At 68.2% G+C, this 110,013-nt stretch carries 113 protein-coding genes, 2 tRNA genes and 2 pseudogenes (1 of these 117 only partly in view); 66 read left to right on the top strand and 51 right to left on the bottom strand.

Features of this window, described 5'->3' with window-relative positions; genetic code table 11:
- Positions 1 to 771, top strand: partial view of an NAD-dependent succinate-semialdehyde dehydrogenase gene (locus ACWEH3_RS13530; protein ID WP_450023052.1) — the 3' portion only. 687 nt of this gene lie to the left of the window's left edge; the window shows 771 of its 1,458 coding nt (coding positions 688–1,458); its start codon lies off the left edge, out of view; the stop codon is at positions 769 to 771.
- Between the two features lie 199 nt (positions 772 to 970).
- Positions 971 to 2,179, top strand: coding sequence for a hypothetical protein (locus ACWEH3_RS13525; RefSeq protein ID WP_450023054.1), 1,209 nt, complete (start codon positions 971 to 973; stop codon positions 2,177 to 2,179).
- A 157-nt stretch (positions 2,180 to 2,336) separates the two neighbouring features.
- Here the strand turns inward: ACWEH3_RS13525 and ACWEH3_RS13520 are convergent, their stop codons facing one another.
- On the bottom strand, positions 2,337 to 2,630 hold the full coding sequence (locus ACWEH3_RS13520) for a chorismate mutase (RefSeq protein WP_062977356.1): 294 nt from the start codon (positions 2,628 to 2,630) through the stop codon (positions 2,337 to 2,339).
- 384 nt (positions 2,631 to 3,014) lie between these two features.
- Here ACWEH3_RS13520 and pcrA point away from each other — a divergent pair, with 384 nt between their 5' ends.
- From pcrA to ACWEH3_RS13505, 3 genes are all read left to right on the top strand, one after another.
- Positions 3,015 to 5,600, top strand: coding sequence for a DNA helicase PcrA (pcrA, locus tag ACWEH3_RS13515; RefSeq protein ID WP_450023056.1), 2,586 nt, complete (start codon positions 3,015 to 3,017; stop codon positions 5,598 to 5,600).
- A gap of 96 nt (positions 5,601 to 5,696) precedes the next feature.
- Positions 5,697 to 6,083, top strand: a complete 387-nt coding sequence (locus tag ACWEH3_RS13510) for a hypothetical protein (protein ID WP_450023092.1) — start codon at positions 5,697 to 5,699, stop codon at positions 6,081 to 6,083.
- Between the two features lie 107 nt (positions 6,084 to 6,190).
- Positions 6,191 to 6,589: a GlcG/HbpS family heme-binding protein gene (locus ACWEH3_RS13505; protein ID WP_450023058.1), complete on the top strand. Its 399-nt coding sequence runs from the start codon at positions 6,191 to 6,193 to the stop codon at positions 6,587 to 6,589.
- Between the two features lie 33 nt (positions 6,590 to 6,622).
- Here ACWEH3_RS13505 and ACWEH3_RS13500 read toward each other — a convergent pair whose 3' ends face one another.
- On the bottom strand, positions 6,623 to 6,937 hold the full coding sequence (locus tag ACWEH3_RS13500; RefSeq protein WP_450023060.1) for a hypothetical protein: 315 nt from the start codon (positions 6,935 to 6,937) through the stop codon (positions 6,623 to 6,625).
- Positions 6,938 to 7,156: 219 nt separating this feature from the next.
- Between ACWEH3_RS13500 and ACWEH3_RS13495 the strand changes: the two are divergent.
- Together ACWEH3_RS13495 and ACWEH3_RS13490 are read left to right on the top strand one after the other, a co-directional pair.
- Positions 7,157 to 7,333 (top strand): annotated as a pseudogene (locus ACWEH3_RS13495) (helix-turn-helix domain-containing protein); the annotation flags it as partial.
- 45 nt (positions 7,334 to 7,378) lie between these two features.
- Positions 7,379 to 8,401 (top strand): hypothetical protein, encoded by a 1,023-nt coding sequence (locus ACWEH3_RS13490; protein ID WP_450023098.1) that lies wholly within the window; start codon positions 7,379 to 7,381, stop codon positions 8,399 to 8,401.
- 221 nt (positions 8,402 to 8,622) lie between these two features.
- Here ACWEH3_RS13490 and ACWEH3_RS13485 read toward each other — a convergent pair.
- Both ACWEH3_RS13485 and ACWEH3_RS13480 read right to left on the bottom strand, forming a co-directional pair.
- Positions 8,623 to 8,742 (bottom strand): annotated as a pseudogene (locus ACWEH3_RS13485) (DUF1731 domain-containing protein); the annotation flags it as partial.
- Between the two features lie 329 nt (positions 8,743 to 9,071).
- A complete protein-coding gene (locus tag ACWEH3_RS13480; RefSeq protein WP_450023094.1) occupies positions 9,072 to 9,941 on the bottom strand; it encodes a M23 family metallopeptidase in 870 nt (289 codons plus the stop codon).
- Between the two features lie 951 nt (positions 9,942 to 10,892).
- On the opposite strand from ACWEH3_RS13480, the gene sucC reads away from it, so the two are divergent.
- From sucC to purH, 6 genes are all read left to right on the top strand, one after another.
- On the top strand, positions 10,893 to 12,059 hold the full coding sequence (sucC, locus tag ACWEH3_RS13475) for an ADP-forming succinate--CoA ligase subunit beta (protein WP_039801161.1): 1,167 nt from the start codon (positions 10,893 to 10,895) through the stop codon (positions 12,057 to 12,059).
- 26 nt (positions 12,060 to 12,085) lie between these two features.
- A complete protein-coding gene (sucD, locus tag ACWEH3_RS13470) occupies positions 12,086 to 13,000 on the top strand; it encodes a succinate--CoA ligase subunit alpha (RefSeq protein ID WP_355074650.1) in 915 nt (304 codons plus the stop codon).
- Between the two features lie 410 nt (positions 13,001 to 13,410).
- Complete coding sequence (locus tag ACWEH3_RS13465) at positions 13,411 to 14,487, top strand: DUF5336 domain-containing protein (RefSeq protein ID WP_450023063.1); 1,077 nt, start codon at positions 13,411 to 13,413, stop codon at positions 14,485 to 14,487.
- A gap of 92 nt (positions 14,488 to 14,579) precedes the next feature.
- Positions 14,580 to 16,076 carry a cell division protein PerM gene (locus ACWEH3_RS13460; RefSeq protein WP_450023065.1) on the top strand — a complete coding sequence of 499 codons (1,497 nt, stop codon included), beginning with the start codon at positions 14,580 to 14,582 and terminating at the stop codon, positions 16,074 to 16,076.
- An 87-nt stretch (positions 16,077 to 16,163) separates the two neighbouring features.
- Entirely contained in the window at positions 16,164 to 16,790 is a 627-nt protein-coding gene (purN, locus tag ACWEH3_RS13455; RefSeq protein ID WP_450023067.1) for a phosphoribosylglycinamide formyltransferase, read from the top strand.
- Positions 16,787 to 18,358: a bifunctional phosphoribosylaminoimidazolecarboxamide formyltransferase/IMP cyclohydrolase gene (gene purH / locus ACWEH3_RS13450; RefSeq protein WP_450023069.1), complete on the top strand. Its 1,572-nt coding sequence runs from the start codon at positions 16,787 to 16,789 to the stop codon at positions 18,356 to 18,358. Before purN ends, purH begins: the two co-directional genes overlap by 4 nt.
- Before the next feature lie 219 nt (positions 18,359 to 18,577).
- Here purH and ACWEH3_RS13445 read toward each other — a convergent pair whose 3' ends face one another.
- The gene (locus tag ACWEH3_RS13445) at positions 18,578 to 19,039 is read right to left on the bottom strand and encodes a hypothetical protein (RefSeq protein WP_450023071.1); all 462 of its coding nucleotides are present in this window, start codon (positions 19,037 to 19,039) and stop codon (positions 18,578 to 18,580) included.
- Positions 19,040 to 19,251: 212 nt separating this feature from the next.
- Between ACWEH3_RS13445 and ACWEH3_RS13440 the strand changes: the two genes are divergently transcribed.
- Positions 19,252 to 19,836 carry a LysM peptidoglycan-binding domain-containing protein gene (locus tag ACWEH3_RS13440; RefSeq protein WP_450023073.1) on the top strand — a complete coding sequence of 195 codons (585 nt, stop codon included), beginning with the start codon at positions 19,252 to 19,254 and terminating at the stop codon, positions 19,834 to 19,836.
- An 88-nt stretch (positions 19,837 to 19,924) separates the two neighbouring features.
- On the opposite strand, the gene rpsR is transcribed toward ACWEH3_RS13440, so the two are convergent.
- From rpsR to rpmB, 4 genes are read right to left on the bottom strand one after another with little or no spacing between them, the layout of a single operon-like run.
- Positions 19,925 to 20,179, bottom strand: a complete 255-nt coding sequence (gene rpsR / locus ACWEH3_RS13435) for a 30S ribosomal protein S18 (protein WP_011211513.1) — start codon at positions 20,177 to 20,179, stop codon at positions 19,925 to 19,927.
- Positions 20,180 to 20,213: 34 nt separating this feature from the next.
- Positions 20,214 to 20,519 (bottom strand): 30S ribosomal protein S14, encoded by a 306-nt coding sequence (gene rpsN, locus ACWEH3_RS13430; protein WP_355074636.1) that lies wholly within the window; start codon positions 20,517 to 20,519, stop codon positions 20,214 to 20,216.
- Between the two features lies 1 nt (position 20,520).
- Entirely contained in the window at positions 20,521 to 20,691 is a 171-nt protein-coding gene (gene rpmG / locus ACWEH3_RS13425; protein WP_450023075.1) for a 50S ribosomal protein L33, read from the bottom strand.
- A gap of 10 nt (positions 20,692 to 20,701) precedes the next feature.
- Positions 20,702 to 20,938, bottom strand: a complete 237-nt coding sequence (gene rpmB, locus ACWEH3_RS13420) for a 50S ribosomal protein L28 (RefSeq protein WP_450023077.1) — start codon at positions 20,936 to 20,938, stop codon at positions 20,702 to 20,704.
- Positions 20,939 to 21,040: 102 nt separating this feature from the next.
- On the opposite strand from rpmB, the gene mrf reads away from it, so the two are divergent.
- The 3 genes from mrf to rpmF are packed head-to-tail and all read left to right on the top strand — an operon-like array spanning position 21,041 to position 22,819.
- Entirely contained in the window at positions 21,041 to 22,387 is a 1,347-nt protein-coding gene (gene mrf / locus ACWEH3_RS13415; RefSeq protein WP_450023079.1) for a ribosome hibernation factor-recruiting GTPase MRF, read from the top strand.
- Positions 22,384 to 22,644: a type B 50S ribosomal protein L31 gene (locus ACWEH3_RS13410; protein ID WP_356963833.1), complete on the top strand. Its 261-nt coding sequence runs from the start codon at positions 22,384 to 22,386 to the stop codon at positions 22,642 to 22,644. The genes mrf and ACWEH3_RS13410 overlap by 4 nt, the downstream gene beginning before the upstream one ends.
- A gap of 1 nt (position 22,645) precedes the next feature.
- Entirely contained in the window at positions 22,646 to 22,819 is a 174-nt protein-coding gene (rpmF, locus tag ACWEH3_RS13405; RefSeq protein WP_355074628.1) for a 50S ribosomal protein L32, read from the top strand.
- 423 nt (positions 22,820 to 23,242) lie between these two features.
- Here the strand turns inward: rpmF and ACWEH3_RS13400 are convergent, their stop codons facing one another.
- The 6 genes from ACWEH3_RS13400 to ACWEH3_RS13375 form a co-directional block, all read right to left on the bottom strand.
- On the bottom strand, positions 23,243 to 24,340 hold the full coding sequence (locus tag ACWEH3_RS13400; RefSeq protein WP_450023082.1) for a glycoside hydrolase domain-containing protein: 1,098 nt from the start codon (positions 24,338 to 24,340) through the stop codon (positions 23,243 to 23,245).
- Positions 24,341 to 24,459: 119 nt separating this feature from the next.
- Positions 24,460 to 25,269 carry an MHYT domain-containing protein gene (locus tag ACWEH3_RS13395; RefSeq protein ID WP_450023084.1) on the bottom strand — a complete coding sequence of 270 codons (810 nt, stop codon included), beginning with the start codon at positions 25,267 to 25,269 and terminating at the stop codon, positions 24,460 to 24,462.
- Positions 25,262 to 25,819, bottom strand: coding sequence for a GTP-binding protein (locus ACWEH3_RS13390; RefSeq protein WP_450023096.1), 558 nt, complete (start codon positions 25,817 to 25,819; stop codon positions 25,262 to 25,264). Before ACWEH3_RS13390 ends, ACWEH3_RS13395 begins: the two co-directional genes overlap by 8 nt.
- Positions 25,820 to 25,919: 100 nt before the next feature.
- The gene (locus ACWEH3_RS13385; RefSeq protein WP_040782732.1) at positions 25,920 to 26,291 is read right to left on the bottom strand and encodes a DUF742 domain-containing protein; all 372 of its coding nucleotides are present in this window, start codon (positions 26,289 to 26,291) and stop codon (positions 25,920 to 25,922) included.
- 7 nt (positions 26,292 to 26,298) lie between these two features.
- The gene (locus tag ACWEH3_RS13380; protein WP_355074622.1) at positions 26,299 to 26,709 is read right to left on the bottom strand and encodes a roadblock/LC7 domain-containing protein; all 411 of its coding nucleotides are present in this window, start codon (positions 26,707 to 26,709) and stop codon (positions 26,299 to 26,301) included.
- On the bottom strand, positions 26,706 to 29,465 hold the full coding sequence (locus tag ACWEH3_RS13375; RefSeq protein ID WP_450023086.1) for an ATP-binding protein: 2,760 nt from the start codon (positions 29,463 to 29,465) through the stop codon (positions 26,706 to 26,708). The genes ACWEH3_RS13380 and ACWEH3_RS13375 overlap by 4 nt, the downstream gene beginning before the upstream one ends.
- A gap of 356 nt (positions 29,466 to 29,821) precedes the next feature.
- On the opposite strand from ACWEH3_RS13375, the gene ACWEH3_RS13370 reads away from it, so the two are divergent.
- The 8 genes from ACWEH3_RS13370 to ACWEH3_RS13335 all read left to right on the top strand — a co-directional run bounded on the left by ACWEH3_RS13370 (position 29,822) and on the right by ACWEH3_RS13335 (position 38,023).
- Positions 29,822 to 30,508: a response regulator transcription factor gene (locus ACWEH3_RS13370; RefSeq protein ID WP_450023088.1), complete on the top strand. Its 687-nt coding sequence runs from the start codon at positions 29,822 to 29,824 to the stop codon at positions 30,506 to 30,508.
- Between the two features lie 10 nt (positions 30,509 to 30,518).
- Positions 30,519 to 31,973 (top strand): ATP-binding protein, encoded by a 1,455-nt coding sequence (locus tag ACWEH3_RS13365; RefSeq protein ID WP_450023090.1) that lies wholly within the window; start codon positions 30,519 to 30,521, stop codon positions 31,971 to 31,973.
- Between the two features lie 239 nt (positions 31,974 to 32,212).
- Positions 32,213 to 33,583 carry a S1C family serine protease gene (locus tag ACWEH3_RS13360; protein WP_452358319.1) on the top strand — a complete coding sequence of 457 codons (1,371 nt, stop codon included), beginning with the start codon at positions 32,213 to 32,215 and terminating at the stop codon, positions 33,581 to 33,583.
- A gap of 29 nt (positions 33,584 to 33,612) precedes the next feature.
- Entirely contained in the window at positions 33,613 to 34,179 is a 567-nt protein-coding gene (locus ACWEH3_RS13355; protein WP_355074614.1) for a MogA/MoaB family molybdenum cofactor biosynthesis protein, read from the top strand.
- 694 nt (positions 34,180 to 34,873) lie between these two features.
- Complete coding sequence (locus tag ACWEH3_RS13350; RefSeq protein ID WP_450026581.1) at positions 34,874 to 35,548, top strand: MspA family porin; 675 nt, start codon at positions 34,874 to 34,876, stop codon at positions 35,546 to 35,548.
- A gap of 66 nt (positions 35,549 to 35,614) precedes the next feature.
- Positions 35,615 to 36,286 (top strand): MspA family porin, encoded by a 672-nt coding sequence (locus ACWEH3_RS13345; protein ID WP_450026583.1) that lies wholly within the window; start codon positions 35,615 to 35,617, stop codon positions 36,284 to 36,286.
- A gap of 324 nt (positions 36,287 to 36,610) precedes the next feature.
- The gene (locus ACWEH3_RS13340) at positions 36,611 to 37,285 is read left to right on the top strand and encodes an MspA family porin (RefSeq protein WP_450026585.1); all 675 of its coding nucleotides are present in this window, start codon (positions 36,611 to 36,613) and stop codon (positions 37,283 to 37,285) included.
- 66 nt (positions 37,286 to 37,351) lie between these two features.
- Positions 37,352 to 38,023, top strand: a complete 672-nt coding sequence (locus ACWEH3_RS13335) for an MspA family porin (RefSeq protein WP_450026587.1) — start codon at positions 37,352 to 37,354, stop codon at positions 38,021 to 38,023.
- Positions 38,024 to 38,089: 66 nt separating this feature from the next.
- On the opposite strand, the gene mscL is transcribed toward ACWEH3_RS13335, so the two are convergent.
- From mscL to ACWEH3_RS13315, 4 genes are all read right to left on the bottom strand, one after another.
- Positions 38,090 to 38,494, bottom strand: coding sequence for a large conductance mechanosensitive channel protein MscL (mscL, locus tag ACWEH3_RS13330; RefSeq protein WP_450026589.1), 405 nt, complete (start codon positions 38,492 to 38,494; stop codon positions 38,090 to 38,092).
- A 117-nt stretch (positions 38,495 to 38,611) separates the two neighbouring features.
- Positions 38,612 to 39,274 carry an SAF domain-containing protein gene (locus ACWEH3_RS13325; RefSeq protein WP_452358318.1) on the bottom strand — a complete coding sequence of 221 codons (663 nt, stop codon included), beginning with the start codon at positions 39,272 to 39,274 and terminating at the stop codon, positions 38,612 to 38,614.
- 87 nt (positions 39,275 to 39,361) lie between these two features.
- A complete protein-coding gene (locus ACWEH3_RS13320; protein WP_355074600.1) occupies positions 39,362 to 39,661 on the bottom strand; it encodes an FmdB family zinc ribbon protein in 300 nt (99 codons plus the stop codon).
- 69 nt (positions 39,662 to 39,730) lie between these two features.
- Positions 39,731 to 40,339 carry a 5-formyltetrahydrofolate cyclo-ligase gene (locus ACWEH3_RS13315; protein ID WP_450020300.1) on the bottom strand — a complete coding sequence of 203 codons (609 nt, stop codon included), beginning with the start codon at positions 40,337 to 40,339 and terminating at the stop codon, positions 39,731 to 39,733.
- Positions 40,340 to 40,406: 67 nt separating this feature from the next.
- Here ACWEH3_RS13315 and ACWEH3_RS13310 point away from each other — a divergent pair, with 67 nt between their 5' ends.
- From ACWEH3_RS13310 to ACWEH3_RS13290, 5 genes are all read left to right on the top strand, one after another.
- Positions 40,407 to 41,363, top strand: coding sequence for a UTP--glucose-1-phosphate uridylyltransferase (locus ACWEH3_RS13310; protein ID WP_450020302.1), 957 nt, complete (start codon positions 40,407 to 40,409; stop codon positions 41,361 to 41,363).
- Between the two features lie 146 nt (positions 41,364 to 41,509).
- A complete protein-coding gene (gene glp, locus ACWEH3_RS13305) occupies positions 41,510 to 42,766 on the top strand; it encodes a molybdotransferase-like divisome protein Glp (RefSeq protein ID WP_356963844.1) in 1,257 nt (418 codons plus the stop codon).
- A 12-nt stretch (positions 42,767 to 42,778) separates the two neighbouring features.
- Positions 42,779 to 43,429, top strand: coding sequence for a GNAT family N-acetyltransferase (locus ACWEH3_RS13300; RefSeq protein WP_450020304.1), 651 nt, complete (start codon positions 42,779 to 42,781; stop codon positions 43,427 to 43,429).
- 262 nt (positions 43,430 to 43,691) lie between these two features.
- A complete protein-coding gene (sepX, locus tag ACWEH3_RS13295; RefSeq protein WP_450020306.1) occupies positions 43,692 to 44,822 on the top strand; it encodes a divisome protein SepX/GlpR in 1,131 nt (376 codons plus the stop codon).
- Positions 44,823 to 44,913: 91 nt separating this feature from the next.
- Positions 44,914 to 44,989 (top strand) — tRNA-Ala (locus ACWEH3_RS13290).
- Positions 44,990 to 45,220: 231 nt separating this feature from the next.
- Here ACWEH3_RS13290 and ACWEH3_RS13285 read toward each other — a convergent pair.
- Positions 45,221 to 45,661 (bottom strand): hypothetical protein, encoded by a 441-nt coding sequence (locus ACWEH3_RS13285; RefSeq protein ID WP_450020308.1) that lies wholly within the window; start codon positions 45,659 to 45,661, stop codon positions 45,221 to 45,223.
- Positions 45,662 to 46,306: 645 nt separating this feature from the next.
- Here ACWEH3_RS13285 and ACWEH3_RS13280 point away from each other — a divergent pair.
- From ACWEH3_RS13280 to ACWEH3_RS13270, 3 genes are all read left to right on the top strand, one after another.
- A complete protein-coding gene (locus ACWEH3_RS13280) occupies positions 46,307 to 46,894 on the top strand; it encodes a hypothetical protein (protein WP_450020310.1) in 588 nt (195 codons plus the stop codon).
- 164 nt (positions 46,895 to 47,058) lie between these two features.
- A complete protein-coding gene (locus tag ACWEH3_RS13275) occupies positions 47,059 to 47,922 on the top strand; it encodes an HIT family protein (RefSeq protein WP_450020312.1) in 864 nt (287 codons plus the stop codon).
- Positions 47,923 to 47,996: 74 nt separating this feature from the next.
- Entirely contained in the window at positions 47,997 to 48,446 is a 450-nt protein-coding gene (locus ACWEH3_RS13270; protein WP_450020314.1) for a TIR domain-containing protein, read from the top strand.
- Between the two features lie 693 nt (positions 48,447 to 49,139).
- Here ACWEH3_RS13270 and ACWEH3_RS13265 read toward each other — a convergent pair.
- The 4 genes from ACWEH3_RS13265 to ACWEH3_RS13250 all read right to left on the bottom strand — a co-directional run bounded on the left by ACWEH3_RS13265 (position 49,140) and on the right by ACWEH3_RS13250 (position 50,793).
- Positions 49,140 to 49,472, bottom strand: coding sequence for a Clp protease N-terminal domain-containing protein (locus tag ACWEH3_RS13265; RefSeq protein WP_450020316.1), 333 nt, complete (start codon positions 49,470 to 49,472; stop codon positions 49,140 to 49,142).
- A 458-nt stretch (positions 49,473 to 49,930) separates the two neighbouring features.
- On the bottom strand, positions 49,931 to 50,257 hold the full coding sequence (locus ACWEH3_RS13260; RefSeq protein ID WP_450020318.1) for a hypothetical protein: 327 nt from the start codon (positions 50,255 to 50,257) through the stop codon (positions 49,931 to 49,933).
- Positions 50,254 to 50,478, bottom strand: a complete 225-nt coding sequence (locus ACWEH3_RS13255) for a hypothetical protein (protein WP_450020320.1) — start codon at positions 50,476 to 50,478, stop codon at positions 50,254 to 50,256. The genes ACWEH3_RS13260 and ACWEH3_RS13255 overlap by 4 nt, the downstream gene beginning before the upstream one ends.
- Positions 50,479 to 50,481: 3 nt before the next feature.
- Positions 50,482 to 50,793, bottom strand: a complete 312-nt coding sequence (locus ACWEH3_RS13250) for a hypothetical protein (protein ID WP_450020322.1) — start codon at positions 50,791 to 50,793, stop codon at positions 50,482 to 50,484.
- A 151-nt stretch (positions 50,794 to 50,944) separates the two neighbouring features.
- On the opposite strand from ACWEH3_RS13250, the gene ACWEH3_RS13245 reads away from it, so the two are divergent.
- Together ACWEH3_RS13245 and ACWEH3_RS13240 are read left to right on the top strand one after the other, a co-directional pair.
- On the top strand, positions 50,945 to 52,231 hold the full coding sequence (locus tag ACWEH3_RS13245) for a hypothetical protein (RefSeq protein ID WP_450020324.1): 1,287 nt from the start codon (positions 50,945 to 50,947) through the stop codon (positions 52,229 to 52,231).
- The gene (locus ACWEH3_RS13240; protein ID WP_450020326.1) at positions 52,228 to 52,563 is read left to right on the top strand and encodes a hypothetical protein; all 336 of its coding nucleotides are present in this window, start codon (positions 52,228 to 52,230) and stop codon (positions 52,561 to 52,563) included. The genes ACWEH3_RS13245 and ACWEH3_RS13240 overlap by 4 nt, the downstream gene beginning before the upstream one ends.
- 206 nt (positions 52,564 to 52,769) lie before the next feature.
- On the opposite strand, the gene ACWEH3_RS13235 is transcribed toward ACWEH3_RS13240, so the two are convergent.
- From ACWEH3_RS13235 to ACWEH3_RS13215, 5 genes are all read right to left on the bottom strand, one after another.
- On the bottom strand, positions 52,770 to 53,414 hold the full coding sequence (locus ACWEH3_RS13235; RefSeq protein WP_450020328.1) for an HAD-IA family hydrolase: 645 nt from the start codon (positions 53,412 to 53,414) through the stop codon (positions 52,770 to 52,772).
- A 1,058-nt stretch (positions 53,415 to 54,472) separates the two neighbouring features.
- Entirely contained in the window at positions 54,473 to 54,595 is a 123-nt protein-coding gene (locus tag ACWEH3_RS13230; RefSeq protein WP_450020330.1) for a hypothetical protein, read from the bottom strand.
- Between the two features lie 178 nt (positions 54,596 to 54,773).
- Complete coding sequence (locus tag ACWEH3_RS13225; protein ID WP_450020332.1) at positions 54,774 to 55,304, bottom strand: hypothetical protein; 531 nt, start codon at positions 55,302 to 55,304, stop codon at positions 54,774 to 54,776.
- A 210-nt stretch (positions 55,305 to 55,514) separates the two neighbouring features.
- Positions 55,515 to 55,937 (bottom strand): DUF2511 domain-containing protein, encoded by a 423-nt coding sequence (locus tag ACWEH3_RS13220; protein WP_450020334.1) that lies wholly within the window; start codon positions 55,935 to 55,937, stop codon positions 55,515 to 55,517.
- A gap of 126 nt (positions 55,938 to 56,063) precedes the next feature.
- Complete coding sequence (locus ACWEH3_RS13215; RefSeq protein WP_450020336.1) at positions 56,064 to 56,516, bottom strand: hypothetical protein; 453 nt, start codon at positions 56,514 to 56,516, stop codon at positions 56,064 to 56,066.
- Between the two features lie 146 nt (positions 56,517 to 56,662).
- On the opposite strand from ACWEH3_RS13215, the gene ACWEH3_RS13210 reads away from it, so the two are divergent.
- Positions 56,663 to 57,343: a TetR/AcrR family transcriptional regulator gene (locus ACWEH3_RS13210; RefSeq protein WP_450020338.1), complete on the top strand. Its 681-nt coding sequence runs from the start codon at positions 56,663 to 56,665 to the stop codon at positions 57,341 to 57,343.
- On the opposite strand, the gene ACWEH3_RS13205 is transcribed toward ACWEH3_RS13210, so the two are convergent.
- Positions 57,273 to 57,938, bottom strand: a complete 666-nt coding sequence (locus ACWEH3_RS13205) for a TetR/AcrR family transcriptional regulator (RefSeq protein WP_450020340.1) — start codon at positions 57,936 to 57,938, stop codon at positions 57,273 to 57,275. The two genes, ACWEH3_RS13210 and ACWEH3_RS13205, sit on opposite strands and share 71 nt — an antisense overlap.
- Before the next feature lie 101 nt (positions 57,939 to 58,039).
- On the opposite strand from ACWEH3_RS13205, the gene ACWEH3_RS13200 reads away from it, so the two are divergent.
- From ACWEH3_RS13200 to ACWEH3_RS13190, 3 genes are all read left to right on the top strand, one after another.
- Positions 58,040 to 59,509, top strand: a complete 1,470-nt coding sequence (locus ACWEH3_RS13200; RefSeq protein WP_450020342.1) for a cytochrome P450 — start codon at positions 58,040 to 58,042, stop codon at positions 59,507 to 59,509.
- Positions 59,506 to 59,688, top strand: a complete 183-nt coding sequence (locus ACWEH3_RS13195; protein WP_450020344.1) for a ferredoxin — start codon at positions 59,506 to 59,508, stop codon at positions 59,686 to 59,688. The genes ACWEH3_RS13200 and ACWEH3_RS13195 overlap by 4 nt, the downstream gene beginning before the upstream one ends.
- Positions 59,689 to 59,773: 85 nt before the next feature.
- A complete protein-coding gene (locus ACWEH3_RS13190) occupies positions 59,774 to 60,007 on the top strand; it encodes a hypothetical protein (RefSeq protein WP_450020346.1) in 234 nt (77 codons plus the stop codon).
- 30 nt (positions 60,008 to 60,037) lie between these two features.
- Here the strand turns inward: ACWEH3_RS13190 and ACWEH3_RS13185 are convergent, their stop codons facing one another.
- The gene (locus ACWEH3_RS13185; protein WP_450020348.1) at positions 60,038 to 60,805 is read right to left on the bottom strand and encodes a uracil-DNA glycosylase; all 768 of its coding nucleotides are present in this window, start codon (positions 60,803 to 60,805) and stop codon (positions 60,038 to 60,040) included.
- Positions 60,806 to 61,135: 330 nt separating this feature from the next.
- On the opposite strand from ACWEH3_RS13185, the gene ACWEH3_RS13180 reads away from it, so the two are divergent.
- From ACWEH3_RS13180 to ACWEH3_RS13150, 7 genes are all read left to right on the top strand, one after another.
- Positions 61,136 to 61,579 carry a GyrI-like domain-containing protein gene (locus ACWEH3_RS13180; protein ID WP_039801088.1) on the top strand — a complete coding sequence of 148 codons (444 nt, stop codon included), beginning with the start codon at positions 61,136 to 61,138 and terminating at the stop codon, positions 61,577 to 61,579.
- A complete protein-coding gene (locus tag ACWEH3_RS13175; RefSeq protein ID WP_450020351.1) occupies positions 61,576 to 62,010 on the top strand; it encodes an effector binding domain-containing protein in 435 nt (144 codons plus the stop codon). The genes ACWEH3_RS13180 and ACWEH3_RS13175 overlap by 4 nt, the downstream gene beginning before the upstream one ends.
- A gap of 248 nt (positions 62,011 to 62,258) precedes the next feature.
- On the top strand, positions 62,259 to 63,032 hold the full coding sequence (locus tag ACWEH3_RS13170) for a hypothetical protein (protein WP_450020353.1): 774 nt from the start codon (positions 62,259 to 62,261) through the stop codon (positions 63,030 to 63,032).
- Complete coding sequence (locus ACWEH3_RS13165; protein WP_450020355.1) at positions 63,022 to 65,157, top strand: Rv1355c family protein; 2,136 nt, start codon at positions 63,022 to 63,024, stop codon at positions 65,155 to 65,157. Before ACWEH3_RS13170 ends, ACWEH3_RS13165 begins: the two co-directional genes overlap by 11 nt.
- 67 nt (positions 65,158 to 65,224) lie before the next feature.
- The gene (locus tag ACWEH3_RS13160; RefSeq protein ID WP_355075033.1) at positions 65,225 to 67,042 is read left to right on the top strand and encodes a putative bifunctional diguanylate cyclase/phosphodiesterase; all 1,818 of its coding nucleotides are present in this window, start codon (positions 65,225 to 65,227) and stop codon (positions 67,040 to 67,042) included.
- Between the two features lie 93 nt (positions 67,043 to 67,135).
- On the top strand, positions 67,136 to 68,263 hold the full coding sequence (locus tag ACWEH3_RS13155) for a glycosyltransferase (RefSeq protein WP_450020357.1): 1,128 nt from the start codon (positions 67,136 to 67,138) through the stop codon (positions 68,261 to 68,263).
- A gap of 63 nt (positions 68,264 to 68,326) precedes the next feature.
- Complete coding sequence (locus ACWEH3_RS13150) at positions 68,327 to 69,217, top strand: SDR family oxidoreductase (protein WP_450020359.1); 891 nt, start codon at positions 68,327 to 68,329, stop codon at positions 69,215 to 69,217.
- On the opposite strand, the gene soxR is transcribed toward ACWEH3_RS13150, so the two are convergent.
- Positions 69,186 to 69,674: a redox-sensitive transcriptional activator SoxR gene (soxR, locus tag ACWEH3_RS13145; protein WP_067795363.1), complete on the bottom strand. Its 489-nt coding sequence runs from the start codon at positions 69,672 to 69,674 to the stop codon at positions 69,186 to 69,188. The genes ACWEH3_RS13150 and soxR overlap by 32 nt on opposite strands.
- Positions 69,675 to 69,810: 136 nt before the next feature.
- On the opposite strand from soxR, the gene arcA reads away from it, so the two are divergent.
- Both arcA and ACWEH3_RS13135 read left to right on the top strand, forming a co-directional pair.
- Positions 69,811 to 71,067, top strand: coding sequence for an arginine deiminase (gene arcA, locus ACWEH3_RS13140; RefSeq protein WP_450020361.1), 1,257 nt, complete (start codon positions 69,811 to 69,813; stop codon positions 71,065 to 71,067).
- Positions 71,068 to 71,075: 8 nt separating this feature from the next.
- Entirely contained in the window at positions 71,076 to 71,435 is a 360-nt protein-coding gene (locus ACWEH3_RS13135) for a GntR family transcriptional regulator (protein ID WP_450020363.1), read from the top strand.
- A gap of 4 nt (positions 71,436 to 71,439) precedes the next feature.
- Here the strand turns inward: ACWEH3_RS13135 and ACWEH3_RS13130 are convergent, their stop codons facing one another.
- Positions 71,440 to 73,065 (bottom strand): dolichyl-phosphate-mannose--protein mannosyltransferase, encoded by a 1,626-nt coding sequence (locus ACWEH3_RS13130; protein WP_450020365.1) that lies wholly within the window; start codon positions 73,063 to 73,065, stop codon positions 71,440 to 71,442.
- Positions 73,066 to 73,404: 339 nt separating this feature from the next.
- Between ACWEH3_RS13130 and rsmI the strand changes: the two genes are divergently transcribed.
- The gene (rsmI, locus tag ACWEH3_RS13125; protein ID WP_450020367.1) at positions 73,405 to 74,253 is read left to right on the top strand and encodes a 16S rRNA (cytidine(1402)-2'-O)-methyltransferase; all 849 of its coding nucleotides are present in this window, start codon (positions 73,405 to 73,407) and stop codon (positions 74,251 to 74,253) included.
- A gap of 79 nt (positions 74,254 to 74,332) precedes the next feature.
- Positions 74,333 to 75,085 (top strand): isocitrate lyase/PEP mutase family protein, encoded by a 753-nt coding sequence (locus ACWEH3_RS13120; protein WP_379250806.1) that lies wholly within the window; start codon positions 74,333 to 74,335, stop codon positions 75,083 to 75,085.
- 131 nt (positions 75,086 to 75,216) lie between these two features.
- Here the strand turns inward: ACWEH3_RS13120 and ACWEH3_RS13115 are convergent, their stop codons facing one another.
- Together ACWEH3_RS13115 and metG are read right to left on the bottom strand one after the other, a co-directional pair.
- Positions 75,217 to 75,885 carry a TetR/AcrR family transcriptional regulator gene (locus ACWEH3_RS13115; RefSeq protein WP_450020370.1) on the bottom strand — a complete coding sequence of 223 codons (669 nt, stop codon included), beginning with the start codon at positions 75,883 to 75,885 and terminating at the stop codon, positions 75,217 to 75,219.
- 211 nt (positions 75,886 to 76,096) lie between these two features.
- A complete protein-coding gene (gene metG, locus ACWEH3_RS13110; RefSeq protein WP_450020372.1) occupies positions 76,097 to 77,683 on the bottom strand; it encodes a methionine--tRNA ligase in 1,587 nt (528 codons plus the stop codon).
- A gap of 71 nt (positions 77,684 to 77,754) precedes the next feature.
- Between metG and ACWEH3_RS13105 the strand changes: the two genes are divergently transcribed.
- The 3 genes from ACWEH3_RS13105 (at position 77,755) to rsmA (ending at position 80,850) form a co-directional block, all read left to right on the top strand.
- Entirely contained in the window at positions 77,755 to 78,582 is an 828-nt protein-coding gene (locus ACWEH3_RS13105; protein WP_450020374.1) for a TatD family hydrolase, read from the top strand.
- 206 nt (positions 78,583 to 78,788) lie between these two features.
- Positions 78,789 to 79,916, top strand: a complete 1,128-nt coding sequence (locus ACWEH3_RS13100) for a transglycosylase family protein (RefSeq protein ID WP_450020376.1) — start codon at positions 78,789 to 78,791, stop codon at positions 79,914 to 79,916.
- Positions 79,917 to 79,968: 52 nt separating this feature from the next.
- The gene (gene rsmA, locus ACWEH3_RS13095; RefSeq protein ID WP_450020378.1) at positions 79,969 to 80,850 is read left to right on the top strand and encodes a 16S rRNA (adenine(1518)-N(6)/adenine(1519)-N(6))-dimethyltransferase RsmA; all 882 of its coding nucleotides are present in this window, start codon (positions 79,969 to 79,971) and stop codon (positions 80,848 to 80,850) included.
- 63 nt (positions 80,851 to 80,913) lie between these two features.
- Here the strand turns inward: rsmA and ACWEH3_RS13090 are convergent, their stop codons facing one another.
- Together ACWEH3_RS13090 and ACWEH3_RS13085 are read right to left on the bottom strand one after the other, a co-directional pair.
- The gene (locus ACWEH3_RS13090) at positions 80,914 to 81,120 is read right to left on the bottom strand and encodes a heavy-metal-associated domain-containing protein (protein ID WP_364428892.1); all 207 of its coding nucleotides are present in this window, start codon (positions 81,118 to 81,120) and stop codon (positions 80,914 to 80,916) included.
- 101 nt (positions 81,121 to 81,221) lie between these two features.
- Positions 81,222 to 83,024 carry an ABC-F family ATP-binding cassette domain-containing protein gene (locus ACWEH3_RS13085; RefSeq protein ID WP_450020380.1) on the bottom strand — a complete coding sequence of 601 codons (1,803 nt, stop codon included), beginning with the start codon at positions 83,022 to 83,024 and terminating at the stop codon, positions 81,222 to 81,224.
- Between the two features lie 292 nt (positions 83,025 to 83,316).
- Between ACWEH3_RS13085 and ACWEH3_RS13080 the strand changes: the two genes are divergently transcribed.
- Positions 83,317 to 84,165, top strand: a complete 849-nt coding sequence (locus ACWEH3_RS13080; RefSeq protein WP_450020382.1) for an LLM class flavin-dependent oxidoreductase — start codon at positions 83,317 to 83,319, stop codon at positions 84,163 to 84,165.
- Between the two features lie 40 nt (positions 84,166 to 84,205).
- Here the strand turns inward: ACWEH3_RS13080 and ACWEH3_RS13075 are convergent, their stop codons facing one another.
- Together ACWEH3_RS13075 and ACWEH3_RS13070 are read right to left on the bottom strand one after the other, a co-directional pair.
- Positions 84,206 to 85,141, bottom strand: coding sequence for a 4-(cytidine 5'-diphospho)-2-C-methyl-D-erythritol kinase (locus ACWEH3_RS13075; RefSeq protein ID WP_450020384.1), 936 nt, complete (start codon positions 85,139 to 85,141; stop codon positions 84,206 to 84,208).
- A gap of 202 nt (positions 85,142 to 85,343) precedes the next feature.
- Entirely contained in the window at positions 85,344 to 86,096 is a 753-nt protein-coding gene (locus tag ACWEH3_RS13070) for an SDR family oxidoreductase (RefSeq protein ID WP_450020386.1), read from the bottom strand.
- Positions 86,097 to 86,172: 76 nt separating this feature from the next.
- On the opposite strand from ACWEH3_RS13070, the gene ACWEH3_RS13065 reads away from it, so the two are divergent.
- Positions 86,173 to 86,766 (top strand): TetR/AcrR family transcriptional regulator, encoded by a 594-nt coding sequence (locus tag ACWEH3_RS13065; protein ID WP_450020389.1) that lies wholly within the window; start codon positions 86,173 to 86,175, stop codon positions 86,764 to 86,766.
- On the opposite strand, the gene ACWEH3_RS13060 is transcribed toward ACWEH3_RS13065, so the two are convergent.
- Together ACWEH3_RS13060 and ACWEH3_RS13055 are read right to left on the bottom strand one after the other, a co-directional pair.
- Entirely contained in the window at positions 86,763 to 87,656 is an 894-nt protein-coding gene (locus ACWEH3_RS13060) for an Abi-alpha family protein (RefSeq protein WP_450020391.1), read from the bottom strand. The two genes, ACWEH3_RS13065 and ACWEH3_RS13060, sit on opposite strands and share 4 nt — an antisense overlap.
- On the bottom strand, positions 87,647 to 88,921 hold the full coding sequence (locus ACWEH3_RS13055; RefSeq protein WP_450020393.1) for a hypothetical protein: 1,275 nt from the start codon (positions 88,919 to 88,921) through the stop codon (positions 87,647 to 87,649). The genes ACWEH3_RS13060 and ACWEH3_RS13055 overlap by 10 nt, the downstream gene beginning before the upstream one ends.
- Before the next feature lie 241 nt (positions 88,922 to 89,162).
- Here ACWEH3_RS13055 and ACWEH3_RS13050 point away from each other — a divergent pair, with 241 nt between their 5' ends.
- Both ACWEH3_RS13050 and ACWEH3_RS13045 read left to right on the top strand, forming a co-directional pair.
- Positions 89,163 to 90,041 (top strand): Abi-alpha family protein, encoded by an 879-nt coding sequence (locus tag ACWEH3_RS13050; protein WP_450020395.1) that lies wholly within the window; start codon positions 89,163 to 89,165, stop codon positions 90,039 to 90,041.
- 462 nt (positions 90,042 to 90,503) lie between these two features.
- Entirely contained in the window at positions 90,504 to 91,022 is a 519-nt protein-coding gene (locus ACWEH3_RS13045; protein ID WP_450020430.1) for a nuclear transport factor 2 family protein, read from the top strand.
- Position 91,023: 1 nt separating this feature from the next.
- Here the strand turns inward: ACWEH3_RS13045 and ACWEH3_RS13040 are convergent, their stop codons facing one another.
- Entirely contained in the window at positions 91,024 to 92,667 is a 1,644-nt protein-coding gene (locus tag ACWEH3_RS13040; protein WP_450020397.1) for a peptide chain release factor 3, read from the bottom strand.
- Positions 92,668 to 92,970: 303 nt separating this feature from the next.
- On the opposite strand from ACWEH3_RS13040, the gene ACWEH3_RS13035 reads away from it, so the two are divergent.
- Entirely contained in the window at positions 92,971 to 93,573 is a 603-nt protein-coding gene (locus tag ACWEH3_RS13035) for a 50S ribosomal protein L25/general stress protein Ctc (RefSeq protein WP_450020399.1), read from the top strand.
- Positions 93,539 to 94,153, top strand: a complete 615-nt coding sequence (gene pth, locus ACWEH3_RS13030; protein ID WP_450020401.1) for an aminoacyl-tRNA hydrolase — start codon at positions 93,539 to 93,541, stop codon at positions 94,151 to 94,153. Before ACWEH3_RS13035 ends, pth begins: the two co-directional genes overlap by 35 nt.
- 15 nt (positions 94,154 to 94,168) lie before the next feature.
- On the opposite strand, the gene ACWEH3_RS13025 is transcribed toward pth, so the two are convergent.
- Together ACWEH3_RS13025 and ACWEH3_RS13020 are read right to left on the bottom strand one after the other, a co-directional pair.
- On the bottom strand, positions 94,169 to 95,821 hold the full coding sequence (locus ACWEH3_RS13025) for a fatty acyl-AMP ligase (protein WP_450020403.1): 1,653 nt from the start codon (positions 95,819 to 95,821) through the stop codon (positions 94,169 to 94,171).
- Positions 95,822 to 95,920: 99 nt separating this feature from the next.
- A complete protein-coding gene (locus ACWEH3_RS13020; protein ID WP_450020405.1) occupies positions 95,921 to 96,610 on the bottom strand; it encodes a lysophospholipid acyltransferase family protein in 690 nt (229 codons plus the stop codon).
- Between the two features lie 87 nt (positions 96,611 to 96,697).
- Here ACWEH3_RS13020 and ACWEH3_RS13015 point away from each other — a divergent pair, with 87 nt between their 5' ends.
- Positions 96,698 to 97,258: a TetR/AcrR family transcriptional regulator gene (locus ACWEH3_RS13015; protein ID WP_450020407.1), complete on the top strand. Its 561-nt coding sequence runs from the start codon at positions 96,698 to 96,700 to the stop codon at positions 97,256 to 97,258.
- Between the two features lie 21 nt (positions 97,259 to 97,279).
- On the opposite strand, the gene ACWEH3_RS13010 is transcribed toward ACWEH3_RS13015, so the two are convergent.
- Positions 97,280 to 98,470: an aminotransferase class V-fold PLP-dependent enzyme gene (locus ACWEH3_RS13010; RefSeq protein ID WP_450020409.1), complete on the bottom strand. Its 1,191-nt coding sequence runs from the start codon at positions 98,468 to 98,470 to the stop codon at positions 97,280 to 97,282.
- A 176-nt stretch (positions 98,471 to 98,646) separates the two neighbouring features.
- Here ACWEH3_RS13010 and egtA point away from each other — a divergent pair, with 176 nt between their 5' ends.
- The 4 genes from egtA to egtD all read left to right on the top strand — a co-directional run bounded on the left by egtA (position 98,647) and on the right by egtD (position 103,314).
- Positions 98,647 to 99,987, top strand: coding sequence for an ergothioneine biosynthesis glutamate--cysteine ligase EgtA (egtA, locus tag ACWEH3_RS13005; RefSeq protein ID WP_450020411.1), 1,341 nt, complete (start codon positions 98,647 to 98,649; stop codon positions 99,985 to 99,987).
- Between the two features lie 94 nt (positions 99,988 to 100,081).
- Positions 100,082 to 101,428 carry an ergothioneine biosynthesis protein EgtB gene (gene egtB, locus ACWEH3_RS13000; protein WP_452358317.1) on the top strand — a complete coding sequence of 449 codons (1,347 nt, stop codon included), beginning with the start codon at positions 100,082 to 100,084 and terminating at the stop codon, positions 101,426 to 101,428.
- Between the two features lie 87 nt (positions 101,429 to 101,515).
- Complete coding sequence (gene egtC, locus ACWEH3_RS12995) at positions 101,516 to 102,325, top strand: ergothioneine biosynthesis protein EgtC (RefSeq protein WP_450020415.1); 810 nt, start codon at positions 101,516 to 101,518, stop codon at positions 102,323 to 102,325.
- Between the two features lie 17 nt (positions 102,326 to 102,342).
- Entirely contained in the window at positions 102,343 to 103,314 is a 972-nt protein-coding gene (gene egtD, locus ACWEH3_RS12990; RefSeq protein WP_450020417.1) for an L-histidine N(alpha)-methyltransferase, read from the top strand.
- A 21-nt stretch (positions 103,315 to 103,335) separates the two neighbouring features.
- Here egtD and ACWEH3_RS12985 read toward each other — a convergent pair whose 3' ends face one another.
- The 6 genes from ACWEH3_RS12985 to ACWEH3_RS12960 form a co-directional block, all read right to left on the bottom strand.
- Complete coding sequence (locus ACWEH3_RS12985; RefSeq protein ID WP_450020419.1) at positions 103,336 to 103,983, bottom strand: DUF2461 domain-containing protein; 648 nt, start codon at positions 103,981 to 103,983, stop codon at positions 103,336 to 103,338.
- A gap of 50 nt (positions 103,984 to 104,033) precedes the next feature.
- Positions 104,034 to 104,888 (bottom strand): hypothetical protein, encoded by an 855-nt coding sequence (locus ACWEH3_RS12980; RefSeq protein WP_450020421.1) that lies wholly within the window; start codon positions 104,886 to 104,888, stop codon positions 104,034 to 104,036.
- A 100-nt stretch (positions 104,889 to 104,988) separates the two neighbouring features.
- Complete coding sequence (locus ACWEH3_RS12975) at positions 104,989 to 105,246, bottom strand: hypothetical protein (RefSeq protein ID WP_450020423.1); 258 nt, start codon at positions 105,244 to 105,246, stop codon at positions 104,989 to 104,991.
- A 94-nt stretch (positions 105,247 to 105,340) separates the two neighbouring features.
- Positions 105,341 to 106,306 (bottom strand): ribose-phosphate diphosphokinase, encoded by a 966-nt coding sequence (locus ACWEH3_RS12970; RefSeq protein WP_450020432.1) that lies wholly within the window; start codon positions 106,304 to 106,306, stop codon positions 105,341 to 105,343.
- 11 nt (positions 106,307 to 106,317) lie between these two features.
- Complete coding sequence (gene glmU, locus ACWEH3_RS12965; protein ID WP_450020425.1) at positions 106,318 to 107,808, bottom strand: bifunctional UDP-N-acetylglucosamine diphosphorylase/glucosamine-1-phosphate N-acetyltransferase GlmU; 1,491 nt, start codon at positions 107,806 to 107,808, stop codon at positions 106,318 to 106,320.
- Between the two features lie 90 nt (positions 107,809 to 107,898).
- Positions 107,899 to 107,969, bottom strand: a tRNA-Gln gene (locus tag ACWEH3_RS12960).
- Positions 107,970 to 108,435: 466 nt separating this feature from the next.
- Here ACWEH3_RS12960 and ACWEH3_RS12955 point away from each other — a divergent pair.
- Positions 108,436 to 109,050 (top strand): TetR/AcrR family transcriptional regulator, encoded by a 615-nt coding sequence (locus ACWEH3_RS12955; RefSeq protein ID WP_450020434.1) that lies wholly within the window; start codon positions 108,436 to 108,438, stop codon positions 109,048 to 109,050.
- A 181-nt stretch (positions 109,051 to 109,231) separates the two neighbouring features.
- Entirely contained in the window at positions 109,232 to 109,879 is a 648-nt protein-coding gene (locus tag ACWEH3_RS12950; RefSeq protein ID WP_159843027.1) for a TetR/AcrR family transcriptional regulator, read from the top strand.
- Positions 109,880 to 110,013: the final 134 nt, after the last annotated feature.

Here is a 110,013-nt window from a genome sequence, read left to right as displayed (position 1 = left end):
CGCAAGCTCACCTTCACCGGCTCCACCGAGGTGGGCAAGAAGCTGGTGGAGAAATCCGCGAACCGGCTGCTGCGCACCTCGATGGAACTCGGCGGGAACGCGCCGTTCGTGGTGTTCGCCGACGCCGACGTCGATGCCGCGGTGCAGGGCGCGATGCTGGCGAAACTGCGCAACGGCGGCGAGGCGTGCACCGCCGCCAATCGCTTCCACGTGCACAACAGCGTGCTCGAGGAGTTCACCACCAAGCTGGTCGAGGCCATATCGAGCAGTGTGCGGCTCGGGCCGGGCGCCGACCCGGACACGACGCTGGGCCCGCTGATCAACGAGGAGCAACTGCGCACGGTCGGCGAATTGGTCGACGACGCCGTCGCGAAGGGCGCACAGGTGCTGATCGGCGGCAAGGCGCCCGACGGCCCCGGCTGGTACTACCCGGCCACCGTGCTGCGCGACGTCCCGCCGCAAGCCAGGATCCTGCGCGAGGAGGTCTTCGGCCCGGTCGCGCCGATCGTCGGCTTCGACACCGAGGAAGAGGGGCTCGCCGCCGCCAACAACACCGAATTCGGGCTGGTCAGCTACGTCTACACCCGCGACCTCGATCGCGCGCTGCGGATCGCCGAGGGCTTGGAATCCGGCATGGTGGGCGTCAACCGCGGCGTCATCTCCGATCCCGCCGCCCCCTTCGGCGGCGTCAAGGAGTCCGGCTTCGGCCGGGAGGGCGGCACGGAGGGGATCGAGGAATACCTCTCCACCAAATACATCGCGCTCACGTGAGCGAGTGCCGCGGATTCCGCGCCACTGAAGGCGATCGATCGCGCACCTGAGGGTCGAATCCGGCCTGTCGGCGCCGACCGCCCAGCCGCCCATGCTTTCCGGGGGACGACTTCGGCGATCATCGACACTAGCCTCTACCTGGGGTCCGAGGAGGCGAAGGGGCTGATCGTGAGAAGGTGCGGGTGCCGGTGACGCCTGATTGAGCAACGGCATCGTCAGAGCCTTCTTGCGGGCCGTGGACGATCTGAAACGGCTGACCAAGAGGGAAGCCGAGGGCCTCGCGGACATGAAGACAGGCGCGGCCCGCGCTTCCCGGCAAGTCGTCGATGTGCACACGCACGGTGACGCCGACGGTGCGCTCGCGATCCGGCGTGCGGCAGGTGGCGATGCCGGTCCGGGGCGGGATCTGTGCCCCCCGCCGCCGGACCGAGCGTCGCTGAGCCGGGCCGGACAGAGACTCGAAGCCGAACTGAATCGACGTTTCGGCAAGAAGGGACCGACCGACGAGGACCTGTATGACTTCATAGCCAACCGTCGGCTGTCCCGGCTGGAGCAATACGCCATCATCGACCGGAGAATCGAGGAAACAGCGGCTTCTCTCGGCCGGGACAGCGCCGACCTACGCGAGCAGATGCGGCGTGAACTGAAGGACGCGCTCGACGGGAAACCGCTCGCTATCCGCGTCCGCGACGACAAACTCGTGGCACTCCTCGAGGAAGGGCGAATCAGGGGCACCCGCAACCCCGTGGGCGTTCGCGCTCATGCCGAAGAAGAGTGGTTCGGCCCGCACGTCCACGACAACCCGCCCGTCTACGGCTACGTTGCCGTGGACGGAGTGCGTCCTTCCCAAGACGGCATGATCGATGGGTTGTCGGAGCTGAACTACGGCGACAATCAGATCTACCTGAAGCCGGAGGTCCGGTCACGAACGACCATCACGTTCGGTGACTCGCTGGTGGAAAGGGAACGGGCGATACCCTCCCCCCTGGACAACCCGTCGGAATATTCCTATGGCGTCGGAGTACGCGATCTCGCTCCTATCGGCCGCGACTATCTCGGAGCAGATTTTCGCGCCAACCATTTCATCGAAGCCCAGATGTTCGATCTGACAACCGCGGACATAGATTTCATCGGGTTGCACCAGTCACCCAGTCCGGCGTTGCGACAGGCGCTGGACCAATCCGGAGTGGATTGGCGTGTCCTGACCAATCGCACGATCGCGGCGGAGGGCAGCCCCGCGGAACGAGCGGCCGCGATCGAACGGACGAGCCAAGACCTCGAGCATCTTCGCCATGTGCATCCCGTTATGCGCTCGCATGCCGAACCGATCGAAGCAGAGCTGAGGGCCGACCTGCGGGCACTGAACGATTCCACCGCAGGTGATGGACCGGCCGCGGCCCCCGGATAGCGTCGGTGGGGCACCATCCACCGAGCCGACGGTCTGGAGACCGTCGGCCCCGGGTGGTAGGCGGCCCGGGCGGACATGAAGCGACCGCCCCGGGTGGCATAGCCCGGGGCGGTCTATTCGAAAGCGACGGTCTCGCGAGCGCCGCGTGGGGGTCAGATCAGTGGCCGAGACGACCGCGGCCGAGGCGTAACAGCAACATGGCGAGGGTGTGGCCCTCTTGACCGAGCTCGCTGAAGCGCTCCAGCACCTTCATCTCGCGACTGTGCACGAGGCGCGGCCCGCCTGACGCCATGCGCGTCCGGCCGATGATCCGGGAGATCTCCGTACGGCGCTTGATCGCGGCCAGGATCTCCGCGTCGAGACGGTCGATCTCCTTGCGGAGCTTGTCGATCTCGGCCTCGGTCTGCGGCAGCGCGGATTCGGACCCGGTCGTCGTGGCAGGGGTGCTCATCATTCATCTCCTCGTGTCAGAACATGGATCGGCGGGTGCCGACGGCTCGTTACCGATCAGTTCTTTCACCGTGAAACAGACCTGGTGGGGCCTTGTATTGTCCCCCCAGAAGGCGTGCTCAGGTACAGGCTCCGCGATCCCGGCGTTCGGCTGGCAGCCGAATCGGACGTCTTGCGAAAGCGCTGAGCATGTCGCCAGTGTGCCACGGGCAGGGGGGTATGCAAAACGTATACGTTTGGCAATGTCGCGAGAAACGCAGGTCGTTTCGCCCGCCCTTCCCACCCGGGGGAGTTCACCCGCCGTTCAGTCGACCGGCGCCGAACCGATACCGACATCACCCGGGGCTTCATCTCTGTCGGTGCCCGCCGGTAGCGTGGATGGACGATGGACATCACGGTGGCTCCCAAGACGCAGGGCGGTCGGGTCGTGCACCCGGATCCCACATCGAAATCGCAGCTCGCCGGCGGTAACGCGGGGGAGGGGTGGCAGCCTGCCTCCGTTCCCGAGGCGCCGCCCACGGACGCCGAGCGCGAACGGCAGCGCGTCGAGCGGGAACAGCGGCGCGCCGAGGAGGCCGAGCGCCTGCTCGACAGCCTCAATCCACAGCAGCGCGCGGCGGTGGTGCACACCGGATCCCCGCTGCTCATCGTGGCGGGCGCGGGCTCGGGCAAGACGGCCGTGCTCACCCGCCGCATCGCCTACCTGCTGGCCGCCCGCGGTGTCACGCCGGGCCAGGTGCTGGCCATCACATTCACCAACAAAGCCGCCGCGGAGATGCGGGAGCGGGTGACCGGGCTGGTCGGCCCGCGGGCGAACGCCATGTGGGTGTCGACGTTCCACTCCAGTTGCGTCCGCATCCTGCGCACCCAGGCGGCGCTGCTGCCCGGCCTGAACTCGAACTTCTCGATCTACGACGCGGACGATTCGCGGCGCCTGCTCACCATGATCAGCCGCGACCTGGACATCGACGCCAAGAAGTACTCGGCGCGCCTGCTCGCGACGGCGATCTCGAACCTCAAGAACGAACTCATCGACCCGGCCCGTGCCACCGCCGACGCGGAATCGGACGACACGGAGCTGCCCGGCCTGGTGGCCAAGGTCTACACCGAATATCAGCGCAGGCTGCGCTCGGCGAACGCGCTGGACTTCGACGACCTGATCGGCGAGACCGTGGCGCTGCTTCAGCACCACCCGCAGGTCGCCGAGTACTACCGCCGCCGGTTCCGGCACGTGCTGGTGGACGAGTACCAGGACACCAACCACGCGCAGTACGTCTTGATCCGCGAGCTGGTCGGCCACCACGTGGAAGGCGGCGACGAGGACCGGGTGCCGCCGAGCGAACTGTGTGTGGTGGGTGACGCCGATCAGTCCATCTACGCTTTCCGGGGCGCGACGATCCGCAATATCGAGGAGTTCGAGCGCGACTTCCCCGACGCCGAAACCATTCTGCTGGAGCAGAACTACCGCTCCACCCAGCACATCCTCTCCGCCGCCAACGCGGTGATCTCGCGCAACGAGAACCGGCGCGAGAAGAAGCTGTGGACCGATTCCGGCGAGGGCGACCTGATCACCGGTTACGTCGCCGACAACGAACACGACGAGGCGTCCTTCGTCGCCCGCGAGATCGACCGGCTGGTCGACCAGGGCGAGGCCAACTACGGTGACGTCGCGGTGTTCTACCGCACCAACAACAACTCTCGCGCGCTGGAAGAGATCTTCATCCGGATGGGCCTGCCCTACAAGGTGGTCGGCGGCGTCCGCTTCTACGAGCGCAAAGAGGTGCGCGACGTGGTCGCCTACCTGCGCGTGCTGGAGAACCCGGAGGATGCGGTGAGCATGCGCCGCATCCTCAATACGCCCCGCCGCGGCATCGGTGACCGAGCCGAAGCCTGCGTGGCGGTCCATGCCGAACAGCGCGGGATCGGTTTCGCCGCCGCCCTGCGCGACGCCGCCGAAGGCAAGGTGGCACTGCTGAACACGCGCGCTCAGCGCGCCATCGCCGGCTTCCTGGAGCTGCTCGACGACATCAGGGCCGCGGGCGAACAAGCGGAGTCCGACTTCCCCGACCTGGGCAACGTCGTCGACGCGGTGCTGGAGCGCACCGGTTATCGCGCCGAACTGGAGGCGTCCGACGATCCGCAGGACGGCGCTCGGCTGGACAACCTCAACGAGTTGGTCAGCGTCGCGCGCGAGTTCAGCTCCGAGGCGCACAACAACGCGGAGGCCGCCCGGCAGGAGGGGCTGTTGCCCGAGGTGGGCGAGGGGGAGCCGGATCCCGGTTCGCTCGCCGCGTTCCTCGAGCGGGTCTCGCTGGTGGCCGATACCGACCAGATTCCGGACGAGGGCTCCGGGGTGGTCACGATGATGACGCTGCACACCGCCAAGGGGCTGGAATTCCCGGTGGTGTTCGTGACGGGTTGGGAAGACGGGCAGTTCCCGCACATGCGGGCGCTGGGCGATCCCACCGAGCTGGCCGAGGAACGCCGCCTCGCGTACGTCGGCATCACCAGGGCCCGGCGGCGGCTGTATCTGACGCGGGCGGTGGTGCGTTCCGGCTGGGGCCAGCCGGTGTCGAACCCGGAATCGCGCTTCCTCCAGGAGATTCCGGGCCACCTCATCGACTGGCGTCGGCTCGAGCCCGCCGGTTCACCCGCGACGAGGGGTCTGCGGCGGCGTGGCGGGGACGACGACGGGCTGGAGCGGGACTGGACCCGCGGCGACGGCTGGGCGGAGCCGCGTCCCGGCTTGCGTGATCGCGGTCCGCGCAGGCCCGCTCCCGGCGGCGCGACCCGCAACAACACGAATTTGGTCCTCGCCGTGGGCGATCGGGTCAGCGACGACAAGTACGGTCTCGGCCGCGTGATCGCGGCGGAGGGCTTCGGCCCACTGGCCACGGTGACCATCGACTTCGGCACCGCGGGCAAGATCCGGTTGATCCCGCAGTACAGCCGGACGTTGGTCAAGCTATAGGCCGCGTGGGCCTTTCGACCCTGCTTCTGTCGGCGTCGCGCCGGTAGCGTCCGCGACGTGGATACGGCCGCACAGCATCTCCTATGGTTCCTGCCCATGCTCTGGCTCGGCATGGTGCTGGCCATCTCGTTCCTGGAAGCGCCGCTGAAGTTCCGCGCCCCAGGGGTCACGCTGGCGCTCGGCCTCGGGATCGGCCGCTTGGTGTTCCGTGCGCTGAACACCGTGGAGGCCGTGCTCGCGGTGCTGTTGGTGCTCGCCGCAGTGATCGTCGGCCCCGGCGCGGCGACGTGGGCGTGGCTGTGCGTCGCCGCGGCAGTGCTGGCCGTTCAAATCGTGGTGGTGCGCCCGCCGCTTTCACGCCGCTCCGATCGCGTGCTGGCGGGCGAGAAACTGCCGCGCTCCCACGCCCACTACTGGTACATCGGCCTGGAGGTCGTCAAGGTCGTCACGCTGGTCGGCCTCGCGATCGCAGCGGCGCCGTAGAGCGGCCGCTGTCCTCCGTCCCTTACCACCATGCGCGCGGACCCGGCCCTTCTCGTGCTCTTTCTCGACACTCCGACCTTCTTGCGGTGGTGCGTCATTCTGGACCCATGACGATCTCGCTCGAGCGAGCCGAGTCGGTGGTCGCCGCCGCACGGCGAGCCGCGGCCGACCGCAGGGAAACGGTCACGATCGCAGTGGTCGACGCCGACGGCAATCTGATGGCATTCGCACGCATGCCCGGCGCCTCGCTGCCCACCATCGACTCCGCCCAGCACAAAGCTGCCGCCGCGATCGCACTCGGCTTCGACACCATTCAGATGGCCCCGCTCAACGACCTGGGGCATCTGCTGCGCGGAGCGGTGTCCTCGGGCGAACCGTTCGTGCCGCACGGCGGCGGTGTCCTGATCAGAACGGGCGGCGTCCTGCTCGGTGCGCTCGGAGTGTCCGGCGCGACAACCCCGATCGTCGATCACAAGATTGCGTGGGCGGCCGTTCGGTCGGGGTGAATACCCATACCCGCCGGTGCCCCTCCCGGCCGTTCAGCGCTGTTCACGCGAAGTGTCCGGCTTCATGCGCCCGGCGTCGATGAGCGTCTGCCGGGCCGCTGCCTTACGCGGGCATTGATCGGCTCGGCATGCCCTGTGCCGTTGCATGGTCTGATGCGCTTCCGGAACGCTCAACGGCGTTTCGGGAGCTTCGTGCGGCCAACCGGTAGGCCACAGCCCGGGCTCGGGCCGCTCGGCGCTGATCCGTTCGCGTTCGCGTGCGGCGCGCCACTCGGCGGCTACGCGATCGATGATCGCTTGCGCCGACATGTCGTCCTGCTCGCCGTCTCGCCACCAGTTGAACCCCATCGCGTTTCACCCCTGCTGTTCTCGTTTGTTACTTGGGTGCACGCCACCCGGCGAGGTGGTGGTCACCGCGAGCCGCTCACGGCGGGCGGTGCGTCCGTTCCGGGCGGCGGAACAGACGCGCTCGCCGGGTGGGTGCGGCTGCAAGCGTCGCGCGTAGAACTTCGCTCTGGACTGGGAAAACGGCTACAGCGCGTCTACTGATCCGCCTACGATTCACGCATGGGGACGGACGGGGGGTTTCCTCCTGATATCGGGGAACGTCTGCGAGCCGCCAGGCAGGCGGCGGGCCTTTCGCTGGCCGGACTGGCAGCGCGCATACCGTTTTCACGCAGTTACCTGGGGCATGTCGAGACGGGAACGCGCGCCGCCTCGGCCGACGTGGTTGCTGCGTATACGCGCGCATGCGGCGAAATGACATGCGACCCTGCCACACTGGTCAGTATGTTGGGCCGAGCGGATGTCGACCGGCGGTCGTTCCTCCGCACATCTGTCTACAGCGCCGCACTCTCCGCGACAGCGCTGGTGGCGCAGTCCGATATGGCCCGGTTGGTCCGCGTCGATGAATCGACGCACGCCGGCATGCCGGAAGTTCGTGCCGTCCAGGGAATCACGGATGCCTTCCTGCGCATGGACGAAGTCAAAGGCGGCGGCATCGGCCGAACCGCCGTCGCCGAATTCCTGAGTACCGACGTGGCGTCGCTGCTGCGCTCGCGGTTCGCCGATTCGACGGTCCGTTCCGCCGCCTTCAGCGCCGCCGCCGAATTGGCCTACCTGGCGGGTTTCAAAGCGCACGACGCCGGGGAGGACGGCATCGCGCAGCGGTATTTCCTGTCGGCGTTTCGGCTGGCGGAGGAAAGCCAGATGCCCGGCCAAGACGCATGGGTGCTGCGCATCCTCGCCATGCAAGGAACGGATATCGGCCAGCCGAACTTCAGTCCCGTCCTCGCCGAAGCGGCCGTAACTCGGGACGGCGGCCAACTCGGACCAGATGCGACGGCATTGCTCACAATCGCTGTCGCCCGCTGTCACGCCGAAACCGGCGACCACGGCCGAGCACTGGCTGCTCTGCGGACCGCCGAACCACACATAACTCCTGACCTGACCAGCGAACAACCCCGCTGGGTGTCGATGTGGTGCCCGAACAAGGGCACGGTCGTGGACCAGGCCGCGAAGACGTTCCTTGCTCTGGGCGACCTCGCCAATGCCGAACGTTATTACGAGCTCGCCACCGGCATCTGGGATCGCGAGACTCACGCCCGCGTGTGGGCGCTCAGCGCTGCCGAAACCGGTCTGCTGCACTGGAAACGCGGCAAGCACACCGATGCCGTCGACATGTGGCGCTCCGCTTTAGCCGCGTTGCACGCCGTCAATTCCGTGCGTACCACTACTGCCTTGTGCAAGATTCGCCGCACGGCCCCCGAACTATTCGAGGACGCAGCCCCCACCGGCACCCCCGCCCCGTGAGTCCGGCGCCGCCGCGCCGACATCGCAAAGGGTATATGAAAGGTCGCCCGGGAGTTGTTCGCCAGCAACGGTAGCGCGGCAGCGCACAGTACCCGTGACGCATCGTAGGCGAGCAGTACCGGGGGCTCCAACGCTGCGTAGACGTGAGCGATACGGTCCGAACTTCCTTGGCGTGGACCATCCTGTCGGAGAGGGCGGCATGACGGGTCTGTTTCGCCGTGTCAATGCGGCAGCAGGTCAGCCAACGCCTTGTCGAGGGCGGGGTAGCGGAAGGTGAAACCTGCCTTCTTCAGTAGCTCCGACGTGGCGTGACGGCCGGTAAGACCGAGCGCGGGATCGGAGCGCCGACCAAGCTGCGGGGCGCGCCACCCCCTCTAGCGCGACATGCCATTACCGAGCGGGTGAGCCGACCGCGCACAGGACGAAGTTTCGCACCCGAAGCCGGGTCGCACGCCCGCGTTCATGGTGAGCAACCCGCTGCGATGGGGCGAGCAGGGGCTGACCGTACTGCTGCGAGCAGCTATGTGCTGCAACCGGTTTCGCGCCCGCATTCATCGGGCGCGAACACAGCGGAGGAGCGTACATCCACCTCCGGCTAGTGCGATCCATGGTCCGCCGGGTTGCGGCCCACCGACTGGGAAGGCGCGTCAGGCAAGCGTCGACGCGTCGCTCAGTCGCGCTGCGGGCCGAGGCTGATGCCACGGGTGGCCAGCCAGGGCAGCGGGTCGACCTTGTCGGTGCCGTTCAACCAAACCTCGAAGTGGCAGTGCGGGCCGGTGGAGAACCCGCGGTTGCCGATCGTGGCGATCTGATCACCGGCGAGCACACGCTGGCCCGCTGACACCGTGGCGGTGTCGATGTGGCCGTAGATGGTGATGGTGCCGTCGTCGTGCAGCAGGCGGACCCACATGCCGAAGCCCGACGCGGGACCGGCCTCGATCACGGTGGCGTCGGCCACGGCGTAGATCGGGGTGCCGATCGGGCCCGCGATGTCGATGCCCAGGTGCTGCACGCCCCAGCGGGCGCCGAAGCCGGAGGTGAACGTGCCCGCGGCGAACTTGGTGAACAGCGGGCGAAGCTTCGAGGACTCCTGTGCGGCGAGATCCTCGGCGTACTTCTGGCCCTTTTGCAGAATGTCGTTGAACTGATCGAGGTTGGCCGGCGCGGAAACGCTCAGCACCTGCGGTGAGTCCAGCGCCGCCGTGGGGTCGGCCACGTTCATCGACTGCGCGGCGATCTCGTGGATCTGCCCCGCGGCTTCGTAGTCGACCGCCTGCGAGGGCTGGTCGGGCGAAGCGAAGGCGGCCTGCCCGGCCGCTACGACAGCGCCCGCGGCGACGGCCGCCACCGCGGCGCGTCCCTTGAGCGCGGCGGGCGGCGCGGCCACCCGGTGCGCGCCACCGCGCCTGTTCGTGGCGCGGCGCCCGGGGATGACGGTCGGAAGAGCGCGTGCGCCCGGCTCCTCGTCGGACTCGGACTCGGGCTCGGCGGTCTCGGTCGCCCAGGACTCCTCGGGAGCCCAGCAGCCGGTGTCGGACACCCAGGCCTGCTCGTCGGGCGCCCAGGTCTCCTCTTCGGCCCACGCCTCGCCGGAGTTCCATGCCGAGCCGGAGTTCCACGCCTCGCCGGAGTTCCATGCCGCGCCATCGGACCAGGCCTCCTGCTGAGCCCACTCCTGTTGCGACCAAGCGTTGTTCGTGGCCCAGGAGTTGTCGGAGGCCGCGTTCGCGTGGACCGACTGGTCGTAGCCGCCGTCGTGGACGGGCGACTCGGTCTCGAAGCCGTATCCGGCGGCCTGCAAGTCGTACTCGCCCTGCGGAGCCTCGTACCCGGCGTAGTGCGGGTCGAACGATGGCTCGGCGTAGCTCGCCGGGGCGAAGGACTCGTCGTCGGGGCGGTAACGATGTCCCGTCCGCGAGCGATCAGTGGGAGCGAAGGTGGAGCTGTGGTTCATCGGCGGTGCCACATCGTGAAGCTGATGGAACTTGGAAGCCGCCTGACCAGCGGCGTCGATCGGTCGAATGCGGAGCGGCTCTCCGTCTGCGGAGCGCTGTGCTGCGTCAAAGCTTGCCGTCCTCCTAGTCGTGACCGTGTTGTGACATCGACCGCATTGACGGTAACGAAACGATTGAGCCGCGACAAGCGGTGCGCAGCTTCCGTAACAAACATGTGAGATTGATCACGCTTTGCCCATGGAATATCTCACTGCGGTATGGGCACTCCGGAGAGGTCGCTCAACGACAAGTTGTAGTAGATTCCGGCGCGCTCCCGGGTTCGGTCCTCTACCTGGCGCGGCGTCGGCAACCTACTCGCCAGTAGCGTTGGCCAGCGGTTTTGCCGCTCCGGACGACGCCGGGTGACCTGTGCCACTTAGGATGAACGTGGCCGATTGGCCCTCCATGTGACTGGTTAGAGTCCGACCCGACCCGCTTCCGACGTCGGGCCGCCAACAAAGACGTTGTCATCACAACGCAGACGAGACGGTGAGTACATGGATCTCTTCGAATATCAGGCGAAGGAGCTCTTCGTTAAGCACGGAGTGCCTTCGTCCGAGGGCCGCGTCACGGACACGGCCGAGGACGCCCGCGCCATCGCGGAGGAAATCGGCAAGCCGGTGATGATCAAGGCCCAGGTGAAGGCCGGTGGCCGTGGCAAGGCCGGTGGCGTCAAGTACGCCGCGACCCCGGACGACGCGCTCACGCACGCGCAGAACATCATCGGCCTGGACATCAAGGGCCACATCACCAAGAAGATCCTGGTGGCCGAGGCCAAGGACATCGCGGAGGAGTACTACATCTCCTTCCTGCTGGACCGGGCCAACCGGACCTACCTGGCCATGTGCTCGGTCGAGGGCGGCATGGAGATCGAAGAGGTCGCCGCGACCAAGCCGGAGCGGCTGGCGAAGGTACCGGTCGACGCGGTCAAGGGCGTCGACCTGGCGTTCGCGCGCTCGATCGCCGAGCAGGGCCACCTGCCCGCCGACGTGCTGGACGCCGCGGCCGTGACCATCCAGAAGCTGTGGGAGGTCTTCGTCGCGGAGGACGCCACCCTGGTCGAGGTCAACCCGCTGGTGCGCACCCCGCAGGACGAGATCCTCGCGCTGGACGGCAAGGTCACCCTCGACGAGAACGCCGGATTCCGGCACCCGGAGCACGAGGCGTTCGCGGACAAGGACGCGACCGATCCGCTCGAGCTCAAGGCCAAGGAGAACGACCTCAACTACGTCAAGCTCGACGGTGAGGTCGGCATCATCGGCAACGGCGCGGGTCTGGTCATGTCCACCCTGGACGTCGTCGCCTACGCGGGCGAGGGCCACGGCGGCGTGAAGCCGGCCAACTTCCTGGACATCGGCGGCGGCGCCTCGGCCGAGGTGATGGCAGCGGGTCTGGACGTCATCCTGAACGACAGCCAGGTCAAGAGCGTGTTCGTCAACGTGTTCGGCGGCATCACCGCGTGCGACGCGGTCGCCAACGGCATCGTGAAGGCGCTGGAGATCCTGGGCGACGAGGCCAACAAGCCGCTGGTCGTCCGCCTGGACGGCAACCGCGTCGATGAGGGCCGCAAGATCCTGGCCGACGCAAACCACCCGCTGGTGACGCTGGCGCAGACAATGGACGAAGGCGCCGACAAGGCCGCCGAACTGGCAGCCGCCCGATAACGACGGCCGAGTAAGGACGAAAAGAAATGTCTATCTTCCTGAACAAGGACTCCAAGGTCATCGTCCAGGGCATCACCGGCGGCGAGGGCACCAAGCACACCGCGCTGATGCTGAAGGCGGGCACCCAGATCGTCGGCGGTGTGAACGCGCGCAAGGCGGGCACCACCGTCGCGCACACCGACAAGGACGGCAACGCGGTCGAGCTGCCGGTGTTCGGCACCGTCGCCGAGGCCATCAAGGAGACCGGCGCCGACGTGTCCATCGCGTTCGTGCCGCCGAAGTTCGCCAAGGACGCCATCATCGAGGCCATCGACGCGGAGATCCCGCTGCTGGTGGTCATCACCGAGGGCATCCCGGTGCAGGACACCGCCTACGCGTGGGCCTACAACGTGGAGAAGGGCGGCAAGACCCGGATCATCGGCCCGAACTGCCCCGGCATCATCACCCCCGGCGAGTCGCTGGTCGGCATCACCCCGGCCAACATCACCGGCAAGGGCCCGATCGGCCTGGTGTCCAAGTCGGGCACGCTGACCTACCAGATGATGTACGAGCTGCGCGACTTCGGCTTCTCGACCTCCATCGGCATCGGCGGCGACCCGGTCATCGGCACCACCCACATCGACGCCATCGAGGCGTTCGAGAAGGACCCGGAGACCAAGCTGATCGTGATGATCGGCGAGATCGGCGGCGACGCCGAGGAGCGGGCCGCGGCCTACATCAAGGCCAACGTCACCAAGCCGGTCGTCGGCTATGTGGCAGGCTTCACCGCCCCCGAGGGCAAGACGATGGGCCACGCGGGCGCCATCGTGTCCGGCTCGTCGGGCACCGCCCAGGCGAAGAAGGACGCGCTGGAGGCCGCGGGCGTGAAGGTCGGCAAGACGCCGTCCGAGACCGCCGCGCTGGCTCGCGAGATCCTGGAGAAGGCCAGCATCAGCGCCTGATCTCCGCACCGTGCACGAAGGCCGCCTCCGAATTCGGGGGGCGGCCTTCGTCATGTGTGGCGGGGGCTCAGGCTTGGGCAGAAGCCGAGCGTCCGGTCCAGCCACTCGCGGTTCTCCTCGCAATCCATCACGAGGCAGCAGGGCGGATGGTTCATCGAGTTGGCACCGGGAATTCCCCGCTATTGAGAATCCGGGTGGTGTGAAAAGCGCCATCGCGGGCAACAGTTTCAATGAGCGGTAGGTGGTCTCGCTAGGAGCTTCGCGCCGGACACCGCCGCGACCTGCCGTGACGCGGGCGAATCCGCTCGCCTCGGCCGTCGCGGCGGGATGACCTCGGCGAGGGAGTGCAGTAGCGTCAGAAGTAATCCAGCCGTGAAGACCATGTACGACTCGATTTAGGAGACGACGACATGTCCTACCCGACCGGGGGCTCTGGGTACAACACACCCTCGCCCTCAGCGCCATCCAGCCAGAGTCCGGCCGCGGGTGGTGCCACTTCAGGTTCGAGCGCTACCGGTTCCGATGCCAAAGGTCTGCCGTTCTTCCTGGTGGTCGGCGTAGCGGCGCTCGGCGTGATCAACTTCCTGCTCGGCTTCCTGCCGTTCCTCGGCAGGAAGCCGATCGATATCGGCGGCCGCACGGTCAGCACGACGGAGACGGCCAACCTCTTCGAGGTCGCGTCCGGCTCACCGCTGCTCGGCCTGCTGCTGCTCGGCGGCCTGCTCGCCGGACTGTCGCTGCTGCCCAGGCAGAACTGGACCGGCGCGGCCGCGGCGGCTTCGACCGCCGGCTTCGTCGCGTTGCTGTTCCAGTCGTTCAACTTCGGTTCGGGCAGCGAGCTGAAGGTCGGTGCGTTCGTCCTGCTCGTGCTGTCCTTCGTGCAGGCCGCGCTGGCGATCGCCGCGACGCTGTTCGAGGTGGGCATCCTCAAGGCGCCCGCCCCGCGCCCCGCCGCCGCGCCGAGCGGGTTCGGTCAGGGCGGCTACGGCCAGCAGCAGCCGTCGTACGGACCGGGGCAGCAGTCCTACGGGCAGCCGGGTCAGCAGCCCGGCTACGGCGCGAGCCCTTATGGGCAGGCCGGGTACGGCGCCCAGTCCGCGCCGCCGCAGTTCCCGTCCCAGCAGGGGCAGCCGTCGCCTTACGGGCAGAGCCAGCCGAGCTACGGACAGAGCCAGCAGGGCCAGGCGTACGGACAGCCGCAGTCGCCTTACGGGCAGAGCCAGCCGACCACGGCCTACGGCGCGCCCCAGCAGCCGGGTTCGCCGTACGGCGCGCAGCCGCGCCCCGACGAGAGCGTGACCCAGCACTTCGGCGGCCAGCAGCAGTCCGGTCAGCAGTCGCCCTACGGTTCCCCGGGCTACGGCCAGCAGCAGGCGCAGACCAGCCAGCCGAGCCAGCCGAGCGGTCCGTTCGGCGGCGAGCAGAGCGGTGACCCTTCCTCGGATGCCACCCAGGCATTCCGTCCTTCGGACGACAAGAACAAGTAGAGAGCTCAGCGGCGTCCTCCCCGGTGCGGCGATCGCGTGCCTGCGGCGCGCCTGACCCGTTCGCGCCGGGGAGGATGCCACGCTGAAATGCCATGAGCTCCTCCAGAAACTCCTCGGCCCGCCGGATCGGCGGGCCGCGCTCGTCGCAGCCGCACCCCGACGCGGACGAAGCCGGGTTTCTGTCCCTCACCCCGGAGCGGTCCAGGGTGCTCATCGCCGTAGCGGGCCGCCCGTCCGCCTTCGGGCTGACCACCCTCGTCGTCCTCGTGCTCGCCACGCTCCTGGCGGCGGGCAGCGATCTGGACGGCGCCTCCGGCGCGATCGCCGCCTCCTGGTTGGGCGTGCACCAGGTTCCGCTGGTGATCGGCAAGACCTCGCTCGGCTTGCTTCCGCTGTTGCCGACCGCCCTGCTGGTCTGGCTGGCCGCGCGGGAATGCGCGCGCGCCGTGGAACCGCAATGCACCCGAGCGGATCTCGGGTGGATCGTCGGCGCCGCGGTGGGCGGTCCGCTGCTGGTCACCATCGTCTGCCTCGCGGTCACCGAAGACGCTTCCGGTGTCATCGCGCTGCAACCGCCGAACACCCTCGCCGCGTTCGTGTGGGTCGCCGCGTTGTATCTGCTCGCCGCCGCCATCGGCATCGCCGTCCGTCTCCGGCGCGAGTTGTTCGTGCTGCTGCGGCTGCCCGATTGGGCGGTTTCCGGCCTGTACGGCGCGGGTCGGTCGGTCCTGCGCCTGCTGGGTTGCGCGAGCGCCGTGGTGGTGGTCTCGTTCCTCGTCCACGTTTCGCGGCTCGGTGACATGTATCAGTCGGCGGACAATGCCGGTGGCGTCCTCGGCCTGACGCTGCTCTCGCTGGCGTATCTGCCGAACCTGGTGATCCACACCGTCGGTGTGCTGGTCGGTTCCAGCGCGCAGATCGGCGTCGCCTCGTTCGGACTGTTCTCCGTCGTCGGCGGCCCGATCCCGGCGTTTCCGTTGCTCGCGGCGGTGCCGACCGGTCCGGCGGCGGGATGGTGGCCGGTGGTGCTGCTGATCCCCGCGGCGGTCGGCGTGCTCGGCGGGCTGGACATCGCGCGCACTTCCACCGACCGGATCGGCGCGCCGTGGGCCACGCTCGTCTCCGCCGCGCTCGCCGCGCTCGCGCTGACCGTGGCGGGCGCGGTCGCGGGCGGCGAACTCGGCGAGGTGGGCCGGGTCGGCCTGCAACTGCCGATCTTCGCCTCGGTCACGTTCGCCTGGCTGGCGATCCCCGGCTACGCGGGCCTGGTGTTCGCTCGCTGGTTCCTCGTGCCGGTCGGCGTCCCACCGGCGGACTACACCGATCCGTACGACGATTACCCCGACGACGACGACGCCGACTACGACGACTACTACGAGACCGACGACGGCGACTACTACGAGGACGACGACTACTACGACGACTACGACCGGCCCGAGCTGGAGGCCCCGCTGGACGCCGAACTCGTCGACGAGCCGCCCGCGATCGAGACCGTCGGTCGGCATCACGACCACGCCGCGGGCGACATCGTCGACGCCGAAGTGGTCGAGGCGGACCTGCCGGACAGTGACCGGGTGGACGGTCGTTAGGCTTTAACCCGGCGGTGCCGCATCCGTCCGCTATCCGATCGATCAGGGAGTAGAGCGCTGACGTCCCCGTATGCCTCGTGGAAGCCCGTGACGACGCCGGCCACCGTCGTCGTCCTGGCGTCGGGCACCGGTTCGCTGCTGCACGCCCTGCTGGACGCCGCGGCCGCGCCCGGCTATCCGGCGAAGATCGTCGCGGTCGGCGTCGACCGGCTGTGCGCGGCCACCACCCATGCCGACGCCGCGGGCGTACCGCATTTTCGGGTGGCGCTGAAGGACTTTCCGGACCGCGCCGCGTGGGATGCCGAGCTCACCGAGGCGGTCGCCGAGCACCAGCCGGATCTGGTGGTGTCGGCGGGCTTCATGAAGTTGCTCGGTCCCGCTTTCCTGGACCGGTTCGGCGGACGGATCATCAACACCCACCCCGCCCTGCTGCCCGCGTTTCCCGGCGCGCACGGCGTGCGGGACGCGCTCGCCTACGGCGCGCGGGTCACCGGCTGCACCGTGCACCTGGTCGACGAGGGCGTGGACACCGGGCCGATCCTGGCGCAGGAGGCGGTGCCGGTGCTGCCGGGTGACGACGAGGCCACCCTGCACGAGCGCATCAAGATCGTCGAGCGACGGTTGCTGGCGGAGGTCGTCGCCGCCGTCGCGACGCGAGGCATTGTCTCCGATGGACGAAAGGCAGTTATCCCAGATGAGCGAGTTCTCCGGTGAGTGAACGCAAGCCGATCAGCAGGGCGCTGGTGAGCGTCTACGACAAGACGGGTCTCGTGGAGCTCGCTACCGGTCTGCACGCGGCGGGCATCGAGCTGGTCTCGACCGGGTCCACCGCGGGCAGGATCGCGGACGCGGGCATCCCGGTGACCAAGGTCGAGGACCTGACCGGGTTCCCGGAGACCCTCGACGGCCGGGTCAAGACCCTGCACCCGCGGGTGCACGCGGGCATCCTGGCGGACTCGCGCAAGCAGGAGCACGTCGATCAGCTGGTCGAACTCGGCGTCGAGGCGTTCCAGCTGGTGGTGGTGAACCTTTACCCGTTCACGCAGACCGTGGCCAGTGGTGCGACCCCGGACGAGTGCGTGGAGCAGATCGATATCGGTGGCCCGTCCATGGTGCGCGCCGCGGCGAAGAACCACCCGTCGGTGGCGGTGGTCGTGGACAGCGGCGACTATGACGACGTGCTCGCCGCGGTGAAGTCCGGCGGCTTCACCTTGGCCGAGCGCACAGCTTTGGCGGCCAAGGCTTTCCAGCACACCGCGAGTTATGACGTGGCGGTCGCGAGCTGGATGACCAACGTGCTGAGCGCGGGCGGCACGGCCGAGGACACCGCTGTCCGGTTCCCCGAGTGGCTCGGCGGCACCTGGGAGCGGTCGGCGGTGCTGCGTTACGGCGAGAACCCGCATCAGTCCGCGGCCCTGTACACCAACGGCGACGGCGGCCCCGGGCTGGCGCAGGCGCGGCAGTTGCACGGCAAGGAGATGTCGTACAACAACTACGTCGACGCCGACGCGGCCTGGCGCGCCGCCTACGACCACGAGGCTCCGGCCGTGGCGATCATCAAGCACGCCAACCCGTGCGGCATCGCGCTCGGCGCCGACATCGCGGAGGCGCACCGCAAGGCGCACGCCTGCGATCCGGTGAGCGCGTACGGCGGGGTGATCGCGGCGAACCGCGAGGTCACCGTGGAACTGGCCGAGCAGGTCGCCGAGATCTTCACCGAGGTGATCGTCGCGCCGTCCTACGCCGACGGCGCGGTGGAGGTGTTGCAGCGCAAGAAGAACGTGCGCATCCTCGTGGCCGAGCCGCCGACGCGCGCGGGCGCCGAACTGCGTCCGATCAGCGGCGGCGCCCTGCTGCAGCAGCGTGACGTGCTGGACGCGCCGGGCGACGACCCGGCTCATTGGACCTTGGCCGCCGGCGAGGCCGCCGACGCGGAAACGCTCGCCGATCTGGCGTTCGCCTGGCGCGCTTGCCGGGCCGTGAAGTCCAACGCGATTCTGCTCGCGCACGACGGCGCTTCGGTCGGTGTCGGCATGGGCCAGGTCAACCGCGTGGACGCGGTGGGCCTCGCGGTCCAGCGGGCCGGGGACCGGGCCAAGGGGTCGGTGGCGGCCTCCGACGCCTACTTCCCGTTCCCGGACGGTCCGCAGACCTTGATCGCGGCCGGTGTCCGCGCCATCGTGCAGCCCGGCGGTTCGGTGCGCGACCGGGAGACCATCGACGTCGCCCGCGAGGCGGGCGTCACCCTCTATCTCACCGGGGCCCGCCACTTCGCCCACTGAGCTCGATGGTTCCGCGACGCCGCGTCGGATCGAGGATCCGGCGCGGCGTTCTTCGTTCGATTCCCGCCCGTATCGCGTGGTCGGGCAAGGGTTTCGGTGGTCCCCTCCGAGAATTGTGCTGGGGCGCATGAGGAGCCGTGCGAGGCGGCCCGTCGCAAGCCGGCAGCTATTCGGTTACGAGGGAACAGTGCGGGACCAGCCTGTCGTGCGCACCGAGCGCTAGACCGCGCTGAGCACCGTACGGTTTCCGAGTGGCTCTTTCAGCGGTACCTCCAGTGTGCCGAAGACCGCGATCATCGTGCACATGCGGCCCACCGCCTCGGCGCGGCTGCCGGAGCGCAGTTCGACCGTGACCGTCGACGCGGTCTCGGTGACCGTGGCGTCCACGCCGTAGCACTCCGGCGAACCGGTTTCGAAGTTCACGGCTATCTTGTTGTCTCCCAATCGAGTCCACGATTGGAATGGGATCGGATGCGCGCCGACGATGGACGGGTCGGCGGTGAATTCGTTGCCCTGGTTCCCGCGCGGGTCCTCGGTGGGCGTGCGCGCCGCCGCGCTCGGAGAGGCGCTCGTGCTCGGCGTTCTCCCTTCGTCGTCCGAGCCGCCGCAGCCCGCGGCGGCAAGACAGGCGAGCACTACGGCGACAACTGTGGCGGCGCGTCCGGCCTGGATCCGATCCATACCGACACCCTAGTCCCGGCGTCGGTTCACATACCGCACAGCGGGTGCGTCGTGCACTGGGACGAACCCCACAGTGAACGTTCCGCGAACCCTGCGCTTAATAGCTCCCAAAGTCGTTCGGGGGCAGTAAGTTCTGCGGGGATGCGCGCTGGAGTCGTTGCGGCGCTCATCATGTCGGATGCTCTACCAGCTTTTTCCGGAAAGGAAGTATCGTGGTCGACACGCTGCGCGTAGGCGAAGAACTCGGGCGAGGGCAGTCCCTCCAGGGCGGGGCTTACACTCTCACCCTGCAGGACGACGGCAATCTAGTGCTGTCCGAGCCGGGCGGGAATGTCGTGTGGGCCACCCAGACGCACGACCAAGGCGTGGAGCGGGCCGTACTGCAGCACGACGGCAACTTCGTCCTCTACAAGAGCGACGGCGCGGTCTGGGCGACGGAGACCAACGACCGGGCCGCCGATCGGCTGGTCGTGCAAGCGGATCGCAACGTCGTGCTGTACGGCACCGACGGCAGCGCGCTGTGGGCCTCCGGCACCGACACCGACACTCCGCTGCCAGCCCCGGAGCCGGAAGCGGAACCGGTGCAAGAGCAAGTCGCGGCTCCCGCCGCCGAGGAGGTGCCGCCTCCGCCGCCCGCGCCGGAGCCGCGCACCTACACCGTCGAGCCGGGCGACACCCTGTGGGCGATCGCCGAGCGTTTCTACGGCGACGGCAACCGCTACCGGGAGATCGCGGACGCCAGTGGCATCCCGAACCCGGACGCGATCAACCCCGGCCAGGTCCTGACCATCCCGTGACCCGGCCGGTTCGGTAGCGACGACGACAAAGACCCCCGGTGCTCGCGCATCGGGGGTCTTTCCGGTTCGCTCGTGTCGCGGAGTGCGCCTAGCGGCTGGTGAACGGCAGCAGCGCCATCTCACGGGCGTTCTTCACCGCGACGGCGACCTGGCGCTGCTGCTGCGGGGTGAGCCCGGTGACCCGGCGGCTGCGGATCTTGCCGCGATCGGAGATGAACGTACGCAGCAGGTTCACGTCTTTGTAGTCGACCGTCTCGATGCCGGCGGCGATGAGCGGGTTCTTCTTCGGACGGCGGGCCTGCTCTGCGCGAACCTTCTTCGACGGTGCTCGCTTGACTGCCATATGACGAGTTCCTTCTCACGAGATCAGTGGTTGTCTACCAGCTCGATTTGTGCACACCGGGCAACTCGCCCCGGTGGGCCATCTCGCGCACACGCACACGGGAAAGTCCGAACTTCCGGAGGTGACCGCGCGGTCGTCCGTCGGCGGCGTCCCGATTGCGCAATCGTACCGGACTGGCGTCGCGCGGCTGCCGCCGCAGTTCGGCCTGGGCGGCCGTGCGTTCGGCCTCCGGTGTGCCCGGCTTCCGGATGAGCTCCTTCAGTTCGGCGCGGCGCCCCGCGTAGCGCGCCACGATCGTCCTGCGCTGCTGATCGCGCGCGATCTTCGACTTCTTGGCCATCTCAGCGCTCCTCACGGAAGTCGACGTGCCCGCGCACCACCGGATCGTATTTGCGCAGCACGAGGCGGTCCGGGTCGTTGCGGCGATTCTTGCGGGTCACGTAGGTGTACCCGGTGCCCGCCGTGGACTTCAGCTTGACGATCGGGCGGATGTCGGTCGATTTCGACGCCATGGGTCGCTCCTCAGATCCTGTCGCCACGGGCACGGAGCCGCGCCACCACGGCCTCGATCCCGTCCCGATCGATGGTCTTGATGCCCTTTGCGGAGACGGTCAGCGTGATGCGCCGGTCTTCGCTGGGCAGGTAGTAGGTCTTGCGCTGGACGTTCGGGTTCCAGCGGCGGCTGGTCCGCTTGTGCGAGTGCGACACGGACTTGCCGAATCCGGGCTTGCGCCCGGTGACCTGGCAGTGGGCCGACATCCGGACTCCCTCCAGTAGATGACAATCATTTTCGACAACGGCTACTCGACAATGTACCGTTGCCGTACGGCAAATGAAAATCGTTACTGAAAGGGGTTCCCGGTGGCTGCGGATTCCACCCTGGTCCCACCCGGCACCGACCGCAGAACGTCCGTGCTGGTGCTCGCCGGTTTCGCCGGACTCGCCGCGGCGGGCGTGGATCGCGCGGCCGCGGTGCTGGGCGCGGCCGCGGGCACCGTCGTGGTCCGCCACGATCTGACCCAGCTGCGGGAGGGCGTCGTGCGTCGCACGGTGCGCACCGCGACGCAGGAGACTTCGACCGTGCTCGAGATCGCGCACGGCTGTGTCTCCTGCACGCTGCGGATGGATCTGCTTCCGCTGCTGTGCACCCTCTCCCGCCGGCAGTCGGTGGATCGCATCGTGCTCGCGCTCGACCCCGCGTTCGAGGCCGAGGCGGTGTGCCGAGCCATCGAGCACGTCGTGGTCACCGGCGTGCACGGTCGCATCGACGGCCCGGCCGTGCGCGACGTCCGGGTGGACGCGGTCCTGACCTGCCTGGACGCCGGCGTCTGGCTCGCCGACGCGACCAGCGACGAGACGCTCGCCGAACGCGGTCTCGCCGCCGCCGAGGACGACCGGACGGTGGCGCAGGTCGCGGTCGGGCAGGTGGATTTCGCCGATGCCGTCCTCGTCCTCGGCGCCGCCGCGGACGGAGCGCTGCTCGTCGACGCGGCGGTCGAGCGAGGCAAGCTCGCCGCGGTCCTGGCCAGGCTGGTTCCCGGCGCGCCGATCGCCTGGGCGGACGAGCCGGCTTCCGTCACGTCCGCGCTGGTCGAAACGCTGCTCGCGCGCGTCCCCGCCGATTCGCGCCGGGGGCGGGTCTTCGACGCGCACGCACCGCTTCTGCGTGGCCGACCGCCCTTGACCAGTGACTACGGCGTCGAACTCGTGGAGTTCGCCGCGGCGCGGCCGTTCCATCCCGCCCGCCTGCACAAGGCGCTCGACGTATTGTTCGACGGCGTCGTGACCGCGCGCGGCCGCCTGTGGCTGGCCACCCAGCCCGACGAGGTCGTGTGGCTCGAATCCGCCGGCGGTGGCCTGCGGGTGGGCGGTGCGGGGCGCTGGCTGGCCGCGATGCCGGAAGCGGAACGGGCCGAGGCGGACCCGGAGCGTCTCGCCATGGCCGCCTTGCGCTGGGACGAGCGATTCGGCGACCGGGACGTCTCGCTGTCCATCCTGGTACACGACGCCGATCCGGCGCGGATCCGGGAGGCGCTGCACTGGGCGCTGGTGGAGGACGACGAACTGCGCTTGGTCGAGCGCGCGCCGGAGCGGGTCGCCCGATGGGAGGACCCGTTCGGCGAGTGGCACGCCGATCCATGCGCGAGTGACGGGGAGGCAGTGCAGCCCGTGCAGGACCTGAAAACCCCGAAAGGAGAGTCGAAATGAAGAAAGGTATCCATCCGGACTACCACCCGGTGGTCTTCGAGGACGTGAGCACTGGCAAGCGGTTTCTCACCCGGTCCACGGCAACCGGTACCCGCACCGTGGAGTGGGCCGACGGCAACACCTATCCGCTTCTGACGGTGGACGTCACCGCCGATTCGCACCCGTTCTGGACCGGTGCGCACCGCGTGCTGGACGCCCAGGGGCGGGTGGAGAAGTTCGAACGCAAATACGGCAAGCGCGTGCGGAAGGAGGCCTGAGATGGCGGTGCCGAAGCGGAAGATGTCGCGGTCGAACACCCGCAGCCGCCGGTCGAACTGGAAGGCCGCACCGGTGGATCTGGTGGCGGTGACCGTGGGAGGCGTCGTGCGTCGGGTGCCGCGCAGGTTGGTCGCGGCCGTGCGGCGCGGCTTGATCGACGTCGAGAAACTCTGAGCGGTACGCCCGCACGGAGATCGTAGGAGCTGCCGTGCCCGAGGCCGCCAGCGACGGCCGGTTGCTCGACCGATGCCGACCTCGCCTGGAACGGGCCGGATACTGGTCTACTGTCCGGAAACGGGCACTTCGGCGCCCTTCGGAAAAAAATTTCCGGTCGGTTATCGACAGTGTAGCTATTTTCTAGCTACCAATGTGTCCTGCATCACGTCGCACTATTGCGCCGGAAGTGATTGCGACTGGATAGCCACACGCGGAATCCCGGACTGTCGGTCGGTTTTGGGCCGAGGAAAAGTTCGCCGAAAATGATGCGCGCGCAGCCCGATACCGGTACCCTCGTCGTCGAGGGCGGGTTCTCTTGGTTCCCAAGAGAACCCGTCCATCGCCAATTTTGGGGCCGTTCAGCCGGTTTCGCTCGCCCCGTCACTCCCGCTCACCGAGCCGCGCGCGTTCGTCGATCGCGCCGGTGTGGGTTCGGTCTTTCGAGGTCAACGCCGTAAGCCCGGCGTCGCCGCCCGGTGCGCGCCGCTCGCCGTCGTGTCCGGGCAGGCCGGGAAAGTCCGGCAGCAGCGCCTCGAGGCGGGCCAGCTGTTCACCGACAAGCGCCGCGGGACCCTCGATCAGCGACAGCGGCCACGGCCAGTGTCGTCCGTTCCAGCGCTCCACCTGCTCGGTCAGCTCGGCCGTCGTCGCCTCCAGTTCGCTGATCTCGGTACGCAATTCGCCTACTTGCGTTCGCAACTCGGCTGATTCGCGCTCCAGCGCGGCTATTCTGGTCAGCGCCGCGGCCAATCCGTCCACCAGCGTCCGATTCCGGCCGTCCGCGTCGGCGCCCAGCTGTGGCCAGCCGGACAAGTCGGGTCCGCGCAGCTGAATCTGGATGTCGCGCAGCACTGCCTCTTGTTCCGGCGTCACGTCCGGCTCCTCCCGTTCCACGAAATCCCACTGGCCGAAATCGATCGTCTCGGCCTCGTTCACGTCACAGCGCACGCCGCCGACCGTCACCTGGCGGCGCGTCTGATGAATGGCACGCCTGGTCTCCACGTTCGTGCCGGACCAGGCGTCGGTCTGCCACGCCCAGGTCGCGTACCCGGCATCCAGTGTGCGGCTGACCGTCCAATACCCGCCGTAGATACCGACGTTCGCGCGGCCGAGCACGGTCGCGGCACCGTCCAGATAGGCGTTGACGCGCAACTGGTCCTGTTGCGTCGCGTCGAAATCCGCGGAGAAATAGATCGGCCGGTCCACCCGGCCGCCGCAGCGCAGCACCTGCGCGAGGGCCGCACGCGCGTCGACGATGCCCGCGCCGTAGCCGTCCAGCATCCGCGCGGCCGTGGTCTCCCAGTTCGAGACGAGCGAGATGCCGTGCGCCCGCAAATCGTTCGCTTCGGACGGGGTGAGCAGTTTGCCGGGCAGACTCGGGCCGCCGTCGGACAGATACCGCACCACGAAGTCGTACCCCGCCGCCCGAATCGCCGCGCCCCCTGGACGACCCGCGGCGTAATCGAGACCGAAACGCATGGCTTCCACTGTAAGTGGGCCGGCCGAGTGAATCCGTGGCATCGCCGAATCCGGCACGCCGACGGGGATCGGTCAGCGGAAAACGGTCGATCGGCCCCGAATGGCGCCGCGAAACCGGATCAGCGGGCGGGCTCCAGCTTCGGCCTGCGCGGCTTCGATGGTGCGGCCAACTCGCGGCGATCAGGTGCGATCAGCACCGCGGAGATCGGCACGGTCAGCGCGAGCAAGCCGATGACGAACATCGGGAACACGAAGTCGAACAGCTCGACGCCGTCGGGCACCTTCGCCGACCGGTTGACGTCGAAATGCAACGCGGCCACCGCCGTGTAGTAGGTGGCGGCCACGCCGACGCCGAACAGCAGCACCGTCGCGGCGCGGGCCAGCGGGAAGCGCAAGGTCTGGAACAGCCACAGCGTCGCCGTCGCGGTGATCACCCCGATCACGGCGGAGACGACGGCCAGCCAGGTCGTCACGCCCACCGAACCCTGGATCTCCAGTGAGCCGATGCCGAGGTAGTGCGTGACGCCGATGCCGAGGCCCAGTACCAAGCCGCCGGGCAGCAGCAGCGCGAGCCGGGGGGTGCGCCCGATGATCAGCAGTGCCGCGAAGACGGCCACGATGGACACCACCAGCGCCGCGACCAGCCTGCCCGGGTCGTAACGCATCGCGCTGCCGGGCACTTTCAGGCCCAGCATGGCCACCGAGGTGGCCAGCCACGCACCGACGCCGCCCAGCGATATCGCCGCAGAAACCAGCCACACCAACCGGAACTGGACCGAGCGCGCGCCGTGCCGTATGCAGGCGAGGCCGACCATCGCGCCGAGGACCGAAATGCCCACCGACAGCCCGACCAGCCAATAGCCGAGCGCGAACTGGTCGACGGACGTGGTGGCGGCACTACCCGCGGCCAGCACCGCGACCTCACGCATGGCGGGCCGTTCCTTCCAGTTCGTTGGCCTTCAGCTGGGCGATCGCGTACTCGGTGACCGCGGCGAGCGCCTGGCGCACCTCGATCGCGTTGCGCGCGTCGATGTCCACGATCGGGACGCCCTCGCGCACCGAGAGCGCCTCGCGCAGTTCCGCGATGGGGAAACGCGGTGCGTCGGGGAAGCGGTTGACCGCGATCAGGAACGGTAGCTTGCGCGCCTCGAAGAAGTCGACCGCGGCGAAGCTGTCCTCCAGCCGCCTGGTGTCGATCAGCACCACGGCGCCGATCGCGCCGCGGATCAGGTCGTCCCACATGAACCAGAACCGCCGCTGGCCCGGCGTGCCGAACAGGTAGAGCACCAGGTTGCCGGGCAGGATGATCCGGCCGAAATCCATGGCGACCGTGGTGGTCTCCTTCTCCGGCGTCTCGGCGAGATCATCGATGCCGTCGGAGTAGCGGGTCACCATCGCCTCGGTGCGCAGCGGAACGATTTCCGAGACCGCGCCGACGAACGTGGTCTTGCCCGCGCCGAAGCCACCCGCGACGACGATCTTCGTCGAGGCGACCCGGTTCTCGAAGCCATCCGGGCCGGGGGCGTTGCCCGATCCGACATTTCCACTTGGCCCGGGGTGTCCACTGGGCCCCGGATTCCTATAGGGCGCGGAGTCCACGCAATGTCCTTTCCATCAGGGAACGGCGCTCGTCATAGCTCGCCTCTTCGGTCAGGGTCGAATGCACGCGCATGGTGCCGTCGACGACCAAGTCGCCGATCACCACACGGACCATGCCGAGCGGCCGGTCCAGATGTGCCGCGATCTCCGCGACCGACAACCGATGTGTGCCGAGTCGCAGTATCTCGGTACGGATATCGCCGGTCGGCCAGTCGAGATGTGCAGTGTACGACAAGGTTTCGATGACCGCCTCCAACGGCAGGTCGATCGCGGGTTCGGTGCGCCCCGAGGTCAGGGCGTAAGGCCGGACGCGCGTGGTGGGTCGTGGTCCGGGACCGTATGGGTTGGACATCTCACGCTCAGACAGCGGTGCGCGCGGTGGCGGTGACCACCGAGCCCACCCGATCGACCAGCAGTGCCATCTCGTAGCCGATCCGGCCGATGTCGTGTGTCTTGTTCGCCAGCACGGCCAGATGCGAGCCGTTTCCGACGCTCATCACCAGCAGGTAGCCGCGCTGCATCTCCACGATGGACTGCATCACCTTGCCGCCGTCGAACAGCGACGCCGCGCCCATGGAAAGGCTGGCGAGTCCGGCGGTGACGGCGGAGAGCTGTTCGGCACGGTCGCTGGGCAGGTGCGGACTGGTGGCCTGCAACAAGCCGTCCGCCGATACGAGCACCGCATGGGAGACGCCGGGCACATCGCGGGTGAAGCGGGCGACCAGCCAGTTCAGATTCTCGTCCGTGGTGCTGTTTTTCGCGTTGGTCATGCAAGCCCTCCGTCGTTGTACTGCGCATTGGCCCGCCCGCTGCGGACCCCACTGAGATGCCTGGTCAAATTGTTGCGGATTTCTTCCGGATCGCGCGGGCCCGCGTCGTCCGCGGGCGCCAGGCCGCCGGGCACCAACTGGGCGCCCGGCCTGCGAATCGGCAGCCCGCCGACAGTGCGCGCGGTGGTGGTCGGATGGCTGGCGTCCTCGGCGGCCAGCCAGCCCGCGTCACCAGGCGAGGACCACGAGCTTTCCGGCGATTGCGAGGTCGAGGGCTCGACCAGCCATTCCGAGACCATGCGTTGATAGATAGGGGTCGGGGACGAGCCTGCGACCGGCTGCAGCCGGGAGGAAGTCACCGTCGCGGGTTCCGGCGCCGCCTCCTGCGGTGGCTCGACGGGGGCGGCCGGCTTCCGGATCGGCAGACCGGAGCGGGCGGTGATCTGCGGCGCGGGCGGCTGGCTCGGCACGGTGGGTGTGGGACCGGTCGTCGGCTCGTCGTCCTTGACCTCGGTCCACAGATCGGTACGCGTGGGCTGCTGCTCGACGGCCTGCTCGCCAGCGGCGGGCGTCACCGCGGCGAACGGACCGGTGGGGGTGCGGTCGTCCGCGCGCGGCGTGAGCACCGGCCACGGCTGGGTGGCGGGCTGATCCGCCGGGTTGACCGCCCGACCGACCGGCGTGGAGACCGTGGGCTGGTCGGGAGTGTCGGCGACGCGGATGGCCGGACGGCGTTGCGGCAGGCCGGAACTCGTCACGCCGAAACGTGCGGTGTCGCGCTGCGGCAGGCTCGGCACCGGAACCAGGTTGCGCGGCTGCGCGCCCGTGGGCGGCGTGACCAGGGAGGGCAGCTGGTGCTCGGCGGTGATATCGAGCGGCTTGCCCGCCGGATCGGTGACGTCCATCGGCGGCGCGACCAGCGCGCCGGGTAGGTGCACGCTGGCGGTGATGCCCGGCTGCTGCGCCATCGTGGACGTGCGGCGCAGGCTGACCGTGATGGTGTGACGCTTGGCCAGGCGGCCCACGACGAACAGGCCCATGCGGCGCGCGGTCTCGACGGTGACCTCACCACCGGAGGCGAGCCGGTCGTTGGTCGTCTGCAGGTCTTCCAGGGACATGCCGAGGCCGCGGTCGGTGATCTCGATCAGGTAGCCGCCGTCCACCGCGCGCGAAACCATCACGGTGACCGGCGTGGTCGGCGGGGAGTACCGCAGCGCGTTGTCGATCAACTCGGCGAGCAGGTGCTCGATGTCGACGGCGGGCTCGCCCGCGACGATGCCATCGGGCACCGCGCCGATCTCGACGCGCTGGTAGTCCTCCACCTGGGAAACCGCGCTCCACAGCATGTCCGACAGCGGTACCGGGTGCAGCTGGCCGCGGCGCAAGGCGGTACCGGCGAGCACCAGCAGGTTGTCGCCGTTGCGGCGCATGCGGGTGGCCAGGTGGTCGAGGCGGAACAGGCTCTGCAACCGGTCGGTGTCGTCCTCGTCGTGCTCGAGGTCCTCGATCAGCGCCAGCTGCTGCTCGACCAGCGATTGGCTGCGGCGCGAGAGGGTCTCGAACATGTTCCCGATCTGCAGGCGCAGACGGGCCTGGTCGGCGGCGAGGTTGAGCGCCTGCTCGTGGATCTCGTCCACGGCGCGGGCCAGCTGGCCGATCTCGTCGGTGGAGTGCACCGCGACCGGGGTGATCTCGGGAGTGGTACCGCCCGCGCGCACCACGGCGAGTTCGTCGGGCAGCTTGATGTGCGCGACCTCGAGCGCGTCCCGCCGCAGGCGGCGGACCGGGACGACCAGGGTACGAGCGACCGAGAGCGCCAGGGCGAGACCCGCGAGCAGCATGCCGATGACGATCGTCGTCTCGCGCAGCGCACCGGCTTGCGCCTCGGTGGTGCGCGCGGCCAAGGCGCTGTCGATGGTATCGATCAGCTGCGCGGTGGTCTTCTCATAGGTGTCCGAGCTGATCAGCAGCGAATCGATGACGGCGGGATTGGTCGCCGGATCGGCGGCGTTCTGGCTGAAGGTGCCGAGACGCGTCTGCACCGCGTCCAGCAGCGGGCGCATGTTGCCCGCGTAGTCCGGCAGGATCTGCGCGTACTGGTAGATCATCGTGATCTCGGCGCCCGCGGCGACCAGCACGCGGGGCCGCACGCTCGGGTTGCGGCCCGCGTCCGGCGAGCCGATCAGTATGCGCTGCTGGGTGAGCACGCGCCGCGCGGTCTGCACCGAAGCCAGCTGCAGGAAGTACCGCTGGATGACCAGGTCGTCCACCGACGGCGAGAGCGCGAGCGCGTTGCCGATGCGGACCATGATCTCGTCGGACTGCTCGCCGACCATGGCGGGCGAGCCGTTGCGCAGGCTGTTGCGCATCGTGGTGCCGGTGGCGATGGCCGAGGCGAGTTCGGAGGTGACCCGGCCGCTGACCTTGGTGGTCTGCAAGGCGGCTTCCAGTTCGGCCAGTGCCTGGTCGAACTTCGTCAGCGCGGCGTCGGTCTGCGGGTCCGCGGCGTTGCCCCAGGTGGCGGTCGCGGTGACGCCGAGTTGCTCGGTGGCCGAACCGAACTTGACGATCGGCCGGATGATGATGGCTTGTTCGGTCGCCGCGTCCAACTGCGCCATGGTACGCAGTTCGTTGTTGATTCGGAGCACGGCGAAGACAGTCGCCAGCAGCACCGGAAGCACCAGCACCACGCCAACCTTGCGGGTGACCGACCAGTTCGACAGGCTGAATTGCCAGGACCGCGGTGCAGCTTCCATCCGCTTCCGTCGCCTCCGCTTCACCAGTGACCTCGGGCGCGCGTGGCTGTTCGGTATTGATTCAACCCGCAAAGAACCAACTAGAGGTCTTCTTTTTACCGCACGGAACATACCGTGCAGAGTGGTCATCGGCAATCCGGGGGAGCCGCTGCGCAAATTACCGAATATGGCTATAGAGAACGAGTTTCGCGGTGGAATGCGTAAGGGACGCGTCAACTTCTCCGCGGGGCCGTGGAAGACCCTGGTCACCCCGGGTTGACGGGGGCAACGCACCGTGGCGTGTCGTGGCTGCTCACCACGGCGTGTCGGGAGCGCCCTCTCAGTTACCTCTCAGTCGGTGCGGTCAAACTGGTGGCATGCGCATTCTGGTGGTCGATGACGATCGGGCGGTCCGGGAATCGCTGCGCCGGTCGCTCACCTTCAACGGCTACTCCGTCGATCTCGCGGTGGACGGTGTGGACGCGCTGGAGAAGGCAACCGTCCAGCGACCCGACGCGCTCGTCCTGGACGTGATGATGCCCCGGCTGGACGGGCTCGAGGTCTGCCGCCGTCTCCGGAGTACGGGCGATGATTTGCCGATACTGGTTCTCACCGCGCGGGATTCGGTATCGGAGCGGGTCGCCGGGCTCGATGCCGGGGCGGACGACTATTTGCCGAAGCCGTTCGCGCTGGAGGAACTGCTGGCCAGGTTGCGCGCGCTGTTGCGGCGCACGACCGCGGGCCCGGGGGACGCGTCAGAAGCGATGAAGTTCGCCGACCTGTCGCTGGATCCGGTGACCCGCGAGGTGTCCCGCGGCGCCAGGCAGATCAGTCTCACTCGCACCGAGTTCTCACTGCTGGAAATGCTGATGGCGAACCAGCGCCGCGTGCTCACCCGTAGCCGCATTCTCGAGGAAGTCTGGGGCTACGATTTCCCGACCTCGGGAAACGCGCTCGAGGTCTACATCGGTTATCTGCGCCGCAAAACCGAGGCCGAGGGCGAGCCGCGGCTGATCCACACGGTGCGCGGCGTCGGCTATGTGCTGCGTGAAACGCCGCCGTAGGTCCTCGGTCATGGCACGAACACCTCCCAAGCGTCCCGCCGTCGCCGCACTCGGCCAGCGTCCGTCCGAGCCCGTGGACATGCGGCCGCCCATGCCGTTGACGCGGTCGGTCTCCCTGCGGTGGCGGGTGACGCTGCTGGCCGCCTCCGTGGTGGCGATCGCGGTGGCGGTCACCTCGATCGCGGCGTACGCGCTGGTGGCGCGCGCGTTGTACGCCGACGTGGACGCTCAGTTGCGCAGCCGGTCCACGGCGGTGATCGCCAGTAACCCGTACGGGTTCAACAACCTGAATCTGATGGTCGCCGCCGCCTTCTACGACGACACCGGCATCGCGCTGATCTATCCCGATCTGCGGCGCTGGCTGCCGCCGCAGTCCACCGATCCGCCGGTGGGGCCGCAGGAGGTGGCCGTGGCCCGCGGGGAACGCAGTTCGTCGCTGCGCACCGACGGCGATCAGCGCGTGCTCGCGGTCTATACCAACTCCGGTGCGACGCTGGTCATCTCCCAGCGCCTGGACCGCACCAGGGAGGTGCTCGACCGGCTCGCCTGGCTGTTGTTCGTCGTCGGCGGCTGCGGCGTCATACTGGCCGCCGCGGCGGGCACGGCGGTCGGCCGCACGGGCCTGCGGCCCATCGCGCGGCTGACGGCGGCCACCGAGCGCATCGCCCGCACCGACGACCTGACCCCGATCCCGGTGACCGGCGACGACGAACTGGCAAGGCTCACAGAGAGTTTCAACACGATGCTGCGCGCGCTCGCGGAGTCGCGCGACCGGCAGCGCAGGCTCGTCGCCGACGCCGGGCACGAGCTGCGCACGCCGCTCACGTCCCTGCGGACCAACATGGAACTGCTCATCGCGTCGAGCCGTCCCGGCGCTCCGCGTATCCCGGACGAGGACATGGCCGGACTGCGCGCCGACGTGATGGCGCAGATCGAGGAGTTGTCCACGCTCGTGGGCGACCTGGTCGATCTCGCGCGCGAGGACGCGCCGGAGACCGTCTACGAGCGCGTGGATCTGGGCGAGGTCGTGGAACGCGCGCTCGAGCGCGCCCGCCGTCGCCGCACCGGCATCGAGTTCCTCGCCGACCTGCGGCCGTGGTTCGTCTACGGGCACGAGGCGGGCTTGGAGCGTGCGGTGCTGAACGTGCTCGACAACGCGGCCAAGTGGAGCCCGGCGGGCGCACAGGTGCGCATTCTGATGCGGGAGAGCGGCCCGGGGTTGCTGGAGCTGTCCATCGACGACGCCGGTCCCGGTATTCCGGCGGCGGAACGCGAGCTGGTGTTCGAGCGTTTCTATCGGGTCATGTCGTCGCGATCGATGCCGGGCTCGGGCCTCGGCCTGGCGATCGTCAAACAGGTGGTGACGAAACACGGCGGTACGATCGCCATTGATACCTCGCAACGCGGCGGCGCCGTCGTTCGCATCGTGTTGCCCGGCGAGCCGGGCGCGCCGGTGTCCGATTGACGCAATAGCGAGCGGCGGAACTCCATTTCCGTCACAATCTCGAGTTCTGTGCGGAATATTCGTCGTCGGTGAGGTATTTCGGACAATGCTCCGATTGGTTTGCGGCAGGATTTGAGACATCAAGTTGCCAGTGATTCTATTTCGCACCGGCAGCTCTCGGAAAACTGAAAGCGCGGTCTCAGTCCGCTCTCAGTCCCCGCGGCCAACCTGGACGAGACGTGAGCAGAAACGAGGAGTCCATGACCGAGGATTCGAAGGATCGCCGGGAGCCGGGTGCGCCGGACGCGGGCGCGTTCGGGCCAGGGGAGGCGCACGCCCCCGGTTACGGCCCGCAGGCGGCACAGCATCCCACCGCGCAGTTCCCTCCGCAGCACCATCCGGCCGCGCCGTTCCCCGGGTATCCGGCGTCCTTCGGTCCACCGGCCGACGCCACGCAACCGCACGGCCCCTACGGCGCACCGCCCGCGCAGGCCCGGCGTCCGTTCCGCGCGGGTCTGGCCGCGGGCGCGGTCGCGCTCGCGCTGGTCAGCGGCGGTATCGGCGGTGCGGTCGGTGCGCTGGTCACGCACGGCGACGACGGTCGGGCACCGGTGACCAACGCGCTGGACGCTCCGAAGCCGAACGTGAGCAACGCCGTGAACGCTCCGGCCGGTTCCACCCAGGCGGTCGCGCAGAAGGTGCTGCCCAGCGTCGTGATGATCAAGGTGGCCAGCAGTAAGGCCGAGGGGGAGGGCTCCGGGGTGATCCTGTCCTCCGACGGCCTGATCCTGACCAACAACCACGTCGCCGCGGGTGGCGGGCCCAGCGCCAAGATGGAGGTCGTGTTCTCCGACGGCAGCAGCGCGCCCGCCACGCTGGTCGGCGCCGATCCGGTTTCCGACCTGGCCGTCATCAAGGTTTCCGGGAAGACCGGCCTCACTCCCATCGAGCTGGGTGGCTCGGCGAATCTGCAAGTCGGCCAGCCGGTCGTCGCGATCGGGTCGCCGCTCGGCCTTGCGGGCACGGTCACCACGGGCATCGTGTCGGCGCTGAACCGGCCCGTCGTGACCACCGGCGACGGAAGCGAGGCGGGCGCCGCGGTCAGCCCGGTGATCGACGCGATCCAGACCGATGCCGCGATCAACCCGGGCAACTCGGGTGGCGCGCTGGTGGACGGCAGCGGCAAGCTGATCGGCATCAACACCGCCATCGCGACGCTCGGGCCCGCCGAGACAGCGGGCGGCCAGACCGGATCGATCGGACTCGGGTTCGCGATCCCCGTCGATCAGGCGCGCCGGGTGGCCGACGAACTGATCAAGACCGGCAAGGCCACCTACGCGCAGATCGGCATCACGGTGTCGCGGCAGCAGGACCCGGCGCAGCAGGTTTCCGGCGCGAAGGTTCGCGACGTCACGGCGGACGGCCCCGCCGCGCGCGCGGGCATCCCGCCGGGGGCAGTCGTGACGAAGGTCGACGACCGCCCGATCGATTCCGGGAACGCGCTCGTCGCCGCGGTGCGCTCGCACCAACCGGGAGACAAGGTGAAAGTCACCTACACCGATGATCAAGGCAACAATGCCAAGACCGTCGAGGTGACCCTCTCCGGCGCGCCCGCGGACGGCGGCCGGTGATGCGCGCGGTGCCCGGCGGGCCTGGGCCGATGATCGATGTGGACGCCGACGTTCTCGGTGCGGCCGCCGAGTTGCTGGACGCAGGCGCTACGGTGAGCACCATGGAAATCGATGCTCCTGTGGCGGGGCGTGCTCTGGTGGTGGTCGTGGACGATCGGACGGCGCATGGAGGTGTTGACTCGCTCGGCCCGCTGGTCACCGAGCTGCTCACCGAAGCGGGTTTCCTCGTGGACGCGTCGGTGTCGGTGCAGGCCGACGAGGTCGAGATCCGCAACGCGCTCAACACGGCGGTGATCGGCGGCGTCGATCTGGTGATCTCCGTCGGCGGTACGGGCATGTCCCCGCGCGACGTGACGCCCGAGGCCACCTCGCAGGTGCTCGACCGCGAGTTGCCGGGGATCAGCGAAGCCCTTCGTTCCTCCGGCCGGGTGGCAGGCTCGCTGGACGCGGGCCTCTCCCGCGGTGTGGCCGGCGTGTCCGGAAGCACCTTGGTGGTCAACCTGCCCGGCACCCGTTCCGCCGTTCGCGACGGCATGGCGACGCTCGGCCCGCTCGCCAGCCGGGTGATCGGTGAACTCTCCGGATTGGTCGAGTAATTAGCGCCCCCACGCCTTCTGAGCACCCTCGCCCGGCGGCTGGCCGGGCGAGGGATGCCGCGCGCTTGGCGAAGGTCTTCGGCGACGCGCTGCCCGACACCACCGCCGACGAGCGCGACGAACGCGACGACGTCCGGTCCGCTGACGACTGGCTGCGCGCCCAGGTTCCCCCGCATCACGGCTGAGTCCGTTATCTACGTAGTAGCTACGTAGTCGTTTCCCCTGGCTTCCGAAACGCGCCAGTGATCATTTCCGACCGGAAATAATCCGGACGAGATCCTTACGGTCGTGTCCCGTATCCGTACGCTGGCCCTTCTGTGTCGCCATCTCGGTTTTCCCGCCGGAATCGGCTGTAGCGAACCGGTATTTATGCACGTCAAGCCATATTCGGATGTGCGCAAGTGTGATGCGAGTCACCTTGAACTTTACGAAACTTTTCGTTGCGGCGGTCGTTACGAACCGTTTAATCTCCCATCGAGCCACTCACATTGGGACCCGCAGTCGTGGGTGCCGGCACGCGTGAAAGCCCGCTCGGCGGAACCCGGCTCGGTTCCGTTGCCCCCTGCCCGTTGCGCCGAAATAACAACCGGTTACACATCGGCAACAAAGGGGCGACACACTGAGCTGGGCCTGAGAGGACCACTGTCCAGCCTCGATGGTCGAGGTTGACTGTTTGAACCTGATGAGGGGAAGTATGAGCGAGAACCGCACCAAAGGTCTGCGCCGCGGTGCCCGCGTCGCGGGCGTAGGCGCTGCCGCGGCTGTTGCCATGGGCCTGCTTTCGACCGGTGCCGCCAATGCCGATACCTTCGTGCCGTTGCCGGACGGTCAGAAGGTAGGGCCCGGCGTGACGATCACCAGGAACGGAGAGCGGGCCCTGATTTCGCCGTCGCTGGCCGCCAACGGCGCAGGCCGGGTGGTCTGGGTGTCGGGCAACGCCGTCGCCGATGTCGCCGAGACGCCGGAAGGCACCATCGGTCCCAACAACGGTCCGACCGGAAACCCCGGAACCAACAACTCCTCGACGCATGGTTCGTCGCAGTTGAGCACCGGTTACATCGTCGGCTGCCAGATCAGCATCGCCGATGACGCGATCTCCGCCGGTGTGTCCGGCAGCGTGAACCTCAGCGGCGCCAGCGCGGGCGGTTCGATCGGCGTCAACCTCGGTCCCGGCGAAGTGAAGTTCGTTCAGATCGACTACAAGGACATCCTCAAGGCCGGTGTCTACTCCGTCGAATACCAGGATGCCGAGATCCAGATCCAGGGCTGCGCAGGTTACGCGCAGGCGCGTTCGTACACGGTCGTCGAGATCATCGGCGATCACTACTCGAAGACCACCCTCTACGGGATGCCGTTCAGCATCGGCTGACGTCTGTCGAACCCAACGAACCATCTTCCCGCTGAAGCGGACTCAACCCTCGAGGGATACCAAACCATGATCAACCGTAAGAACCTGGCGCGGATGGCCGGCCTCGGCGCCGCTGCCACCATCGCCATGGGCCTGTTCTCCACCGGTGCGGCGAACGCCGACACCTTCGTTCCGCTGCCGGGTGGGGAGCTGACCAAGACGCTCTCCGATGGCACCGTCGTGACCATCCGTCTGGTCGGCGAATCGGCCAACATCAGCCCGTCCATGGGCGCGACGCCGCTGCACCGCAACGCGTGGGTCTCGGGCAGCGCGCAGGTCGAGCTCTCCGGCGCGGCCGGGGGCAAGATCTTCCCGGGTTACACCGTGGGCTGTCAGGTGAATATCGCTGGTGGTGGTGCCACTGGTGGTGTGGATGGCAATGTGGACTGGAGCGACGGTCAGAATGTCACCGGTGGCGTGGGTGCCAACTCCGGTGGCAACGTGTCGTTGGGTCCGGGTCAGGCGAAGTCGTTCTATGTGCTCGATTTGGAGCAGGCCGACGATTTCGGTAACGAGACGCACAAGACCCGTAATGCCTTCAAGGGCACGAGTGGTTCGGTGACGTGGGCTGATGAGACCATCGGCTTGAACGGTTGTGGGGGCTATGCCCAGGCGCGGGCATTTATCAGCGTCGAGGTCGAGACCGACAATGTCATCACGTGGGTGACGTTGTGGGGACAGCCCTTCAGCCTCGGCTGAGCGAACGGCAAGTGAAAAACCCATAGCGACAGATGAAATGGACCCCTCGCGGCGCGGCGGGTCCATTTCGTCATGAATTGGACTGTGCCGCAAGGGCGGCGCGATCCTAGTCGGATCCGTTACTTCGCGAGACGAATTGCCTGAATTTCCGGAAAAGTCTGGTTGATACCGAATAGCATTGTTTCGTCCGAGATCGCTCGATGACGCGATGGGTCGGCGGAACGTCTGGTGGACAACACATTCCACTGCGCGCCGTCGGCTTTGGAGGGACACGTCCCGCCTCGACACCCTGGGGCGGGCGGATGCAACCTGATGAGGAAAAACATGAGCAAGTACCGCATCAACGGTCTGTCTCGAGGCGTCCGCGTCGCGGGCGCCGCCGCCGTGGCGGCCGTAGCTACCGGTCTATTGTCGACCGGCGCTGCCAATGCCGATGTCTTCGTGCCGTTGCCGGACGGTCACAAGGCAGGACCTGGCGTGAACATCGCTCGCACCGGTGAGCGCGCCCTGATCTCCCCATCCCTTGCCGCGAACGGTGCCGGCCGTGTCGTGTGGGTTTCGGGGAACGCCGTCGCCGATGTAGCCGTCACCCCCGAAGGGACGATCGGGCCGAACAACGGTCCGACCGGGAACCCGGGAACGAATAATTCGTCCACTCACGGTGCCTCGCAGTTGAGCACCGGTTACGTCGTCGGCTGCCAGGTCAGCATCGCCGACGACGCGATCTCCGCCGGTGTGTCGGGCAGCGTGAACCTCAGCGGCGCCAGCGCCGGTGGTTCGATCGGCGTCAACCTCGGTCCCGGCGAGGTCAAGTTCGTTCAGATCGATTACAAGGACATCCTGAAGCCGGGTGTGTACTCGGTGGAGTATCAGGATGCCGAGATTCAGATCCAGGGCTGCGCGGGTTACGCGCAGGCGCGTTCGTACACGGTCGTCGAGATCATCGGCGATCACTACTCGAAGACCACCCTCTACGGGATGCCGTTCAGCATCGGCTGACGCGGGTCGGATCCATCAAATCTCTTTTCGCTGAAGCGAACTCGAAACCTTAGGGGAATCACCGTCATGTTCGATCGTAAAATGCTGGCGCGCGCGGCCGGGCTGTGCGCGTCCGGGGCTATCGCGGTAGGCCTGCTCTCGACGGGTGCGGCGAATGCCGACACCTTCGTTCCGCTGCCGGGTGGGGAGCTGACCAAGACGCTCTCCGATGGCACCGTCGTGACCATCCGTCTGGTCGGCGAATCCGCGACCATCAGCCCGTCCATGGGCGCTACACCTCTGCACCGCAACGCATGGGTGTCCGGTAGTGCGCAAGTGGACCTGTCGGGTACGGCCGGGGGCAAGATCTTCCCGGGTTACACCGTGGGCTGTCAGGTGAATATCGCTGGTGGTGGTGCCACCGGTGGTGTGGATGGCAATGTGGACTGGAGCGACGGTCAGAATGTCACCGGTGGCGTGGGTGCCAACTCCGGTGGCAACCTGTCGTTGGGTCCGGGTCAGGCGAAGTCGTTCTATGTGCTCGATTTGGAGCAGGCCGACGATTTCGGTAACGAGACGCACAAGACCCGTAATGCCTTCAAGGGCACGAGTGGTTCGGTGACGTGGGCTGATGAGACCATCGGCTTGAACGGTTGTGGGGGCTATGCCCAGGCGCGGGCCTTTATCAGCGTCGAGGTCGAGACCGACAATGTCATCACGTGGGTGACGTTGTGGGGACAGCCCTTCAGCCTCGGCTGAGCGAGGGATACTCACGCGAACGGGCCCGTCGCCAACGGGCCCGTTTCGCATGCGGCACGGTCGAACTCAGAATTCGTGCCGCCCGCCCGAGCTGGTCTGGCCCTCGGCGAGCAGGTCGCGGATCTGGATCAGCACCTCGGAATCGGTGAGTGTGGTGTCGTCGGGCCGGAAGCGCTTCTTCAATCGCGCGGCGGGCAGCACCAGCACGAAGAACAGCACCGCGGCGATGATCAGGAAATTGATCACGGCCGTGATGATGGGACCGACCTGGACAAAGGTCGCCGGCTTGTCGGCCACCAACCGGAAACCCAGGCCGACATCGCCGGGCCCGCCGATGACGGCGAGCAGCGGATTGATGATTCCGTTGCTGATCGCGGTGATGATCGCGACGAACGCCGTACCGATGACCACGGCGACCGCCAAGTCGATCACATTCCCGCGGAACAGAAAATCTCTGAACTCTTTGAGCATGGCCGGTGTCTCCTCTTTTCCGTGGAGCTGGGCAGTCCTGCTCGGCGGTACCCGCGCGCCGGTAGGCCCGATGCTAATGAGCCATCGGTGAATATTCGGCGAAGCATGATCGGCGGGTCAGTGAAAGACGACGGTGAGTGCGGTGCGCAGGGACGCGCCCGCGACGGCGGTGGCGTGCTCGGCGTCCATCGCGACCAAGACCACGCGTTCGGCGGCTCCCCTCCCCGCACCGGCGCCTGAGACGAGCACTACGGCGGCATCGGTGGCGAGGGTGCGGGCGGGACGGGCGCCGGGCCCACCCGCGTCTTCGGCGCCGATCACGTCGACGCGATCGCCCGCGCGCAAGATGTCGGCGACCGCCGTGTCGGCGAGGCGGACCGGCACGATCCGCGCCTCGCGGGCGCCGGCCGCCGCCGCGGCCAAGCGCGGGCCGACGACGCGCAGGTCGGTGAATACCTCACCTCGGCGCATGGCGCCGGTCAGCGTCGCGCCGACGAGCGCGGCCGGATCGGTGACCGCGCCCGCCGGTAGCGTGCCCGCTTCGCGCGGGACGGCGCGTAGGTCATCCGCCTCGAGAAGTCGTCCGGGCGCGAGGTCCCGGCCCGCGACGAGCACCGTGGTGCGCTCGGCGCCGGGATCACCCCGAAAAAAGAGGAACGCCGCGAGCACGGCGAGAACGGCGGCCAGCAATCGTCGGGCGAGTACGGCGTCGGCCCAGGGCGGGCGCTGCCACCCGGAGAGATTCCAGCCACGGCCCAGATCGGCGAGTGCGCGAGTCATGGCCGGATCCTATGGCCGGACGTGCGCTCGCCCGGCCAGGATCAAGGAACGCTGTGGATAGGTGACCGGCTGTGGAAAACCGTCGAATCAGCTGGCTACGGCCGTGCTGGTGGACGCGGTCGACCCGCTCGACGAGCCGGAGTCGGAAGAAGTGGAAGACGAACTCGAGCTGCTGTCGGACTTGGCGGGCTCGCTGGCGGTGGAGGAGCCACCGCGGCTGTCGGTGCGGTAGAAGCCGCTGCCCTTGAAGACGATGCCGACCGAGTTGAACAGCTTGCGCAGCTTCCCGGAGCACTCCGAGCACACGGTCAGCGCTTCGTCCGTGAACGACTGAACGATGTCGAAGCGGTTGTCACACTGGGTGCACGCATACGAGTAAGTAGGCACAGGATCCTCCGCGGTGTTCGTCGATCTGGCACTCTACAGCCGACAGTGCCAACACCGCCAATCGGTGTTTCATTCCCCAGGGTAATCGTCGCCCAGCCGGCGCAGGCCACCGCGCGGCGTGAGCGCCCAGCCCATGCGCAGGTCGTGCGGTTCCTCCGGCAATCGGTCGACCAGTTCGTCGTCCCGGACCACCGCGACCAGGCGCGCGTCCGGCCGTGCGGCGGGCAGCGTGCGGTCGTAGTAACCGGCTCCACGGCCGAGCCGCACGCCGCGCAAGTCCACGGCGAGGGCGGGGACGAGGATAAGTTCGGCGCGGGTGACGGTCTCCGGCGGCAGCACGGCGCCGGTGGGTTCCAGCAACGCGTAGCGGGCCCGTCGCAGGGCGCCCGCTCCGGTGTATTCGGCCCAGCTCAGCGGTCCCGGTGGCCCGGTAACCGGCAGCAGTACCCGCGCACCACCGGCCAGCAGCGCGTCCAGCATCGCGGTCGATCCCGGTTCGCCCGCCACCGGTACATACGCGCAGACCCACCCGCGAGCGCTGACCGCTTCGACCGCTGCGGCCAGGGCGAACGCTTCCTTTTCGCGTTCCGTGGCAGGTATCACAGCTCGGCGGGCGAGGAGTTCGGTGCGCCATGCATGTTTGTCGCGCTCGCCGGGCATCTTCACAGTGATCACCATAGGCTCACCCCGGGACCGGTCGGCGCGACGCCGATCCGGCGGCGTGATGGATGGATAGGGTATGCGTATGACAGCAAAGGCCGGACAGTCCGGTGACGCCGCGGGGGTGTCGTGCTTCCGCACGGCCGTGGTGCCCGCTGCCGGGCTCGGAACGCGGTTCCTGCCCGCGACCAAGACGGTGCCCAAGGAACTTCTTCCTGTGGTGGACACACCCGGCATCGAGTTGGTCGCCGCCGAGGCGGCCGGTTCCGGCGCCGAGCGGCTGGTGATCGTCACGTCTCCGGGCAAGGACGGTGTCGTCGCGCACTTCGTCGAGGACCTGGTGCTGGAGAGCACGCTGGAGGAGCGCGGCAAGTTCAAGCTGCTGGAGAAGGTGCGCAAGGCGCCGGGACTGCTCGATGTCACCTCGGTGGTGCAAGAGGAGCCGCTCGGGCTCGGGCACGCCGTGGCCCAGGCCGAGCGGGCCCTCGATGACGACGAGGACGCCATCGCCGTCCTGCTGCCCGACGACCTCGTGCTGCCCCGCGGCGTGCTGGATGTGATGTGCCGGGTGCGCCGCAAGCGCGGTGGAACGGTGCTGTGCGCCATCGACGTCCCCAAGGACGAGGTCAGCGCCTACGGTGTCTTCGACGTCGCGCCCGTGCCCGACGCGGTGAACCCGAATGTGCTGCGTGTCAAGGGCATGGTGGAGAAGCCCGCCCTCGCCGACGCGCCGTCGACGTTCGCCGCCGCGGGCCGGTACCTGCTCGATCGCGCGATCTTCGACGCGCTGCGCCGCATCGAGCCCGGCGCGGGCGGCGAACTGCAACTCACCGACGCCATCGCACTGCTGATCGCCGAGGGGCATCCGGTTCATGTGGTGGTGCACCGTGGGTCGCGCCACGATTTGGGCAACCCGGGCGGCTATCTTCGTGCTGCGGTCGATTTCGCACTGGAACGAGAGGAATACGGCCCCGCTCTGCGGGAGTGGCTGCAGCACCGCCTCGGTCCGGACTGGGATCCGCAGCTGACGACCGACGACTGACGGACCCGGCCGGGGGTTTCGCCGAGAGTGGACCGTCGGGTACGAATGATGGTTCACCGCGGTGCGCGCGAATGCGCTTGCGCCGCGGCGGGATCGCGCGCGCGGGCGAGATCGGATGGAGTGCGGAGAGGATCAGGAAGGGCTGGATGCGCTCGGTTGAGGATCAGCAGATCAAGGTGACCGCCGCGGCGGTCGCGCCCCGGCCGGTCCGGGTCGCGATCTCCGAGGCCCAGGGCCTGCTGTGTGCCGAGGACGTCGTCACCGAACGGCCGTTGCCCGGCTTCGACCAGGCGGCCATCGACGGTTATGCCGTGCGCAGCGTGGACGTCGCCTCCGCGGGGGCCGACATTCGGGACGAAGAAGGCGAACTCGTCGACCTGACCCTCCCGGTGGTCGGCGAGGTGGTCGCCGGTTCACGTCAGCCGATCCGCTTGCAACCGCGCCAGACCGTCCGGGTGGACACCGGCGCGCCGATGCCGACGCTCGCCGACGCCGTGCTCCCGCTGGATTTCACCGACGGCGGGCGGGCCAGGATCAAGGTGTACGAGCCGGTGCGCTCCGGCGACTACGTGCGGCGGATCGGTGACGACGTCCAGCCGGGCGATGTGGCGGTGCGTGCGGGAACCATCATCGGCGCAGCGCAGGTCGGGCTGCTCGCCGCGGTCGGTCAAGACAAAGTGCTGGTGCACCCGCGTCCGCGACTATCGGTGCTCTCCGTGGGCGGCGAGCTGATCGATATCGACCGCACCCCGGGCCCCGGCCAGGTCTACGACGTGAACTCCTACGCGCTGGCCGCGGCCGCGCGGGATGCGGGCGCGGACGTCAACCGTGTGGGCATCGTCAGTTCCGATCCGCGCAGGCTGCGCGATGTGGTCGAGGGGCAGCTGGTGCGCTCCGAGGTGGTCGTCATCGCGGGCGCGGTCGGTGGCTGGGCTTCCGAACAGGTCCGAGAGGCGCTGGAAGGGCTCGGCGAGCTCGAAATCACCCGCGTGGCCATGCATCCCGGCTCGGTGCAGGGCTTCGGGCGGCTCGGCCGCGACGAGGTGCCGACGTTCCTGCTGCCCTCCAACCCGGTGGGCGCGCTGGTGGTGTTCGAGGTGATGGTGCGGCCTTTGATCCGAATCGCGTTGGGGCGCAGGCATCCCATGCGCCGGATAATCAGCGCGCGAACCATCACGCCGATCAGTTCCATGGAAGGGCGCAAGGGGTACCTGCGCGCGCAGCTCATGCGGGACGAAGCCACCGGCGAATACCTCGTGCAGCCGCTCGGCAACGGGAACTCGTCCTCGCACCTGCTCGCCACGCTCGCCGAGGCGAACAGCCTGATCGTGATAGACCCGGACGACACCGACATCCGCACCGGTGACGAAGTCCAGGTCGCCTTTCTCGCACAGCGCGGCTGAGACGTGGAAGCTATGAACGTTTTCCGGGCGACGCAGCATCCGGGATGGCCCGCTCGGCTCGGCCCGGTTCGGGTGGCGGCGGGGCAGGTGACCTTGCGTCCGGTGCGACTGCGCGACGCGGCGGCCTGGAGCCGGATCCGGTTGCGGGACAGAGCGCATCTCGAGCCGTGGGAGCCCACCGGCCGCGGGGCGTGGGAGGCGCGCAACCACGCTTCCAACTGGCCGTCGCTGTGGTCGAGCCTGAAGGCGGAGGCCAGGCGCGGCGCGATGATCCCGTTGGTGATCGAAGTCGACGGCGCGTTCGGCGGGCAGCTGACCGTAGGCAATATCGTGCGCGGCGCACTGCGCTCGGCCTGGATCGGCTATTGGGTGGCCAAGGATCTCAGTGGGCAAGGCGTCGCGACGGCGGCGCTGGCGCTCGGTCTCGACCACTGCTTCGGGCCAGTCGGCCTGCATCGGGTGGAGGCGACCGTTCGACCCGAGAATCTGGCCAGCCAGGCGGTGTTGCGCAATGTCGGTTTCCGGGAAGAGGGGCTGCTGCGGCGCTACCTCGACGTGGACGGCGCCTGGCGGGATCACCTGCTGGTCGGCATGACCGTCGAGGAACTGGCCGGAACGGTCCTGGACCGGCTGGCGCGAGAGGGGCGCGTCACCCTGCTGTAGAACCGGCCACCGGATCGCGGTGACATTGGTGGGAGTGTGACAGGTGTGGCGGATGTGCACGGCGCGCCTGCCGGAACTTGGTGCTACCCGGAATTAGCCTACGGACGTCGATGGTGCGTCTTGTGCCATCGGCAGTGAGCCTGCGAGGGGATCGGCGTCCGCGCCGTCGCGTCGGACGGGGGCCGGCCGAGCGCGGGGCGTGTGACGCGCCGCTGGCGGGCCGAGCCGGAGGAAATCCAGGCGGGACGGAGGTGTTGACGCGATGCCGAATTCGATCCTTTGGATCGGTCTGGTCGTGCTCTGGGTCTTCGTCCTGTTCCCGATCCTCGCCGACCGTCACCCCAGAATCCGCCGGACCACCGACGCCGCGCTGGCAACCAGGGTCCTGCACCGCGGCGGCGGTAAACGGCGTCTCAAGAAGGGCCCGGCCGCCGGGCACGAAACCGATCCGAACTGGCGACCCCGTGGGCGACACGATGGACGCCGCGTACCGAGAGAGTATCCCCACAGCGATGATGCGGAGGACCGGATGACGACACCGGCCGACGAGCCCGTCACCGAGACCGACGAGGAGAACACACCCACGGCCGACGACGCCGTGGCATCCGACATCGCTGCCGCCGAAACGGACGACATCGAGATCGACGACTTCGCCTCCGCCACACCGGAGGAGGACGAAGCGGAGGACCGCGAGACGCGTTACGACGAGCCGGGCGACGACGAAGCCGCCGAAGTCGCTGCGAAGATCGACACGGGGACCGATGATGACCGCGTGGGCGCACACCACCCCGAGCCGGTCGCGGCCAGAATCCCGCCTGCGCGCTCCACCGCGCCCGCCATCGTGGACTACGACGAGTACGACGACTACGACGACTACGACGACGCGGGCCCGGACGAGCCGGATTTCGTCCCCAGCCGCCGTGGTCGTGGCGGCTACGATCCCGAGGCCGACGCCATCGCCCGCGCGGCCCGCTACACCTTCCGGCAGCGCGCCGTGCTCGGCCTGCTGCTCACCGCCATCCTCTTCGGCGGCCTCGCGTTCGTGTTCACCCCCATGCTGTGGTGGGGTTGCGGACTCGCCGTCGCGGTGCTGGCGACCTACCTGGCCTACCTTCGCAAGCAGGTGCGGATGGAAGAGGAGATCCGCCGTAACCGGGCGGCCCGCCTCCACCGCGGCCACCAGGGCGAAGCCGATCCACGCGCGCGCCGGAGCCGCACCGGGCGCGGCACCATGGACCGCGACACCGCCCGCGCGATCCGTCGCCGCTCCACCCTGATCGAGCCCGACGACGAAGACCCCATGTTCGCCCACCTCGACCCCTTCGACCCGGCCACCGCCCGCGCCCTGCGCACCCGCACCAGCGGCGACATCCGCCGCGCGGCGGGCGCGTAGCGCTCCGGCATATCCGCAGGTCAGGGTACCGATTCGGAGTCTAGGGTGCTGGCCTGATACAGTGTCACAGCGCGGTTCCCCGGAACCGCACGGGGCTATAGCGCAGTTGGTAGCGCGTCTCGTTCGCATCGAGAAGGTCAGGGGTTCGATTCCCCTTAGCTCCACCACAGGGGTTCCTATTAAACCGGAGACCGAAACAATGCCCGCAAGGGTTGTTTCTCCGGTGAGGTTCTTCCGACTAGAGGCTCCCGCATCGCGGGGGCGTCTAGTCCTTGTTGGCTGTGTCGACATGGCCGCCCATAGCCGTTCTGCTTCATGGAAGTCATCGAGCGGTTGGTTGCGTGTGTCCGCCTGTACGCCATCCGCATCGAGGTAGAACGCCTCATAGAAGGTCTGGTTCATGAATCGCCGGGTGTCATTGTCGGCGCGGCTGTAGAGGCTGAAAGGGTTCGACGCCAGCTCCAGAGCGGTCTTGACGACCTCAACACCGGCGGCAAGCTCGGTTGCCGTTTCGAGCCTTCGGGATCGCGCACTCTCGCGTTCCATTTCGATCTTGCGGAGTCGGGTCTTGATCTTGCCGTGCGGAAGCCGAAGCCGCCGTCAGTGGCGAGGTCGAGCAATCGTTCTTCCTTGACGCCCAACTCCTTCAGTCGCTTGGTGAACTGGGTGTGCATCGCGCGCACGCTGCCTTGGCGATCTGCCACGGTGTCATCGAGGATCGCCGTGATGTTGGCGATGAACTCAGGCGTCAGCGTGAGGGTGCGGTAGTGGTCGAGGATGGCCGCTTCGACGTGTTCGACTGGCAGGAACGGCAGATCGCAGTCCCAGTCCTTGCGCATGCGGCAGAAGAATGATGGGAGGTGCCGCCTCGTCCCTTGGCTTCGGTGTGATGAGGCGGGATGTGCGCTCGTGACGGGCGCCACGGAGTGGTACCCACACGCACACCACCCCGCTCTGCGGCATGACCCAGCCGTCGAACTGGAGTCCAATCATCTTGTAGGGACGGTGATTTCGACGTAGGCCGCTCGGTGAGTGGGCTGCCGGTGGCCTGTGCCGATTGACCTTCCGACCGGCTGCGCTGCCGACGGATCGGCGCGGGCGGCCCATGGAGGCGGCGGCGCATACTACTCTATGTAGTAATTAGTATGTGAAAAATGTGAGCTAACTCATAGTTTGAAATTCATCCACAGACATTGTGACGCGCTCCACAGGCTGTAGTCGAACAAACATACGATAACCGTTGGGTTTGCAGATTTATCCCCAGGCTGTGGATAATCGCGAGGGATGTGGGGTTGCTTCGAGGGTGCTGGACTACCGACGCGGAATCCCATACTTGTCATTTGACCGGCGTAGGCTTTTGCTGTGAGCGGAGCGTCCGCCTCTGTCAGGCGAGGTTACTCGCAGGCTGTGGGCGCGCGAACTGCGGATCTCAGACTTATCGGCAGTTAGCTCGTTGACTCAGGCGGCGAAAGGTGTATCGAACCGTGGCGGCGTACTACACGGCAGACGATTTGCGTCGGGCAGCTGGTGCTATCACCGCCAGTGCGGCTGGCAGCGTTCTCTCTCGTGAAGCGAAAAGCAATCAGTATGGCAGATTTGATATATTTCTGAGCCACAGTTTCCATGATGCCATTTTGATCACAGGGCTGCGAAACATTTTGCAGGGACTCGGGCTGACAGTCTATGTAGACTGGATTGACGACCCGGAGTTGGATCGGTCAAAAGTTTCTGCGGCAACGGCTGATCGACTGCGCGGTCGAATGAACCAATCTACCTCTCTTGTATTCGCTACGTCTCGCGCATCCTCCAAGTCAAAGTGGATGCCTTGGGAATTGGGCTATTTCGATGGCGAGAAGGGGCCGGATCGGGTCTCTATCTGTCCAATCGAGACAAATGATTCCGGTAGCTTTGTCGGGCAGGAGTACTTAGGTCTGTACAAGACGATCGAGAAGGTACGGGACGGGGTGGATATACTGATGGCGGCTGTGCATCCTGCGCAAAATATCGCCGAAGATGTTCGGTCATTCGGGCGAAAACTCGGTAATTATTATCATATTACGCGAAGCGCATAGGGGATCGCGTAGCTCCTTCGGGTAGACATGGTCGCACCGGATGGCCACCAAGGGCGTCGAATGGGTGTGCATCCCACACTCCGTCGCTTAATGGAAGCTCATAGAGTTCTATCAAGATTTTTGGCGCGGTGACACTGCGATACGATTTGGGATTGGTATAGGCTGTGACAAACTCAAACTGCTCATTCTGCGCAATCGCTAGCGGACAAGACTCTAACGTCCGAGAAATATACCGAGATGCAAATGTTGTTGCATTCTTTCCTCTGGAACCCGCGACGCACGGTCATACGTTGGTGATTCCGGTTCGTCATGTGCCCGAGGTCTGGGGGCTGCGCAATGATGAGCTTGCTCCGCTCTCGCTTGCCACTATCAACGTGGCAAGGGCGATTCGTGACGGACTGGCACCGGACGGACTCAACATAATTCAGTCGAACGGTGACGCTGCGACGCAGACTGTTAACCACATGCATGTGCATCTCGTCCCGAGGTGGGACAACGATCGGATGCCAGCGATCTGGCCGTCTGGCACGGAAGAAACTGACGCTACGCTGAATGACGCTGCTCAGCAGATCAAAGCTTCGATCAAAGAAGGTGGCCCAATGTCGTCGCCTGAGGATCGTCGACAGCATTTGGGATTCATTCAAGCTGTTGTGACGCGTATGGCGCAAGCCTCATCCTCGGCGAAATCTTGGCTGTTGCCGATTGTGACGGCCACCTATGGGTATGCGATCACCAAGGACGCCCCACTTGTTGCGATCATTGGTGTCATTGCTGTCGCGATTTTTGCCCTGCTAGATGCGAACTACCTCAAGCAAGAGCGCGCCTTCCGCAAACTTTATGACAAGGTTGCAGAAGGTGGGCCCACTCCTGTCTTTTCCATGAATCCTACGCTTGCCGGTACGGCAAGCAATCGGGGCAATTATTGGCCGGATTTGCAGGATTGGAAATCCTGGTCGGTCGCACCAGTGTACTTGCCTCTGCTAATTGCTGGCTTGTCGATTGCGGGATTGTATACCTGGTTGTGGTGAAATAACCCTCGCGCGTGAAGGCTGGAGCGACCGCTGGATCGACGCGAACTCGATAGCTCAATAAAGGAGAAGAAGTGGCTCGGAAAGTGTTTTTTAGTTTCCACTACCAGCGCGACGCCTGGAGGGTTGGGCAGGTGCGTAACTCGAACGTGGTGAGCGCATTCGATAAAAACCCGTTCTATGACAAGGCGCAATGGGAAACCGTTAAGCGGCAAACGCCTGGTGGTATACAAGCATGGATTGACAAGCAACTTAACGGCACGTCTGTGACCGTTGTACTCATCGGAGCTGAGACCGCTGGTCGCCGATGGGTCAAATATGAAATAGAGAAAAGTATCGAGTTGGGGAAGGCTTTGCTGGGAGTCCATATAGCCGGAATCAAGAATCAGCGCGGAGAAACCGATAATCTTGGTGTAAATCCGCTGCCGTCGCAGTATCCCGTCTATTTATGGAACAAGAATGGTGGGGCGGCGAATCTGGGTAGGTGGATCGAAGACGCGGCTTCGAGCCAAGGGCGCCACTAAAAGGTGTACCCGGGAGCATCTTCATCGCCGCTCCCGCCCTTGTGTATCCCGCATGGCAACACCTCGTCTACGCAAGGCCCGCTGAATGGTACCTGAACCGACTCTGAACCGCTCACTGATTCGCGCGAGCGACTGACCCGATTCGTAGAGTTGTGTCGCGTCGGTAATTTGCTCCTCGGTCAGGCTTTGGTTGCGCATAGTGACGCCCGCCTCGCGCAGGAGCTTGAGTACCGTTCCCTTGCCGAGACTGTAGTCGCGGACGAGTTGAGTGCACGACGTGCCCGCTGTGTACTTCGCCGCGATCTCTACGCGGAGGGCTGGCGTGAATCGACTGGCGACAGTCTCGGTGCGGGGTCGGGTTGGGGTTTGATGCCCTCGGCGGGCGCGCGTGGCAAAGCGTTCCTTCACGGCGTGGACCGACCCCGTAGGTAGTCCTTCCTCGAATACGCTCCTACGTAGTCCGCAATGACCGTGCAGGTCAGGGCTATGATGTCGGCTCGCATCGAGACGTCATCAACAGAAGCTCTCAACATCTGCACGGTCTTCTGCGTTTTCGAGCAGTCTCGAACCCGTGTTGATCGGCTCCGCGAGGAGTCGAAGTGTGTCGTGCGTGGTGTGGTGAGCCGTAAGGATGGGGCGGCGGCTATGAACGCCACCGCCCGCCCCACATTGGGAACGGGCGGTATCAGCGTCCTACTCCGGCCGCGTCGGTTTCTCCTGTACGACCCACGATGCGCCGGTCACGGGGTCGTATTCGGTCACCGTTCCATCAAGGTGACGGGCTCGGTAAGACTCGGTGAGGTACCCGGGGTCTTTCATCGTGGTGTCGAGCGCCGCCGTGATCATGGCCGGGTCGATGCCGAGGGCGCACAGTTCCTGGGTAGGAACCGAGTCCGCATCGGCGAGGATCGCCAGCATCAGATGCTCGACGCCGATGAACCCGTCGCCGCGGTTGTGTGCGATGTCCGCGGCCGCCGCGACCACCTGCTCATAGCGCGGCGTCCGAATCAACTCGTCGTCTGCCATCCCGCCAGTGTCCCACTACTGCCCGAGAACCTCTGTCCACTGGTAATAGGTGTGACCCCACGAGTCCTTGTACTTCTTGCAGATCCAGAACCGCCACCCGTAGAACCCCTCGTCCGTTCTCACGCGCGCACCGTCATTGAGTCGGCTGCACGTGAGCGACGGGCTCCCGTCGGCTGTCTTCTCCGACTCGGGCCAGTTCGCAGCGTCCGACCCTCGGCACGCCGAGTTGTCGTTCTTCGGGTCGACGTGTCCGAACAAGCACGGTCCGGCGCTGGCGACCGGGGTGACTGTGGGCAGTATCGCGCCGCCGACGAACATCGCGGCGGCCGCCGCGCACACCACAGCCGCAGTTCTGATTCGAGCTTGGATGGTCATGATTCCCTCCGTTACTTCTGAGCTCCCGCGCTCTGGGGAGCGAAATCGGCCCGCCTATCCGGTGGGCGTCTGGGCACCTCTGCCTATCTCTGGCGAGATGCGTCGGGGCGGATCCGCTTCGCGTCGATGAGCGTCTGCCAAGCCGCTCTCTTCCGCCGGCACAACGCGACATCGCAGTTGCGGTGCCGCTGCATCGTCTGGTGCGCCTCCCGGACACCGAGTTCTCGATCGGGCGCATCGTGCGGAAACCCTGCGGCCCACAACGTGTTATCCATCCGCCGCTCGGCCACGCGCGCCTTGACCGTGTCGGGGTCGACGGGAACCTGCCACCACATCGAGGCCGCAACCACGGGCGCCATCACCAGCAGTGCGGCGCTGAGCCCGATCGCGAAGATGACCCACCCGTTCACTCGGCATCACCCTTGCGGAGCTCCGGCGCACTGAAAGCCGGGCCGATGATCGTGAACTCGTCTCCTCGAGTGCCGTACTCATCGACCAGTGCCCATGTCTGCGGCTTGTCGACGGCCATCCAGATCGGGCCTTCGGAGCGGGCGATAGCAAGTTTCGCGGCGTCGTCGGCTGTGAAGATGGCGATTGTGGCTTCCAGTTCGGCCGAGGGCTGATGTTCCATCGCTCATCCCTCCGGGTTTTGGACGTGGGCCGGGATGATCTGGAGGGGAGTGACCACGCCGCAGACAGCAGTGATTTCGTCCATCATCGGCGGTGGAATGTAGCGCTGATCCGCGATAATTACCGCCGCGAGGCGGTGTCCGTGAATTTTGGCGAGCAGCAACGTGCCAGTCTCGGGCTCGGTCTCTTCGCCGGGTGTGAGCGTCTCGACGACCGTGTAGCCGACTTGCTCGGCCAGTTCGCGGATCGTCGTTTCTTCTCGCTGCGGGTCGGCTGCCAAATCCTTCCGCAGGAACCCGATCACCTTTGCGGTCATACCGTCCTCGCTGCTAGTGGGTTGGTAGGCACCCGGCGCCGAGGATCTTCAGACGGCGTCTCCCGGCGTCGGGGCCGGAAATAGCTTCGGGGCGACGGCGGTGGCGCTTCGGTGGCGGTTTGGTGGACCAGTGGGGGCGTTGTGGTGCACAGTGAGTCGCGGCCACTTCGTCTTGGGAGACAACATGGTTAGCGTCAGAGAGTGGACTGGTAAGGAAAGCCGCGCTCTGCGCGATGCTTTCCGATTGAGCCAGGCAGATTGGGCCCGCAAGTTGGGTGCCCATGAGCGCACGGTTAAGCATTGGGAAGCCGGGCGATCAATCCGTCCGGCGTATCAAGCAGTGCTCGATACGACGCTGTCTCTTGCACCAGCGGAGGTCGTAGCGGCGTTCCGCGCGCGGCTACACCCGAACGAGGAGAACGACGTGGATCGGCGGCAATTGTTCAAGGTAGGAGCGCTCGGCGCCGGTGGGCTGGCGGTGCTCGGCATCGGCGACGCCGAGCGTGCCCGCTGGCTGATGTCCGGCGCGGGCCGTCCGGACGCTGCCGCGCTGGAAGTTGTGCGGAGCACTCTCTACTCGGCGATGCAGCTCGACGACATGCTCGGGTCGCCTGCCGCGCAGGGACTCGTGATCGCTCAACAGCAACTCGTCGAGGCCATGTTGATCGATTGCCCTGTCGTGATGCGCTCCGCAGCGCTGGCCCTGTATGCCGAATGGACCGGCTTCGCAGGGTGTCTGGCGTGGGACTCGGGCGAGTACGACACCGCCGCGCGGCTCTACCAGCTGGCGCGCGAGACAGCGCACGAGGCCGAGGACGCCGACCTCGGCGCGTACATGCTGTGCCACCTGTCTCAGCTCGCCATCTGGCAGCGCCGCCCACGTGTCGCCGTCGACCATGCCGTCGCCGCTCGAAGCTGGGTCGCCCAGAGCGAGGATGCGCCGTTGCGTGCGTATGTCGCGATGCGCGCGGCCGAGGCCGCCGCCGTCGCCGGACAGCGGCAGGCGTGTCTCGTCGCGCTGGACGAGGCCGACGAGGCTATCGCTGGCGTGGAGCCGTGCCACCCTTCGCGATCGCGCGCCTACTTCGTGTCGGAGGCGATGATGCACTCCTATCGCGGCAACTGCCTCTCGATCCTGGGCGAAGCTCGAAGTGCGGTAGCGGCGACACGACAGGCGCTGAGCCTCATGCAGCCGCAGTACGTGCGTGATCGGGCGATATCGCTGCTCGAGTTGCAGCGGTCCCTCGTCCAGCTCGGCGAGGTGAACGAGGCCGCGAACACTGTCGGCGACGCTGCCGACCTCACCGCGCAATGCCGGTCACCTCGCTTGGCAGCTGCGATCCGGGACGGCCGCCGAGTGTTGTCGCCGTGGGCGGGTTCGCCGCCGGTCCGTGAGCTGGACGCGCGCCTCGCGGCTCGGGATATCGTGATGATATGAGCGCGGAGCAGGAAGCCGAGGTGTTGGCGCGAATCGAGCGCGCCAAGGCCGCGCTACTCGGCACCGGCGAAGTATTCGCACGCAGCGAGGGCGGCCGCGCCCCCTCGCGGTCCGATCGGTTCAAGCAGGCCCGGGAAGAAGTGCACGCCGCAGAGCAGGCGCGTAACCGGCTACTCTGCGAACTCGTCGGCGACGACAACGTCGTACCGGTCGAGCTGGCGCAGCGACTGGGGCTGACCGGGCGCGAGGCCGTGACCATCATCGAGACCGCGCGGACGGGATCGCCGCACATGCGGGAGTATTTGCTCGGTCAGCCGCGCTCGGCGAAGTAGTGGATCAGCCGCAGCTCCAACAACGAGACCCGCGCTCGCATCCAAGCTGTGCGGGACGCCGGTTTGATTCCCCTTAGTTCCGCCAAAGGCGAGTGCTCGTGTAAGAGCACTCGCCTTTTGCTTCTGTGTGGCGGCTGTCCAAGCTCGTGTCCGCCACCGAGTGGTGCTGTGCCGGTGCCGGAGATTCTGTGCGAACCCGCGGGGACCTACGCGGCGATGGTGGTGACGCGGAGGTGCGCCTCGATATCGGCGGGGGAGCCGGTGTAGTGGAGGGTGCGTAGGCCGAGGCTTGCGGCGGCTTGGCAGTTGTCGGCGCGGTCGTCGACGAACAGGACGCGGCTGGGGTCGCGAAATCCGGTCGCGGCGAGGGCGTTTCGGTAGGTGTCGGGGTGGGGTTTGTTCATGCCGAGGCGGGCCGAGTAGAGGGCGTCGGTCATCAGGGTGCGCCAGTCGGAGGCGTCGAGGGCATCGCCGACCGGGTGGGGTGCGTTGGAGAGCAGCACCATCGGGAGATCTGCCCGACGGGCATGGTGGAGGAGGGCTACGACGCGGTCGTCGGTCCGGGTCCACAGCGCGGTGTCGACGGCGCGCAACTGGGTGAGCAGTTCCGGGTCCGGGCGATGGCCGAGCACGGTGGTCCAGAAGTCCGTGTCGTCGAAGTCGCCGGAATCGTAGGGTTCGCGGGCGCTCCAGAAAGCATTTTGGAAGAGTTCGAGCTGGTCTGCGTGCCATCCGGCGAGTTCGGCGAGCTCGCTCCACATGGGAACGGTGGGCTGCAGGCCGATGACGCCGTTGTAGTCGAAGATGACCGCGTCGAGTTCCACGGACTGGTGCGGTAGTGCAGTTATCACCGGTTGCTCCAAGGCTTGATGGGACGGACGGCCACGCCTGCGGAGGCAGGCATGAGGGGATGCCGTGGGTATGACGATTCCCGCCTCCTTCCATGACGGAAGAGGCGTGCGAACTGTGGATCGAAGGAAGGTTCCGCGAGTCAAAGGCTGGAGGTGGTGCGCGACGCTGCGCGAACAAGCCGAAACCTACCAAGGGGTACGTCGGGGTACCACTCGGGACGGGCCTTGGTGATCCGCTCCACAAAGTGCCGTCCGCAGGTCTCACCGGTGTCGGAGTCGAGATCACTCACCGAGGTCGGCTGACAGCCCGCGCACGAATACCATTCGGCGCTTGTCATTCTCGGAAATGCGCGGTGCTTCAGGAGCTGCCGTCGGGCCCGTGGGCGGCGTGGTCGAAACGCGATCGAACCTGGGCGGCTCGCTGACCGTCGGTCGAACAAAGGATACCGGAACAACGTTGTGAGCTGCGACGATTCGTGCCGGAGCCGCCCCGGAGCGGGCGCCGTGTCGAGGTGCTCGGGATGGTCGACAGTCAGGAGGCTGGGGACCTGGTTCCGGCAGAGCGGCGGTCGGCGGCTTGGGGGGATTTCGGTCTCGTGCTGGGGTTGGCGGTGTTGTTAGGGGCGGTGACGCACTTATCGGATCGCCGATAACCTTTCGGGCTGGGCGGATCTCGCTGGACCCGTGTGGGATGTGATTCAGTCGAATGGGAACTGGGGTGGCGCGGGCAAGACATCATCGAAGCGTTCGGCGCGTTGACCGTGGCCACGTTCGTTTATCAGTGCGCTGAATTGGCTTGGCGACGACGCACTTTGGGCAAAGTCTTGCTCGATCTCCGAGTGGGTCGGTGCGCGGCGGCGAGGACCGACTGCGGCGGGGGCAGGCGGCGCGGCGCGCTTTCGTGGGCACGATGACCGACCTCGGGCTGTACTCGTGCGCCTGCATCGCGCTATTGGCGGCCCAGTTCGTCTGTCCTTCGTGCTGTGGCTGATCGCGATCGTCGTCTTGGTGATCAACGCGGTGTGCGTCTTCGGTTCGAGTCGCCGCTCCCCGGTCGATCACGTCGCGGGAACTGTTGTCGTGCAGGCCGGAGCGCTGCGGAAGTACAGCTTGCCGCCCCCGAGCAGATGCGGCAGTTGCGCGATTCCGAACGGGCCGTGCAGGTGCGCGAACTCGGGCAAGACGTCGGTCGTCGGACCGCGGAATCGGCTCGGCGGGTGATCGCATCGGAACGTGGTCAGCAGGCGCAGCGTGTGGCCGAGCGGGCTGGAATCGGCGCCGACCGCATCGCAGGGCCGAAGGGGAGGAGGTGGTTCTGATACCTGGCAGCGCCGAGGAATCCCGCGCCTGCCAGCCGTCTCAGGCGGTGGCGGTTCGCAGTGCGAACCATCCCGTGCCGGGGTCGGAGTAACCGTGGTACATCAGGCGCACTCGCTGATCGACTTCGAAGAGGCGATAGACCGCGAGCATGGCGCGGGCGATAGCTTCCTGCTGGAAGTCGTCGATGCGGCGGTAGCCGATCGGGTGCTCGGGGAGCAGCGCCAGGCGGGTGAGTTCGGTGGGGTCGGTGACTTCCAGGCCCATCGGTGCGGCGTCGGTGATGTGGTGGTCGTGCAGGATGTCGTGGATCCGGTGCGGGTCGGGGCGGCCGGAGCGGAATCGGTGGACTTCGGCCCGCAGCGCTGGACCTGCGGGCTCGCTCTCGACCACGTCGATCAGCTCGGGATCGACGCTCGGTGTTCCGGTGTCCTCGGCGATCGGGGTTTGTTCGAGCAGGTGCAACATATTGCCGCCGGGAAGCAGTGGCTCCGGGGCGAGGAACAGGGTGACCGTCGGGCAGACGCAGCCGTGGCCGAGCAGACAGACGCGCATGTGGAACGAGTCGGGCATGCGGCCCTCCTCCATCGGGACGGGCCGTGGGTAGACGGCCCTTGCTGGATAGGGACTTCGTGTTGTGCCGATCGCGGAATCGCCCTGGCGCTTCGACGGTCGACCGTGCCGCAGTTCCCCAGTCTAGGAGCCGGGCACTGCCCGCGCATCGGCATGTTCCGTCTCGATTCGCGGAACATGGGGGCAGGAAAAGTAGGCACAGGGTGATGATCAGCCGGGCAGATGGCAGAGTCCGAGGGTCTTGCTGCGCAGGGCTCCGAGGCTGATCTTGTCGCCGCCCGCGCCGGTGGCGCGAAGGGATTCGATGTCGGCGAATCCCGCATTGGAGGCGTTGTCGTTCAAGGCGTAGCCGGTGCCGTCCGGGGCGATGAACACGGCGACATCGCCGGGGCGGCATTCCAGGGTGCCGTGGTCGACGGTGAGTGGCCACAGATAACCCATGTTCTCGCTGCCTACCGCTTGGCTGCTGGAGGTGGGCGGGGGCAGGGGAGACGGCGTGGCGTGCGCGGGATGCTTCGGGCCTGATCCGCCGCCGCATGCCGAGGTCGCCAACGCACCGGCGATGGCGCAGACGACCAGTATTCGCGCGCGATACCTTGCCCCCGTATCGAGAGCAGCGGTTTCCTTTGACACAGTGTTCCCCCTTTGCGGCACGCCGTCCCCAGGCGCTAGACGAGCAGCCAATTGGCCGAAAACGACTCGGCGCCAACCATATCGGACGCGGCTGTGAAGCGGGGACGTGGCGGGCGCAACCGCCGCTCAGCTGATCCGTATCTCGACCGGCGGAGCCGCTACGTGCGGATAGTCGGTGGTCACGTCGACCCGCACTCGACCTGGGCCGGTGGGCAAGGCGGCGAAGACGGTCGCGGCCGGCTGATTCCGAGCGGTCTTGTCGCTGACGGGCACGGCCACCGTGCCTGCCGCGCCGGTGTCGAGGTTGCGCCAATTGGCGAACGCCGTAAAGGTGCACGGCATGCCCGTCGGCGTGTTGCTGACGAAGCTGATGCCGAAACGGGCCGCCCCGGGCATTCCGGCGGGCGAGGAGACGCCCGCTCGGCCTTCGCCGTAGCAGGTGTCGCCGAAGGTGCGGATTACTCCGATGTTCACGAATGCGGGTTCGTCCGCGGTCGCCGGACCCGCCGACGCCGCGAACCCGCCCACGCACAGCGCCGCGATCAGGGCGCTTCGTCCGACCAACTGCCTGTTTCGCACTGCCGATCACGCTCCTTCTTCGTCGAATCGAGCACTCTCGGACGGTCATTGTGCCCCGTTCGTCGGCGTTCGCGGTTCGATCGCGCGGCACGTCGTCGCGTGTCGACCCGATACGCGACCGGCGCGCGCACGCATAGCATCGGAGTGTGGAGCGAGGATCGTTGCTGAAGGCTCGGGCCGGCGGGAAACTGCACGGCGGCAATCACGGGATCGCGCCGGAAGAGGTGGTGGCCGCGCAGCGGGCCCGCATGCTGGTGGCGATGATCGAGGCGGCCGCGGACAAGGGCTACGCGGCGGCGACGGTGGCGGACGTGCTGAAGCGGGCCGAGGTGTCCCGGATGACCTTTTACCAGCACTTCGCGAACAAGGAGGCGTGCTTCCTCGCCGCCTACGACATGGCCGTGGAGATCGTGATGACCAGGATCACGGGCGCGCTCACCGCTGACGGCACGCCGCTCGAGCGGATCGATCGGGCACTCGACGCCTACTTCTCCACTCTCGCGCAAGAACCACAGGTGGCGAAGGTCTTCTTGGTGGAGGTGTACGCGGTGGGAAGGCCGGTGCTGGAGCGGCGGTTGGCGACCCAGGCGGCTTTGGTGGACGGTTTCGCCGAGGCGCTCGGCGCGACGCGCCCGCATCAGCAGCTGGCGGGCGAGGCGGTGATCGGCGCGGTCGTCTCGCTGGCTACCAACCGAGTCGTCGCGGGGGACTTCGCCGCGCTGCCCGGGTTGCGCGAGCCGCTGATGTCGTCGCTGATCAGGAATCTGGTGTGCGGCCGGACAGTCGTCCGGCGACCGCGGGCAGCCGATCCAGCATCGCCACGGTGAAATCGGCCAGCAGCGCGATCAGCCCGTCGCGGTCGACGTCGAGCCCCCCGTCCAGCCAGACGAGAACCAGTTCGGCCGCGCCGCCGGTGATCAGCTGGGAGGTCGCGGCGATCGCGGTGTCCTGCCCTTCGGGCAGCTCGAGCACCAGGCGGGTCTGCTCGATGATGACGTCGGCGACCTGGCGCATGCCCGCGAACCGGCTGCGCATGAGCGCCTCATCGCCGTAGGTCTGGGCGAACGCCACTTTCGCGCGTCGCGGATCGTCGGTGAGTTCGACGATGAGGGCCGCCACTCCGGCGCGGATCCGGTCGGCGGGCGTGCCCGTGGTCTCGGCGATGGCGGCCTTCGCCCGGTCCAGCGCCGCCTGCTGGATCTCCACCAGCACCCCGGAGGCCAGCGCATCGCGGTCGGGGAACGCCTCGTAGAAGAAGCGCGGGCCGACCCTGGCCTGTTCGCACACCCCGCGCACGGTCAACGCCGACAGTCCCTGTGTGCCGATGATGTCGAGGGCGGCGTCGAGCAACCGCCTGCGCCGGTCCTCGCGGCGCTCGGCCGTGGAGGCTCCGCGGTAGGTGCCGCTGACGGTACGGGTCACTACGCCAGCTTGGCACAGCCGAAATTGGGAAACAACCGTTTACGGAAACGATGGTTTCCTCTATCGTCGGACTATCGCAGCGTCGCGAAGGGAAGATCGTCATGAGTCTGCTTGTGCCCCAGTCGTTCGATGAGATCTCCGGCACGATCCGCCAGGCGCGGACCACCTGGGCGTGGCACGCGCAGCGCGCGGCCGCGCGAGCGGTCGCGCATTACCCGGCGCCGGTGCGGCCGCTGGCCGATCCGCCGCCGGGCAGCGGACTGAAACCGGTGCTCGGTGACTTCGGGCTCCCCGGCATCGGATACACCTTGCACGCGTTGGCCGACCCGATTCACTTCGCGCGGACGCGTTTCGACCGCTTCGGCCCGGTGCAATGGTTCGGCATGCTCGGTCGGCGCATGGTCACCTTCGGCAGTCCGGAGGGCTACGAGGCGGTGATGTTGGACCGCGACAAGGTGTTGTCGGCGCAGCGCGGCTGGGAGTGGCTGATCGGCCCGTTCTTCCGCGGGGGTCTGCTACTGCGCGATTTCGACGACCACCTCTTCCATCGGCGCGTCATGCAGCAGGCCTTCACGCGGCCGCGGTTGATCGGGTACCTCGACCTGACCACGCCTCGGATCACCCGCGGCATCGCGCAGTGGGAGGCCGCCGAGGATTTCCCGGTCTACCGGGCGATCAAGAAACTGCTGCTCCAGCAGGCCACCGAAGTCTTCGCGGGCGCCGAATCCGGCGCGAGCTCAGCCCGATTGGAGCGCGCCTTCGAGGACGCGGTGCGCGGCGGGGCCGCCTTGATCCGGGCGAACGTGCCGGGCGGTGTGTGGGCCCGCGGCGTGCGTGGCCGCCGGGTGCTCGAGGAGCACTTCCGCCGCGAGTTGCCCGCGAAGCGCGCGGGCGGCGGCAGCGATCTGTTCAGCGTGCTGTGCCGGGCCCGCACCGCCGACGGCGAGACCTTCACCGACGCCGAGGTGATCGAGCACATGATCTTCGTGATGATGGCGGCCCACGACACCAGCACCATCGCCGCGTCCATGCTCGTCTACGAACTCGGCAGGCACCCCGAATGGCAGGAGCGGCTGCGCGCCGAATCCGTCGCGTCGGGCAAGCCCGCGCTGGACTACGACGATCTCGACCGCCTGCCCTCGCTCGATCTGGCGTTCAAGGAAGCGCTGCGGGTCTACTCGCCGGTGGCCCAGCAGGTCCGCGAAACCATCGCCGACGCCGACATCCTCGGCTACTACCTGCCGAAGGGGACGTTCATCCTCTGTGGCACGTACGGGCTGATGCGCAACGAGGAGTACTGGAACGATCCCGATACCTTCGACCCGGAACGTTTCGCCGAGCACCGTCGTGAGGACAGATCGCACCGCTTCGCCTGGGCGCCTTTCGGCGGCGGGGCGCACAAGTGCATCGGCCTCTACTTCGGCGGCATGACCGTGAAAGCCGTAGTGCATCAAATGCTGTTGCGGTATCGCTGGAGCGTGCCGGACGGCTACCAGCTGCCACTGGTCGCCGGCACCGGACCGGTGCCCGCCGATGGTTTGCCCATCCGGCTGGAGCGGATCGTCCGATGAGGATCATCGCCGACCGTTTCGTCTGCGCGGGGCACGGCATGTGCGAAGCGCTGGCGCCCGATCTGTTCCGGGTCGGCGCGGACGGGATCGTCGTCCCGCCCGACACCGTCACGAGCGATCGGGAGTTGCTCGAGCTCGTCGTCGACAGCTGCCCGGTCGCGGCGCTGCGGTTGGGCTGAGGTCTCCCGGCTCGTTTCGCGTCCGCGGCGCTGGGTACCGCGAACTGCGATATTCGAGCCCATCGACGCGAGAGGACCACATCTCATGGCCACCTGCGATACGTGCGGAAACGAGTACGACAAGACGTTCACCATCATCCGCGACGGCCAGTCCGCCACCTTCGACAGCTTCGAATGCGCGATCACCGCCATGGCCCCGACCTGCACGCACTGTTCCTGCCGGATCGTCGGGCACGGTGTGGAGGCGCGTGGAGACTACTTCTGCTGCGCGCATTGCGCCCACGAAGCGGGTCATCCGGCCCTGGTCGATCACGTCTGAACCCGCTGCCGAGCGGCGATGCGCGACCCATCACCCGCGCGGCGCGTGGCTTCGCCGCACCTCGAGCCCCGCTACCCGCGCCGCTTCGGCCAGCACCGCCTCGAGCATGGCCGGAGTGAGTCGTCCGGTGAAGGTGTTCTGCTGGCTGACGTGGTAGCAGCCGAACAAGTGCAGCGGACTGCGGCCCTCCTCGGCGGCGGCCAGTTCGACGTGCGCGCCGTGGCCGAATTTCGGTCGCGGGCGCGGCACGGCCCAGCCCGCTTCGGCCAGCACCGGAAGCAGTGCCTGCCAGCCGAACGCGCCGAGCACCACCACCGAGCGGACGGTGGGCGTGAGCAGTCGCAGTTCGGTCGCCAGCCAGTGCCCGCAGCGATCTCGCTCCTCCGGCGTCGGCTTGTTGTCCGGCGGCGCGCAGTGCACGGGAGCGGTGACCCGCACGCCGTGCAGCCGCAGGCCGTCGTCGACGCTGATCGCGGTCGGCTGGTTGGCCAGACCGACCGCGTGCAGCGCCGCGAAGAGCACATCGCCGCTGCGGTCGCCGGTGAACATGCGGCCGGTGCGGTTGCCGCCGTGCGCCGCGGGCGCGAGTCCGACGAGCAGCATCCGCGCGTCCGCCGGACCGAAGCCGGGCACGGGGCGGCCCCAATACGTCTGGTCGCGGAAGGCGGCGCGTTTCTGTCGCGCGACGAGCTCGCGCCAGGCGACCAGACGCGGGCAGGCGAAGCAGTCGGCGACCGCCGCGTCGAGTTCGGCGATGGTCCGGCACACGTCAGCACCGGCCGTAAGAGGCGGTGGCATAGGCCCATACCGTGGGGCGCCCGAGGGCGGGGCGGTGTCGGTCGGAGATCGGTGTCTCGTGCATCAGAACTCCCTTCGGTGGTGCCAGGGGAGGGACGAACCGGGCGATCGTGCCCATGGTGCGCCGACGCGACCGGCCGGTGCCGTCGATCGGTGATCGGTCCCGTCCGGACGGTACCGCCTCGGACGTCTGTCCAGTTCAGCGGGGTGATCGCGCGGCCGCCGGGCGCGATATGTGATCGGTACCACCCGGTCGGGGTTGGTAGCATGGCGTTTCCGACCGACCGGATGCGGTGGTTCACCTCCGGCTTCTTTCGAAAGAGTCTTTCCATGCAGTTTGAGATCGTCGAGCGGGACGAGACGTGGGTTGCCGGGCTGCCGGTACGCAGCCCCAAACGTGCGCTCGGGGAACTGCGTGACCGGGATCTGGAGGCCGCCTGGGCGGCGGTGTTGCACCAGGAACTCGGCGGCCCGTTGGCCAGCGCCTACACCGACTACACCGGTGAGCTGGGCACGTACAACACCCAGATCGTCGGCTATCAGTGCGCGTCCTTCGACGACGTGACCCGCGGTCACCTGGTCGCCCGGCTGCCGCGCGGCGCCTACGCACGGTTCTCCTCGGTCGGTAACTTCCCGCAGGTGATGACCGACCTGTGGACGCAGATCGCCTACGCCGAGGAACACAACCAGATCAAGCGGACCTACACCGGCGATTTCGAGTGCTACCCGCACGCCTACAAGATCGATCTGTACCTGGCGGTCGACGCGCGATGAGTTATGCGATCGTGGTGCGTGCCGAGGCGGTCTACGGCGGGCTGGTCGTCCCGCGCGTGCGCCCGAGCTTCAAGGTCAGCAACAGCGACCTCATCGAGTTCCTCAAGGACCGCTTGCGGGACCGGGATGGCGTGGACCGTCCGATGTACACGGTGTACGTGCCGGACCCGGCCGGAAACTACAACGCCGTGGTCTGTTTCGAGTACCCCGAGCCGGACGCGGTGCCGGTGGGTGACGTCTTGGTGCGGGTCCCGAAAGGCGTCTATGCCCGGTTCGCGCCCAACGGCGACTATCACGATCCGGTAGAGGACGTCTGGGCGCAGGTCGACGACGCGACGGCGTCCGCCGAGATCACCCGGGCCTACCGTGAAGAGATCGAGATCTGGCACGGCCCGGAATCGGTCGAGTTGTTCATTTCTATCCTCGTTTAAATTGCCAATCGGTAACTGACCCCGGACCGACTGGTCTCCATGTTATTTCCGATTTCGAATACGCCAGTTCTGACCTGCGAAAATATGGCGTGTACCGCAGAGTTTTCGGAAGATTAGCCGGACGGCTGGTCAATTCCTGTCCGATGACGGATACTGCCCTGGGCAACTTCGTCTCGGCTCGGGGCCGCGGGGGGCTGCATCGGGCTGGACTATCGCGCATGGCAGCGCGGCGATGGAGTAGGAACAACATGACTGTGGATCTGATTGCAGTCGTGCCGAGGAACTCCCGTGGGCGGGGAGTGCGACGGTATTACGACGCGCAATCCGGGTGTGCGTTCTTTGTCTCCGAACCGGGCGGGCAGCCGGAACTATGGGACCGGTATCTGCACGGGGCCCGTGACGTTTACCGGCATTTCGGAGTCGAACACGCGCTCGAATACGAAACGGTCGCCGACGGTGCGTCCTCGGCGCTGTTCTTCGCCGCGCTCGCCGCCGACGGCGACATGGTCGCCGGGGTGCGGATGCAAGGTCCCTACATCGATGCGCGGCAGGCGCACGCGCTGGTCGAATGGGCCGGTCAGCCGGGCGCGGACGACTTGCGGCAAATGATCGCCGACCGGATACCGCAGGGCGTGATCGAGGCCAAAGGCGCGTGGGTCGCTCGCGATGCCGCCAACCGGAGCGAACTGAGCGCGGCGATCTCGCGCACCGTGCTGCACGGCGCGCGCCTGCTCGGCGCCCGCTACGGCTTCGCGACGGTGGCCTCCTTCACCGTGGCCCGCCACCAGGCGTGCGGCGCGGTTGCGGCCGAGCACATTCCCGCGGTGCTGTATCCGGACGAGCGCTACCGAACCGTTCCGCTGTGGTGGGATACCCGGTGCTATGCCGCGTCGGCCGAGGAAGCGCAGCGATCCCTGACCCAGCGCGAACAGGACGCGCTCGGTCTGTCGACCGCGCGTACGCCCGATATGCGATGCGGGATCGGGCGGCCGACGGAGGGCCGGCGCGGATATGGGCGATGACCGGAGCCGAGCGGCGGACCACCGGCCGCTGATCATCGACCCCGCCGATCCGGAGGACGCGCGGATACTCGCCGCGCTGCGCGCCGACCCGCGCATCGAAATCCTCGATCTGCGTGCGTCGTTGCGCGCCGAATACAGCAGAATGGTTGCCGCACCCGATATCCCGGAGGGGCCGGAAGCGGATCGCTGGATCTACTATCCGTGGCGCGCCGCGGTGGTCGGATTGCCGGGGCCGCGTACTTTCCGGATGATCCGGCTGGATCGTAATCGGAACAAACTGACCAGGGCCGAACAGGACCTTCTGGCCGAACGCACGATCGGGATCATCGGACAAAGCGCCGGGCACGCGATCGCGCATCTGCTCGCCATGGAGGGTATTTGCGGGGGATTGCGCTTGGCGGACCTGGACGATATCGAGTTGTCGAATCTCAACCGGGTCGCCGGGACGCTGTTCGACATCGGCGTCAACAAAGCGGTGGTAACCGCACGCCGTATCGCCGAGTTGGACCCTTATCTCCCGGTGCAGATCTTCGAGACCGGGGTCGACGAGAATTCGGTGGACGAATTCCTGGACGGCCTCGCGATCGTGGTCGAGGAGTGCGATTCGCTCGATATTAAACTCGTGATTCGCGAGGCGGCGGCCCGGCACCGCATTCCCGTACTGATGGAAACCAGTGACCGTGGTTTGCTGGACGTCGAGCGTTTCGATCTCGAAGCCCGCCGACCCCCGTTCCACGGATTACTCGGCGAAGTCAGCGCCCGGGATTTGCGGGGGTTGACGTCGCGGGCGAAGGCGCCGTACGTGGTGAAGCTGCTCGGCGCCTCCGGGCTGTCGCCGCGGCTGGGCGCGAGCCTGGTCGAAGTCGGCGAGACGGTGAACAGCTGGCCGCAGCTGGCCGGTGACGTCGGCCTCGGCGCCGCGAGCGTGGCCGCCGCCGTGCGGCGCATCGGACTGGGGCTGAAGCTGGATTCCGGTCGCGTCCGGATCGATGTGGAACGGCATCTCGACGAGCTGGCCGACCCGCCGCCGAACGACGAGCCGGTGTGGGCCGAGGCGCCGCCCGAGCCCGTCACCGGGCCCATCGATAGCGTCCTCGCCTGCGCGCAACGGGCTCCATCCGGGGGAAACATGCAGCCTTGGTCGTTGCGGGCCTGCGCGGATGACATCGCCATCGAGCTGGCGCCCGAGTGCAGCACGGCGATGGACATCGGCTATCGCGGCAGCGCCGTCGCGCTCGGCGCGGCCGTCTACAACGCGCGGGTCGCCGCGGCCGCGCACGGAATCCTCGGCCCGCACGAGTTCGTCGAAGGAGCGCCGGGGTCCGGTCGTCTCGTCGCCCGCTTGCGGCTGGGGAACGATCGCAGTGCCGAGCTGGCGGCCGACTATCCCGCCGTCCTGCGACGCGAGACCAACCGCAGGGTCGGCACCGGGGCCCCGCTGGCGGATGGCGTACTCGACGCGCTCGCGGCGGCCGCCGAATCGGCCGGTGCGCATGTGCGCGCCGTCGTGGAACGGGAGGACATCGAGGAAGCTGCGAGGTTGCTGGGGGATTCCGACCGGGTCCGCTATCTCACGCCCCGCTTATACGAGGAAATGCTCGCCGAAGTCCGTTGGGCGGACGACGCGCCGGAGACCGGAATCGATGCGCGCAGCCTGGAACTGACCGACGACGAATGGGCGGCATTCCAGATCACCACCCGCGCCGACGTCATGGCGCAGTTGCGGTCCTGGTCGGGTGGAGCGGCGCTGGGGAAATACACCGGTGACCGGGTGCGGTCCAGCTCCGCCATTTTGGCCGTGACATTCGACGCGGCCGACCCTCGATTGACCGACTACGCGGCGGCGGGCGCGGCGGTCGCGCGGGTTTGGGTGCGGGCCGAGCGCCTCGGATTGTGCGTGCAGCCGATTTCCCCGGTATACCTCTACGCCCGACGCCATGCGGAACTTGCAGCGATTTCCCCCGACTTCACGGATACACTAACGTCACTTCAGGGCCGTTTCCTGGACCTGCTGGAAGTGCCTGAGCATGAGACCATGGCGTTGGTGCTTCGCCTGAGCTACGCCTCCGCCGCCACCGTACGCAGCAGGCGGCGTCCGGTGCTCGGTGTGGACACCAGTAGTTAGCGCGATCGGAGACAATGTGCCACGGCGGACACTCGACTCGTTGGTGACCCAGGTCGCCTCTGAGCTCATGGGTGTGGACGCCACGACCATGGTCGCCGCGACCGAACGCGTGCTCGCGCAACTGGTCGAGTACTTCGACGTGGACTTCAGCTACGTGCGGCACACCGACCGCGAACGCCGGGCAACCGTGCTCATCGCCGAGTGGCCGCACCGGCAGAACATTCCGGATCCCGATCCGCTCGGCGTGATCTACTTCGATGGCGCGGACCCGGTGTTCCGCGCCCTGGAGAACGCGACCGAGCCGATGGTCGCGCGCCCGACCCCGGAATTCGCCGACTACCAGGAGACCGTGCGCCGTGGCTCCGGCATCGTCGGGGTGACCTCGGCGGCGGTACCGCTGATGTCGCGTGGCGAGCCGACCGGTGTGCTCGGGTTCGTCAAGTCGGGCGATCGGGAGTGGAGCAATCGCGAACTCAACGTGCTGAAAGCCATCGCGGCGCTGTTCGCGCAACTGCAAGCGCGGGTGGTCGCGGAGGAACGTCTCCGATACATCGCGCTGCACGACGACCTGACCGGCCTGGCCAACCGGCGCGCGCTGCTCGAGCACATGGAGGAGCGATTACGCGCGGGAAGCCCCGGCCCGGTGGCCGCTTTCTTCCTCGACCTGGACCGCTTGAAAGCACTCAACGATTTCCTCGGTCACACCGCAGGGGACAACTTCATCCGCACCTTGTCGACGCGCCTGCGGGAGAACCTGGACCCGAACGACATGATCGCCCGACTGGGCGGCGACGAATTCGTCATCGTTCCCGCCAAGCCGATGGACGCGGTGGCCGCCGAGTACGAGGCGAACCGCATCCAGCAGTTGATCGCGCGGCGCGTCACCGTCGGCGGCGAGTCGGTCAGCCGGGGCGCCAGCGTCGGCGTCGCGCTCGGCTTCCCCGGTGAGACGACGGTCGCCGACGTGCTGCGCCGCGCCGATCACGCGCTGTTGTCGGCGAAATCGGGCGGCGGCAACGGCGTCGCGGTGTTCACCGACACCATGCGCGCGCAATTCGAACTCCAGGACGACGTGGAGCTCAACCTGCGCGGCGCGGTGTCGGACGGCTCGCTGCTGCTGCACTACCAACCCGAGGTGGATCTGCGCACGGGCCGCATCGTCGCGTTGGAGGCGCTGGTTCGCTGGCTGCACCCCACCAGGGGATTGCTGCCGCCCGCCGCGTTCGTCACCGTCGCCGAGGCCACCAACCTGGCCGGTGAACTGGGCCGCTGGGTGATCCGGTCGGCGTGCGCGCAATTCGCCGAATGGCGCAGGCGCGGTCTGGCGGGCAACGTCGTGATGCGGATCAACGTGTCGCCGGTGCAGTTGGTGAGCCTCGATTTCGTCGAGCGGATCGAGGACATCCTGCGCCTGTTCGGCATCGACGGCAGCTCGGTGTGCCTGGAGATCACCGAGCACGTCGTGGTCCAGGACCTGGCCCGGACCCAGGTCACGCTGCGCGGACTCAAGCGGATGGGCGTGCAGATCGCCATCGACGATTTCGGCACCGGCTACAGCTCGCTGTCGCATCTGAAGGCGCTGCCGGTGGACGCGGTGAAGATCGATCGTGGTTTCGTGCAGCGGCTCGGCGCCAGCACCGACGATCTGGCCATCGTGAAATCCATCATCGGCCTGGCCGGCTCGTTCGGGCTCGGCGTCGTCGGGGAAGGCGTCGAGACGGCGGTCGCCGCGCGCACCTTGGTGGGCCTCGGCTGCTACCGCGCGCAAGGCTTTCTGATCGCGAAGCCGATGCCCGCCGAGCAGGTCGAGACGCACCTCACCGCGGGCCGGATCCCCCTGGATCTCGATCTTCCGCGGGCCGGGCGCGGGCTGCCCGCGCACTGAGATCGCCGAAACAGCCGCCGGTTATCCGGTTCTTTCACGGCCGTTCACGCACCGTTGGGCGCGGGTAACCCGATCCGCTGCACGATCGGCCACGTGCGCATAGTTCAGCTTGCGAACTTCTACGGCCCGCGGTCGGGTGGGCTGCGCACGGCGCTGCACCATCTGGGCGAGGGTTACGTCGCCGCGGGACACGACGTGGTGCTGATCGTGCCGGGCCCGCGCCGGTCCGAGGAGATCCTGCCCACGGGGGTCGTACGGATCACACTGCCCGCGTTGGCCATTCCGTGGACCGGGGGTTACCGTGCCGCGGATCCTCGCCGGGTGGCCGACGTCCTGGACGGATTGCGGCCCGACGTGCTGGAGGTCTCCGACCGGCTGACGCTGCGCGGATTCGGCCGCTGGGCGCGGCGGCGCGACGTGGCAGGCGTGATGATCTCGCACGAGCGGCTCGACCGGCTGCTGGGACAGGTGCTGCCCGGCCCGGTGGCGCGGTGCTGCGCCGACGTGGCCAACCGGCACACCGCCACCGACTACGACATCGTCGTGTGCACCACAAGCTTCGCTCGCGAGGAGTTCCTGCGCATCGACGCGCGCAACGTGGAGCTGGTCCCGCTCGGCGTCGATCTCGATCTGTTCAACCCGCACCGGCGCGATCGCAGGCTGCGCGCCGATCTGGGGGTGCCGGGTCATCCGCTGCTGGTGCACTGCGGCCGGTTGTCGGTCGAGAAGCGGGTGGATCGCAGCATCGAGGCGGTCGGCGCGTTGCGGGAGGCGGGTATCGAGGCGCGATTGGTCGTCGCCGGGGACGGCCCGCGCCGCGACGCGTTGCAGCGGCGGGCCCGCACGCTGGCCCCGCTGCCGGGCGGGGTGCCCGCCGTGCACTTCACCGGCTTCATCGCCGAGCGCGCGATGGTCGCCAAACTGCTCGCCACGGCGGACGTCTCGCTGGCGCCCGGTCCGCACGAGACCTTCGGCCTGGCGGCGCTGGAAGCGCTCGCGGCGGGGACGCCCGTGGTGGCGAGCCGATCCTCCGCGCTGGCCGACATCGTGACCGCCGACTGCGGCGCGGTGGCCGCCGACCATCCGTCCGCGTTCGCGCGGGCGGTCAGCGACGTGCTGGCCATGCCCCAGGCCCGCCGGCGCAGCGCCGCGCGCAGCCGGGCCGAGCAATTCACCTGGCCGCGAGCCGTCGCGGGCATGCTCGCGGTTCTGGGTCGTTAGCGGCGTCCCGGTCGGCGGCCGTCCACTGGACTACCCTGCGGGGAACCGATTCGGCGATTCGAGATGGGATGCGCAGTGCTGGGTAGAGGTCGCGGGCGAGCGGGTCGAACGACGGTGCGCGATGCGAAGGTTCTGGTCACGGGCGCGGCGAGCGGCATCGGCCGGTCCACCGCGCTGGCCGCCGCCGCGGACGGCGCCGAACTGGTGCTCACCGACATCAATGCCGAGGGCCTGGACGCCACGGTGACGGACATCCGCGCCGCGGGCGGACGTGTGGCTCTGGCGCAAGCGTTGGACATCACCGACTATGACGCGGTGCGCGCCTTCGCCGACCGGGCGCACGCCGAACTCGGCAGCCTGGACGTCGTCATGAACATCGCGGGCACATCGGTCTGGGGGACCGTGGAGAACCTGGAGCACACGCACTGGCGGCGCATGGTGGAGGTCAACCTGATGGGGCCGATCCATGTCATCGAGACCTTCGTGCCGCCCATGGTGCGCGCGGGCAAGGGCGGTGCGCTGGTGAACGTGTCGTCGGCGGCGGGCCTGCTCGCGCTGCCCTGGCACGCGGCGTACAGCGCGGGCAAATTCGGCATCCGCGGCGTATCCGAAGTGTTGCGGGTGGATCTGGCGCAACACGGCATCACGGTGCATCTGGTGGCGCCCGGCGCGGTGAACACGCCGCTGGTGCGCAGCGTCGAGCTGGTCGGAGTGAACAAAGAGGACCCGAAGATCCAGCGGCTCACCGCGGCGTTCACCGAGCACGCGGTGCCGCCGGAGCGGGTGGCGACGGCGATCCTGCGCGGGATCGAACGCAACCGTTTCCTGATCTACAGCTCGTTCGACATCCGCTTCGGTTACTGGTGGAAGCGCAAGTTCGCCTTTCCCTACGAGTTCGCGATGCGGCGCACCAGCGCCCGGTTCAGCAGGCTGCTGGCTTCGACGGGCAATTGAGCTGCACGTCGAGCACGCGCGCGCCGGGGCCTTCGGCGCCGAGCCGGTCGTGCTCGTTGACCAAGCGGCAGGTGCCGAGGGACAGGCAGCCGCAGCCGATGCAGCCGGTGAGGCTGTCGCGCAATCGGATCAGCTGGGTGATCCGGTCGTCCAGGTCGGCGCGCCACGTGGTGGACAAGGTCTCCCAATCGCGCCGGGTGGGCGTGCGGCCTTCCGGTAGTTGATCGAGGGCCGCCCTGATCTCGCTCAGCGGTATGCCGACGCGCTGGGAGATGCGGATGAACGCGACGCGGCGCAAGGTCTCGCGGGCATATCTGCGCTGATTCCCGCTGGTGCGTCTGCTCGTGATGAGCCCTTCGCGTTCGTAGAAGTGCAACGCGGAGACCGCGACTCCACTACGCTCGGAGAGCTGCCCGGGGGTCAGCTCCTTCGCCCGCCAATCGGCTGCTGTCGACATGCACGCTCCTCCCAATCACCTCAACAATACTTGAGGTTAGGGTGTGCTGGGGCCGGATTCGGCGATCGCGCACCGATCCGCACGCCGAAGCCGGGATTTCCGTGCTCTTCCGGCCGCGGCGCACTACGGTTCGATCATGGGAGCAGATGCTGTGTCCGCGCGGGAGGGTGCGCGTTTGGCCGTGACGTCCGAAGTCGGCACGCTGCGTACGGTGCTGCTGCACCGGCCGGGCAACGAGCTGCGCAGGCTGACCCCGCGCAACAACGATCAGCTGTTGTTCGACGGCATCCCGTGGGTGGAGCGCGCGCAGCAGGAGCACGACGCGTTCGCCGAAGTCCTGCGTGGCCGCGGCACCGAGGTGCTGCTGCTGTCCGACCTGCTCGCCGAGACCATCCAGGTCAGCGGCGCCGCCCGGATCCAGGGCATCTCGGCCGCGGTCGACGCGCGCAGGCTCGGACACACGCTGGCCGACGAACTGGCCGCCTTCCTGCGCGGCGTGCCCGCCGGGGAACTGGCCGACATCCTCATGGCGGGGATGACCTTCGACGAATTGCCGTTCGGGCCCGACGCCACCTCGCTGGTGCGCCGCATGCACCACGGCGGCGACTTCGTCATCGATCCGCTGCCCAATCTGCTGTTCACCAGGGATTCCTCGTTCTGGGTCGGTCCGCGCGTGGCGATCACCTCCCTCGCGCTGCCCGCCCGCAGCCGGGAGACCTCGCTGACCGATCTCATCTACGCGTTCCATCCGCGTTTCCTCGGGGTGCGCCGGGCGTACGAATCGCACACCGCGCCGATCGAAGGGGGCGACGTGCTGCTGCTTTCGGAGGGCGTGGTCGCGGTGGGCGTCGGCGAGCGCACCTCGCCCGCCGGCGCGGAAGCCTTGGCGCGCAGCCTGTTCGACGATGACCTCGCTCACACCGTGCTCGTCGTGCCGATCGCGCAAACCCGCGCGACGATGCACCTCGACACGGTGTGCACCATGGTCGACGCGGACGCTGTCGTGATGTATCCGGCGGTGCGCGAATCGCTGTGCGCCTTCACCATCCGCAAGGCCGACGACTACGGCGGACGGCTCGGCAGCGGCCGGGTCGACATCAGCGGCCCCGACCCGTTCCTGCCCGCGGCCGCCGAGGCGATGGGCATCGGCAAGCTGCGGGTGATCGACACGGGACTGGACGGCGTCACCGCCGAACGGGAACAGTGGGACGACGGCAACAACACCCTCGCGCTCGCGCCCGGCGTGGTGGTCGCCTACGAGCGCAACGAGATGACCAACGCCAGGCTGGAGGACGAAGGCATCGAGGTGCTGCGCATCCCCGGCTCCGAACTCGGCTCCGGCCGCGGCGGCCCGCGTTGCCTGTCCTGCCCGCTGTCCCGCGACGAGTTGTGAGCGCGGGCATGTTCACCATCACCGTCTCGCACGACTCGACCGTGCCGCCCTACGAGCAGCTACGCCTCGGCATCATCGCCCAGGTGCGTTCCGGCGAACTGGCCGCGGGAACCAAGATCCCGACCGTCCGCGCCCTTGCCGCTCGACTCGGCCTCGCCCCCAACACGGTGGCACGCGCCTACCGCGAGTTGGAGGCGGACGGCGTGGTCGAAACCCGGGGCAGGCAAGGCTCGTTCATCGCCTCCTCGGGAGACCCGACCCGCGACGTGGCAGGCCGCGCGGCCACCGCCTACGTCGCGACGGTGCGCAGATTGGGCTTGGACGACGCCACCGCCCTGCGCTACGTGCAGGCGGCACTCGAGGCCTGACCTCTTATCTCCAGCTAGGGAGCCAGAGGTGGTCGTGCCAGTTGCCCGGGGTGATCGGTAGCGCGGTGAGAATCGGCCACAGCCAGATGAAGTTGGCGATCACCAGGCCGAGGTAGAGGCAGACCGCGAGTAGTCCGAGGCTGCGCCGTTCGTTCGGCGGGGTGGGCAGGTAGATCCCGGCGGGGCTGCGCGGGATGGTGCTGGGGTGCGCGGGGTCCAGCACGTCGCCGAGCGCCAGCGCAACGCCCATCACCAGGAACGGGGCCATCGGGACGGCGTAGAAGTAGTACATCTGCCGGTCGAGGGTGGCGAACCAGGGCAGCAGCGCGGCGCCGTAGCCCACCAGCACCGCGCCGTGGCGCCAGTCGCGACGAACCACCGCGCGCCACAGCATCCAGGCCAGCACCGGGAAAGCCACCCACCAGATGGCGGGCGTGCCGATCAGCATCACGGCCTTCACGCACTGGGTCTGCCCGCAACCGGTGACGCCGCTGTCGGCGTAGTAGTACAGCATCGGGCGCAGGCCCATGGGCCAAGTCCACGGCTTGGATTCCCAGGGGTGATGGTTGCCCGCCGAATTGGTCAGTTCGGTGTGGAATTCCAGCGACCTGGCGTTGAAGTACCAGAGCGAACGCAGCGCGCCCGGCACCACATGCGACCAGAATCCTCCGGTGCCGATCGGGTCCGTCGGGGCGGACGGATTGCCGGGCATGTATCGGTACACGCCGGTCTCACTCGCGAACCAGGCCCAGTAACTGGCCAGATAGATGCCGAGCGGCACGAGCACCAGCGCGTACAGCGCGGGCCCGATGTCCCGCAGCGCCACCCCGAGCCACGGACGGCGTACCCCGTAGAGCCGCCGCGCCGAGAGGTCGAAGTAGACGCTCATCAAGCCGAAGGCGGCGATGAAATAGATGCCGGACCATTTGGTTCCGCAGGCCAGCCCGAGCAGCAGGCCCGCGCCGAAGCGCCACCAGCGCACCCCGAGGCGCGGTCCCCAGTCGGTCACGCCGATCCGGCCCTCCGCGTCGGCGCGCGCGCACCGAGCACGCACCTCGTCGCGGTCGACGATCAGGCAGCCGAAGGCGGCGGTGACGAACAACGCCATGAAGATGTCGAGCATGCCGATGCGCGAGGAGACGAAGGTCAGCCCGTCGGCGATCAGCAGGATGCCCGCGATCGCGCCGATCAGGGTGGAGCGTGTCATCCGCCGGGTGATCCGGATCACCAGCAGTACCAGCACCGTCCCGGCGAGCGCGGCGGTGAAACGCCAGCCCCAGCCGTTGTAGCCGAACATCGCCTCGCCGATCGCGATGAACTGCTTGCCGACCGGGGGATGCACCACCAGCCCGTAGCCGGGGTTGTCCTCCACCCAGCCGCCGGTGAGCATCTGCCAAGCCTGCGGGGCGTAGTGCTTCTCGTCGAACACGGGGGTGCCCGCGTCGGTCGGGTAGTTGAGCATGGTGAAGCGCGTCACCGCCGCGATCGCGGTGAGGAACGCGGTCACCAGCCAGCCGCGCGCGCGGTCGGTCGGCCCGAAGTCGCGTGGCGGCCGCAGCGGCCCCGGGCTCGACCAGGATGGCACGGTTCCGAACCGTGCGGTCGCGCGCTGGTCGGTCACCTGGGTCACGCCCCGATCGTATGCTTTCCCGCCTCTCCGGGTCTTCAGGCCGTACTAGTTGGGTGGTTCGGGATTCGCGTTCAGGTCCTGCGTGAGTGCCGCTGTAGTTTTGGGCGTACCCGGTGAGTTACCCATGTGCTCACGAGATCGGCTGTACGTGTCGAGAACGGGCCCGGCGGATTCGCGGTCGGCTCCCGGCGTGAGTGAGATTTGTCTCGAAGGCGTGCGGGATTGCTTCTGCCGGTGCGGCCGAACCTGGTTGCCGCCTATCTGCTGGGGCCGGTGGCGTCGGTGGATAGGCTGCGGGTTGGCGGTTGTCGCCGGATACGTGATGCGGACAGGAGTGCGGTGGCTTACGAGACGGCGGGCGGGCTGGTGCTCGCGGCGACGCCGATGGGTGATGTCGGTGATGCCTCGCAGCGCCTGCGCGAAGCGCTGGCGACGGCCGATGTCGTCGCCGCCGAAGACACCCGCCGCACCAGGGCGCTGGCCAAGGCGCTCGGCGTCGAGATCTCCGGCCGGGTGGTCAGTTTCTACGATCACGTCGAGACCGCCCGGATTCCGATGCTGCTCGACGAGATCGCCGACGGCCGTACGGTGCTGCTGGTCACCGACGCGGGCATGCCGTCGGTGAGCGATCCCGGCTACCGCATGGTGGCGGCGTGCGTCGAGCGGGATCTGCCGGTGACCTGCCTGCCCGGTCCCTCCGCGGTGACCACGGCGCTGGCACTGTCGGCCCTGCCGGTGGAACGGTTCTGCTTCGACGGATTCCCGCCGCGCAAATCCGGCCAGCGCCGGGAATGGTTGCGTACCTTGGCCACCGAACCACGCGCCTGCGTCTTCTTCGAGGCCCCGCATCGGCTCGCCGACTGCCTGGCCGACGCGGTCGAGATCCTCGGCCCGGACCGCCGCGCCGCCGTCTGCCGGGAGCTGACCAAGACCTACGAGGAAGTGATCCGGGGGACCCTGGCCGAACTGGCCGAGTGGGCCGTCGAAGGCGCACGCGGCGAGATCACCGTGGTGCTCGCGGGCGCCAAGCCCGCCGCCGCCGATCCCGCGGACCTGGTGGACGCCGTGGAATCCCGAACCGCGGCGGGCCTGCGCCTCAAAGACGCCTGCGCCGAGGTCGCCGCCGCCCACGCCGTGTCCCGTCGCGAGCTCTACGACGCGGTTCTCGCCGCGCGCCGCACTTCCTAGCCGACCGCGGCTTCGGCTGTGCGGTTTCGCTCCGCGCGGGTGGTCGACCCGAAGCGGGGTGGCGGGCATGATCATCGGTATGACTTCTCTGGAGAGCAAGGCCACGACGTTTCTCGGGCTGCACGTGCCGGGTGATCCGGGCGTCTTCCCGACGGTGTGGGATGCCTGGTCCGCGAAAGTCGCCGTGGCCGCGGGCTTTCCGGCCTTGACGGTGGGCAGTCATCCGCTGGCCGATTCGATCGGCCGCTCGGACGGGGAAGGGATGACGTTCGACGAGTCGCTGACCCGGGTACGGCAGATCACCGCGGCGGTGGACGTCCCGGTGTCGGTCGACATCGAGTCCGGCTACGGACAGGAGCCCGCGCGGCTGGTCGAGGGCCTGCTCGAGGCAGGGGCGATCGGACTGAACATCGAGGACACCGTGCACAGCGAGGGCAAGCGCCTGCGCACGGGCCAGGAGCACGCCGATCTCGTGCACGGACTGCGCAAGGCCGCCGACGCGACGGGTGTGCACCTGGTGATCAACGCGCGCACCGACCTGCTCCTGCGCCAGGACGGAGACGAGGCCGACCGGGTGGACCGCGCCATCGAGCGGCTGCGGCTGGCCGCCGAGGCGGGTGCGGACGTGCTGTTCCCGGTGGGCCGCCACGCCGACGCCGACATGCGCCGCCTGACCGGCGAGCTGCCGCTGCCGATCAGCGCGACCGTCCTCCCGGATCAGGCCGACAAGGCCGCCCTCGCCGACCAGGGCGTCGCGCGGATCACCTTCGGCCCGTTCCTGCAGGCCGCGCTGACCAAGGAGATCAATACCCTGCTCGACCGCTGGAAGTGACATCGCGGAACAGCTGTGTGAGCGGTATCCGGTCACCGCGACGACGGTGCCCGCGCCCCACCGGGTGACCGGTGGGGCGGCGGCACGTCGGGTGGCGCGAAGACACCATCCCGGTGACGGTCGCGACGCCTTCAGGAGGGAACCGGAAGCCCCAGGGCGCTCATGACGAACTGGACGAACAGCGGCGCCAGATCCGGCACGCTCGCGGGGCCGTCCGAGACGATGACCCGCCGTGTGCGCTCGCCGATCGCGTCCGGGATCAGGGCGATCAGCCCGTCGGACAGTTCGGGGAGCGTCGGGTCCGCCGCCCGCGCCTGGTCGTAGAACACCCGGTACAGCTGGGCGAAGCGGTCGACGGCCAAGTCGCGGTAGCCGACGGCCTCCTGATTCACCTTGAACGACTCCACGAGCACCAATCGGGCGAAATCCGGCTCGGTGGCGACGGTCTGGCAGAAGGTGACCACGATGGACTCGATCTTCGCGTAGGCGTCGGCGTCGGGCGGCAGCTGGGCGAGTTCGTCCACGATCCGGGTCGCCATGATGTCGACGCCGGTGTGCACCGCCTCGGCGAAGCACTCCTCTTTGTTCGCGAAGTGGTCGTAGAAGGTCGTCCGCGAAACCCTGGCCCTGGCAACGATGTCGGTGAGGGTGGTGGCCGGGTATCCCTTGTTGTCGACGGACTCCACCATCGCCTCGACCAGCCTGCCGCGCTGCGACGTGAGCACGGCTTCGCGTGCCGCCCGATGCCGCTCGGCGAAACCGGACCGGTGAACGGATGCCGTCGCGTGCTGCTGGCCCATGTGTGCCCTCTCTGTGCCGGAACCGATTCCGAACGGAACGTCGTCGTACCGATCGCACACGGTCCGGGGCGTCGCCAGGCCGCGAACCGGTGTTTCATTATCCGACAACGCATTCCACGGCGGGAAGGCAGGTGGATCCACTCGTGGGCATGCCAGCGTGGAACATCGCGAAAGTGTTGCGCGCCTTACCGTTACGGCAGGCCGGAGGCGGTCAGTCCTTCGGTTCGACGTACTTCGGGAACACCGGTTCCGGCGCGGGCAACGCCAACCCCGGCTCGATCGGCGTCGCGATGTCCGCGAACGTCCGGCTCCGCTGCCCCAGCTGGTCGAGGATGCGGCCCGCCGACCCCGGCAGCACCGGCTGCACCAGGATCGCGACGATGCGCAGCACCTCCAGCGTCACGTACAGCACGGTGGCCTCGCGAGCGAGATCCTCCGGGGTGCCCGACTTCGCCAGCGCCCACGGCGCCTGCGCGGAGAAGTACCGGTTCGTCTCGCCCAGGGTCAGCCAGATCGCCTCCAGCGCCAAATGCATCTGCTGGGCGTCGAATTCGGCCCGGCAGCGCTCCAGCAGGCCGTCGGCCAGATCCAGCAGGGCGCGGTCGTCGTCGGTGAAGTCGCCTGGCGTCGGCACCACGCCGCCGCAGTCGCGCGCGACCAGCTTGGTGCTGCGCTGCACCAGGTTGCCGAACTCGTTGGCCAGGTCGCTGTTGATCCGGCTCACGATGGCCTCGTGGCTGTAGCTGCCGTCCTGGCCGTAGGAGATCTCACGCAGCAGGAAGAACCGCACCGCGTCCAAACCGTAGAGGTCGACCAGCTCCAGCGGGTCGACCACATTGCCGACCGACTTGGACATCTTCTCGCCCTTGTTGTACAGGAACCCGTGCACGAACACGCGTTTCGGCAGCTCCACTCCGGCCGAGAGCAGGAACGCGGGCCAGTACACCGTGTGGAAGCGTGTGATGTCCTTGCCGACGATGTGCACGTCGGCGGGCCAATACTTGCCGAAGGCGGCGGAGGAGGTGTCCGGGAAGCCGACGCCGGTGAGGTAGTTGGTGAGCGCGTCCACCCACACGTACATGACGTGGTCGGGATGGTCGGGCACCGGCACGCCCCAGTCGAAGGTGGTGCGCGAGATGGACAGGTCCTTCAGACCCGCCTTGACGTAGCTGACGATCTCGTTGCGCCGGGTCGCCGGCGCGATGAATTCCGGATGCTCGTCGTAGAGCGCCAGCAACTTGTCCTGGTAGGCCGACAGCCGGAAGAAGTAGTTCGACTCCTCGGTCCAGGTGACCGGCGTCTTGGAGTCGGTGGAGATGCGGGTGCCGTCCTCCAGCACCGTGGTCTCCTCGTCGGTGTAGAACGCCTCGTCCCGCACCGAGTACCAGCCGGAGTAGTTGCCGAGGTAGATGTCGCCGTTGGCCAGCATCCGCTCCCAGATGGCGACGCTGGCGGCCTGGTGGTCGGCGTCGGTGGTGCGGATGAACCGGTCGAAGGAGATGTCGAGCGTCTTGTCCAGCGCCTCGAACACGTCGGAGTTGCGGGCCGCGAGCTCTTCCACCGGGATGCCCTCGGCGGCCGCGGCCTGCTGCATCTTCTGGCCGTGCTCGTCGGTGCCGGTCATGAAGAAGACGTCATAGCCGTCGAGGCGCTTGAAGCGGGCGATGGCGTCGGCCGAGATGTACTCGTACGCATGCCCGATATGCGGCGCGCCGTTCGGATAGGCGATGGCCGTGGTGATGTAGAAGGCGGGACGCTCGACTTCGCTCATGGTGTGTCTACTGTAATGCGCGTGCATTCTTCCGCTCGCGTGAATATGCCCCTCGCCGATTCGCGGGTCCCCGCGTCCGCGTCGCGGGGTGGCCGCCGATGAGCGCGAAGCGTTCCGCGCCGGAGCTGCCCGAGCCGCTTTCGCCGATCGTGGACGCGCACACCCACCTGGACGCCTGCGGCGCGACCGACGCGGCGTCGACCGTCGCGATCGTCGACCGCGCCGCCTCGGTCGGGGTCGGCCGGGTGGTCACCGTCGCCGACGATCTGGACGCCGCGCGGTGGGCGGTGCGGGCCGCGCACTGGGACGATCGTGTGTTCGCCGCCGTCTCGCTGCATCCGACCAGGGCGAACGCGCTCGACGACGAGGCGAAGGCCGAGCTGGAGCGCCTGGCCGACGACCCGAGGGTGGTCGCTGTCGGCGAGACCGGACTGGATTACTACTGGCCGGGCAAGCTGGACGGCTGCGCCGACATCGAGACCCAGATCGAGGGCTTCCGCTGGCACATCGACCTGGCCAAGCGGGTGCGCAAGCCGCTGATGATCCACAACCGCGAGGCCGATCACGACCTGCTGACCGTGCTGCTGGACGAGGGCCCGCCGGAGCGGGTGATCTTCCACTGCTTCTCCTCGGACACGAACATGGCCCTGTCGTGCGTGGCCGAGGGCTACATCCTGAGCTTCTCCGGGACGGTGAGCTTCAAGAACGCGCACGAACTGCGCGAGGCGGCCAAGGTGGTGCCCGACGACCAGATCCTGGTCGAGACGGACGCGCCGTATCTGACCCCGCATCCGTTCCGCGGAGCGCCGAACGAGCCGTATTGCCTGCCGTACACCGTGCGTGCGCTGGCCGAGGTGCGCGAGCAGGAGCCGCTGGAACTGGCCGAGATCACCACCGCCAACGCGCGTCGCGTCTACCGGATCTGAGCGGTACGCCCGCCAAGGGGCGCGTCCCCGGGGGCGTCACGGATGCCCGGAATGCGTCGCCATATGCGAAATGTGTCCTATGTCACTTTCAGCGTTCCGTTTTGTGATTTACCTGCGGGGTCGATATTCGATCGTGATATTGAAAAGGCCCTGTTCCGGAGCTTGCTGTTGTCGGCGCCCTACCCCCTCGTTATCGTGCTGTGACCATGTCCCCCTTCACGCGGATCAACCAGTCGCGTTCGCCGCTGCTGTACATCGCGGTCGGCGCACTGCTGCTGACGCTGATCGTCGGCGCCGGTCTCGCGATCGTGAATCGCAAGACGGTGACCGTCGTCGTGGACGGCGAGAAGCTCTTCCAGACCACGATGTCGCGTGACGTGCGCGGCGTGTTGAAGGCCGCGGGCTTCGCGGTGACCGACCGGGACAAGGTGGCGCCCGCACTGGCCGCGCACATCGCCGACGGCGCGACCATCACGCTCAACCGCGCGAAAGAGGTCGACCTGTCGGTCGACGGTATGACGCAGAAGGTCTGGACCACCGGGGTGACCGCGGGGGAGGCGCTCGAACAGCTGAAGATCCCGAAAGAGGTGTACGTCTCGCCCGCCCGCGACGAGCGGCTCCCGCTGCAGGGCGGGACGCTGACCATCGCGACTCCGCGCGTGGTCTCGCTGGTCGACGGCATCGGCAATCCGGTGGACGTGCGCGCCGCCGCGCCCACCGTCGGCAAATTCCTCGAGGTCACCGGCATCCCGCTGCTCGAGCAGGACTCCGTCGAACCGGCCGCGTCCACGCCCCTGGCGAACGGCTTGCACGTCACCGTGACGCGCAAGCGGGTCGAACAGCAGACCGAGACGATGCCGCTGGACCCGCCGGAGAACATCATCGAAGACCCGGAAATGAACATGAGCCGCACGGTGGTGGAGTCGCCCGGCGCTCCCGGCGTGCAGAACGTCACCTTCGCGGTCACCATGGTCAACGGCCAGGAAGTGGACCGTAAACCGGTCGCTTCGACCGTCACCGTGGCGGCGAAGCCGAAGACCGTCCGCAAGGGCGCCAAGCCTGGCACCGAGGTGCCCCCGGTGCGCGACGGCGCGATCTGGGACGCGCTGGCCCGCTGCGAGTCGACCGGCAACTGGTCGATCAACACCGGCAACGGCTACTTCGGCGGTGTGCAGTTCGACCAAGGCACTTGGGAGCGGCAGGGCGGGCTGCGGTACGCCCCCCGCGCGGACCTGGCCACCAGGGAAGAACAGATCGCCATCGCGGAGATCACCCGGCAGCGGCAGGGTTGGGGCGCCTGGCCCGCTTGCACCGGTCGCCTCGGCATCAGCTGACGCGGGGGAGACGTCGCGGCCGGCCGGGTATGCCGGTTGATAGATTCTCGAGGTGTCCGAACCTGATATTTCCGCCCGCGGGAGTGCGGCGCTGCTCGGGCCCGCCGAAGTGCGGGTGCTCGCCGAGCGGTTCGGGGTGCGGCCGACCAAGCAGCTCGGGCAGAACTTCGTGCACGACGCGAACACGGTGCGGCGGATCGTCGCGGCCGCCGGGGTGGGGCGCGGGGACGTGGTGCTCGAGGTCGGGCCCGGTCTCGGCTCGCTGACCCTCGCGCTGCTGGACGTGGTGGACTCGGTGGTCGCCGTCGAAATCGATCCCGTGCTGGCGCGCCATCTTCCGGTGACCGTCGCGGAGCGGGCTCCGGAACTCGCGGAGCGCCTGTCGGTGGTGGAGGCGGACGCGCTGCGCGTCACCGCGGCGGACCTGCCCGCCGCGCCGACCGCGCTGGTAGCCAATCTCCCGTACAACGTGGCCGTCCCGGTGCTGTTGCATCTGCTCGCCGAACTGCCCGGCATCGCGGTAGCTCTGGTGATGGTGCAGGCCGAGGTGGCCGATCGCTTGGCCGCCGAGCCCGGCGGCCGCATCTATGGCGTGCCCAGCGTGAAAGCGGGCTTTTTCGGGACCGTCCGGCGCGCGGGGGCGGTGGGCACGCAAGTGTTCTGGCCGGTGCCGCGAGTCGAGTCGGGCCTGGTCCGGATCGACCGCTTCGCCGAGCCGCCGTGGCCGATGGACGACGAGCACCGCCGCCGCGTCTTCGAAGTGGTCGACGCCGCTTTCGCGCAGCGGCGCAAAACGCTGCGCGCCGCGCTCGCCGCCTGGGCCGGTTCGCCCGCCGAAGCCGAACGCCGTCTGCTCGCCGCGGGCATCGCTCCCACCGCTCGCGGCGAAACCCTCGACACCGCCGCCTTCGTCCGGCTGGCGGCCCAGGCGTAGCGCACAGAACAGTGGCTCCGCTGTCGGCGTCGGCCGGTGCGCGGAGCCACTGGTGGGGGCCGGTCAGACGGCGACTTCGTAGCCCGCTTCGTCCACGGCGGCGACGATGTCGGCGTCGGCGATCTGCGCGGTGCTGTCGACGCGGACGGCGCCGCTGGCGAGATCCACATCGACGCCGGTCACGCCGTCGATCTTGCCGATCTCGGTCTTGACGGAGCTGACGCAGTGCCCGCAGGTCATCCCGGTGACGGTGTAGGTGGTGGTGGGCATGTCCGACTCCTTCACATCCATATCATTCATACGGGCGGGGGGTACCCCGACATACGAAAGATACCCCCTCAGGGTATTGGGCCGCAAGAGGCGGCCCGGCCTCACACGCCTTCGGCCAGTTCCATCCAGCGCTCTTCGGCCGTTTCCTTCTCCGCGAGCACCTGCTTGAGCTCCGCGCCCAGGTTGACCAGCTTGTCCGGGTCGGTGGCGGCGTCGGCCAGCGCGACGTGCAAGCGCTGCTCGCGCTCGGACAGCTTGTCGATGGCGCGTTCCAACCGGGTCAGCTCCTTGCGGGCCGCGCGGTAGGCCGCGGAATCGGTGGCCGGGGCGTCGGCGGGCTTGGCATCCGGTGTGGCGGTGCGGGTCTGGTTCGCCGCGAGGGCCGCGCGCTTGGTCAGGTACTCCTCGATGCCGCCGGGAAGGTTGGTGAGCTTTCCGTCGCCGAACAACGCCCAGGTCGAGTCGCAGATCCGTTCGATGAGGTACCGGTCGTGGCTGATCACGACCAGCGTGCCGGCCCAGTTGTCGAGCAGGTCCTCCAGCTGTTGCAGGGTGTCGATGTCCAGGTCGTTGGTCGGCTCGTCGAGCAGCAGCACGTTCGGTTCGGACATGAGGATGCGGGTCAGCTGCAGGCGTCGCCGCTCGCCGCCGGACAGGTCGCCGACCGGCGTGCGCTGGCGGGCGGGGGTGAAACCGAGTCGCTCGGCCAGCTGTCCCGCCGAGATCTCCTTGTCGCCCAGCATGATTCGCTGCGCCACCTGCTGCACCGCCTCCAGCACGCGCAGGTCGGTGGGCAGGTCGTCGAGCTCCTGGCGCAGCCAGCCGATCTGGACGGTCTGGCCTTGGATGCGCTTGCCCGCGGCCAAGGTCGCGTCGGTATCGCCCGCAAGGGCGCGCAGCAGCGTCGTCTTGCCCGAGCCGTTGACGCCGACCAGGCCGACGCGCTCGCCCGGCGCCAGCCGCCAGGTCAGGTCGCGCACCAATTCCCGGTCGTCCGGCGTGGTGAGCGTGACGTCCTCCAGCTCGACAACCACGCGGCCGAGGCGTTTGCGCGCGAAGGTGGCCAGCGAGACGCTGTCGCGCGGCGGCGGCACGTCGGCGATCAGGGCTTCGGCGGCCTCGACCCGGTAGCGCGGCTTGGACGTGCGCGCCTGCGGGCCGCGCCGCAGCCACGCCAGTTCCGTGCGGGCCAGATTGCGCCGCCGGGCCTCGGAGGCATCGGCCTGGCGGGCGCGCTCGGCGCGGGCGAAGATCCAGTCGCCGTAACCGCCCTCGTAGCTTTCGACCTTGCCGCCGACCACTTCCCAGGTGTTGGTGGCGACGGTGTCGAGGAACCAGCGATCGTGGGTCACCACGACCAGCGCGCTGCGGCGGCCGAGCAGGTGCGCGGCCAGCCACTGCACACCCTCGACATCCAGGTGGTTCGTCGGCTCGTCGAGCACGAGGAGGTCGAGCTCGCGCACCAGCGCGGCGGCGAGCGCGACCCGGCGGCGCTCGCCGCCGGAGAGGTTGTCCACCGGGGTGTCCATGCCGAGACCGGCGATGCCGATGCCGTCCATCACCGAGCGGATGCGCGGGTCGGCGGCCCATTCGTGTTCGGCGACCTCGTCGGTCATGGCGTCGTCGGCCAGCCCGGCCAGCACCACCGATCCGACCGTCGCGCCGGCGGGCAGCACACCGCGCTGCGTCACCACGGCCATGCGCAGGCCGCCGAGTCTGCTGACCCGGCCGCTGTCGGGTTCCTCGATGCCGGTGAGCACCTCGAGCAGGGTGGTCTTGCCGCCGCCGTTGAGGCCGACGACTCCGATCCGTTCGCCCGCGTGCACGCCGAGCGAGACGTTGTCCAGCAGCGGCTTGATCCCGAAGCTCTTGTGGACCTGTTCGAGATTGATCAGGTTGGACATGGATCCTTCCGTGTCTTGCGGGGGCGGCCCGATCAGACCTTCCTGTCGCGGCCCTGGGGCCCCGGGCCAGCGTACCGATCTGGGCGGACCGCCTGTCGTCCCGGGAAACGGCGGCGAGCTTGCGGGACGAACAATGTTCGTCTAGATTGATCGCGAACGAACGTTGTTCGTTCTCATGCAACCGAATCGGCGCTCCCCAGAACTACAGCCGCAGAGTGGGACGCCCGCCTCCTATCCGAAGGCGTCGGCGGGCGGCACTATTCCCATTCCGCATGCTCTCTGGAGGATTCTCATGCACGTCGGCCTCGGCCTGCCCATCTCCGATCCTGCCGCGTTGCTCGACTGGGCTCGGCGCGCCGACGCGGGCCCGTTCCGCACGCTCGGCCTGCTCGACCGGCTGGTCTACGACAATCCCGAACCGCTGATCGCGCTGGCCACGATCGCCGGCGCGACCAGCCGCGTCCGAGTGCAAACCGAAGTGCTGCTCGCGCCGTTGCGCGACCCGGTGCTGCTCGCAAAACAGGCCGCCACGCTGGACCGGATGTCCGGCGGACGGCTGGTGCTCGGACTCGGCGTCGGCGGTCGCGCCGACGACCACCTCGCCTCGGGTACCGACCCGCGCACCCGGGGCCGCCGCCTCGACGAGCAACTCGCGCTCATGCGCCGCCTGTGGGCCGGTGAGCCCTACGGCGAGGAGTGCGGACCGATCGGCCCCGCGCCACTGCGCCCGGAAGGGCCCGAAATCCTGTTCGGCGGTTTCCAGCCCGCCGCACTCGAGCGCGTCGGCCGGTGGGGCAGTGGATTTCTCGCCGCCGCCCCGCCGTCGTGGGCGGGTGGGCTGTTCGACACCGTGCGCCGTTCCTGGACCGACCACGGCCGACCGGGCGCGCCGCGGATCGTCGCCCAGGTCAACGTCGCCCTCGGTCCGGACGACGTCATCGAGGACGCCCGCGCGTCGATGGGCGCCTACTACGCGTTCACCGGCCGCGCCGAAGGCATGCTCGAAGGCATGCTCACCACGCCCGCGCGGATCCGCACCGCCATGGCGCAATTCGGCGATCTCGGCGCGGACGAGGTGATGTTCTATTGCTACGGTCGCGACGCCGACCAGATCGATCGAATCGCCGACGCGCTGCCCTGAGCGGGGCTGTGCACCCGCGTCCGTTCGCGGCCTACGGCGGTCAGTGCTTACCGGGTGCGTCGCCGCTGAGGACGCGCGCGCCCGGCACGGGTCCGCTGGCGGTCCGCACGCTGCGGCAGACGCCCGCGCCCGCGAGTTCGGCGGCCACCGAGATCGCCGACTGCTCGCTCTCGCAGAGGAACGCGCAGGTGGGCCCGGAACCGGAGACCAATCCGGCCAGCGCACCCGCGGTGATGCCCGCGCGCAACGTGCGGCGCAGTTCCGGCTTCAGCGACACCGCCGCCGCCTGGAGATCGTTGCCGAGCAGGGGTGCGAGCTGCCGCGCATCGCCGGAGGCCAACGCCTGCATCAGTTGCTGCGGCTCGCCGAGCCGGGGCGGTTCGCCGTGCTCGCGTAACCGGTCGAGTTCGGCGAACACCGCGGGTGTGGACAAGCCGCCTTTGGCGAACGCGAGCACCCAGTGAAACGTGTTGCGGGACAGCACCGGCAACAGGCGCTCGCCGCGGCCGGTGCCCAGCGCGGTGCCGCCGTGCAGGGCGAACGGCACGTCGCTGCCGAGTTCGGCCGCCACCGCGCCCAGTTCCTCCCTGGACAGTCCCAGGTCCCACAGTTCGTTCAGCCCGACCAGCGCGGCGGCGGCGTCGGCGCTGCCGCCCGCCATGCCCCCTGCCACCGGAATGCCTTTGGTGATGGCGATTTCCACCAGGGGAGCGCGGCCGCCGAGGTGTGCCAGCCGGACGGCGGCTTTCCATACCAGATTCGTCCGGTCGGTCGGCACCTCCGCGGCGCCCTCACCCGTGACCCGGACGGCCAGCGAGGCCGACGGCGCGATCTCCAGATCGTCGCTCAGGGATAGTGCTTGGAACACCGTGGTCAGGTCGTGGTAGCCATCGGCCCGCAGGTCGCCCACTCCGAGATGGAGGTTCACCTTCGACGGCGCCCGCACGGTGACGGGACTCGGCACAACTGACAGCACGGTGCTCAAGCGTAATGGGTGCAGTCGGGCGGAGTCCGTCCTCAGCCCGCGCACGGCTGCAGCGAAGGTGGAGGTACGCCTGATGGTGGAGTCGGACGCGGAGTTCGTCCTCAGCTCGCGCACGGCCGCAGCGAGGGCGGAGGTACGCCTGATGGGTGCAGTCGGGCGATGCGGGTCCGTAGCTCGCGCGCGGGAAAGGCGCTTACAGCAGCGCGCCGCCGGTGGCATCGATCCACTGCCCGGTCACCCACCGGGCGTCGTCGGAGGCGAGGAACCCGACGACGTCGGCGACGTCGTCGGCCTGCGCCACGCGGTCGAGCGGGGACATCGTCGCCACCGACGCCTGCGCTTCGGCGTTGCGCAGCCAGTTCGCGTTCATGTCGGTGTCGATGATCCCCGGCCCGACCGCGTTCACGGTGATGCCGCGCGCGCCGAGCTCCTTCGCGAGCACGCTGGTGAAATTGTCGAGCGCAGCCTTGGTCATGGTGTAGGCGATGAGTTGCGGCATGTATGCGCCGTGGGTCAGTCCGGTGGAGATGTTGACGATCCGCCCGCCCGTGCGCAACCGGTCCAAGCCGAGGCGGGTGATGAAGAAGGGGGCCTTGGCGTTGATCGCGAAGACCCGGTCGAACGCCGCCTCGTCGGTTCCGGCGATCGGCTCCCTGATCCCGTCGGTGCCCGCGTTGTTCACCAGGATGTCCAGCCCGTCGGCGTGCGCGTCGAAGGCCGCCCACAGCGTCTCGGCGTCGCCGGGCACGCCCAGTTCGGCGCGGATCGCGAACGCCGCGCCGCCCGAAGCCTCGATCGCGGCGACGGTCGCCTTCGCCGCCTGTTCGTCGCGGTTGTAGTGGACCGCGACGCGCGCGCCGTCGCGCGCCAGTCGTTCGGCGATCGCTCGCCCGATGCCCCGGCTGCTTCCGGTGACCAGTGCCGTCTTGCCCGTCAGTGCGCCCATGGCGCGCCCCTTTCTCTAGCGACCGCTACAGAAAGAAAGGTAGCACATTCTCTAGTGATCGCTATAAAATTGCGCCATGAGCACGACGACCCGAGGACGGCCGCGATCCTTCGATCGGGACGCGGCGCTGGACAAGGCCATGCGGCTGTTCTGGGCCCGTGGGTACGAGGCCACCTCGATCGGGGACCTGACCGCGGCCATTGGCATCGGCGCACCCAGCCTGTACGCGGCGTTCGGGGACAAGAAGACGTTGTTCGGCGAGGTCGTCGCGAAATTCGGCGACCGCTACGGCGGATTCGTCGCGCGGGCACTGGCCGAGGAGGACACCGCGGAGGCGGCGGTGCGGCGGATTCTGCGGGAGGCGGCGACGGAATACACCCGGCCGGAATGCCCGCACGGCTGTCTGGTGATCAGCGCGGGCGTCAATACCACCAGCGCCGAGATCGCCGATCTCCTGCGCGATATGCGCAATCGGAACATCGACACGTTCGCCGCGCGCATCCAGGCCGACATCGACGCGGGCGTCCTGCCGGGCCACCTCGACGCGCGCACGCTGGCCCGCTATGTCGGCACGGTGATGCAGGGCATGTCCCAGGCGGCGCGCGACGGCGCAGGTCGGGCCGAATTGGAGCGGGTGGCCCAGATGGCGCTGCGCGGCTGGGGGCCCTAGTGGCCCGAGGCGCGTCCGTCCTGCACGACCACAGGCAGGCAGGTGCGCACGAAGTCCGCGCCGAAGTCGGTGAGCACCACGCTGCGGTAGATCACCTTGGTGCCGAAGCCGGAGCGCTTCAGCATCTCCCGCACCGGTGACTGCGCCTCCAGCAGCTGGTAGCGGTTCGGATTGCCGACCGGCTCGCGCGCGTGCTCGATCAAACCGAGCCTGCGCAGGTTGGTCAGGTACTGCTGGATCCGGTTCGGAAAGCGCAGGCCCGAGTGCTCGCCGATCAGCGTGAGCATCGAGCCCAGGCGTTCGGAGCCGAGCGCGCGCGGGCGGCCGGTGCGGATGTCGATCGAGGGCTGTGGCCCGTCCAGATGCAGGAAGCGCAGGATGCGCGCTTCGTCCGGGGTCAGCTCCGCGAGCATGCCCGCGAAGGCCGGATGGTTGTCGTCCTCGCCGTGCGGGCTGGCCGACAATCGCAGCAGCGCGGCGCCCTGCTCACGCAGCGTCGGCACCGCTTCCTGCGTGACCGGTTCCGTGGCGCCGGGGATCCCGAGCGCCTTGCGCATCGCGTCACGGACCTCGGACTCGGCCTCGGCCAGCACTTCTCGCGGCGGCGCTCCCTCGATGCTGCGCCGTACGACGGTCGAGGTGACGCCGACCGCGGTGCCGACACTCCAGGACGTCATCCCGGTGACCGCGGTCCATGCGACCCGCGCGACGCCCGTCGCCGCACGCACGGTGGCGAGGGGAACCGTTACCCGTCTGGGTAATTCGTCGGTGTGCGCGATGTCCGAAGCCGGCCGCCGGGCGATCTCCTGCGATGGCTCGGCATTCGCCGCCGCCGCGTCGAGGTGCTCGACGGCCTGGATATCGCCGTCGTCCGGACCCGCTACAGCCATGATGTCGCCACTCCCGTTCCGAAGATCAGGATATGAGCGTATCCGGCGAACAGCCCCAACACGCCGCCATGGACGAAAAGGAGCCATTCATCCTGCTTGATGGCCGCGCGCAGCATGTCGACGAAGTCCGGCGGCGACAACATCGCCATCTGCCTCGCGATGTATTCGTTGATCTGCCTGCCCTGGCGGACGTTGAATTCCGGGTCGGCGAACGCGATCGGCGCGATGGCCATGGCTTCGCTGGTGAACGTCGATTGCAGCGAGTCGTACTCGCGGCTGCCGAGCACGAACTTGACCGCGGGACGCGCGGGACCGAGCGCGCGGTCGGCGGCCGGGCGCAGCGTGTCCTCCAGCATCTGCATGGTGCGGTCCGAGCGGGGGCCGTTGAGCAACTCGTCGCCGATATTCGCCACGGTGATCACCTGGCTGGAAACCAATTCCGCGTATCCGTCGGTGATTTCGGACTTGCGTTTGATCAGCAGGCCCTGCCGCCACGGGACCCACCACTTCGGATACGCGGGCGCGAAGATCATATTGATGCCGATCCAGTTGACCACCCAGCCGATGATCACGCCGCCGATCGGCAGCACGACCAGGCTGGACCAGCCGGTCACATGCAGGATGACGACCAGCAGCACACCCATCGGCGCGCCGAAGTAGAAACCGAAGTTCTGCATGAAACGCAGTTCCTTCGCGCCGAGCACCTGGAACAGCGTGTTGAGCAGATGCGGCCGGGCCTGGAAGTAGCGGATCACCATCTGCTTCACATCGAGCAGCTGATCGATATTCGCGCCCAATTCCTCGGTCAGCTCGCGCAGGATCTCCGGCAGTTGCTGGCGCACCCTGGCGTGCACCATGTCGCGCACCTGGGCGGGCAGGTTGTACCAGAGCTGCGGATGCTCGCGGCGCAGGATGTCTTCGACGATGTCCTTGATCTGCGCGTCGGCGATGCTCGCGAGGTGCTCGGCCAGCTTGTCCGGCTCGAGTTCCCGATAGAAGTCCGCGACGCTGCCGAGTTTGGCCAAGCCCTTGTCGACCGCGATGCTGGCCATCTTGTCCGCACGCGACGGGACGATGCCCTGCCAGCCGACCCGGCCGTCGTAGCTGAGTAGCGGGAGAACTTGAATTCGCTTGGGAAGGAACGGATACAGCGCGCGCAGACCGGGAACTCGAATGCCGTGGAAGGCGACCGGCTTGAACAGCATGAGCACGCCGGTCCAGTTGGTGATGTAGCCGATCACGCCGGTGAAAAGCGGTATGGTCACGAGCTCGAGGAGGATCGTGGGGTGGATTCCGAAAACACTCTCTAACACGACACCCTCCTGCCGATACACCGGTGATCGCCGCCTCACCGGCACCCAAAACTAGCACCCCCTCGGCGAAGAAACCTTATTGCGCGCCGCGTGCCGGTCGCACTGTCCGAGTCAGGCGGTGCGAATGCCCCGCGACACAAGGGGAAGTAATCTGTGGGACGGATTCGTTCCCCCCGGCGATATCGGAGAAAACGTGGCAGACGACAGGACCGGACAGGACGTGGTACGGCCAGGTCCTCGCGCCGTCGAGCGCAGTTCGGATGTCGAACAGCGGCAGATCAGCAATGAGGCACGGCTGATCCGCGGTGTGTTCCGTGCGGCCGGAGTGGCCGCGGGCACTGTCGTGCGCGGAAGCCAATGGGCGGTCGGCACGACCTACGAGGTCACCAGGGAGATCACCCAGGCCGCGCTGGACGGGGAGTCCTCGGCCGAGATCGCCGAGCGGACCGGAAACGCGTTGCGCTCCATCGCCCGCAGCGCGCTCGGCGTCACCGAGGGGTCGGTCCGGGAGATCGTCAGCTATGTCCCGACCTCCAACGGACCCACCTCGCAGCAAGCGCCGGCCGTCGGGCCGTACCTGCGCTCGGCGAGCACGGAGGAGTTGCGCCGCCGCGGCGACGCGCTGCTGGCCAGGTCCGCCGACGTCTACTTCACCGAGGACGTGCACCCGGCCTACGACCGCATCCTCGACGAGCTCGCTCCCGACGAGGCGCGCATCCTGCGCTTCATGGCGCTCAACGGCCCGCAGCCGTCGGTCGACGTGCGCACCAACCGTCCGCTGGGGATCGGCTCGGAACTGGTGCAGGGCGACCTCACCTCGGTGCCCGAGCAGGCCGGGGTGCGCTACCCGGACCGGTCGCGGTCCTACCTGATCAACCTCAACCGCCTCGGGCTGACGCTGACCTCGGACGATCCGGTGGTCCTGAGCCGCTACATGGTGCTGGAGGTGCAGCCCGTGGTGGAGGCGGCGCTGAAGAAGGCGGGACGGGCGCCGAAGATCGTCCGCAAGAGTCTCCGGCTGACCGAGTTCGGTGAGGACTTCTGCCGCACCTGCTTCACGATCGGAAGCTGACATCCCGAAGTTGATCTTCGTCGGAATGTTCTCTCTCGTCGCGATAGCAATCTGATACAACTCTCCCAATCCGGCACTCGGGATGGGATTGTTGAGGGTATGGATCAGCGAACCGGCGGGCAGGGGCGCGGCGACCCAGGTTTGGGCATCGCTGGGCAAACGCGTAACGACCGGGGCAAGGGTCCCGGTAATCAGCAGCGCGACGACCCGGGTTTCCCCCCGGGCCGGCAGGAGCGCGGCGGTGTGGACGTAGATTCGAGCGGGCCGGAGCCCGAAGAGCGAGATATCGGCACGGCCGGTCCCGCGCCGAGCCGTGGTCAGCGGGCGGCGAGCACCGGCGAACGAGATCCCGGCGACCTGCGCGCCGACGAGCGGCTGCCCTTCGAGGCGGGGCCGATCGACTTCGGGCGGGTGCGCGACGACCCACGCCCGACCCGCGGCGAGGAGCGGGAGCCGGACGACGTGTCGGCGATCTCGCGGTTGAAATACCGGTACCTGCGTACTCTCGACACCAAGTCGTGGGATGAATTCGCCGATACCATGATCCCCGAGGCGACCGCGACCTACAGCGAATATCTCCAGTTCGAATCGCGCGAGGCTTTCATCGCGTTCATGCGCAACACGCTCGGGCCGCACGTGATCACCGAACACCGCTGTGACCACCCCGAGATCGATGTCGACGGCGACACCGCCACCGGCACCTGGTACCTCGCCGACACGGTGCTCATTCCGGGCCACAACATGCTGCTGCGCGGCGCGGCCTTCTACACCGACCGCTACGTGCGCTGCGACGACGCGCGGTGGCGGATCTCGCACACCGGCTACGAACGCACCTACGAAGTGGTGCTCTCCCTCAGCGACCTGCCCAGCCTGCGCCTGACCTCCAGCCGCTGGGGCCTGATCGCCAAGGAGGACGGCATCTCATCGATCGAACGCGACCCCGGCGCCGCGCCGCTGCGGCCGGAGTCCGAGGCCGGCTGACTCAGTCGGCCGTAGCGACCAGGGGCTCCAGGGTGAGCGCCGGGTGCTCCTTCTCGATGTATTGCAGCCGCCACTTGTCGCTGAACAACGCGAGCAGCGCACCGTCTGAGCGGGTGAACACCTCCACCCCGCGCTGCCGCCCGAGTTCGTCCGCCGACGCGGCGTCGGTGCGCCGGGCCAGCGTGTAGGCGAGGTGTTCCATCGTGGTCTCGACGTTGAACTCCGCGAGCATGCGCGCGGTCACCACTTCGAACTGCATCGGGCCGACCGCGGCCAGCACGGGAGACGCGTCGCCGCGGATGTCGTTGCGCAGCACCTGCACGACGCCCTCGGAATCGAGTTGGTCCACGGCCTTGCGGAACTGCTTGTATTTGCCCGCGCTGCGGGCTCGCAGCACCGCGAAATGTTCCGGTGCGAACGAGGGGATCGGCGGGAACTCCACCTTCTTGTCCACGAACAGCGTGTGCCCCGGCGCCAGCGCCGTCGCGTTGACCAAGCCGACGACGTCACCCGGGTACGCGGTGTCGACGGTGGCGCGTTCGCGGCCGAACACGGTCAGCGCGTACTTGGTGGCGAACGGCCGACCGGTCTGCGCGTGGGTGACCACCATGCCGCGTTCGAATTCGCCGGACACGATCCGCATGAACGCGAGGCGGTCGCGGTGGGCGGCGTCCATGCCCGCCTGCACCTTGAACACCACCGCGCTGAACGGGTCGCCGGTCTCGCGCGGCTTGCCGTCGACGTCACGACGCGAACCGGGTGCGGGGGCGAGCGCGACCAGGGTCTCCAGCAGTTGCCGCACGCCGAAGTTCAACATCGCCGAGGCGTAGATGACCGGCGAGGTCTGCCCGGCGAGGAACAGTTCCTGGTCGTGGTCCTGGCCGGTGGCCGAGAGCAGCTCGCTCTCCTCCGCGGCGGTGCTCCACGGCTCGCCTTCGCGCGCCTCCGCGGCCTCCGGGGTGATCGACTCTTCCGGCGCGATGGTCGCGCCGCCCGCCGTGCGCGTGAAGTGGATGTATTCCAGCGGGACACCGTCCGGGCCGCGGCGCAGCAGGCCGCGGAAGTCCCCCGCGATGCCGACCGGAAGGAACAGCGGGGTGGGGGTGAGTCCGATCCGCTCGTTGATCTCGTCGAGCAGTTCCAGCGGCGCCCGCCCCGGCCGGTCCCACTTGTTGATCACGGTGATCACCGGGATGCCGCGGTGGCGGCAGACCTGGAACAGTTTCAGCGTCTGCGGCTCCAAGCCCTTGGCCGCGTCGATCAGCATCACCGCGGCGTCGACGGCGGTGAGCACCCGGTAGGTGTCCTCGGAGAAATCGGAGTGGCCGGGGGTGTCCACCAGGTTGATGACGCTGTCCACATCGGAGCCCCTGGCGCGGTAGTTGAACTGCAGCGCGGTCGAGCTGACCGAGATGCCGCGCGCCTTCTCCATCTCCATCCAGTCCGAGACGGTCGACTTGCGCCCGGCCTTACCGTGGATCGCGCCCGCCTCGGAAATCATCCTGGCGTGCAGCGCCAGCGCCTCGGTGAGCGTGGACTTGCCCGCGTCGGGATGGGAGATCACCGCGAACGTGCGCCGGCGGGCTACCTCGGCGGATAACCCACGGGATGCGGGCGCGACAACACCCTCAGGGGAGGCGCTCAACGCAAGACAACCTTTCGCAGACGACCGATCGGCAACCCCGCCAGCGTACGCGACTCGCTCGAGCGCGGACCGAACCGCCGGTGACCACCCGATTCAAAGAGCGCCTCTGCGCTGGGGTATGGTGTTCGGGTTGTCTCGGCGAGGGTGACCGCAGACCAGTTTTGCGACACCGTGATCGACGCGGCGCGGCTTCCGGCCGTCCCTGTTCGGTCTTCGCCCCGACGAATAGACCATCCGTCAGGTGTGCAGCACCCCTGACGTGTAACTGACCAGCCCGGAAGAGCCGTAGGAGTAGATCCAGTCATGTCCGACGTCAACCTTCTCGAAGCATCCGTACGCACCGAGTTCGGCAAGGGCGCCGCGCGCCGCACCCGTCGTGCGGGCAACGTCCCGGCCGTACTGTACGGCCACCAGGCCGACCCGCAGCATCTGTCGGTGAACGCCCAGGCCTTCGCCGCCATCCTGCGTGAGCACGGCACCAACGCGGTGCTGAACCTCGTCATCGACGGCAAGAAGCAGCTCGCGCTGACCAAGTCCGTCGTGGTGCACCCGATCCGCCGCTACATCGAGCACGCCGACCTGCTGATCATCAAGCGCGGCGAGAAGGTCACCGCCGATGTGCCCGTCACCGTCGTCGGCGATGCCGCCGCGGGCACCCTGATCACCCAGGAAGCCACCACCGTCTCCATCGAGGCCGACGCGCTGAAGCTGCCCGAGGCCATCGAGGTCTCCGTCGAGGGCGCCGAGCCGGGCACCCAGATCACCGCGGGCGCGCTGGAGCTGCCCGCCGGCGTCGAGCTGGCCGCCGATGCCGAGACCCTGATCGTCAACGTCATCGCCGCCCCGGCCGCCGAGCCCGTCGAGGGCGAGGGTGCGGCCGAGGCCGAGGGCGAGAGCGCTGAGTAGTAGCGAATCGTCCGCCGGGCCCGCGCTCGTCGTCGGACTGGGCAATCCAGGTCCCGAATACGAGCGCACCCGGCACAATGTCGGTTTCCTGGTCGCCGACGTGCTCGCCGAGCGCGTCGGCGGCCGTTTCGGTGTGCACAAGAAATCCGGCGCCGACCTGCTGCAGGCGCGGCTGGACGGGCGCCAGGTGCTGATCGCCAAGCCGCGTTCGTTCATGAACCTGTCCGGCAGGCCGGTGGCCGCGCTGGCGAAGTTCTTCTCCGTGCCGCCGACCGAGGTGATCGTCGTGCACGACGAACTCGACCTGCCGTTCGGCTCCATCCGGCTCAAGCGCGGCGGCGGTGAGGGCGGGCACAACGGTCTTCGCTCCGTCTCCAGCGCTCTGACCACCAAGGAGTACTTGCGCACCCGCATCGGCATCGGCCGTCCGCCGGGCCGCCAGGACCCGGCCGATTACGTGTTGAAGCCGTTCTCCACGCCGGAGCGCAAAGAGGTCCCGGTGATCATCGAGCAGGCCGCCGACGCGGTGGAACTGCTGCTGCGCGTCGGGCTGGAGACCGCGCAGAACCAGTTGCACTGAGCGGCGCTCGGCCGATCACCCGCGCGGCAGATGCATCGCGGTCGCGGCCCTGCGCAATTTGCCGGAAGACGTCTTCGGTAGTGCGCCGGGGCCGAGCACGGTGACGGTGCGTGGCCGCGCGCCGACCTCCGCGAACACCGAGTGCACGATCTCGCGCTCGATGCGCTTGACCTCGTCGGGATCGTGGTGGCTGCCGCTCTCCACCACCACGGCGAAACTCTCCCGCTTCTGGCCCGCGTCCAGGCGCACCGCCACCGCGTTGCCCGGCCGGACGCCTGCCACCCTGGCCGCCGCGCGCTCGATGTCGGTGGGGTAGATGTTGCGGCCGCCCATGATGATGACGTCCTTGATCCGGCCGCACACCACGATCAGTCCCTCGTCGGTGAAGTAGCCGATGTCGCCGGTGTCCAGCCAGCCCTCCTCGTCCCGCGCCGATTGGAATCCGTCCACCGTCACATAGCCGGAAGTGACCGCGGGACCGCGCAATTCGATCACGCCCACCGAGCGGGCGGGCAACGGTTGACGTTCGCTGTCGACGATCCGGCCCTCCAGGTTGTCGACCAGATAGCCGAGGGTGGGCAATCGCCGGATGTTGGCCGGCTGGCCGTGTTCCTCCGGCACGGGCACCGCCTTGCCGATCGCCTCGAGCAGGTCGGCGTCGATCACGTCGAGTACCTGTCCGTGCCCGGGGTCGGGGATCGAAACGGCGAGCGTGGTCTCGGCCATGCCGTAGACCGGGGTGAGCGCCATCGGGTTGAGCCCGAAGCGTTTTCCGGCGGCGGCCAGGGCCTCCATGGTGTCCGGGTCCACCGGTTCAGCGCCGTTCCACATGTACCGCACGCTGCTGAGGTCGAACGCCCCTTCGTCGGCCTGCCGCAGCCGCCGGGCGAGCAGCGAATAGGCGAAATTCGGTGCGGCGGTGACAGTTCCACGATACTTGCTGATCAGCTCGGCCCACAGCAGCGGCTTGGTGAGGAAGTCCAGCGGCGTCACGCACACCACTTCGGCACCGAATTGCATAGGGACACTGAGGAATCCGACCATGCCCATGTCGTGGAACAGCGGCAGCCAGCTGACCATCACATCGTCGGCGAGCTGGAATTTCACCCGGTCGAACATGGCGTAGGCGTTGACGAAAAAGTTCTCATGCGTGATCCGCACCGCCTTGGGCGAGCCGGTCGAGCCGGAAGTCAACTGCTGCAACGCGATATCGCCCTCGGCGGTGGGCACCGGATCGATGTCGGGGCCGCCGGGCAGCTGGTCGATGCGCACGACGGTGATGCCGCGTTCGCGCAACAGCGGCTCGGCCGCCTCGAACGGGGCGCCGAGCACGACCGCCCGCGCCCGGATCATGTTCAGCACGGTTTCGGTGTCGCGCGCCCAGACCACCAGATCGGTGCGCGGAGTCGGCTGGTGCAGCATGGTGATCGACGCGCCGCGCATCCAGATGGCCTGGCAGGCCGGGGCGATGTCGACCGGCATGCCCGCGAGCACGCCGACCGCGTCACCGTGCCCGATACCGGCTTCGGCCAGCCCGCCCGCCATGCGCCGGGCGAGCCGGTGGATCTCCGGCCACGTGCGCCGCAGCGGGGCGCCCGGCTCGCCGGTCACCAGGCCGCGCTCGGAGGTCTGTGCGGTCGCATACATCTCGTCGGTGAATCTGCTCAAAGTCCCAACTCCTCCATCACCAACCGTTGCCGGGAACCGGCCTCCCCCGACTATCACGCCATAGTGGCCCAGCGTTAACCCCATTTCCAGGGGCGCAGGTCAGGGGCGCGAAACAGCGGCTGGAAAGGTTGCGGCGTAACGATCGACGTAGCACCGGCCGGAGCGGGCGGCCAGTTCGCGCATCAACTCGTCGGTCGCCGCGCGCACCGTCTGGCGCTGCTCGGCGGGCGGATAGCGACGCGGCGCGGCGAACGCGATACGCACCTTGCCGAAACGCAGCAGACGGCTGCCGCGCGGGTTCACCCGATCGGTGCCGAAGAGGGTCACCGGAACGACCGGCGCGCCGGTGGCCATGGCGACCCGCAAGGTGCCGGTGCGTCCGCGATAGATCCGGCCGTCAGGGGAACGGGTGCCTTCGGGATGGATCGCCCAGGCTCCGCCGTCCGTCAGGATGCGGGTGGCGGCGGCCAGCGCCGCGGCGGCCGCGTCACCGCCGGTCCGATCGACCGGCACCTGTCCGGAGACCGAGTAGAACCAGCGGTTGATCCGGCCGCGCACGCCTTTTCCGGTGAAGTACTCCTGCTTCGCCAGGAACGTCACGCGCCGTGGCACGACCAGCGCGAGGTAGAGGGAGTCGATCACCGCGAGATGATTGGCCGCGATGATCACCGGTCCGGTTCGCGGAATATTGTCCAGTCCTTCGACCGTCGGCCTGCCCAGCAGTCGCAGCAGCGGACCGAGCAGGACGTACTTGAACAGCGGGGACCACCCGTAGACCTCCCGGGGCATTGAGCGTAGACACTGTCTACCCCATCTCGTAGACAGTGTCTACCCCCGGTGTGCGGGCACACGGCTACAGGCGTAGACAATGTCCGCATGGCCGAGAGCGAGTCGCTACGAGATCGACTGGTCGACGCCGGTGTCGATCTGCTCGAAGAGGTCGGCGCCGCGGGACTGGGATTGCGGGTCATCACCCGGGCCGCGGGCGTCTCGCACGGTGCGCCGCGGCGGTACTTCCCGACCCACCGCGCACTGCTCGCCGCCATCGCGGCGCGGGGTTTCGCCGACCTCGCGGACCGGTTCGCCGCGGTGGACGCCGGGGCCGCGCGCGATCGTCTCACCCGGATGAGCGCCGAGTACATCGACTTCGCCGCGCGGCGGCCGGAGATGTTCACCCTGATGTTCCGGCACGACCTGCTCGAAGGCTCCGGCGAGAATCTGCGGTCGGTCAGCCTGCCGCTGTTCGCGCGGTTCGCCGAGCTGGTCGGCGCGGCGGCGGAATCGGGCGCGATCGACCCGCGCCACCGTGCGATCGCCCTGTGGACCAATGTGCACGGCATCGCCACCACCCAGGCCAATCGAAGCCTGCGCCTGGTCGACCCGGGAGCGGACGCGGCGGCTCTGGTGGCCAGGGCACTGGCCGTGCACCTGGCCTGACCGTTCCGTGGCGCTCGCGGCTCAGGCGCGCAGCTGGGCCACCGCGGCGACGAAGCGATCGAGCTCGTCGAAACCGACGAAGCAGTGCGGCGAAGCGCGCACGACGGAGGCCAGGCCGCGGCCGGTCATGTCCAGCAGGGTCGAGCCCGCGTGGCTGACCGTGACGGTGATGTCCTGCGCCAGCAGCCGGTCGCGCACCTCGACGGACTCGACGCCGTCGACGGTGAACGACACGATGCCGCTGTGCCGGATGCCGAGATCGCGCACGGTGACGCCGGGAATCTCCGGCAGCGCCTTGCGCAGGTGCTCGGCGCGGGCCGCGATCGCGGCGTAGACGTTCTCCGGGCCCAGTTCGAGCAGATAGCGCACGGCGGCGCCCAGGCCGAGGCGGCCCGCGACGTCGCACTCCCAGAACTCGAAGCGGCCTGCGTCGGGCGCGAGCCGGTAGTCGTGCGGGCCGGTCCATTCCGCGCTGTGCAGGTCGAGCCGTCCTGGTTCCATGGAGCGCGCCAACTCCGGGCGCAGATACAGAAATCCGGTGCCGCGCGGGCCGCGCAGCCACTTGCGTCCGGTGGCCGACAAGGCGTCGACGCCGAGTTCGGCCACGTCCAAGGGCAGCTGCCCGGCGGACTGACAGGCGTCCAGCAGCACCAGCGCGCCGACCGAGTGCGCGATCCTGGTCGCCTCCGCGGCCGGGTTCACCAACCCGCCGTTGGTCGGCGCGTGCAGGATCGAAACCAGCTTGACCCGTTCGTCGACCAGCGCGGTGAGCGCGTCGAGGTCGATCTGCCCGCTGCCGTCGCTCGGGATCCGCTCCACCGTGGCGCCCGTGGCGCGGGCTCGCTGCAAGGCGGCGATGGCATTGCTGGCGTAGTCCGCCTCGGAGATCAGGATGCGGTCGCCCGCCGCGAGCGGGACCGAGTAGAAGAAGTCCGCCCAGGATCGGGTGGCGCTGTCGCTGAGCGCGATGCTCTCGGGTTCGGCGTTGATCAACGCGCCGATGGCGGTCTTGACGTCGGCGAGATCGTCGAGCCGCTCGTTCGCGGCGCGATAACCTCCGATCTCCGCTTCCCGCAGCAGATGCGCGACGACGGTGTCGGTGACGACTCGCGGCGGTAGCGACGACCCGGCGCTGTCGAGGAAAACGGGTCCGGGTTCCGGCCCGGACACGCATCCGGGAGTGTCGGCTCGTACGCGAACGTCATCCAGCATGGAGCCGACCTTATCGGGTCGATTGTTCGGCTTCATGTCGGTTTCTTGTCGGTCCGCGTGGCTACGCTGGATGGATCGCCGCACGCGAATTTCGGCCCGTGAGTGGAATATCACCGGGCCGAATGGCGATAACCGAAGAACAGCGGACAACGTCCCGACGCCCACTGGAGGTTGGCATGGCGGTCACGCTCGAGAGTCCTGAGTCGGCCGGTTGTGCCACCGAGCAGGGAGAACTTTCCTCCCGCGCGGCGGCGGAGGCCTATATCGGCGGGGTGTGCTTCAAGCTCGGACCACCCACGCTGATCGGCGCCGAACTCGAATGGCTCACGGTGCAGGGTGAGTGTTCGGCGTCCGGACCTTCGGCCGCTCCGCGCCCCCAGCTGTCCGCCTTGGCGGACGCTCTCGGACCGTACGCACCACGGTCCATCGCCCCTGATTCGCCGGCGCTCGCGCTGCCGGGGGGCAGCCGGGTCACTCTCGAACCCGGTGGTCAGATCGAACTCTCCAGCGCTCCCTACGAAGCTGCCGCGCAGCTGTGTGATCGACTGCGCGATGATGCCCGCCTTTTGCGGGAACTTCTCGAATCCCGGTCCATCCGCCCTGTTTCCGTCGCCGCCGACGCGGACCGCCGTCCCAAACGCTTGCTTCAGCTGCCGCGCTATCGCGCGATGGAGCGCTCCTTCGGCGGCATCGGGCCGTTCGGCAAGCTGATGATGTGCAACACCGCGGCCGCCCAGGTCAGCGTCGACGCGGGCGCCGACCGTGCGGACGTCACCGCGCGGTGGACCGCCCTGTATGCCGTCGGCCCGGCCCTACTGGCCGCTTTCGCCTGTTCACCCGTCCTGCGTGGCGCGCCGCCCGGAGCGTGGGCCTCTCAGCGCATGCGGGCCTGGCTGCGGCTGGACAACACGCGCACCCGTCCGCCGGTGCTGGACTGGACCGACCCGGTGGCCGCCTACGGCAGATGGGCGCTGGACGTGCCGCTGCTGTGCGTGCGCCGACCCGACGGTGCGGCGGAATGCGGCGACGCCGACGGATGGTCCGCGCCGCCAGGGGCCACCTTCGCCGACTGGCTGTCCGGCGCGCTGGACGACGAGGTGGGCCGCCGCCCCGACACCGGCGATCTGGACTATCACCTCACCACGCTGTTCCCGCCGGTACGCGCGTCCGGCCACTTGGAGGTCCGCTACATCGACGCGCAGCCCGGTGACGCGTGGACCGTTCCCGTGTACGTGTTCGACGCGCTCATGTCCAGCCCGTCGGTGGTCGCGGAGGCGAGCTCGATCGCGGCGCCGCTGGCAGGCCGCTGGGTCGATGCCGCCCGCTACGGATTGGCCGATCCGGACATCCGGGCGGGCGCTGTCGCCCTGCTGCGCCTCGCGGCCGAGCACACCGCGACCGACGAGGCGGCCCGCGCCGTCGAGTCCGCCGCCGAACGATGTCACCGCGGTCGCACCCCGACCGAGGACGACATCGAGCACGCCCAGAGCCCGCAGCTTCCGGGAGTCGCCACGTGAACCAGCCGCGCTGCCCTGGCGCCACGCAGGCCCACCGGGCCGCCGCCAGCCGAATCGCCGCCACCGACCCCCATGAATCCCGGAGATGTTTTTCGTGACCATTTTCCAACCCGCCCCGGCCGACAACTTCGGCACCGAACAGCTCAGGGACCGGATCGCCGACGTTCTCACGCGCGCCCGCCGGCGCACCCACACGCTCACCGACTGCGTCGACGAAGCCGAACTCGTGGCCCAGCATTCCCGGCTGATGAGCCCGCTGGTCTGGGATCTGGCGCACATCGGCAATCAGGAAGAACTCTGGCTCGTGCGCGACGTCGGCGGCCGCGACCCGGTGCGCGCCGACATCGATGAACTCTACGACGCCTTCAAACACGCCCGCGCGAACCGGCCCACACTGCCGCTGCTCGATCCCGCCCAGGCGCGCGACTATGTCGGCACCGTACGCGACAAGGTGTTGGACGTGCTGGAGCGCAGCGATCTGCGCGGCCGTCCGCTGATCGACGACGGATTCGCCTTCGGCATGATCGCCCAGCACGAGCAACAGCACGACGAGACCATGCTGGCCACCCACCAGTTGCGTACCGGCGCCGCCGTGCTCTCGGCGGCGGACGCCCCGGCCGCGACGGCGGCGGTGGGCGCGGAAGTCGTCATCCCCGCCGGGGAATTCCTCATGGGCACCTCGACCGACCCGTGGGCGCTGGACAACGAGCGCCCCGCCCATCCGGTACGAGTGGCCGGTTTCGCGATCGACGCCGCGCCGGTCACCAATGAGCAGTACCTGGCCTTCGTCGACGACGGCGGCTACGAACGCCCCGAACTCTGGTCCGAGCGCGGCTGGGCGCATCGCGTCGAGGCGGGCCTGGTCGCGCCGCAGTTCTGGGAGCGTGATCCGTCCGGGCATTGGTGGCGGCGGGTGTTCGGCGTGATGACCCCGCTGCGGCCGCGACAGCCGGTCGTGCACGTGTGCTGGTTCGAGGCCGAGGCCTACGCGAACTGGGCGGGCAAGCGCCTGCCCACCGAAGCGGAATGGGAGAAGGCGGCCCGATTCGATCCGGCCACCGGGGCGTCGCGCCGATTCCCCTGGGGCGACGCCGATCCCGACGTCGCCACCGCGAACCTCGGGCAGCGGCATCTGGAACCCGCCGAGGTGGGCGCGTATCCGGCCGGCGCGTCCCCCGCGGGCGTGCACCAGTTGATCGGGGACGTGTGGGAATGGACCGCTTCGGGTTTCGAGGCGTACCCGGGGTTCCGGGCGTTCCCGTACCGGGAGTACTCCGAGGTGTTCTTCGGCGGTGACTACCGTGTGCTGCGCGGAGGTTCCTTCGGCACCGATCCGGTGGCCTGCCGCGGCACCTTCCGCAACTGGGACCATCCCATCCGTCGCCAGATCTTCGCCGGGTTCCGCCTCGCGCGGGATCTGCGGCCCGGAGAAGGGGAGTGAGCGACGCCCGTCGTGCCGGGCGATGGTGCGGCCGCGGTCCCGCGGTGAGCGGCCCGCGCCCGGCGACGGCGGCCCCGGCGGGTGCGGATGTGTAGACACCTGGGTTACGTCGGCCCGCCGGTGCGGGTGGGCGACATGTTGACCCTCGGCTCCCATTCGCTGCGCACCCAGGCGTGGGCGCCGCGCGACATGCGTCACGGCGGCACCATCAACGCCGACGGTTTCGGCGTCGCCTGGTGGAGCGTCACGCCGGACGACACGGTCACCGCCAGCCGTTACCGCAACGCCGAGCCGATCTGGACCGACCCGGCCGTAGACGAGGTGCTGCCGCAACTGGAGTCCGCCGCGGTGCTCGGGGCGGTGCGCTCGGCGACGGTCGGCATGCCGGTCGAACGGTCCGCGTGCGCGCCGTTCACCCGCGACCGCTGGGCGTTCAGCCACAACGGCGTGGTGCCGGACTGGCGCCGCACCCTGACCGGCGTGGCGGCCGAGTTCGCGGTCGTCGCGGCCGAACTCGGCGCCGAGGACCTGTTCTCTCCGGCGCGGCTGCTGGAGGCCGAATCCGCCACCGACGCGGCGACGCTATGGGTGCTGCTGTGCGATCTGCTGTCGACCGGCGCACCGGACGGCGAGTGGTCGGCGGCTCCGGCGGCACTGCGGCTGCTCGTCTCCGCGATCCTCGACCGGGCGCCGGAAGCACGCCTGAACCTCCTGCTCTCCGACGGTGCGCAACTGTGGGCGACCACCTGCCACCACTCGTTGTCGGTGCTGGTCACCGACGATTTCGCACTTGTGTCCTCCGAACCGTTCGACGACGACCCCCGCTGGCAGTCGATCCCGGACCGCAGCCTGGTGAGCGCCAGGCCCGGCGCGCTGTCCGTCGACCCCCTCCTCTGACCCGAAAGGCCGGTGCCATGACCGCAGTCACGCTGGACATCCACCTGACCGAAGACGACCTGAACGCCGCGCTCCGCTCGGACGCCAGGCGTGGCCTGACCGCGAACCCGAAATGGTTGCCGCCCAAATGGTTCTACGACGCCAAGGGCAGCGAGCTGTTCGAGCGGATCACCGAGCTGCCCGAGTACTATCCGACACGCACCGAGCGCGCGCTGCTCGAAGGGGTGGTCGACGAGATCGCCGACGCCGCCCAAGCGGAGGTACTGGTCGAACTGGGCGCCGGATCGGCGGCGAAGACGCGCCTGCTGCTCACCGCTCTGAGCGCGCGCGGGCCGTTGAAGACGTACGTACCGCAAGATGTTTCCTCGGCAGCGCTGCGGGCGGCCGCCGACGAGGTCGCGGTCGAGTTCCCTGGGCTCGCCGTGCACGGTGTGGTCAGCGACTTCACCGACACGCTGGCCAACCTCCCCCGCGGCGGACGCCGGATGATCGCATTCCTCGGCGGCACCATCGGCAACCTCGTCCCCGCGGAACGGGCGGAGTTCCTCGCCAGGATCCACGACTTGCTCGAGCCGGGGGAGCAACTGCTGCTCGGGGCCGGGCTGGTCACCGACCCGGCGGTACTCGTTCCCGCCTACGACGACGCGGCCGGCGTCACCGCCGAGTTCAACCGGAACGTCCTGCACGTGCTGAACTCTCGCTTGCGCGCCGACTTCGCGCCGGAGAAATTCCGGCACGTCGCGGTCTGGGACGCCGAACGGGAGTGGATCGAGATGCGGCTGGAGGCGAGCGAGGACATGACCGTCGCGGTCGGCGATCTCGACCTCACCGTGCGCTTCGGCCGCGGCGAACAGATGCGCACCGAGATCTCCGCCAAGTTCCGCGTAGAGAGTCTCGAAGCCGAACTCACCGCCGCGGGCTTCGCCACCGGACACGTGTGGACCGATCCGGACGATCGTTTCGCGCTGCTGCTCGCCGGGCGGCGCTGACCACGTGTCGATCGGCGGCGCTCACCACGACGGGGCGCCGCCGACCACCGCCCCGAGCCACTCGACCAGCGGCCGCATCGTCTCCCAGGCGGCGCGGACTTCCTTCGCCGTGCGCGGCGTGTCCAGCCAGGCGGGCGCGCCGAATTCCCGGCCGCACGTGATCGACTTGTGCCGCAGCAGGTCGATGCGCGGGTGGTCGGCGTCGTAGCCCTTGGGTTTGGTCTTCAGCTTCTCGCCGCCGATGGTGAAGCCCCCGTCGGTGAGTTTCGCGAGGATCACCACCAGTTCCGGTCCGCGCACCTCGTCATCGATGGTGGCGCGCAACTGCGCGAGTTGCTCGGACGAGCCCTGGTAGAAACCGCCACCCACGAACAGACCCCCGGCGTTGATCTGGACGTACCAGCCGACGCCCGCCGCGGCGCGCACCACGGCGCCCTGGGCGGTCTTGTACGGCGACTTGTCCTTGGCGAACCGCACGTCGCGGTAGGGCCGGAAGATTTTCGCGGTCCCGAAATCCGGCTCCAAATCGGCCACCAGCGCCTTCATGGGTGCGAGCACCGACTCGTCATAGATCTTCTTGTGCGCGGTCCAGAACGTCTTGGAGTTGTCGGCCTCCAGGTCTTCGTAGAAGTCCAGCCCGGCGAGCGGGAAACCCGCGAATCCGGTCATGCCCACACACCCGCCGCGCTGATGTCACCCGATAGACGCATACCGAAAATCTACGTCGTGATGTCTCCGCCGAACACGGCGAATCCCACGATGAGGCCGATCACCATCCCGACGGCCGCCGCGATCGCTGCCCATTTGCCGAGCGATTCGCCCTTGTTGCGCCCGATGATGCCCAGGATTATCCCGGCCGGGCCGAACAAGATCGGGCAGAACAGCACCGCGGTTATCGCGCAGACGAAGCCGATGATCGAGTACACCTGGCTGGTCGGCTGCTTCGGCGGGGTGGCATAGGGCTCGTACCCCTGCTGCGGATAGGACGGGTAGCCGTACTGCGGCTGCTGCGGTCCGGACGGTGGATAGCCATGCCCACCGCCGGGCGGGTACTGAGGCTGCCCGGTCGGCGGATACGGCTGCTGATAGTCACCGGGCTGCCCGCTCGGCGGATAAGGCGGTTGCCCGCCCGGACCGTACTGCGTGTGCTCGTCCGGCGTGAACCGCTGCGTCGTTTCGCCGGGAGGCTGTGGCCCGGAAGCCGGCGAGGGAGCCCCTGGCGCGGCGGGTTCGGCGCCCCAGGACTGCTGCTCACCCCCGCCGTTGGCGCCCCATGGCCGGGGTTCGGCGGGCTGGCCGCTGGGCTCGGCGCCCCACTGGCCGCCCAGCGCTCCCGCGGGCGGCGGGCCGCTCGACTGCCACCATTGATCGGCCGGACCCGGCTCGGGCTCCGGCGGTCGCGCGGCGGCGGGATCATGCTCGGTGGGTCGTCCACCGGGCGTCTGTGCCGGGGCGGAGCCGGTCGATGGCTGGGCAGGCTCGTCACCGGAGGTCTCCCCGGTCGGCTTCGACGACGGTGACTCCGGCGGCCGCTGCTGGTCGTCGGTGTGGTCCGGATCCTTCGGCGTGCTCATCGCACCCTCCTCGTGTCGTCCCGGTCACGCAACCTATGCCTACCACGGTGAGCGTGTCGTCATAGCCGATTGCTACAGGCGCGTCGGGAACGGAGCAGGTTCAGAGATCCTCGTCGTCGATGATCCCGATCGCGGCCACCTCGGCGGACCGGTCGTCCTCCTCGTCCTCGGCGAGGGTGTCGCGGGTCGTCCACTCCTGGTCGAGCTCGTCGTCGATGCCGAGCCTGCCGTCGTCCTCGTCCTCGTGGTAACGGATGCGCAGTTCGTCGGGCGGATCCTCGATGTTGCGCTGATACTCGCGGATCTCGTCCTCCTGGTCGTCGTCCCCCATTTCGGTCTCCAACGGATCACGGTCCATACCCTCAGTATCCCCATTGATCGCCGCGGCTAACACGGACACGAAAACGGCGGCCCGGACCGTAGTCCGAGCCGCCGTTCTCGCGGTAAGGGCTCTATGCGTTTCCGTTGAAAAGTCCGGTCACGGAGCCGTTTTCGAAGACCTCGCGGATCGTGCGGGCCAGCAGTGGCGCGATGGACAGCACGGTCAGCTGGGGGAACTTCTTATCCTCGGTCAGCGGCAGGGTGTTGGTCACCACGACCTCCTTGGCGCCGCAGTTGGCGAGGCGCTCGGCGGCGGGCTCGCTCAGCACGCCGTGGGTCGCGGCGATGACCACGTCACCGGCGCCCGCGTCCTTGAGCACCCTGACCGCGCCCGCGATGGTGCCGCCGGTGTCGATCATGTCGTCGATCAGGATGCAGGTGCGGCCCTCGACCTCGCCGACCACGCGGTTGGACTTCACCTGGTTGGGCACCAGCGGGTCGCGGGTCTTGTGGATGAACGCCAGCGGCGAGCCGCCCAGCGAGTCGGCCCACTTCTCGGCGACGCGCACACGGCCGGAGTCGGGGGAGACGACGGTGATGTGCTCGAGGCTGTAGTTGGTGCGGACGTACTCCGCCAGCTGCACCTGCGCGTGCATGTGGTCGACCGGGCCGTCGAAGAAGCCCTGGATCTGGTCGGTGTGCAGGTCGACGGTGATGATCCGGTTCGCGCCCGCGGTCTTCAGCAGGTCGGCGACCAGACGGGCCGAGATGGGCTCACGGCCGCGGTGCTTCTTGTCCTGGCGGGCGTACGGGTAGAAGGGCAGCACCGCGGTAATCCGCTTGGCCGAGCCGCGCTTGAGCGCGTCGATCATGATGAGCTGCTCCATCAGCCACTGGTTCAGCGGCGCGGGGAAGCTCTGCAGGACGAAGGCGTCGGAGCCGCGCACCGACTCCTCGAACCGGACGAAGATCTCGCCGTTGGCGAAGTCCCGTGCCACCTGCGGCGTGACGTGGACGTCGAGCTCCTTGGCGACCTGCTCGGACAGCTCAGGATGAGCGCGTCCCGAGAAGAGCATCAGGTTCTTCTGGTTGTCCATCCATGACGCGGTCACTGCTGTTTGCCATCCTTTTGCTCTATTGCCTGACCCGACATCTCCTTGGCCGCGATGGCTTCCGCCGCCGCGCGGGCCGCGTCCGTCCCTGGACGGTGTCGCTGCACCCAGCCCTCGATGTTCTTCTGCGGTCCACCGGACACCGCGAGAGCTCCGGGCGGAACGTTTCTGCGCAGTACAGTACCCGCCGCCGTGTAGGCTCCGTCACCCACCGTCACCGGCGCGACGAACATGGTGTCGCTGCCGGTGCGCACGTGCGAGCCGACGACGGTGTGGTGCTTGGTCACGCCGTCGTAGTTGACGAAGACGCTCGACGCACCGATGTTGCTGTGCTCGCCGATGGTGGCGTCGCCGACGTAGGTCAGATGCGGGACCTTCGAGTGCGCGCCGATCGAGGCGTTCTTGGTCTCGACGAACGCGCCGAGCTTGCCCGTGTCGCCCACGATGGTGCCCGGCCGCAAGTAGGCGAACGGGCCGATGGTCGCCTTCGGGCCGATGGTGGCGCCCTCGCCGTGGGTACGGATCACCTTCGCCCCGTCGCCGACGACCACGTCGGTGAGCGTGCTGTCCGGGCCGACCTCGGCGTCCTCGCCGACGACGGTGTTGCCGAGCAGTTGCACGCCGGGCAGGATCACGGCGTCCCTGCTGATGCGCACGCTGGCGTCCACCCAGGTCGAGGCGGGATCCATGATCGTCACGCCCGCGCGCATGTGGCGTTCCAGGATGTAGCGGTTGAGCGTGCGCGCCGCCGAGGCCAGCTGCACGCGATCGTTGACGCCGGTGACCTTGGCCGCGTCGACCAAGCGTGCGCCGTGCACCGGGTGTCCGGCCTCCCTGGCCAGGCGCAGCACGTCGGTCAGGTACAGCTCGTGCTGGGCGTTCGCGGTGGACAGGCGGCTGATCATGGTGCGCAGTATCGCGGCGTCGAACGCGTACACGCCGGAATTGACCTCGGTGATCGCGGCCTGTTCCGGGGTGGCGTCGGCGTGTTCGACGATCTCGGCGAGCTGGCCTTCGGCGTCGCGGACGATGCGGCCGTAACCGTTCGGGTCCGGCGGCACGAAGGTCAGCACGGTGACCGCGGGGCGTTCGGCGTAGCTGCGGTGCTCATCGAGCAGCGCGGCCAGGGTGTGCCCGTCCAGCAGCGGCACGTCGGCGGAGGTGACCAGCACGTCACCGGTGAAGCCGACCGGCAGGGCGGCAAGCGCGCACTGCACCGCGTGGCCCGTGCCGAGTTGCTCTTCCTGGATCGCCGGGGTGATCTCCCGGCCGAGATCGTCGGCCACCGCGGCCACCGCGGCGCCGACTTGTTCGCGATCGTGCCCCACCACGGTGATGAGGTACGCGGGGTCGATCTCGTTCGCCGCATGCAGCGCGTGCGCGAGCATGCTCCGACCGGCCAGCGAATGCAGGACCTTGGGGGTCTTCGACCGCATTCGTGTCCCGGCACCGGCTGCGAGAACGACGACGGCGGTCTGCTGTGGCATGGATCTCCCTCGGCTGCCTGTCCTCGTGCTGGGCGTCGTCGTGCTTGGTCAGCGATGTGCGGGCCAACGATAAGTCATCGTGCTCTCGAGCTCCGCCGCCAGGACTCGAACCTGAACTCTCTGAACCAAAATCAGATGTGCTGCCATTACACCACGGCGGATTGCCACACCGGCGGTTGGCGAAACCCCCGCCGCTGTGCCATGGCACGGGATGAATCCTCGCATACTCGCCCGCCTCCCCGCGAATTGTTCCCCGCGCGGCATCTGGTATTCGGGCCGGACCAGCGCGGGAGCTCTCCTGTCCTCGGCCGGGCAGCGCTCGGGCGGACTACCGCGATAGGACACCGACCACAGCGGAGCCCCGCGTCCCCTCGCCCCGGAGAAGCGAACCGCCGACCGGTCTGGGACAGTGGTATCCGAATGTCGATGTCGTGCGTCGGAGCCCCGATGTGACGGCTGACCAGGCACGCGCAAGGGTGGATCGCCGGGCTCGCCCGCGGTCCCGTCCTGGCATGCGACCGTCGGGTCGAAGGGAACCGTCGAGGCACTCACGACCGGCAACAACGCGGGAAGGGCGGAGGAGCAGGGGTGTCTTCGGGTGAGTCGCATCGAGTGTCCCGGCCACGGATGACCGGCACCCAGCGGCGTCAGCAGCTGATCGAGATCGGGCGCGCGCTGTTCGCCGAACGCGGTTACGACGCGACCTCCATCGAGGAGATCGCGCAACGCGCCCAGGTCTCCAAACCCGTGGTGTACGAACACTTCGGCGGCAAAGAGGGGTTGTACGCGGTCGTCGTGGACCGGGAGATGTCGATGCTGCTGGACATGATCACCTCCTCGCTCACCCAGAACCGGTCGCGCATCCGGCTCGAACAGGTCGCGCTGGCGCTGCTGACATATATCGAAGAACGGACCGACGGGTTTCGAATTCTGGTGCGTGATCAGCCCGCCGCGGCCGCCGAGGGCCGGTACTCCAGTTTGCTCAACGAAGCGACCAATCAGGTGGCGCACATTCTGGCCGGAGATTTCGAACGGCGCGGGTTCGACACCAGTCTGTCCACCCTCTACGCGCAGGCGCTCGTCGGTCAGGTCGCCACCGCCGCCACCTGGTGGTTGGACGAGCGCAAACCCTCGAAAGAGGTTGTGGCGGCCCACTTGGTGAACCTGTGCTGGAACGGGCTGAGCCATCTGGAAGCCGATCCGCGGCTGAGTTCGGAATGGCGCGCGGGCGCCGGTGAGTGACCCGGATTGTTAACCAGCAAATTGCGCGACGGCTCTCGCCGAATGCTCGAATTGGCTGCTGGACGCGCGCCTGGTGGTACGGTTCACCCATCCTTTGGGTGCTGTTCGGGCGGTAAGTCGGTCAACTTCGGGATGTCGGTCTACTTCAGGATGGCTGGTTTTGGGATGACAGGCGGATCTGATGGCTAGGCAAGCGCGCGCGGAGATCACCCGCGACTCCGTCCTGGCAGGCGCTGCCGATGTCTTTCTGCGCTTGGGATATGCGAATGCGAGCCTGAGCGAGATCATCGCGCAGTCCAATGTGACCAAGGGCGCCTTGTATTTTCACTTCGGCTCCAAGGAGGAGCTGGCGCGCGCGGTGGTCGACCAGGGCAACGAGCGGTTGACGAGCTCGTGTCAGGGCTTCTTCGATCCGCGAGTGCCCGCGCTGGAGGCGTGCATCGGCATCACCTACGTCGTCGCCGATCTATCGATGAACGACCCAATGGTCGGCGCCATGCTGAAGCTGACCCACCAGATCGGCGACTACCGCGGCGCCCAAGGCGACAACATCGCCAAGAACTGGGGCGACACCTACCGGCTGCTCGCCGAACGGGCCATCGCCCAGGGTGACCTGATCGCCGACCTGGACGCCGAGGTCATCGGCCTGCTGTGGCAGGAGATGGCCGCGGGCGTGCACATCATCGCCGTCGGCACCGAATCCATCGACCAGATGGCGGTCCGGATGGAGCGCGCCTGGTACTTCCTGCTCCCGGCTATCGTCCCGGCCGAGAAGCTCTCGTACTTCAGGGAATTCGCGGCAAGGCGGTTGCGGCGCTACGTGCCGTGATGTTGGCGGCGCCTGCGGCGCCGCGTGTTCGCGGCCCTCTTATGGCTCGCGTTTGCGCGGCCGCCGCTTGCTCCTTCGTCGCGTAAACGGCGGCCCCCCACACCAGATCCGGGGCGCGCACCCCCCAAGCGAGG

The organism is Nocardia sp. NPDC004718 (genome assembly GCF_053601535.1).
This window is presented reverse-complemented; position numbering and strand designations above follow the sequence as displayed.

What these genes read in the sequence shown, in the direction of transcription:
- ACWEH3_RS13520 (WP_062977356.1), bottom strand. Translation starts at nt 2,630, where the DNA reads ATGAGCACCCCTGCCACGACGACCGGGTCCGAATCCGCGCTGCCGCAG.
- pcrA (WP_450023056.1), top strand. Translation starts at nt 3,015, where the DNA reads ATGGACATCACGGTGGCTCCCAAGACGCAGGGCGGTCGGGTCGTGCAC.
- ACWEH3_RS13510 (WP_450023092.1), top strand. Translation starts at nt 5,697, where the DNA reads ATGCTCTGGCTCGGCATGGTGCTGGCCATCTCGTTCCTGGAAGCGCCG.
- ACWEH3_RS13505 (WP_450023058.1), top strand. Translation starts at nt 6,191, where the DNA reads ATGACGATCTCGCTCGAGCGAGCCGAGTCGGTGGTCGCCGCCGCACGG.
- ACWEH3_RS13500 (WP_450023060.1), bottom strand. Translation starts at nt 6,937, where the DNA reads ATGGGGTTCAACTGGTGGCGAGACGGCGAGCAGGACGACATGTCGGCG.
- ACWEH3_RS13490 (WP_450023098.1), top strand. Translation starts at nt 7,379, where the DNA reads ATGTTGGGCCGAGCGGATGTCGACCGGCGGTCGTTCCTCCGCACATCT.
- sucC (WP_039801161.1), top strand. Translation starts at nt 10,893, where the DNA reads ATGGATCTCTTCGAATATCAGGCGAAGGAGCTCTTCGTTAAGCACGGA.
- sucD (WP_355074650.1), top strand. Translation starts at nt 12,086, where the DNA reads ATGTCTATCTTCCTGAACAAGGACTCCAAGGTCATCGTCCAGGGCATC.
- ACWEH3_RS13465 (WP_450023063.1), top strand. Translation starts at nt 13,411, where the DNA reads ATGTCCTACCCGACCGGGGGCTCTGGGTACAACACACCCTCGCCCTCA.
- ACWEH3_RS13460 (WP_450023065.1), top strand. Translation starts at nt 14,580, where the DNA reads ATGAGCTCCTCCAGAAACTCCTCGGCCCGCCGGATCGGCGGGCCGCGC.
- ACWEH3_RS13445 (WP_450023071.1), bottom strand. Translation starts at nt 19,039, where the DNA reads ATGGATCGGATCCAGGCCGGACGCGCCGCCACAGTTGTCGCCGTAGTG.
- rpsR (WP_011211513.1), bottom strand. Translation starts at nt 20,179, where the DNA reads ATGGCAGTCAAGCGAGCACCGTCGAAGAAGGTTCGCGCAGAGCAGGCC.
- rpsN (WP_355074636.1), bottom strand. Translation starts at nt 20,519, where the DNA reads ATGGCCAAGAAGTCGAAGATCGCGCGCGATCAGCAGCGCAGGACGATC.
- rpmG (WP_450023075.1), bottom strand. Translation starts at nt 20,691, where the DNA reads ATGGCGTCGAAATCGACCGACATCCGCCCGATCGTCAAGCTGAAGTCC.
- rpmB (WP_450023077.1), bottom strand. Translation starts at nt 20,938, where the DNA reads ATGTCGGCCCACTGCCAGGTCACCGGGCGCAAGCCCGGATTCGGCAAG.
- ACWEH3_RS13410 (WP_356963833.1), top strand. Translation starts at nt 22,384, where the DNA reads ATGAAGAAAGGTATCCATCCGGACTACCACCCGGTGGTCTTCGAGGAC.
- rpmF (WP_355074628.1), top strand. Translation starts at nt 22,646, where the DNA reads ATGGCGGTGCCGAAGCGGAAGATGTCGCGGTCGAACACCCGCAGCCGC.
- ACWEH3_RS13400 (WP_450023082.1), bottom strand. Translation starts at nt 24,340, where the DNA reads ATGCGTTTCGGTCTCGATTACGCCGCGGGTCGTCCAGGGGGCGCGGCG.
- ACWEH3_RS13395 (WP_450023084.1), bottom strand. Translation starts at nt 25,269, where the DNA reads ATGCGTGAGGTCGCGGTGCTGGCCGCGGGTAGTGCCGCCACCACGTCC.
- ACWEH3_RS13385 (WP_040782732.1), bottom strand. Translation starts at nt 26,291, where the DNA reads ATGTCCAACCCATACGGTCCCGGACCACGACCCACCACGCGCGTCCGG.
- ACWEH3_RS13380 (WP_355074622.1), bottom strand. Translation starts at nt 26,709, where the DNA reads ATGACCAACGCGAAAAACAGCACCACGGACGAGAATCTGAACTGGCTG.
- ACWEH3_RS13375 (WP_450023086.1), bottom strand. Translation starts at nt 29,465, where the DNA reads ATGGAAGCTGCACCGCGGTCCTGGCAATTCAGCCTGTCGAACTGGTCG.
- ACWEH3_RS13370 (WP_450023088.1), top strand. Translation starts at nt 29,822, where the DNA reads ATGCGCATTCTGGTGGTCGATGACGATCGGGCGGTCCGGGAATCGCTG.
- ACWEH3_RS13365 (WP_450023090.1), top strand. Translation starts at nt 30,519, where the DNA reads ATGGCACGAACACCTCCCAAGCGTCCCGCCGTCGCCGCACTCGGCCAG.
- ACWEH3_RS13360 (WP_452358319.1), top strand. Translation starts at nt 32,213, where the DNA reads ATGACCGAGGATTCGAAGGATCGCCGGGAGCCGGGTGCGCCGGACGCG.
- ACWEH3_RS13355 (WP_355074614.1), top strand. Translation starts at nt 33,613, where the DNA reads ATGATCGATGTGGACGCCGACGTTCTCGGTGCGGCCGCCGAGTTGCTG.
- ACWEH3_RS13350 (WP_450026581.1), top strand. Translation starts at nt 34,874, where the DNA reads ATGAGCGAGAACCGCACCAAAGGTCTGCGCCGCGGTGCCCGCGTCGCG.
- ACWEH3_RS13345 (WP_450026583.1), top strand. Translation starts at nt 35,615, where the DNA reads ATGATCAACCGTAAGAACCTGGCGCGGATGGCCGGCCTCGGCGCCGCT.
- ACWEH3_RS13340 (WP_450026585.1), top strand. Translation starts at nt 36,611, where the DNA reads ATGAGCAAGTACCGCATCAACGGTCTGTCTCGAGGCGTCCGCGTCGCG.
- ACWEH3_RS13335 (WP_450026587.1), top strand. Translation starts at nt 37,352, where the DNA reads ATGTTCGATCGTAAAATGCTGGCGCGCGCGGCCGGGCTGTGCGCGTCC.
- mscL (WP_450026589.1), bottom strand. Translation starts at nt 38,494, where the DNA reads ATGCTCAAAGAGTTCAGAGATTTTCTGTTCCGCGGGAATGTGATCGAC.
- ACWEH3_RS13325 (WP_452358318.1), bottom strand. Translation starts at nt 39,274, where the DNA reads ATGACTCGCGCACTCGCCGATCTGGGCCGTGGCTGGAATCTCTCCGGG.
- ACWEH3_RS13315 (WP_450020300.1), bottom strand. Translation starts at nt 40,339, where the DNA reads ATGGTGATCACTGTGAAGATGCCCGGCGAGCGCGACAAACATGCATGG.
- ACWEH3_RS13310 (WP_450020302.1), top strand. Translation starts at nt 40,407, where the DNA reads ATGACAGCAAAGGCCGGACAGTCCGGTGACGCCGCGGGGGTGTCGTGC.
- glp (WP_356963844.1), top strand. Translation starts at nt 41,510, where the DNA reads ATGCGCTCGGTTGAGGATCAGCAGATCAAGGTGACCGCCGCGGCGGTC.
- ACWEH3_RS13300 (WP_450020304.1), top strand. Translation starts at nt 42,779, where the DNA reads ATGAACGTTTTCCGGGCGACGCAGCATCCGGGATGGCCCGCTCGGCTC.
- sepX (WP_450020306.1), top strand. Translation starts at nt 43,692, where the DNA reads ATGCCGAATTCGATCCTTTGGATCGGTCTGGTCGTGCTCTGGGTCTTC.
- ACWEH3_RS13285 (WP_450020308.1), bottom strand. Translation starts at nt 45,661, where the DNA reads ATGCGCAAGGACTGGGACTGCGATCTGCCGTTCCTGCCAGTCGAACAC.
- ACWEH3_RS13265 (WP_450020316.1), bottom strand. Translation starts at nt 49,472, where the DNA reads ATGGCAGACGACGAGTTGATTCGGACGCCGCGCTATGAGCAGGTGGTC.
- ACWEH3_RS13255 (WP_450020320.1), bottom strand. Translation starts at nt 50,478, where the DNA reads ATGGAACATCAGCCCTCGGCCGAACTGGAAGCCACAATCGCCATCTTC.
- ACWEH3_RS13250 (WP_450020322.1), bottom strand. Translation starts at nt 50,793, where the DNA reads ATGACCGCAAAGGTGATCGGGTTCCTGCGGAAGGATTTGGCAGCCGAC.
- ACWEH3_RS13240 (WP_450020326.1), top strand. Translation starts at nt 52,228, where the DNA reads ATGAGCGCGGAGCAGGAAGCCGAGGTGTTGGCGCGAATCGAGCGCGCC.
- ACWEH3_RS13225 (WP_450020332.1), bottom strand. Translation starts at nt 55,304, where the DNA reads ATGCCCGACTCGTTCCACATGCGCGTCTGTCTGCTCGGCCACGGCTGC.
- ACWEH3_RS13200 (WP_450020342.1), top strand. Translation starts at nt 58,040, where the DNA reads ATGAGTCTGCTTGTGCCCCAGTCGTTCGATGAGATCTCCGGCACGATC.
- ACWEH3_RS13195 (WP_450020344.1), top strand. Translation starts at nt 59,506, where the DNA reads ATGAGGATCATCGCCGACCGTTTCGTCTGCGCGGGGCACGGCATGTGC.
- ACWEH3_RS13190 (WP_450020346.1), top strand. Translation starts at nt 59,774, where the DNA reads ATGGCCACCTGCGATACGTGCGGAAACGAGTACGACAAGACGTTCACC.
- ACWEH3_RS13185 (WP_450020348.1), bottom strand. Translation starts at nt 60,805, where the DNA reads ATGCCACCGCCTCTTACGGCCGGTGCTGACGTGTGCCGGACCATCGCC.
- ACWEH3_RS13180 (WP_039801088.1), top strand. Translation starts at nt 61,136, where the DNA reads ATGCAGTTTGAGATCGTCGAGCGGGACGAGACGTGGGTTGCCGGGCTG.
- ACWEH3_RS13175 (WP_450020351.1), top strand. Translation starts at nt 61,576, where the DNA reads ATGAGTTATGCGATCGTGGTGCGTGCCGAGGCGGTCTACGGCGGGCTG.
- ACWEH3_RS13170 (WP_450020353.1), top strand. Translation starts at nt 62,259, where the DNA reads ATGACTGTGGATCTGATTGCAGTCGTGCCGAGGAACTCCCGTGGGCGG.
- ACWEH3_RS13165 (WP_450020355.1), top strand. Translation starts at nt 63,022, where the DNA reads ATGGGCGATGACCGGAGCCGAGCGGCGGACCACCGGCCGCTGATCATC.
- ACWEH3_RS13160 (WP_355075033.1), top strand. Translation starts at nt 65,225, where the DNA reads ATGGGTGTGGACGCCACGACCATGGTCGCCGCGACCGAACGCGTGCTC.
- ACWEH3_RS13150 (WP_450020359.1), top strand. Translation starts at nt 68,327, where the DNA reads ATGGGATGCGCAGTGCTGGGTAGAGGTCGCGGGCGAGCGGGTCGAACG.
- soxR (WP_067795363.1), bottom strand. Translation starts at nt 69,674, where the DNA reads ATGTCGACAGCAGCCGATTGGCGGGCGAAGGAGCTGACCCCCGGGCAG.
- arcA (WP_450020361.1), top strand. Translation starts at nt 69,811, where the DNA reads ATGGGAGCAGATGCTGTGTCCGCGCGGGAGGGTGCGCGTTTGGCCGTG.
- ACWEH3_RS13135 (WP_450020363.1), top strand. Translation starts at nt 71,076, where the DNA reads ATGTTCACCATCACCGTCTCGCACGACTCGACCGTGCCGCCCTACGAG.
- ACWEH3_RS13120 (WP_379250806.1), top strand. Translation starts at nt 74,333, where the DNA reads ATGACTTCTCTGGAGAGCAAGGCCACGACGTTTCTCGGGCTGCACGTG.
- ACWEH3_RS13115 (WP_450020370.1), bottom strand. Translation starts at nt 75,885, where the DNA reads ATGGGCCAGCAGCACGCGACGGCATCCGTTCACCGGTCCGGTTTCGCC.
- metG (WP_450020372.1), bottom strand. Translation starts at nt 77,683, where the DNA reads ATGCACGCGCATTACAGTAGACACACCATGAGCGAAGTCGAGCGTCCC.
- ACWEH3_RS13105 (WP_450020374.1), top strand. Translation starts at nt 77,755, where the DNA reads ATGAGCGCGAAGCGTTCCGCGCCGGAGCTGCCCGAGCCGCTTTCGCCG.
- ACWEH3_RS13100 (WP_450020376.1), top strand. Translation starts at nt 78,789, where the DNA reads ATGTCCCCCTTCACGCGGATCAACCAGTCGCGTTCGCCGCTGCTGTAC.
- ACWEH3_RS13090 (WP_364428892.1), bottom strand. Translation starts at nt 81,120, where the DNA reads ATGCCCACCACCACCTACACCGTCACCGGGATGACCTGCGGGCACTGC.
- ACWEH3_RS13085 (WP_450020380.1), bottom strand. Translation starts at nt 83,024, where the DNA reads ATGTCCAACCTGATCAATCTCGAACAGGTCCACAAGAGCTTCGGGATC.
- ACWEH3_RS13080 (WP_450020382.1), top strand. Translation starts at nt 83,317, where the DNA reads ATGCACGTCGGCCTCGGCCTGCCCATCTCCGATCCTGCCGCGTTGCTC.
- ACWEH3_RS13070 (WP_450020386.1), bottom strand. Translation starts at nt 86,096, where the DNA reads ATGGGCGCACTGACGGGCAAGACGGCACTGGTCACCGGAAGCAGCCGG.
- ACWEH3_RS13065 (WP_450020389.1), top strand. Translation starts at nt 86,173, where the DNA reads ATGAGCACGACGACCCGAGGACGGCCGCGATCCTTCGATCGGGACGCG.
- ACWEH3_RS13060 (WP_450020391.1), bottom strand. Translation starts at nt 87,656, where the DNA reads ATGGCTGTAGCGGGTCCGGACGACGGCGATATCCAGGCCGTCGAGCAC.
- ACWEH3_RS13035 (WP_450020399.1), top strand. Translation starts at nt 92,971, where the DNA reads ATGTCCGACGTCAACCTTCTCGAAGCATCCGTACGCACCGAGTTCGGC.
- ACWEH3_RS13020 (WP_450020405.1), bottom strand. Translation starts at nt 96,610, where the DNA reads ATGCCCCGGGAGGTCTACGGGTGGTCCCCGCTGTTCAAGTACGTCCTG.
- ACWEH3_RS13015 (WP_450020407.1), top strand. Translation starts at nt 96,698, where the DNA reads ATGGCCGAGAGCGAGTCGCTACGAGATCGACTGGTCGACGCCGGTGTC.
- ACWEH3_RS13010 (WP_450020409.1), bottom strand. Translation starts at nt 98,470, where the DNA reads ATGCTGGATGACGTTCGCGTACGAGCCGACACTCCCGGATGCGTGTCC.
- egtA (WP_450020411.1), top strand. Translation starts at nt 98,647, where the DNA reads ATGGCGGTCACGCTCGAGAGTCCTGAGTCGGCCGGTTGTGCCACCGAG.
- egtC (WP_450020415.1), top strand. Translation starts at nt 101,516, where the DNA reads ATGTGTAGACACCTGGGTTACGTCGGCCCGCCGGTGCGGGTGGGCGAC.
- egtD (WP_450020417.1), top strand. Translation starts at nt 102,343, where the DNA reads ATGACCGCAGTCACGCTGGACATCCACCTGACCGAAGACGACCTGAAC.
- ACWEH3_RS12985 (WP_450020419.1), bottom strand. Translation starts at nt 103,983, where the DNA reads ATGACCGGATTCGCGGGTTTCCCGCTCGCCGGGCTGGACTTCTACGAA.
- ACWEH3_RS12980 (WP_450020421.1), bottom strand. Translation starts at nt 104,888, where the DNA reads ATGAGCACGCCGAAGGATCCGGACCACACCGACGACCAGCAGCGGCCG.
- ACWEH3_RS12975 (WP_450020423.1), bottom strand. Translation starts at nt 105,246, where the DNA reads ATGGACCGTGATCCGTTGGAGACCGAAATGGGGGACGACGACCAGGAG.
- ACWEH3_RS12970 (WP_450020432.1), bottom strand. Translation starts at nt 106,306, where the DNA reads ATGGACAACCAGAAGAACCTGATGCTCTTCTCGGGACGCGCTCATCCT.
- glmU (WP_450020425.1), bottom strand. Translation starts at nt 107,808, where the DNA reads ATGCCACAGCAGACCGCCGTCGTCGTTCTCGCAGCCGGTGCCGGGACA.
- ACWEH3_RS12955 (WP_450020434.1), top strand. Translation starts at nt 108,436, where the DNA reads ATGACCGGCACCCAGCGGCGTCAGCAGCTGATCGAGATCGGGCGCGCG.
- ACWEH3_RS12950 (WP_159843027.1), top strand. Translation starts at nt 109,232, where the DNA reads ATGGCTAGGCAAGCGCGCGCGGAGATCACCCGCGACTCCGTCCTGGCA.